General features: G+C 64.3%; 83 protein-coding genes (1 of these 83 cut by a window edge). 43 read left to right on the plus strand and 40 right to left on the minus strand.

From position 1 onward, the window contains the following. From ACXAED_RS01260 to ACXAED_RS01270, 3 genes are all read right to left on the minus strand, one after another. Window positions 1-662 carry the start of an OFA family MFS transporter gene (locus ACXAED_RS01260; RefSeq protein ID WP_475046253.1) on the minus strand. The gene continues 1060 nt to the left of window position 1, outside the view, so 662 of the gene's 1722 nt are visible here — the first part of the coding sequence; the start codon lies at window positions 660-662; the stop codon falls past the left edge of the window. Between the two features lie 248 nt (window positions 663-910). Next, a complete protein-coding gene (locus ACXAED_RS01265; protein ID WP_475046396.1) occupies window positions 911-2854 on the minus strand; it encodes a sensor histidine kinase in 1944 nt (647 codons plus the stop codon). Between the two features lie 24 nt (window positions 2855-2878). Then, window positions 2879-4237 carry a sigma-54-dependent transcriptional regulator gene (locus ACXAED_RS01270; protein ID WP_475046255.1) on the minus strand — a complete coding sequence of 453 codons (1359 nt, stop codon included), beginning with the start codon at window positions 4235-4237 and terminating at the stop codon, window positions 2879-2881. Between the two features lie 475 nt (window positions 4238-4712). Between ACXAED_RS01270 and ACXAED_RS01275 the strand changes: the two genes are divergently transcribed. From ACXAED_RS01275 to ACXAED_RS01290, 4 genes are all read left to right on the plus strand, one after another. After that, entirely contained in the window at window positions 4713-5969 is a 1257-nt protein-coding gene (locus ACXAED_RS01275; RefSeq protein WP_475046257.1) for a sulfite oxidase, read from the plus strand. A gap of 80 nt (window positions 5970-6049) precedes the next feature. Continuing rightward, the gene (locus ACXAED_RS01280) at window positions 6050-6328 is read left to right on the plus strand and encodes an aldehyde dehydrogenase (protein WP_475046259.1); all 279 of its coding nucleotides are present in this window, start codon (window positions 6050-6052) and stop codon (window positions 6326-6328) included. A 28-nt stretch (window positions 6329-6356) separates the two neighbouring features. Next, window positions 6357-7187 (plus strand): universal stress protein, encoded by an 831-nt coding sequence (locus ACXAED_RS01285; protein ID WP_475046261.1) that lies wholly within the window; start codon window positions 6357-6359, stop codon window positions 7185-7187. Window positions 7188-7211: 24 nt separating this feature from the next. Continuing rightward, a complete protein-coding gene (locus ACXAED_RS01290; RefSeq protein WP_475046262.1) occupies window positions 7212-8594 on the plus strand; it encodes an MBL fold metallo-hydrolase RNA specificity domain-containing protein in 1383 nt (460 codons plus the stop codon). Window positions 8595-8691: 97 nt separating this feature from the next. On the opposite strand, the gene ACXAED_RS01295 is transcribed toward ACXAED_RS01290, so the two are convergent. From ACXAED_RS01295 to ACXAED_RS01310, 4 genes are all read right to left on the minus strand, one after another. After that, entirely contained in the window at window positions 8692-9465 is a 774-nt protein-coding gene (locus ACXAED_RS01295) for an IclR family transcriptional regulator (protein WP_475046263.1), read from the minus strand. A 13-nt stretch (window positions 9466-9478) separates the two neighbouring features. Continuing rightward, window positions 9479-10837 carry a TRAP transporter large permease gene (locus tag ACXAED_RS01300; protein WP_475046265.1) on the minus strand — a complete coding sequence of 453 codons (1359 nt, stop codon included), beginning with the start codon at window positions 10835-10837 and terminating at the stop codon, window positions 9479-9481. Next, complete coding sequence (locus ACXAED_RS01305) at window positions 10837-11505, minus strand: TRAP transporter small permease (RefSeq protein WP_475046267.1); 669 nt, start codon at window positions 11503-11505, stop codon at window positions 10837-10839. The genes ACXAED_RS01300 and ACXAED_RS01305 overlap by 1 nt, the downstream gene beginning before the upstream one ends. A gap of 101 nt (window positions 11506-11606) precedes the next feature. Further along, window positions 11607-12839: a TRAP transporter substrate-binding protein gene (locus ACXAED_RS01310; RefSeq protein ID WP_475046268.1), complete on the minus strand. Its 1233-nt coding sequence runs from the start codon at window positions 12837-12839 to the stop codon at window positions 11607-11609. A 104-nt stretch (window positions 12840-12943) separates the two neighbouring features. Here ACXAED_RS01310 and ACXAED_RS01315 point away from each other — a divergent pair, with 104 nt between their 5' ends. The 5 genes from ACXAED_RS01315 to ACXAED_RS01335 all read left to right on the plus strand — a co-directional run bounded on the left by ACXAED_RS01315 (window position 12944) and on the right by ACXAED_RS01335 (window position 17767). Next, on the plus strand, window positions 12944-14539 hold the full coding sequence (locus tag ACXAED_RS01315; protein ID WP_475046269.1) for a GMC family oxidoreductase: 1596 nt from the start codon (window positions 12944-12946) through the stop codon (window positions 14537-14539). A 289-nt stretch (window positions 14540-14828) separates the two neighbouring features. Next, window positions 14829-15122, plus strand: coding sequence for a ribbon-helix-helix domain-containing protein (locus ACXAED_RS01320; protein ID WP_475046271.1), 294 nt, complete (start codon window positions 14829-14831; stop codon window positions 15120-15122). Between the two features lie 108 nt (window positions 15123-15230). Further along, complete coding sequence (locus ACXAED_RS01325; RefSeq protein ID WP_475046273.1) at window positions 15231-15626, plus strand: VOC family protein; 396 nt, start codon at window positions 15231-15233, stop codon at window positions 15624-15626. 22 nt (window positions 15627-15648) lie between these two features. After that, the gene (locus tag ACXAED_RS01330; RefSeq protein WP_475046275.1) at window positions 15649-16173 is read left to right on the plus strand and encodes a twin-arginine translocation signal domain-containing protein; all 525 of its coding nucleotides are present in this window, start codon (window positions 15649-15651) and stop codon (window positions 16171-16173) included. 22 nt (window positions 16174-16195) lie between these two features. After that, window positions 16196-17767, plus strand: a complete 1572-nt coding sequence (locus ACXAED_RS01335) for a GMC family oxidoreductase (RefSeq protein ID WP_475046277.1) — start codon at window positions 16196-16198, stop codon at window positions 17765-17767. Window positions 17768-17836: 69 nt separating this feature from the next. Here the strand turns inward: ACXAED_RS01335 and ACXAED_RS01340 are convergent, their stop codons facing one another. Continuing rightward, entirely contained in the window at window positions 17837-18580 is a 744-nt protein-coding gene (locus tag ACXAED_RS01340) for a hypothetical protein (protein ID WP_475046279.1), read from the minus strand. Window positions 18581-18765: 185 nt separating this feature from the next. Here ACXAED_RS01340 and ACXAED_RS01345 point away from each other — a divergent pair, with 185 nt between their 5' ends. Genes ACXAED_RS01345 through ACXAED_RS01355 form a run of 3 tightly spaced genes read left to right on the plus strand, consistent with a single transcriptional unit; the run spans window position 18766 to window position 23579 of the window. Then, window positions 18766-19761: an HlyD family secretion protein gene (locus ACXAED_RS01345; RefSeq protein ID WP_475046280.1), complete on the plus strand. Its 996-nt coding sequence runs from the start codon at window positions 18766-18768 to the stop codon at window positions 19759-19761. Next, window positions 19758-22454: a ribosome-associated ATPase/putative transporter RbbA gene (rbbA, locus tag ACXAED_RS01350; RefSeq protein WP_475046281.1), complete on the plus strand. Its 2697-nt coding sequence runs from the start codon at window positions 19758-19760 to the stop codon at window positions 22452-22454. Before ACXAED_RS01345 ends, rbbA begins: the two co-directional genes overlap by 4 nt. Beyond that, window positions 22455-23579, plus strand: a complete 1125-nt coding sequence (locus ACXAED_RS01355; protein WP_475046282.1) for an ABC transporter permease — start codon at window positions 22455-22457, stop codon at window positions 23577-23579. On the opposite strand, the gene ACXAED_RS01360 is transcribed toward ACXAED_RS01355, so the two are convergent. The 6 genes from ACXAED_RS01360 to ACXAED_RS01385 form a co-directional block, all read right to left on the minus strand. Further along, window positions 23576-23983 (minus strand): universal stress protein, encoded by a 408-nt coding sequence (locus ACXAED_RS01360; RefSeq protein ID WP_475046284.1) that lies wholly within the window; start codon window positions 23981-23983, stop codon window positions 23576-23578. The two genes, ACXAED_RS01355 and ACXAED_RS01360, sit on opposite strands and share 4 nt — an antisense overlap. 111 nt (window positions 23984-24094) lie before the next feature. Next, window positions 24095-25471 (minus strand): bifunctional aminoglycoside phosphotransferase/ATP-binding protein, encoded by a 1377-nt coding sequence (locus tag ACXAED_RS01365; protein WP_475046285.1) that lies wholly within the window; start codon window positions 25469-25471, stop codon window positions 24095-24097. A 249-nt stretch (window positions 25472-25720) separates the two neighbouring features. Then, window positions 25721-26566 carry a universal stress protein gene (locus tag ACXAED_RS01370; RefSeq protein WP_475046286.1) on the minus strand — a complete coding sequence of 282 codons (846 nt, stop codon included), beginning with the start codon at window positions 26564-26566 and terminating at the stop codon, window positions 25721-25723. Window positions 26567-26688: 122 nt separating this feature from the next. Next, entirely contained in the window at window positions 26689-29313 is a 2625-nt protein-coding gene (locus tag ACXAED_RS01375; protein ID WP_475046288.1) for a cation-translocating P-type ATPase, read from the minus strand. Between the two features lie 142 nt (window positions 29314-29455). Continuing rightward, window positions 29456-30766, minus strand: a complete 1311-nt coding sequence (locus ACXAED_RS01380) for a type II toxin-antitoxin system HipA family toxin (RefSeq protein WP_475046290.1) — start codon at window positions 30764-30766, stop codon at window positions 29456-29458. Then, complete coding sequence (locus ACXAED_RS01385) at window positions 30766-31017, minus strand: helix-turn-helix domain-containing protein (RefSeq protein WP_475046291.1); 252 nt, start codon at window positions 31015-31017, stop codon at window positions 30766-30768. The genes ACXAED_RS01380 and ACXAED_RS01385 overlap by 1 nt, the downstream gene beginning before the upstream one ends. A 201-nt stretch (window positions 31018-31218) precedes the next feature. Here ACXAED_RS01385 and ACXAED_RS01390 point away from each other — a divergent pair, with 201 nt between their 5' ends. Then, window positions 31219-32880, plus strand: coding sequence for a mechanosensitive ion channel family protein (locus ACXAED_RS01390; protein WP_475046292.1), 1662 nt, complete (start codon window positions 31219-31221; stop codon window positions 32878-32880). Here ACXAED_RS01390 and ACXAED_RS01395 read toward each other — a convergent pair. Both ACXAED_RS01395 and ACXAED_RS01400 read right to left on the minus strand, forming a co-directional pair. Then, window positions 32877-34328: a UdgX family uracil-DNA binding protein gene (locus tag ACXAED_RS01395; RefSeq protein ID WP_475046294.1), complete on the minus strand. Its 1452-nt coding sequence runs from the start codon at window positions 34326-34328 to the stop codon at window positions 32877-32879. The two genes, ACXAED_RS01390 and ACXAED_RS01395, sit on opposite strands and share 4 nt — an antisense overlap. After that, complete coding sequence (locus ACXAED_RS01400) at window positions 34328-35563, minus strand: putative DNA modification/repair radical SAM protein (RefSeq protein WP_475046295.1); 1236 nt, start codon at window positions 35561-35563, stop codon at window positions 34328-34330. The genes ACXAED_RS01395 and ACXAED_RS01400 overlap by 1 nt, the downstream gene beginning before the upstream one ends. A gap of 103 nt (window positions 35564-35666) precedes the next feature. Between ACXAED_RS01400 and ACXAED_RS01405 the strand changes: the two genes are divergently transcribed. From ACXAED_RS01405 to ACXAED_RS01475, 15 genes are all read left to right on the plus strand, one after another. Next, complete coding sequence (locus ACXAED_RS01405) at window positions 35667-36452, plus strand: hypothetical protein (RefSeq protein ID WP_475046297.1); 786 nt, start codon at window positions 35667-35669, stop codon at window positions 36450-36452. A 94-nt stretch (window positions 36453-36546) separates the two neighbouring features. Further along, window positions 36547-37278, plus strand: a complete 732-nt coding sequence (locus ACXAED_RS01410) for a ZIP family metal transporter (protein WP_475046298.1) — start codon at window positions 36547-36549, stop codon at window positions 37276-37278. 134 nt (window positions 37279-37412) lie between these two features. Then, window positions 37413-37574: a hypothetical protein gene (locus ACXAED_RS01415; RefSeq protein ID WP_475046300.1), complete on the plus strand. Its 162-nt coding sequence runs from the start codon at window positions 37413-37415 to the stop codon at window positions 37572-37574. A gap of 272 nt (window positions 37575-37846) precedes the next feature. After that, window positions 37847-39034, plus strand: a complete 1188-nt coding sequence (repA, locus tag ACXAED_RS01420; protein ID WP_475046301.1) for a plasmid partitioning protein RepA — start codon at window positions 37847-37849, stop codon at window positions 39032-39034. Continuing rightward, on the plus strand, window positions 39031-40047 hold the full coding sequence (repB, locus tag ACXAED_RS01425; protein ID WP_475046302.1) for a plasmid partitioning protein RepB: 1017 nt from the start codon (window positions 39031-39033) through the stop codon (window positions 40045-40047). Before repA ends, repB begins: the two co-directional genes overlap by 4 nt. 181 nt (window positions 40048-40228) lie before the next feature. Continuing rightward, entirely contained in the window at window positions 40229-41473 is a 1245-nt protein-coding gene (gene repC / locus ACXAED_RS01430) for a plasmid replication protein RepC (protein ID WP_475046304.1), read from the plus strand. 122 nt (window positions 41474-41595) lie between these two features. Further along, window positions 41596-42516 (plus strand): DnaJ C-terminal domain-containing protein, encoded by a 921-nt coding sequence (locus ACXAED_RS01435; protein ID WP_475046306.1) that lies wholly within the window; start codon window positions 41596-41598, stop codon window positions 42514-42516. 4 nt (window positions 42517-42520) lie between these two features. Then, window positions 42521-42820, plus strand: coding sequence for a chaperone modulator CbpM (locus tag ACXAED_RS01440; protein WP_475046308.1), 300 nt, complete (start codon window positions 42521-42523; stop codon window positions 42818-42820). A gap of 3 nt (window positions 42821-42823) precedes the next feature. Then, the gene (locus ACXAED_RS01445; RefSeq protein ID WP_475046310.1) at window positions 42824-43546 is read left to right on the plus strand and encodes a DUF5765 domain-containing protein; all 723 of its coding nucleotides are present in this window, start codon (window positions 42824-42826) and stop codon (window positions 43544-43546) included. A 70-nt stretch (window positions 43547-43616) separates the two neighbouring features. Then, complete coding sequence (locus ACXAED_RS01450) at window positions 43617-44597, plus strand: zinc-dependent alcohol dehydrogenase family protein (protein ID WP_475046312.1); 981 nt, start codon at window positions 43617-43619, stop codon at window positions 44595-44597. A 22-nt stretch (window positions 44598-44619) separates the two neighbouring features. Further along, on the plus strand, window positions 44620-47055 hold the full coding sequence (locus tag ACXAED_RS01455; protein WP_475046314.1) for a Lon protease family protein: 2436 nt from the start codon (window positions 44620-44622) through the stop codon (window positions 47053-47055). Beyond that, window positions 47045-47785, plus strand: coding sequence for a hypothetical protein (locus ACXAED_RS01460; protein WP_475046316.1), 741 nt, complete (start codon window positions 47045-47047; stop codon window positions 47783-47785). Before ACXAED_RS01455 ends, ACXAED_RS01460 begins: the two co-directional genes overlap by 11 nt. Before the next feature lie 98 nt (window positions 47786-47883). Continuing rightward, a complete protein-coding gene (locus tag ACXAED_RS01465; protein ID WP_475046318.1) occupies window positions 47884-48393 on the plus strand; it encodes a hydrolase in 510 nt (169 codons plus the stop codon). A 24-nt stretch (window positions 48394-48417) separates the two neighbouring features. Further along, a complete protein-coding gene (locus tag ACXAED_RS01470; protein WP_475046320.1) occupies window positions 48418-48789 on the plus strand; it encodes a hypothetical protein in 372 nt (123 codons plus the stop codon). A 52-nt stretch (window positions 48790-48841) separates the two neighbouring features. Continuing rightward, window positions 48842-49789 carry a 1-phosphofructokinase family hexose kinase gene (locus ACXAED_RS01475; RefSeq protein ID WP_475046321.1) on the plus strand — a complete coding sequence of 316 codons (948 nt, stop codon included), beginning with the start codon at window positions 48842-48844 and terminating at the stop codon, window positions 49787-49789. Here the strand turns inward: ACXAED_RS01475 and ppsA are convergent. Next, window positions 49786-52167, minus strand: coding sequence for a phosphoenolpyruvate synthase (gene ppsA, locus ACXAED_RS01480; RefSeq protein WP_475046323.1), 2382 nt, complete (start codon window positions 52165-52167; stop codon window positions 49786-49788). The two genes, ACXAED_RS01475 and ppsA, sit on opposite strands and share 4 nt — an antisense overlap. A gap of 138 nt (window positions 52168-52305) precedes the next feature. On the opposite strand from ppsA, the gene ACXAED_RS01485 reads away from it, so the two are divergent. The 3 genes from ACXAED_RS01485 to ACXAED_RS01495 are packed head-to-tail and all read left to right on the plus strand — an operon-like array spanning window position 52306 to window position 53470. Beyond that, window positions 52306-52671 carry a GerW family sporulation protein gene (locus ACXAED_RS01485; RefSeq protein ID WP_475046325.1) on the plus strand — a complete coding sequence of 122 codons (366 nt, stop codon included), beginning with the start codon at window positions 52306-52308 and terminating at the stop codon, window positions 52669-52671. Window positions 52672-52673: 2 nt separating this feature from the next. Then, window positions 52674-53213 (plus strand): DUF2953 domain-containing protein, encoded by a 540-nt coding sequence (locus tag ACXAED_RS01490; RefSeq protein WP_475046326.1) that lies wholly within the window; start codon window positions 52674-52676, stop codon window positions 53211-53213. After that, the gene (locus ACXAED_RS01495) at window positions 53210-53470 is read left to right on the plus strand and encodes a hypothetical protein (RefSeq protein ID WP_475046328.1); all 261 of its coding nucleotides are present in this window, start codon (window positions 53210-53212) and stop codon (window positions 53468-53470) included. Before ACXAED_RS01490 ends, ACXAED_RS01495 begins: the two co-directional genes overlap by 4 nt. 16 nt (window positions 53471-53486) lie before the next feature. On the opposite strand, the gene ACXAED_RS01500 is transcribed toward ACXAED_RS01495, so the two are convergent. Together ACXAED_RS01500 and ACXAED_RS01505 are read right to left on the minus strand one after the other, a co-directional pair. Continuing rightward, a complete protein-coding gene (locus tag ACXAED_RS01500) occupies window positions 53487-53900 on the minus strand; it encodes a c-type cytochrome (RefSeq protein WP_475046329.1) in 414 nt (137 codons plus the stop codon). Between the two features lie 119 nt (window positions 53901-54019). Then, window positions 54020-55639 carry a Na/Pi cotransporter family protein gene (locus tag ACXAED_RS01505; RefSeq protein ID WP_475046330.1) on the minus strand — a complete coding sequence of 540 codons (1620 nt, stop codon included), beginning with the start codon at window positions 55637-55639 and terminating at the stop codon, window positions 54020-54022. A gap of 115 nt (window positions 55640-55754) precedes the next feature. Here ACXAED_RS01505 and acsA point away from each other — a divergent pair, with 115 nt between their 5' ends. From acsA to ACXAED_RS01530, 5 genes are all read left to right on the plus strand, one after another. Next, window positions 55755-57488: an acetate--CoA ligase gene (gene acsA / locus ACXAED_RS01510; protein WP_475046332.1), complete on the plus strand. Its 1734-nt coding sequence runs from the start codon at window positions 55755-55757 to the stop codon at window positions 57486-57488. Then, window positions 57485-59482 (plus strand): pyruvate dehydrogenase (acetyl-transferring) E1 component subunit alpha, encoded by a 1998-nt coding sequence (gene pdhA / locus ACXAED_RS01515; RefSeq protein ID WP_475046334.1) that lies wholly within the window; start codon window positions 57485-57487, stop codon window positions 59480-59482. The genes acsA and pdhA overlap by 4 nt, the downstream gene beginning before the upstream one ends. Beyond that, window positions 59483-60637, plus strand: a complete 1155-nt coding sequence (locus tag ACXAED_RS01520) for a dihydrolipoamide acetyltransferase family protein (protein ID WP_475046335.1) — start codon at window positions 59483-59485, stop codon at window positions 60635-60637. Further along, a complete protein-coding gene (locus ACXAED_RS01525) occupies window positions 60634-60885 on the plus strand; it encodes an acyl carrier protein (RefSeq protein ID WP_475046337.1) in 252 nt (83 codons plus the stop codon). Before ACXAED_RS01520 ends, ACXAED_RS01525 begins: the two co-directional genes overlap by 4 nt. A gap of 147 nt (window positions 60886-61032) precedes the next feature. Beyond that, entirely contained in the window at window positions 61033-61479 is a 447-nt protein-coding gene (locus ACXAED_RS01530; RefSeq protein WP_475046339.1) for a hypothetical protein, read from the plus strand. A 51-nt stretch (window positions 61480-61530) separates the two neighbouring features. On the opposite strand, the gene ACXAED_RS01535 is transcribed toward ACXAED_RS01530, so the two are convergent. Then, the gene (locus ACXAED_RS01535) at window positions 61531-62373 is read right to left on the minus strand and encodes a universal stress protein (RefSeq protein ID WP_475046340.1); all 843 of its coding nucleotides are present in this window, start codon (window positions 62371-62373) and stop codon (window positions 61531-61533) included. A gap of 378 nt (window positions 62374-62751) precedes the next feature. Here ACXAED_RS01535 and ACXAED_RS01540 point away from each other — a divergent pair, with 378 nt between their 5' ends. Further along, window positions 62752-63168 (plus strand): CBS domain-containing protein, encoded by a 417-nt coding sequence (locus ACXAED_RS01540; protein ID WP_475046342.1) that lies wholly within the window; start codon window positions 62752-62754, stop codon window positions 63166-63168. On the opposite strand, the gene ACXAED_RS01545 is transcribed toward ACXAED_RS01540, so the two are convergent. Then, window positions 63165-63917: a Crp/Fnr family transcriptional regulator gene (locus ACXAED_RS01545; protein ID WP_475046343.1), complete on the minus strand. Its 753-nt coding sequence runs from the start codon at window positions 63915-63917 to the stop codon at window positions 63165-63167. The genes ACXAED_RS01540 and ACXAED_RS01545 overlap by 4 nt on opposite strands. A 187-nt stretch (window positions 63918-64104) precedes the next feature. Beyond that, window positions 64105-64929, minus strand: a complete 825-nt coding sequence (locus tag ACXAED_RS01550; RefSeq protein WP_475046345.1) for a class II glutamine amidotransferase — start codon at window positions 64927-64929, stop codon at window positions 64105-64107. A gap of 79 nt (window positions 64930-65008) precedes the next feature. Here ACXAED_RS01550 and ACXAED_RS01555 point away from each other — a divergent pair, with 79 nt between their 5' ends. After that, window positions 65009-66436, plus strand: a complete 1428-nt coding sequence (locus tag ACXAED_RS01555; RefSeq protein WP_475046347.1) for a preATP grasp domain-containing protein — start codon at window positions 65009-65011, stop codon at window positions 66434-66436. A gap of 94 nt (window positions 66437-66530) precedes the next feature. After that, the gene (locus tag ACXAED_RS01560) at window positions 66531-66956 is read left to right on the plus strand and encodes a DUF2267 domain-containing protein (protein ID WP_475046349.1); all 426 of its coding nucleotides are present in this window, start codon (window positions 66531-66533) and stop codon (window positions 66954-66956) included. A 61-nt stretch (window positions 66957-67017) separates the two neighbouring features. On the opposite strand, the gene ACXAED_RS01565 is transcribed toward ACXAED_RS01560, so the two are convergent. The 5 genes from ACXAED_RS01565 to ACXAED_RS01585 all read right to left on the minus strand — a co-directional run bounded on the left by ACXAED_RS01565 (window position 67018) and on the right by ACXAED_RS01585 (window position 77678). After that, window positions 67018-67545 carry a universal stress protein gene (locus ACXAED_RS01565; RefSeq protein WP_475046351.1) on the minus strand — a complete coding sequence of 176 codons (528 nt, stop codon included), beginning with the start codon at window positions 67543-67545 and terminating at the stop codon, window positions 67018-67020. Between the two features lie 270 nt (window positions 67546-67815). Next, window positions 67816-69171 carry an HlyD family type I secretion periplasmic adaptor subunit gene (locus ACXAED_RS01570; protein WP_475046353.1) on the minus strand — a complete coding sequence of 452 codons (1356 nt, stop codon included), beginning with the start codon at window positions 69169-69171 and terminating at the stop codon, window positions 67816-67818. Continuing rightward, window positions 69168-71306: a peptidase domain-containing ABC transporter gene (locus ACXAED_RS01575; protein ID WP_475046355.1), complete on the minus strand. Its 2139-nt coding sequence runs from the start codon at window positions 71304-71306 to the stop codon at window positions 69168-69170. The genes ACXAED_RS01570 and ACXAED_RS01575 overlap by 4 nt, the downstream gene beginning before the upstream one ends. After that, on the minus strand, window positions 71303-73003 hold the full coding sequence (locus tag ACXAED_RS01580) for an ABC transporter transmembrane domain-containing protein (RefSeq protein ID WP_475046356.1): 1701 nt from the start codon (window positions 73001-73003) through the stop codon (window positions 71303-71305). The genes ACXAED_RS01575 and ACXAED_RS01580 overlap by 4 nt, the downstream gene beginning before the upstream one ends. A gap of 88 nt (window positions 73004-73091) precedes the next feature. Continuing rightward, entirely contained in the window at window positions 73092-77678 is a 4587-nt protein-coding gene (locus ACXAED_RS01585; protein ID WP_475046358.1) for a hypothetical protein, read from the minus strand. A gap of 915 nt (window positions 77679-78593) precedes the next feature. Here ACXAED_RS01585 and ACXAED_RS01590 point away from each other — a divergent pair. From ACXAED_RS01590 to ACXAED_RS01605, 4 genes are all read left to right on the plus strand, one after another. Next, complete coding sequence (locus tag ACXAED_RS01590; protein WP_475046360.1) at window positions 78594-79607, plus strand: ligase-associated DNA damage response exonuclease; 1014 nt, start codon at window positions 78594-78596, stop codon at window positions 79605-79607. After that, complete coding sequence (locus ACXAED_RS01595; protein ID WP_475046362.1) at window positions 79607-81163, plus strand: cisplatin damage response ATP-dependent DNA ligase; 1557 nt, start codon at window positions 79607-79609, stop codon at window positions 81161-81163. The genes ACXAED_RS01590 and ACXAED_RS01595 overlap by 1 nt, the downstream gene beginning before the upstream one ends. Window positions 81164-81646: 483 nt before the next feature. Continuing rightward, window positions 81647-82423: a type 2 periplasmic-binding domain-containing protein gene (locus ACXAED_RS01600; protein ID WP_475046364.1), complete on the plus strand. Its 777-nt coding sequence runs from the start codon at window positions 81647-81649 to the stop codon at window positions 82421-82423. Window positions 82424-82598: 175 nt separating this feature from the next. Then, the gene (locus ACXAED_RS01605) at window positions 82599-84359 is read left to right on the plus strand and encodes a methyl-accepting chemotaxis protein (protein WP_475046366.1); all 1761 of its coding nucleotides are present in this window, start codon (window positions 82599-82601) and stop codon (window positions 84357-84359) included. 329 nt (window positions 84360-84688) lie between these two features. Here ACXAED_RS01605 and ACXAED_RS01610 read toward each other — a convergent pair whose 3' ends face one another. The 13 genes from ACXAED_RS01610 to ACXAED_RS01670 form a co-directional block, all read right to left on the minus strand. Beyond that, window positions 84689-85492: an IclR family transcriptional regulator gene (locus ACXAED_RS01610; RefSeq protein WP_475046368.1), complete on the minus strand. Its 804-nt coding sequence runs from the start codon at window positions 85490-85492 to the stop codon at window positions 84689-84691. A 67-nt stretch (window positions 85493-85559) separates the two neighbouring features. Next, window positions 85560-86900 (minus strand): TRAP transporter large permease, encoded by a 1341-nt coding sequence (locus tag ACXAED_RS01615; protein WP_475046370.1) that lies wholly within the window; start codon window positions 86898-86900, stop codon window positions 85560-85562. A 41-nt stretch (window positions 86901-86941) separates the two neighbouring features. Further along, complete coding sequence (locus tag ACXAED_RS01620; RefSeq protein WP_475046372.1) at window positions 86942-87439, minus strand: TRAP transporter small permease; 498 nt, start codon at window positions 87437-87439, stop codon at window positions 86942-86944. 55 nt (window positions 87440-87494) lie between these two features. Beyond that, the gene (locus ACXAED_RS01625; RefSeq protein ID WP_475046374.1) at window positions 87495-88565 is read right to left on the minus strand and encodes a C4-dicarboxylate TRAP transporter substrate-binding protein; all 1071 of its coding nucleotides are present in this window, start codon (window positions 88563-88565) and stop codon (window positions 87495-87497) included. A 176-nt stretch (window positions 88566-88741) separates the two neighbouring features. Then, on the minus strand, window positions 88742-90262 hold the full coding sequence (locus ACXAED_RS01630; protein ID WP_475046376.1) for a class I adenylate-forming enzyme family protein: 1521 nt from the start codon (window positions 90260-90262) through the stop codon (window positions 88742-88744). A gap of 23 nt (window positions 90263-90285) precedes the next feature. Next, window positions 90286-91290, minus strand: a complete 1005-nt coding sequence (locus tag ACXAED_RS01635) for an NAD(P)H-dependent flavin oxidoreductase (protein ID WP_475046378.1) — start codon at window positions 91288-91290, stop codon at window positions 90286-90288. A gap of 10 nt (window positions 91291-91300) precedes the next feature. Further along, window positions 91301-92080 carry an oxepin-CoA hydrolase, alternative type gene (locus tag ACXAED_RS01640; protein ID WP_475046380.1) on the minus strand — a complete coding sequence of 260 codons (780 nt, stop codon included), beginning with the start codon at window positions 92078-92080 and terminating at the stop codon, window positions 91301-91303. Continuing rightward, window positions 92077-92502: a PaaI family thioesterase gene (locus ACXAED_RS01645; protein ID WP_475046382.1), complete on the minus strand. Its 426-nt coding sequence runs from the start codon at window positions 92500-92502 to the stop codon at window positions 92077-92079. Before ACXAED_RS01645 ends, ACXAED_RS01640 begins: the two co-directional genes overlap by 4 nt. A gap of 3 nt (window positions 92503-92505) precedes the next feature. Next, the gene (locus tag ACXAED_RS01650) at window positions 92506-93624 is read right to left on the minus strand and encodes an acyl-CoA dehydrogenase family protein (protein WP_475046384.1); all 1119 of its coding nucleotides are present in this window, start codon (window positions 93622-93624) and stop codon (window positions 92506-92508) included. A gap of 14 nt (window positions 93625-93638) precedes the next feature. Continuing rightward, window positions 93639-94835, minus strand: coding sequence for an acyl-CoA dehydrogenase family protein (locus ACXAED_RS01655; protein WP_475046386.1), 1197 nt, complete (start codon window positions 94833-94835; stop codon window positions 93639-93641). Between the two features lie 13 nt (window positions 94836-94848). Further along, entirely contained in the window at window positions 94849-96027 is a 1179-nt protein-coding gene (locus ACXAED_RS01660; protein ID WP_475046387.1) for an acetyl-CoA C-acyltransferase, read from the minus strand. Between the two features lie 11 nt (window positions 96028-96038). Further along, window positions 96039-98132 (minus strand): 3-hydroxyacyl-CoA dehydrogenase NAD-binding domain-containing protein, encoded by a 2094-nt coding sequence (locus ACXAED_RS01665; RefSeq protein ID WP_475046389.1) that lies wholly within the window; start codon window positions 98130-98132, stop codon window positions 96039-96041. 288 nt (window positions 98133-98420) lie between these two features. Further along, on the minus strand, window positions 98421-98807 hold the full coding sequence (locus ACXAED_RS01670) for a metallopeptidase family protein (RefSeq protein WP_475046397.1): 387 nt from the start codon (window positions 98805-98807) through the stop codon (window positions 98421-98423). Window positions 98808-98811: the final 4 nt, after the last annotated feature.

Below are 98811 nucleotides of genomic sequence, written 5' to 3' on the forward strand. Positions count from 1 at the left end.
ACCTCGATCTTGCCTTGTGCGGTTTCGGCAAAGACCCGGCCGTTTTCGACCACGGTCTGCACCGCATCCCTGGCGCCAAGATAGGTCGGCGCAGTTGCATAGAGGTCCAGCAGCCAGCCCTTGACCGGAGCGGCGATCATCGCGCCGCCGCCAAAGCCCATGATGGCCATGCCCGTCGCCATGCCGCGCCGGTCGGGGAACCAGCGGATCAGCGTCGATACCGGAGAGACATAGCCCAGTCCCAGCCCGCAGCCGCCAAGCACGCCGTAGCCCAGATAGACCAGCCACAGCTGATGGCTGGAAATGCCGAACGAGCCGACGATGAAGCCGCCGCCCCACAGCAGGGCTGCCACAACGCCCACCATGCGCGGGCCGACTTCCTCCAGCCATTTGCCCGCAAATGCGGCGGCCAGACCGAGGCAGACGATGGCGACCGAAAAGATCCAGACAACGGAGCCCAAACTCCAGTCATCGGCGCTGGAGGCCACCACCCCCAGCTCGCGGGTCAGCGGCGGGTTGAACACCGACCAGGCATAAACCGAGCCGATACAAAGATGGATAGCGATGGATGCCGGCGGCACCCGCCAGCGGTTGAAACCTGGTTCGGCGGTGATGTGCTCCTTGTGCAGAAAGCTCAGCCCGCCGGATGATGGCGTACTCATGTGGTGTCCTCCCTAGTGCTGTTCCGGCGGCTGCAACCTCCTATTGCGGCCGCCCTGAATGGCCCGCGGCAATGTGCCGTAGCTTGACAAAGGCGGAGAGATCACCCAGCTGTCAAATAAATAATTTAGCAATAACAATAACTTATCGTGTCAATTTGTCCACCTCGCCAGACGTCTTCAGACGGTTGCGGGACAATCTGTCCGCACCGGGGAGCCGGGACCTGCGCATTTGCGCCAATTTGTCCGGATCAGGCGCCGGCAGGCGCGGGAAGAAAAATTTCGAACCGGGTGCCCTGCCCCGGCTCTGACTGCACGGTGATGCGGCCGCCGGCGCGACTCACCAGCTGATGGCTGATCGACAAGCCCAGCCCGGTGCCTTGCGCCTGCTTGGTGGTGAAGAACGGATCGAAGATGCGGTTCAGCAGGTCCGCGGGGATGCCGGTGCCGGTATCCTCGGCGGTCAGCAGCACGCCGTCCGGGGCATCTTCGGCGGTCAGGGTGAGGCGGCCGCCTCCGGGCATCGCCTGCACCGCATTCAGGATGAGATTGACGATCACCTGCTGCAATTCCGTGCGCGATATCCTGACCTGGCCGGTACTGGCCAGATGCGCCTCTGCCTCGATCCCGGTGGCCTCGATCTGATGGCGGGTCAGCACCAGGCAGTCCGCCACCACTTCGGCCGGGGAAATCAGCCCGGCGGCGCCGGAATATTCCTCGGGCCTGGCGAATTGCAGCAGCTTGGAGACAATCACGCCGATACGGTAAACCTGATCGTCGATCAGCCGGAATTCCTCCTCGACCGGCTCCGCGTGGCAGCCCAGCACCGTCCGGGCCAGATCCAGGTTGCCCTGGATCACCGCCACCGGGTTGTTGATCTCATGCGCAACCGAGGCCGTGATCTCGCCGACCGCAGCGAGTTTCTCGGAGACGATCAGCCGTTCGGTGGTCCGCTCCAGCCGCTGGTTTGCCTCGCGCAGATCCGCGGTGCGCTCCTCGACCTTGGCCTCCAGGCTTTCCCCCCAACCGCGCAATTGCTGGTCGCGCTCCTGCACCTGATCCAGCAGGCTGTCCAGATGCGCTGCCACACGGGCGATCTCGCCGCCGTCCTCCTGTGGGCGGTTGCGGGCGGCCAGATCGCCTTGCTCGACCCGGGCTATGGTCTGGGTCATGCCCTCAAGCGGGCGGAAGATGCGCCCGGCCCACCGCAGGAATATCGGCACCGACAGCGCCGCGATCAGCAGGAAGGCCCCGCCGAGCGTCAATACCGTGCTGCGCTTGGCCTCGCGGAAGGGGGCTTCCAGAAAACCGACATAGAGCATCCCTGCCCGGTTGCCGCGGCTGTCCAGGATCGGTTCATACGCGGAGATATACCAGTCGTTCACCACAAAGGCCCGGTCGAGCCAGACCTCGCCGCGCCCCAGCACCTGGCCGCGCACCTCTGCCGAGACCCGGGTGCCAAGCGCGCGCACGTTTTCAAAAAGCCGCACGTTTGTGGAGATCCGCACGTCTTCCAGAAACAGCGTGGCGGTGCCCTGGCTGCCCTCCGGCAGGCTTTGCTCGCGGTAGACCAGCGCATTGATGGTGTCGATGAAATCCAGGTTGCGGTTCAGCAGCCGCCCACCCACCAGAACCGCCTTCCGGCCGTCCGGCAGGGTCACCGGGGCAGCGGAGTGGATGATCATGCCGCGGGTTTCGGCGGTGCGGTCTGTGGGCACAGCTGCTTCGGTCGCCACCAGCGGGATTGCGGCACGGGCGGCGAGGCCAGGGGACAGAGCGTCCAGCTGGGCCGCGTCCAGAATGTCGACCGCGCTCTGCCACTGGCCCTGCAATGCGCCGCGGATGACGGGCCAATCTGCGGGAGAAAAAGCGGCATGGCCGTCAGGTCCGGCAATATACAGAAAGTCGAGCCCAAGCCGGGCCTGTTCCTGCACCAGGAAATCTGCGGTGTTCCCCGCCGCAAGCGCGTTGCGGAAACGGACCGATTGCGCCACCGCATCCAGCAACTCGCCCGAGGTGGCGGTCAGCCTGGCCAGGTACTGGTCGGCAATGGTCAGATCACCGTTCACCTTGGTGATCAGAAGGCCGTCGGTCTTTTCCGACCAGCGCCAGGTGGCAATGCCCAGAAGCAGCGGCATCAGCACCAGCATCGGCAGCAGCGCGATCAGCAGCAGCCGGACCCGGACCGACCGCATCGGCGAACGCAGCCCGCGCACGGGTTAGAGCCCCCAAGCCGCGCATTTGCGGTCAATGGTCTTGCGCGAGACACCCAGCCGCCGCGCCGCCTCGCTGCGGTTGCCGCCAGCGGCCTCCAGAGCGTGCAGGATCTCGCGGCGCTCGACCTCTTCCAGCGGCAGGATGTCGGCAGCGGGACGGGACGGGGCCAGCGTGTCCATGGAAAAACTGCCGAAGATCAGCGAGCGTTCAACAAAATTCCGCAGCTCGCGGATGTTGCCAGGCCAGTCATGGCGCAGCAGCGCGGATTTGACGTTTGCAGACAGCTCCAGCGGCGGCATTTGCAATTGGGGTGCGATTTCGGCCAGGAACAGCTCTGCTAGCTCAACAATGTCGGTGCCGCGCTCGCGCAGCGGCGGCATTGCCACTTCGATCACATTGATGCGGAACAGCAGATCCTCGCGGAAAGCGCCCGCCGCCACCGCCTCGTCCAGCGCGCGGCTGGAACTCATCACAAAGCGGACATCGAGCTGAACCGTCCGCTCCGTGCCGATCGGCCGGATGCGGCCGTCCTCCAGCACCCTCAGCAGCGCAGTTTGCGCCGAAGAACTTAGCTCACCGATTTCATCGAGAAAAACCGTGCCGCCCTGCGCCGAGGCCAGCAGGCCCTCGCGCCCTGCCGGCGCACCGGGGAAGGCGCCGGGCGCATGGCCGAACAGCTCATATTCGATGACATCCGCCGGAATGGCGCCGCATTGAACCGGCACAAAAGGCGCCCCGGCGCGGCTGGAGCGCGCATGCAGATGGCGCGCGGCAACCTCCTTGCCGGTGCCCGAAGCGCCGGTGATCAGCACCGGGGTAGACACCTGGACCACCCGGTCCAGCAAGGCCCGCACCTGGCCAACGGCGGGCGAAGCTCCGACCAGCTCGCGGCGGCGGCGGCGTCCAGGACTGGCGGTTTCCAGTTCCCGCCGCAGCAGCATATTCTCGCGCTTCAGCCGGGCCGTCTCGATGCAGCGGCGCAGTGCATTGAGGATCTGGTTCGAGCGGAAGGGCTTCAGAACGAAATCCGATGCCCCGGCCCGCAAAGCGTCAATCGCAGTCTGCAGGTCGGCATAGGCCGTGATCAGGATGGTATCGGTAAAGCCGCCCTCCCGCCGCTGCTCCTCCAGCCAGTCCAAGCCTTTCTGGCCCGGCATGATATTGTCGAGGATCATCACATCATATTGCCGCGTATTGAGCAGGGCGGCGGCGGCTTCGGTGTTTTCGGCCTCATCCACCAGCTGGCACAGAGGGCGCAGGGTTTTCACGAGGAAATTGCGCATCCCCGGCTCATCGTCCACGATGAGAATGCTTGCTTGCCCGAGCGGGTCGGCCAGCCTTGCTAGATCTGTATCTGTCATACCTGCCGCTATTCGATGGGGGCGGTATTGGACTATTGTCGCTTTCCGGTGTTTTGTCGAGAGAACGGCCTTTTGCATGACCAGCCGGACCTATTCTGTATTGCTGGACTCATTCGAACCAGCAAGAGAGCTGGCACAGGCATGCTGAAGGCAAGCAATTGCCTGGAAAAGGCCCAACTGCAACCGCTGCGCGGCACCGACCGCCCATTCTCCCAGCAGGCGCAGAACACGCAGACAAGCTGATGGATTTGTGACTGCGCTGCCGCGCGCCGCGCCTTAACCGCCGTCAATGCGCCAGGCGCAGTCACATGGTCAAATGGCTGCATTCGGCTCCGGCGGCGGCGGCTCGCTCACGCGTGACGCCGTTTCCCGGATCCTGCCGCAAGGACTGACCAATGCTGCCCCGAAAACCGCCCTGGGTGTATCCAGTGCAGGCGGATTGGCTGGCAGCAGCGCGAGTAAGGGGAATGCAATCATGGCGTCGAACGACAATCTGAAGCCCGCTGCCGCAGAACGGGATGCTGCCACTGAAGCTGGCCGCCGCCGGTTCCTGAAGACCGCAGGCCTGGCCAGCCTGGGCGCTGCCGCAGGCATGGCGATTCCGTTTCATCGGAACCTGCCGCATGGTTTCTTCCCTGCCGCAATGGCCAGCGAAAACGGCTTGGCGGGCAAGGACGGGCTGACGCTGCTGAACGACCGGCCGCTGAATGCCGAAACCCCGCCGGAACTGCTGGATGATCCCATCACCCCGACAGCGCGGCACTTTATCCGCAACAACGGGCTGGCCCCAGATGACACCAGCGCAGAGGGCTGGATGCTCACGGTCGACGGCTTCACAGAAAGCCCGCTGGAGCTGTCCATTGCGGATCTCCAGGACCGCTTCGAGGTGGTCACGCTGGCGCTGACTCTGGAATGCGGCGGTAACGGGCGCGCCTTCTTCGACCCGCCCGCCAGCGGTAACCAGTGGACCTATGGCGCCGTGGCCTGCTCGGAATGGACAGGGGTGCGGCTTCGCGACGTGCTGCAGGCGGCGGGGGTTCAGGACAACGTGGTCTATACCGCGCATTACGGGGCGGACGCTCATCTATCGGGCGACCCGGACAAGCTGCCTATCTCGCGCGGGCTGCCCATTGCCAAGGCGCTGACGGACACTGTGCTGATCGCCTTTGCGATGAACGGAGCGGACCTGCACCCGATGAACGGCGCGCCGCTGCGGCTGGTGGTGCCGGGCTGGCCCGGCTCCTGCTCGCAGAAATGGCTGACCCGGATCGAGCTGCGCGACCAGGTGCACGATGGCCCCAAGATGACCGGCACCTCCTACCGCGTTCCGGAATATCCGGTGGCTCCGGGCGACGACGTGCCCAAGGAGGATTTCCGGATCATCGAGCGGATGCCCGTCAAATCGCTGATCACCTTCCCCGCCAACGGCGCCGCGTCCGGCATGGAGACGGAGGTGCGCGGCCACGCCTGGTCCGGCGACCGCACGGTGGATCGGCTGGATATCTCCTACGACTTCGGGGCCAGCTGGCAGGCGGCGGAGCTCGACCCGCCGGCCAACGACGGCGCCTGGCAGAACTGGCGCGCCACGGTGCGCTTTCCGGTGGCCGGCTATTATGAGATCTGGGCCCGCGCCACCGACAGCGAAGGCGAAATGCAGCGGTTTGCCATCGACTGGAATCCGAAGGGGTATCTGAACAACCGGATGCACCGCGTCGGCCTGCGCGTCAGCTGATGCCGCCTCGGCTGGCATCAGGAACCGCGGCCCGTCCGGCGCGGCTCAGGCTTGCAGCCGCCTGCGCCGCCCTGTGCGCTATGCTTGCGCAAGCACAGGCTCAAGCGCCGGAGGACAGCGAATTCGGCCAGCTCGTCACGGCAGAGGGGGCAGAGGAGACCTACTATGCCTGCACCGCCTGTCATTCCGAAATGATCATCGCCCAGCAGGGCAAGACCCGCGAGGGCTGGGCGGATCTGCTGGACTGGATGACCGAAGAGCAGGGCATGCCTGAACTGGACCCTGCTGAGCGCGGGATCATCCTCGACTACCTTTCTGCCCACTACAACACCGACCGGCCGAACTTTCCGCAGCGGTGAGACCGAACTTACAGCAAGGAGTTTTCCGATGACTATCAAGTCCTTGGCGGTTGCGCTCTTTTCGGCGGAGGAAGCGCAGCGGCTCATCCCCGCGGCCGCCGAAATGGCCAGCCGCACCGGTGCGCATCTGACCGGCGTGCTGCCCCTGGAGGCCCAGGTGCCCTTTGCCGGCACCGAAGGCGGTCTTGTGAGCTATGGCGCGGCGTATATTCCCGATTGGCAGCAGCAGGAAGCACAAGCCATCGCAGAAACCTTTCAGGCTGCTGTGACCGGGAGGGATTTCCTGTCTGATCTCAGGCAGCAGCCGCTGGGCAGCCAAAGCGCTGAGGATTTCCTGCTCGACAATGTGGCCGCCGCGGACCTTGTACTGGCCGGGCAGTGCCCGCCGGAGGGCGCCAGGTACAGCCACCGCCAGCTGCAAGAGCAGCTGATCCGCCGCTCGGGACGCCCCGTTCTGATCATTCCCCAAGGCTGGGACCCGGCGCCCATTGGCGCGAACATCCTGATCGGCTGGAGCAACACCCGCGAAGCCGTCCGCGCGGCCCACGATGCCCGCGCCCTGGCGCAGCCGGGCGCCAGTATTTCGATCCTCCGCATCGGCGACGGCAGCGACGGGCTCGCCTGCCGCGAGGACATGGCGGCGGCCTTTGACCGGCACGGGCATCCGGTAACGCTGATTGACCGCGAGCGGACTACTCCGGACACCGGCTCCATGCTGCTCAAGGTGGCGGTGGAATGCGGGGCCGACATGCTGGCCGCCGGCGCCTTCGGGCATTCCTGGGCATATGACTTCGTGATCGGCGCCGCCACGCGCGAACTGCTGGCGCATGCCAAACTGCCGGTTCTGTATTCCAGATAAGCCCCGGCGAGACAGGAGAGTGCCATGCCGCCGCCAAGCAGTGCCAGGCTGCGTTTCCTTGGGGCCACCGGAACCGTCACCGGCTCCCGCTACCTTATCGAAGCCGGGCGGCAGCGGGTGCTGGTCGATTGCGGGCTCTACCAGGGCTACAAGCACCTCAGGCGGCGCAACCGCAAGCCGTTCCCGGTCCGCCCCGGATCCATCACCGCCGTTCTGCTGACACATGCCCACCTGGACCATTCCGGCTACCTTCCGGCTCTAATCCGGTCGGGGTGCCGGGCGCCTGTCTATTGCACCCCGCCGACCCGCGACCTTTGCGGGCTGCTGCTACCTGACAGCGGCCGCCTGCAGGAGGAGGAGGCCCAGCACGCGCGGCGCAAGGGCTATTCCCGGCATAAGCGGCCCCGGCCGCTTTACACCGAACAGGATGCCCGCGCCGCCCTGCGCCGGTTCAAGACGCACCCCTTTGGTGTGCCTCTGGACCTTGGCGGCGGCCTGAGCGCCGAATTCATCCGCGCGGGCCATCTGCTGGGAGCCGCGCAGATCCGCATCACCATCAACGGCAAAACGGTGCATTTCAGCGGCGACCTCGGCCAGGACCGCGACCCGCTGATGCCGCCGCCGGCCCCCTTTCCCGGCGCCGATGTGCTGGTCTGCGAGTTGACCTACGGCGACCGCCTGCACCCGCCCGTCTCTCCCGAAGATGAGCTGGCAGGCATTCTGGCCCCGTTCCTCAAGCAGAAAGGCATCGTGCTGATCCCCGCCTTCGCGGTCGGGCGCGCCCAGGGCATCACATATCACCTGTCGCGCCTGATGGCCTCCGGCCGCATCCCGCGGGTGCCGGTGTTCCTCGACAGCCCGATGGCGTCAGATGCCACCGATATTTATACCCGCCACTGCGCCGAGCACCGCATCCCCCAGAAGGACTGCGCCGCCGTCTTTCAGCTTCCGGTCCGGACCAATTCGGTGGCCGAGTCCAGAGAGCTGAACACCCTGGAGGGGCCGATGGTCATCCTGTCGGCCAGCGGCATGATCACCGGCGGACGAATCCTTCACCACGTGGTGAACTTCGGCGGCAGCCTGCGCACCATGATCGTGCTTTCGGGTTTTCAGGCAGGCGGCACCCGCGGCGCGTCACTGGCCGCGGGCGAGCGGCGCCTGCGCATCTTCGGGCAGGACCGCGTCATCCGGGCAAGAGTCGCCCAGCTTGAAACTTTATCGGGCCACGCGGACGCTGATGAGCTGGTCCGCTGGATGGCATCCGGTCCCGCGCCTGCCATGACTTACCTCACGCACGGTGAACCGGAGGCCGCCGAAACACTCCGGCGGCGCATTTCCCACGAACTGGGCCGCCCGTCCCGGGTGCCCGAACACTTGGAAGCCATCCGCATCGACAACCCGTCGTAACCCAGGCGCAGGGGCCTGGCAGCCTCCCCCGGCAAGCGGAAATCAATGGCCATGCGCTTGGCACCGGCCGGGTAACCGGGCTCAGCGCCAACGTGATCTACGCCAAATTTCCCAGCTCACTTGCCCCCTTCTGCAAGCATGGGAGGAAATCCTTCAGCTCCTCCAGGCTGCGGCGCTGCACCGGAGCGTGGACCGAAAGCGTCGCAAGCAGCCGGTCGCGGGCGTCACGCACGGGGACCGCGACAGCAACCATGCCGTCAATGAACTCTTCGTTATCCGTAGAATAGCCACGTGCGGCAATAGCACCCAATTCGGTGCTGAGCGCGTCCGGATCGGTGCAGGTCTTGCCGGTCACTGCTTCCAATGGGCGGGCGCGCAGAACGGCCTGCAGCGTGCTCTGCTTCAAGGTCGAGAGGTACATCTTGCCGCTGGCGGTGCAATGAAAGGGCACCTGGGTACCGATCGGCAGCTGAATACGCAACGGCCATTTGGTCTCCACCCGGTCCAGATAGGTCATCCCCTCGCGGTCGGGGGTGGCAAGGTTGCAGGTTTCGCCCAACTGCTCGGCAACGCTCTTGAGGATGCTCAGCCGGGCGGTACGGAGGTGTTCAGACGAAATGGTGTTGAGTGCCAGCTTCCGCAGGCGGGGGCCGGGCCCATAGGCCCGCCCGTCCAGATCGCGCTGCAAAAAGCCCTCCGCCTCCGCCGTCTGCATCAGCCTGTGAACGGTAGGCTTGGGCAGGCCCATGGCCTCGATCATCTCGGCTGGCTTGACCGCGACGCCGCGGCGGGCGACCTCCTCCAGCAGCACCAAAAGGCGCAGGTTGGTGGGGATCTGCCCCTCATTCTTGTCCAGCGTATCCGCTGCCATTGACGCCTCACCGCTACTTGTTTGGCAGCAGCATCAGGGCGAATTCAGGAACCAGCGAGACCAGTACCCAAACGCCGATCAGCGCTGCAAGGTAAGGGACCGTATAGCGAAGCAGGCGGAAATACGGAACACCGGTCACACCCGATGCGACATAGAGGTTCAGCCCGTAAGGCGGGGTGATAAAGCCGATGGAGGCGCCGACCAGGAAGATCACCGAGAAGTGGATCGGGTCGACCCCGACAGAGGCTGCGATGGGGGCCAGAATCGGGGCCAGGATGATTGTCACCGGCAGGCTTTCCAGAACCATGCCCGAGAAGAACACGATCACCATCGAGGTGAACAGCACCGCGTGGTAGCCGCCCATAGAGGTCACGAAGCCGCCGATCACCTGCTGCGCGCCCAACAGAGACAGGATCTGCTGCATCACAACGGAGATCGCGATGAGCGGCGCCAGAATACCGGTGATCTGGGCCGAACGCACCACGATGCCCGGGATCTGCGGGATGGTGAAGCCTTCGACCACCAGCATCTCGGCATAGGATTTCTCCTCCCACGTCTTGCCGCTGCGGGCCCCTGTGATCCTGGTCACGGCCCAGGACAATACACCTGCGATAACACAGAAACCGACGGTAACGCCTGCTGCCTCGGTGGGTGAGAACTTACCGGTGTAGATGCCCCACAAAACCAGCCCGATAGCAAAGAAGCCGAGCCAGGCGCCGAAAGCGGTTTTCAAAACCCGGTTCAGCTGCAAGGGGATCAGGAACCCCCAGCCATTGCGGCGGCAGATAATCCAGCAGGCCAGCTGCATGCCGATAACCATCATCGCGCCGGGCAGAATGCCCGCGACGAACAGGTCAGAGATCGGCAGGTTCATCAGGAAGCCATAGACGATAAAGATGATCGACGGCGGGATGATGATGCCGACTGTGCCGCCCGCGGCGGCAGTGGCAGCCGAGAACCGCTCATCATAGCCGCCTTTGACCATTTCCGGATGCAGCATCGAGCCGATGGTGGCGGTGGTCGCGGAATTGGAGCCTGAAATGGCGGCGAACAGCCCGCAGGCGCCGAGCGAGGCCATCGCCAGCCCGCCGCGCATCCAGCCAAGACAGGCATAGGCAAAATCACTCAGGCGCCGGGCAATGCCCGACTGGTTGATCAGGTCTCCGGTCAGGATGAACAGCGGCATGGCCAAAAGCGCAAAGCCCTTGTTGAACACGTTCAAAAGCTCGGCGCCCATGTTGTCGAGCGTCAGCCCCAGCACGAAGGAGCAGCCGATCACCCAATACCCGATGACCAGCAGCACCGGCACGCCGAGCATGAACAGAAAAGTGACCCCAAGCGAGATCAGCGTGACCCAGGTCCCGTCCGTCATTACACGTCTCCTCCGATCACGGCCTGTTTGATCAGCGGCGCGCCGCTGCGGTAGTTGCGGATGTCGTCGGCCAGATTTTCAAACACCCGGGCGATCATCAGGACAAACGCCAGGGGCGCGGTGATCAGGAACCACCACTGAAGCACACTGTCCGTGCCCAGAACGATCTGGAAGTTGGAGGCGGACAGGGCGGTCAAACGTGTGGTTGTGACGAAAACGATCACCGCAAAACCGAACCACAGCACCGCATCCAGGGTAAGGCAGCCCATCTGCGCCCAGCGGGGCATGATGGTGCGGAATTCGGAAAAGCTCAGATGCGTCCGCAGCCGCACGTTGAAGGCGGCGCCGAACCAGGCCATGATCATGAACAGCAGTGGCGGGATGGTCGTGGACCATGGCTGCTGGTTCTTGAACACGAAGCGGTCGATCACCCCCCAGAAGATGATGAAGGCAATCGCCAGGTAGCTCCACACCATGATGGAGCGCTCCAAGTGCCGGTCCAGCAGCGGTACCAGCCGATAGAGCAGCATCACCAAGAGGCCGCCAAGCGCGGCGGCGGCGGTGCCCAGCACCCAGGCGGCATTGCTTTCCAAAGCATTGCGGATTTCCCAGCTGTCCTGGGACGCGAAGGCGCTGAAAATGGCGCCGATGTCCGACCAAAGCTGCATCTGTTCCTCCCCTCATTGCCCCGTTGATCCTGCCGGATCATTCCGGGCAAACAAGGCCGGCGCGGTTTGGCGCCGGCCCTCCGCTCGAAATCCGGGCCTGTTTAGCCCTTCCACCAGCGGCGCGGTTCCACGTTCTCGGGCTTCATGTCTTTGTCGACTTCGCGCGCGATGTTGTAGATTTCCTGATAGGTGTCGATGCCGCCGGCCCATTTGTTCAGGCGGTCGCGCCACTGTTCCCACAGCTGCGGCTGGAACTCCGGTGAACACATTTCCTCTGCCATGCGGATTTCGCTGTCCGGCAGGAAGGCAGGGCGCACGCCGTGTTCCGCAAAAACCGTTCCCGGCAGCTGCGGATCGCTGAACCCAACAGTCTTGACCAGCGCAGCCTCGTTTGCGGCCTGCACATGGGCCTGCGCCCAATACGCACTCTCCATCACCGCGTCCTGCAGGTAGCCTTCAAGCCCGTCAAAGACCTTGGCCGACATCGAGGTATGCTCGGTGCCGCAGAAGAACTTGAGGTCAACCGACTGCGAGACCACCGGCGCCATGTTGGCATAGGCCACGGCGGAGGCCCATGTCTCTGCACCGTCGATCAGCCCCTGCTTCAGCCCGTCGAGGGTTTCCTCCCAGGCCACAGGCACCGGGTTCAGGTTCAGGGCGTTCATGGCGATCCGGCCCAGCTGGGTGCCGGTGACGCGGTTCTTGGTGCCGAACAGTTGTTCCAGCTTAGTCACTGTCGGCTGGTCCTTGTATTTCAGGCCCAGCTGGATGCCCCGCAGCTCGCAATGGCTGAACAGGAATTTCAGCCCGTGCCGCTTCTCCAGCGGATCTCGCAGGATTTCCTGGCTTTTGGGGTGATAGAGGAAATGATACTGCGACGCGCGGCCCGGGAACATGAAGGCATAGTCCAGCACGTTCAGGTAAGGGGCGCCACCGGCCGAGTTCTGGGTCGAAGCCGCGTAGATATCGACAATGCCCTGCTGGGTTTTCTCCACACAGCTCAGCTGGCCGCAAATCTGGTTGTCGCCGATAAACTCGATGCGGATTTCGCCATCGGTGCGGGCTTCAAGATCTCGGGCAAACTCCAGCGCCCCTGCCCGTTCGATCAGCAGGTTGCGTGCGTTAAAACCCGAGGCACCGAACTTCAGCGTGTGCTTGGCGGGCTTGGCATAGCGCTTTTCATAAGTCGATTCCGCCGCCGAAGCGAGATTCGCCAGGCTCATCGCACCGCCAAAGCCCCCCGCAGCCAGCAGGGTCGAACTCATCCCGTAAGTCCCTGCAACACGGAACAGATCCCGCCGCGAAATCCGGCTCAATTTGTTGGTCAGCCCCATAATTTTCCTCCCCAAGATCAATTATTGAGACGTTTCGTATCAAAAAAAGCTAGACCAATTTACGCATCCTGTATAGAAGTTTTTTCATCGAGGGATCGGGAGGGATGGATTTGGACGCGGATTTCATCGTCATCGGCGCAGGGTCGTCCGGCTGTGTTGTTGCAAACCGGCTGAGTGCGGATCCGCGCAACAAAGTGGTGCTGCTGGAGGCCGGCGGACGGGACATAAACCCCTGGATTCACATCCCGGTCGGCTACTTCAAGACCATGCACAACCCGTCGGTGGACTGGTGCTACAAGACGGAGCCGGATCCGGGTCTCAATGGCCGTTCGATCGACTGGCCGCGGGGCAAAGTTCTGGGCGGGTCATCCTCGCTGAACGGGCTTCTCTATGTGCGCGGCCAGAAGGAGGACTACGACCGCTGGCGCCAGATGGGCAATGAAGGCTGGGGCTGGGAGGATGTGCTGCCGCTGTTCAAGCGCTCCGAGGATCAGGAGCGCGGCGCCGATGAGTTTCACGGCACCGGCGGACCGCTGGCAGTCTCCAACATGCGTATCCAGCGCCCCATTTGCGATGCCTGGGTCGCCGCGGCGCAGGAGGCGGGTTATCCCTTCAACCCGGATTACAATGGCGCCAGGCAGGAGGGCGTCGGCTACTTCCAGCTGACCACCCGCAACGGGCGCCGCTGCAGCGCCGCTGTGGCATTTCTAAAGCCGGCCCGGAGCCGGGCCAACTTGCAGATCATCACCCATGCCCTGGTGGAAAAGATCAATCTCGACGGACGCCAGGTGACGGGCGTCACTTATCTGGACAAGGCAGGCCAGCGGCAGACCATCACTGCGCGCAAGGAAGTCATTCTGTCTGCTGGTGCGATCAACTCGCCGCAAACTCTGATGCTGTCGGGGATCGGCCCGGCAGAACAACTGAAGGCCAATGGAATTGAACCTCTGGTCGATTTGCCAGGTGTGGGCCAGGGCCTGCAGGACCATCTGCAGGCGCGGCTGGTTTACAAATGCAACGAGCCGACGCTGAACGATGAGGTGCGCAGCCTGTTCAATCAGATGCGGATTGCATTGAAATACGCCCTGTTCCGGGCCGGGCCGATGACAATGGCCGCGAGCCTGGCCACCGGCTTCATGAAAACCCGGCCTGATGTGGCCACGCCTGATATTCAGTTCCACGTTCAGCCTTGGTCAGCGGACAGCCCTGGCGAGGGTGTCCACCCTTTCTCGGCCTTCACAATGTCGGTTTGCCAGCTGCGCCCCGAAAGCCGCGGCGAAATCCGGCTGAACGGACCGGACCCGAAAAGCTATCCAAAGATCATACCCAACTACCTATCCGCTGAAACCGATTGCCGGACCATAGTGGACGGTGTGAAAATCGCCCGGCGGATTGCACGTCACAGCCCCTTGTCCTCCAAAATAGCCGAAGAGTTCCGGCCTCAATCCAGCCTGGAGATGGACGACTATGACGGCACGCTGGACTGGGCGCGCAGCAATTCCGTTTCGATCTACCATCCGACAGGAACCTGCAAAATGGGCCAGGGCGCGGATGCGGTGGTGGACGCCGGTTTGCAGGTGCACGGCGTGCGGGGGCTGCGGGTAGCCGATTGCTCAATCATGCCGGAAATCGTCTCAGGCAATACCAACGCGCCTGCCATCATGATCGGGGAAAAAGCCAGTGATTTGATAACCCGGTAGGTTTCCGGCCTGCCTGGAGACCGTGAGGTGCAGACCCGTTTCACCTTGGCTGCGCCGATGTTCCGAAAAGAACGCACAGGCACCGGCCGCATTGTGCCAGTTCCCGCGCGCAATCGAAAACACGGTCATTCAATCACTCGGATTTACCCATGGGATTCGGGCTTGCCGCCTGGTGCCGGCCGCGAGGATCGACAAAAAACCGCCATTCTTATACGAATTACGGGTGAGCGGTGCCACGGCCCCTGTTTTTCCCGTCAGGCTTCGCACAGCTCGCAAGGGAGGAATGACCATGTGCCAAGTCTTTGCCGGACAAGATCCTGAGCGCTACGCAACCCGTACACGCCGCTTGCGGCTGAACGGCCAAAGCACCAGCATCAGGCTGGAAAATGCGTTCTGGGATATTCTCGACGAGATCGCCGCGAGAGATGGCGTGTCGACCCCGGTGTTCATCTCCACCCTGCATGCCGAGGTGCTGGAACAGCGCGGAGAACCGAAAAACTTCACGTCGCTGCTGCGCTGCGCGTGTCTGAAGTTCATTGAAATGTCCGCGGACCGGCACACCCTGCCGATGGCCGCAGAATGACGCGCTGATTTCGGCACAGGAATAAATGCGCTGGTAGTATGCGTATACTACCCTGGATGAATGCCTGGCTCCTAGTCTTTTCCCAGAACTTAGAAATGGGGAAAGAAATTGGCGAAGGCAATTCACTCGATGATCCGTGTCCTTGATGAGGCGCGGTCGCTTGCGTTCTACGAAACCGCATTTGGCCTGACGATTGCAGACAGGCTCGACTTTCCGGGCTTCACCCTGGTTTATCTCAGCAACGCAGAAAGCAGTTTCGAACTGGAGCTGACGATAAACAAGGACCAGACCGAGCCCTATGAACTAGGCAACGGATACGGCCACTTAGCGGTTTCAGTCAGCGATCTTGAGGCTGAACATGCACGCTTCGAGGCGGAAGGCCTCAATCCAAGAAAACTCGTTGAATTCGCGCCCGGCGGGGAGGTCGTGGCGCGCTTTTTCTTCGTTGCCGATCCTGACGGGTACCAAATCGAAGTGCTCCAGCGCGGCGGCAGATACCAGTAATTCAAGAAAGGGAGGAACGTTCATGTCCGACACTGCTAGCCCGAGAGAGCTGTCCCGGCGGCAGCTGCTCAAGCAAGCCACGGCCGCCAGCGCCACGCTGGTTGTGGGGTCAGGGTTTCTGGCCGCCAGCGATGCTGCCTGGGCGGTGGAAACCGTGTCACTGAAACCGGAAAGCATGGCAGCCTTGGTGCAGATGGCGCGGGATATCTATCCGCACGACAAAGTGGGCGACCAATTCTATGCAACAGCGGTCAAAGGCTATGACAACGCTGAAATGGCAGCTGAAGTCGAGGCAGGGATTGCCAGGCTGAATGATACCGCCCGGGCTGCAGGGCACGACAGCTATCTGGCCATCGGATGGGAGCGCGACCGCGCCGCCATTCTCCGCAGCATCGAAGAAGACAGCTTCTTCCAGAAGATCCGCGGCGGGCTGGTGACCGGGCTTTATAACCAGAAAGCGGTTTGGCCGATCTTCGGATACGAAGGGGCGTCCTTCGAACATGGCGGCTACATCGACCGCGGCTTCAACGACATCAACTGGCTGTGAGCCATAGAGGAGGACTGAAACTATGGCAGCACCTTTTGATCTGAATGACGATAACGTGGTCGTCATCATCGGCACCGGCGCAGGCGGCGGCGTTCTTGCGAATGAGCTGGCCCGGAAAGGCGTAAGCGTCGTAGCCCTGGAGGCCGGCGGCCGCCACCTGCCGGAAGACTTCATAAACGACGAATGGGAAAGCTTCGGCCAGCTGGCCTGGCTGGACCCGCGCACGACCAGCGGCGACTGGCGTGTTTCAAAGGACTTTTCCGGGCTGCCGGCCTGGATCGTGAAATCCGTCGGCGGCACCACCCAGCACTGGGCCGGGGCCAGCCTGCGGTTTCAGGAGCACGAGTGGAAAGCGCGCACGACCTATGGCGAAGTTGAAGGCGCGACACTGCTGGACTGGCCGATTGATGCGGCGGAAATGGACCCGTGGTACACCAAGGCGGAAGACAAGCTGGGCGTGACCCGCACCGGCGACAGGCCGGGTCTGCCTGGCAACAACAATTACCGCGTCTTCGAAAAGGGCGCCCAAGCGCTGGGGTACAAGAACGTTCACACCGGCCGCATGGCGATCACTTCCGATGAAAACCGCGACAGGACGATGTGCCAGCAAACCGGCTTCTGCTTTCAGGGCTGCAAGTGGGGCGCCAAATGGTCGGCGGGCTATGTGGACATTCCCGAAGGCGAGGCAACCGGCAATCTGGAGGTACGGCCGCAGTCGCACGTCGCCCGCGTTCTGCACAATGAGGCAGGCAAGGTCACCGGTGTCGAGTACTTTGACGCGGAAGGCAATCTGCATCTTCAGAAGGCAAGAATTGTCTGTGTCGCAGGTAACTCCTTCGAAAGCCCGCGGCTTCTGCTGAACTCGGCGTCCAGCATGTTCCCCGATGGGCTTGCCAACTCCTCCGGCCAGGTGGGGCGCAACTATATGCGGCACATGACCGGATCGGTTTACGGGGTGTTCGACAAGCCTGTCAAAATGTGGCGCGGCACCACCATGGCCGGCATCATCCAGGACGAAGCGCGGCACGACCCTTCCCGCGGGTTTGTTGGCGGGTATGAACTGGAAACACTGAGCCTCGGCCTGCCTTTTATGGCCGCATTCCTCAATCCCGGCGCCTGGGGGCGGGAATTCACCTCAGCACTGGACATGTACGAAAACATGGCCGGCATGTGGATCGTGGGCGAAGACATGCCCCAGGCTACTAACCGCGTGACGTTGAACACCGATGTCAAGGACCAGTGGGGACTGCCGGTTGCGAACGTCCACTTCGACGACCATCCCAACGATGTCGCTATGCGCAACCATGCCTATAAGCAGGGCCAGGCAGTTTATGAGGCGGTCGGTGCCACACGCACGTTCCCGACACCGCCCTATCCTTCGACCCACAACCTCGGCACCAACCGTATGTCGGAAAAGCCGGAAGACGGCGTGGTGAACAAGTGGGGGCAGACCCACGACATCGCAAACCTCTTCATCTCGGACGGATCGCAATTCACCACCGGGGCGGCAGAGAACCCGACCCTGACAATTGTCGCTCTGGCCATCCGGCAAGCGGACCATATTGCCCGCGAAATGAGCGCTGGCAGCATCTAAATCATGCGGGGCGCTTCTGCGGCAGGGGCGCCCCGCAAGCAACGCTGAAAAGCCGGCAGCCAAGGCCGTTCAGGTTGATACGGAAACCGGAACGAGTTCAGCGGCAAGCTCCCGCACAAGACCGCTTACCGCCTCCCGGGCTTGATCCTGCGATTTCTTCCCGCGCAGTTTACGGGCCAGCGCGGACCCTCGGGCGGAAGCGTCCTGCGCCAGCAGCAGCAATGCAATTTCCCGAAGCTGATGCATGGCCAGATCTGCCGCATCCTGCCCAAACCGGCCTTCAAGCTCGGATGGTGCTGGGCATTCCGCCAGCAGGTGCTTCAGGGCTGGCCCGTGCTTTGACGCCTCTGCCCGGCCAATGCAGACGTCAGCCATTCCCGCCATTTCGGAGTGAAACACCTCAACCGGCATGCGCGCCGTCTGCCTGGAATAACCCGCCTGCCGCTCGACATGGATGTCCTGCTGCGCTGGATCATACGCCATCACCAGCCCATCAATTGACACATCCGAAGCAACCGGATGCCCGAAGCGCATACGCAGGCTAAGGGCTTCCGCGAAAAGCACCAGCTGCAATAGGCCCGCCTGCGGCAGATCACAGGAAATGCGCTGGATGCCGCTGCGCCCGGCGTGCTTGTAGTTGAGCGCGAGCCGGGCACCGCCATCCTCCCGCGCCTCCATCGAAAAAATCTTAGCAGGCATGGCGCGCGTTATATGGCAGGCCGCAGGACCTGCAAGCAGCCTCCGGCATGGCCTGACGTGCTGAGCGGTCACGCGCCGAACCGAAGGCGGCATAAAGAAGGGGCGCTCCAGCAAAGCGACCGCCTTTGGCCAATCCGGTATGTTTCAGGTCGCACGGAGTTGCGGTGTTCAGCACCGGCTAAGGCAGAAGGCTCCTGCGACCGCCGCTGCCAATTGGCACCGTCTTGATTCAGAGCAAAGCAAACCGCCGCTGATCCGAATACGCTTGTCAAATGATGTAAATGACCGGGTGCTTGGCCATGCAAAGGAAGACAGGCGCGGTATTTGCCGCAGCAGCCGTCCTGCTAGTGGCCGCCGCAATGTACTTGTTCGTTTCAGATGACAGCGGGGACTTGCCGGACGGCTTCGTGCAGGGAAATGGCCGGATCGAGGCCGAACAGGTGGAGATTGCACCCGCCAGGGCCGGCAGGGTGGCGCAGGTTCTTGCCGCCGAAGGCAGCCTGGCCGCATCAGGCGACGTGCTGGTGGTAATGGACACCGACGAGCTTTCCGCCGCGTATGACCGTGCAAAAGCCGAAGCCGCCTTGGCGCGCCAGACCAAGGCCGAAGCGGAGGCGCTGGTGGTCCAGCGCCAGAGCGAACACCTCCGCGCCGAACATGAGCTGGAGCGTGCGACCGCCTTGCTGGCCGGGCACAACATCTCCGAGACGGTCTTTGAGGAACGCGATACCGCGCATCAGGTCGCCGAGGCTGTGCTGGGGGCTGCGCGGGCGCGGGTCGCGACGGCAGACGCCGGGATCGCGGCGGCGGAGGCAGAGGTCCGCCGGATTGCCGCGCAGATCGAAGACAGCACTCTCACCGCACCGATGCCGGGCCGCGTGCTCTACCGGCTGGCGGAGCCGGGCGAAGTCGTCGGCGCAGGCGGGCCGATCCTGACGATGCTCAGCCTCGAAAACATCTATATGGATGTGTTCCTGCCCGCACGCGAGGCAGGCCTCCTGCCGATCGGCGCCGAAGCCCGCATCGTGCTCGACGCCTTGCCGGACTATGCCATCCCCGCAACCGTCACATTTGTTTCTCCCGAGGCCCAGTTCACCCCCAAGCAGGTGGAGACGCTGAGCGAACGGGAGCAGCTGGTCTTCCGTGTCCGCGTCCGCATCCCGCAGAATCTGGTCGAGGCACGGATCGAACATGTGAAGACCGGCCTGCGCGGTATCGCCGTCATCCGGCTGGACCCGGATAACCCATGGCCCGAAGCACTGGAACGCCGCATCCCGCCTGAGCTGTTCGAATGACGGCCGGGGCTGGCATCCCCGCAATCCGCGTCGCGGAGGTCACGCACCGCTACCGCAAGCATACCGCGCTGGACGCGCTTTCGCTGGATCTGCCTCCGGGCCGGCTCGCCGGATTCATCGGGCCGGACGGGGTCGGCAAGTCGACCCTTCTGGGCCTGATCACCGGTGCCAAGAAGCTGCAGAAAGGCTCGATAGATGTGCTTGGCGGGCCTATCAGCGACCCAGCGCACCGGCGCCGCATATGCTCTGCGATCGCCTTCATGCCGCAGGGCCTCGGCCGCAACCTCTATCCGGAACTGTCCGTGCGCGAAAACCTGGAATTCTTCTCACGGCTCTTCGGGCAAGGGCCAGAGGAACGCGAATCCCGGATCGCGGCGCTGTTGTCCGCAGCCGGACTCGCCCCTTTTGAAGACCGGCTGATGGGCAGGCTGTCGGGCGGCATGAAACAGAAGCTGGGGCTTTGCTGCGCCCTGATCCATGACCCCAAGCTGCTGGTTCTGGACGAGCCGACCACAGGCGTCGATCCGCTGTCGCGCCGCCAGTTCTGGGCACTGATCAACGCCATCCGCGCGCAAAGCCCTGGCCTCTCCGTGCTGGTCTCCACAGCCTATATGGAAGAGGCCCAGAGCTTTGACTGGATCGTCGCCATGGACGCCGGGCGCGCTCTGTTCCAAGGCCCTCCCGACGAATTGAAAGGCGCGGCCCCTGATCTGGAAACCGCCTACCGGCAGCTGCGGGCAGGCGGCCGTCCGCACCCCGTTCAGGACGAAACACCCTCTCACCGGACCAGCACGGACCCGGTCATCACCGCCCGCGGGCTGACACGCCGCTTTGGCGATTTCGTTGCCGTCGACCGCGTCGACTTCACGATCGGGCGGGGCGAGATCTTCGGCTTTCTGGGCTCCAACGGCTGCGGCAAATCCACAACCATGAAGATGCTGACCGGCCTTTTGCCCATCAGTTCCGGCGAAGCGCAGCTGTTCGGCAAACCGGTGGATGCCCGCAACCGCCCGATGCGCCGCGAGATCGGCTACATGAGCCAGGCCTTCTCGCTCTATGGCGAACTGACCGTCGATCAGAACCTGCATCTCCATGCCCGCATCTTCGGGATCGCGGACCGGGAGGCCCGGGTCGGCGAACTGATCCAGCGGTTCGGCCTGACGGAACACAGCACCACCCTGGCCGCCGCCCTGCCGCTTGGCATCAAGCAGCGGCTGTCGCTGGCGGTTGCCGTGATCCACCGCCCGCGCGTGCTGATCCTGGACGAGCCGACCTCCGGCGTGGACCCGGAGGCGCGCGACATGTTCTGGGCACTGCTGCTCGAACTTTCCCGCGACGAGGGCGTGACGATCTTTGTCTCCACCCATTTCATGGGCGAAGCAGAACGCTGCGACCGGGTCTCCTTCATGCACGCAGGCAAGGTTCTGGCGGAGGGAACGCCAAGGCAATTGATGGCCTCCGAGGCGGCAGGCAGCCTGGAGGAGGCGTTCATTTCCATCCTCAAAGCCGCAGACCCCCCTGCCCCGGTGGCCGCACCGGAAACCGTCACCGGAGCCGGAAGCCGCAGTGCGGGCGGCGGCCTCTCCCGCGCGCTGGCCTATGCGCGGCGTGAAACGGTCGAAGTACTGCGCGACCGCGTGCGCCTCGCCTTTGCCTTCCTAGGCTCGATCATCCTGATGCTGGTGTTCTGCTTCGGGATCACGCTCGATATTGAGGAACTGGACTTTGCGGCCCTGGATCTGTCGCAGACCCCCGAAAGCCGCGCTTATCTATCTGAAATTTCCGGATCGAGGTATTTCAGGCCAACCCCGCCGCTGGCCAGCGCAGCCGAAGGCCGCAGCCGCCTGGTCTCGGGCGAGGTCTCGCTGGTCGTAGAACTGCCGCCCGATTTCGGCCGCAAGCTGCGCGCTGGCGAACCGGCCGAGGTTCTGGCGGTTGTGGACGGCGCCATTCCCTTCAAGGGCGAAACGGTTGAGAGCTATGCCGCCGGGCTGCATCAAACCTTTCTAAACGCCCAGGCCGCCGCCAGCGGTGCCCGCGAGGCCGAAACCGCCCGGATAGAGCCGCGGTTCCGCTACAATCAAAGCTTTGAGAGCATCGCCGCCATGGCTCCGGCGATGCCCGCGATCCTGCTGATCATGCTGCCCGCGGTGCTGATGGCAGTCAGCGTCGCGCGGGAAAAGGAGCTGGGATCGGTCACGAATTTCTACGTGACCCCGACGACCCGGCTCGAATTCCTGATCGGCAAGCAGATCCCCTATATCGCCGTCGCCTATGCGAACTTCCTGCTGCTCACCGCGATGATCATCGCGGTCTTCGGGGTCCCGCTCAAGGGCGACCCCGTGCCCTTGGCTATCGGCGCGCTTCTTTATGTGTGGGCCACCACCTCCTACGGTATGCTGATTGCAACGATGACCTCCAGCCAGGTGGCCGCGACCTTTGCAACAACCATTGCGTCGGTGGTGCCGACGATCCAGTTCTCAGGCCTGTTGCAGCCGGTCTCGACGCTGGAAGGCGGCGCTCAGACCATCGGCTCGCTCTGGCCCTCGTCCTATTTTCTGCACCTGAACGTCGGCGCCTTCACCAAGGGGCTGGGCTGGGAGGCGCTGCTGCCGGACATCCTGGCGCTGGCCTGCTTCGGGCCGGTCTTCACGCTGCTGGCCGCGCTCTCGCTCCGGGCGCAGGAGAAGTAAATGCAACGGCTCTCCTGCATATTCTGGCTGGGCCTCAAGGAGATGATGAGCCTGCGCCGCGACTGGGTGATGATGGCGCTCCTGGTCTGGTCCTTCACCCTGTCGCCGGTGATGGAGGCCACAGGCGTGGCCACCTCGGTCAACAATGCCTCCATCGCCTTTGCCGACGAGGACGACTCTCCGCTGTCCCGGACGCTGGCCGAAGCCTTCTTTCCTCCGGAATTCCAGCCTGTTGTCCAAATCGAACCGGGAACCGGCGCTGCCCAGATGGATGCCGGGAGGTTCCTGTTCGTGGTCGCCGTTCCGCCCGGGTTCGAAAAGGACGTCCGCGCCGGGCGTTCGCCGGAAATCCAGGTGCTGATCGACGCGACTGCGATGGAACAGGCCGGCATCGGTGTCCATTACATCACCAGCATCCTCAGCTCCGAGATCCGCCGCTTTGCCATCGGCGCGGATCTGGCTGAGCCTCAGACCCTCGGCATCATCATCCGCAGCGCCTTCAACCCGAACCGCGACACCGTGCGCTTCGCCGGCATCAACGCGCTGATCGGCCAAATCATGTGGCTGACCACGATCCTCACCGGCGCCGCGATGATCCGCGAACGCGAGCACGGCACGATCGAGCACCTGCTCGCGATGCCGCTGTCACCCTTTGACATTGCGGTGGCTAAGATCTGGGCAAACGCCGCGGTGGTGCTTTTTGCAGCGGCGCTCTCGCTGGCCTTTGTCATGCAGGGCTTCCTCGACATCAGCATCGCTGGGTCCAAAACACTGTTCCTCGGCGGCACGGCGCTGTTTCTGTTCACCGCAACGGCGCTGGGGGTATTTCTGGCAACCGTGGCGCGTTCAATGGCCCAGTTTGCGTTGCTGGTGATGCTGACTGTCCTGCCGATGCTGATGCTGTCCGGCGGCGAGACCCCGGTGGAAAGCCAGCCCGGATGGCTGCAGGCCGCCACCGTCATCCTGCCGTCGCGCCATTACATGTCCGCAAGCCAGGCCATCGTCTTCAAGGGCGCAGGCTTTGAAACCGTGTGGCCGGAGTTCCTGTGGATGGCGCTGCTGGGCGCGGTGCTTCTGGCTACCAGCCTCCTGCTGTTCCGGCGGTCAGTGGCGCACGACAGCTAGCGGATCACAACCACGGTGCACTGTGCGTGACGCACCACCCGCGCTGCCGTCGAGCCGAGGAAATAATCCTGCAGCCCGGGCCGGTGCGATGCGATGACGATGCAATCCGCTCCGCGCGCATCGGCATAATCGACAATCGTGCGCCCGGCATGGCCAGTCACCACTTCCGCCTTGACGTTTTTCACCCCGCCAAGGTCCGCCTTGAGCGATGCCAGCATCTCGTCATGGGTATGTTCCAGCAGGCCCTCCGGCAATTGCTGCACCACATAGCCGGGAATGGCTTCTGCGACGGTCAGCGCGGTAATCTTGCCGTCGCTGCCTGCCAGCAGCCGGGCCGCCTCCATTGCAGCGGCAGTGTTGGCGCCGTGGTCCGGTGCGATGGGCACAAGGACATTCTTGTACATCGTGTTCCTCCTCAGTCGTTGCTCAAGGTTACGCGCGCGGCCTTTGGTCTGCATTGATTGAAGTTATCCGCCCCCGCGGCACGCCTCCCGCCGCACAGCCGCCTGCCCGGTTCAGTCCGGGTTAAGGGCAGCCTGCACCAGCCCGGCAGCCTCATCCGCGGTGCCGCCGCAGGCGATCCGCGTCCAATCCGCGGGCGAGACGGTGCGTTTCAGCTGCGCGTGCAGAACATCCGCGTCCGCATCAGACGCATCATTGGTGCGGGCGGCGATACGCCGTTCCAGCGTGGCTGCATCGCCATGCAGCCAGATCCCGTCGAACGGAACCCCCAGCCGGACAGCCAGCGCCCGGACCTGCTCCCGGTAATCTGCCTCCAGAAAGGTCGCATCGGCGATGACGCTGTGCCCTGCCCGCATGGCCTGCTCCGCCAGGTCCAGCAACCGGGCGTAAACCTTCGCAGTGACTTCCGGGCGATAGCCTTCGGCCGGCAGCCGCTCCAGCGGGCCGGCACCGAACAGCGCCTTGCGCTCGACATCGCTGCGCAGATGAACCGCACCGGGGACCGGTGGCAGCAACGGTGCAATACGCGCCGCAATCGTGGTTTTGCCGGTGCCCGACGGACCGCCGACAGCCACCAGCCGCGGCAGCACCGGTGCCAGGCAGGCCAGCGCCAGATCAAGATAACTCCGAGCCTCCTCAGCGGCAGCATCAAACTCGCGCCCCGCCATGCCCTGCACCGTGACCATCGCCCGGATGGCCGCACGGATGCTCATGAACAGCGGCAGCGCCGCCAGCCCGCCAAAATCCGCGGCTCCCTGCACATAGCTGTTCAAGGCCACGTTCGCCTGCCTGTCCGCGCCCCGGTGCAGCAGATCCATGAGCAGAAAGCCAAAGTCATAGAAAACGTCGCACGTGCCCAGCCGCTCATCGAATTCAAGCGCGTCGAAGGGCACCGGCCTGCCGTCAAGCAGCACAAGGTTCCTCAGATGCAGATCGCCGTGGCACCTGCGCACGTATCCCGCGGCTGAGCGCTCCGTAAGGCGCGGGGCAATCTGCGCATAGACCTGCTCGGCCTTGTCCAGGAACGCCGCCAGCCTGCCGCGGCCCAGCACCGGCTCCATGCCGTCAAACGCCTCCCGCAGCTCGTCAATGATCTCCCTGATCAGGACCGCGCCATCCTCAGCGCGCCGCTCCGCATCCGCGTGATAGGCGGCAACTGCGCTGCCAAGCCGCCCGGCCAGGTCATTGGTCAGCCCGCCCGCGGCGGCAATGGCGCTCAATTCCGCCTCCCGCGGGAACCGGCGCATCCGCAAGGCGTATTCGACCGGAACCCCGGCCCCGTCCAGCGCCAGCTCCCCGGACGCTTCGCGGGTCACCGCGATTACCCCGTCATAGATGCCGGGGGCTGCCGGGGCATTCAGGGCGAACTCGCGTTCCAGCACGGCCTTGCGCGAGTCCAGCGATGAGAAATCCAGATAGCTGTAGCGCACCGCCCGTTTGATTTTGAAAGCTAGGCTGCCCGTCAGAAACACATGCGCGGAATGCGTTGTGACCACTTCAACGGGCGCGTCAGAACCATAAGCTGACGGGCCCCTCAGAAAGGCCACAACTTCTGCCTGCTGGGATTCATCCGGATGCATCGCCTTACCCCCGTGGCAGATTACCAGCGCCGCCGCCCTGCCGCTTTGAGCAAGGTCAAGCGGCGGCTTTCCAAGCCTGGCAAAGGCGGCGCAGCCGGATCAGTGGGCAAACAGAACCGGCAGCTCCGTCTGTTCGATCATCGTCCGGGTCGTGCCGCCAAACACCGCCTCGCGCAGGCGGGAATGGCCATACGCACCCATCACCACCAAGTCCGCTTCCGCCTCGCGGGCGCGGTCCTGGATGGCGGGGCCAACATCGCGCCCGCCGCTGGCGAATTGCGACACCGTCACATTGCAGCCGTGGTGGCTGAGCCATGCCGCGGCGTCCGTCCCAGGGTCTTCCCCGTCCCGCTCATCGGTCAGATCCGGGTCGAAGCACCCGATCACGACCTCCTGCGCGCGGCGCATCCAGGGCAGCGCCGCATGGGCCGCGCGGGAGGCGGCAAGGCTGCTGTTCCACGCCAGAAAGATGCGGTTGTACTTGGCAAAGGGAGAACTGTTCACGATCACCGGAACCGGCGACTGGAACAACAGACCGTGCAGCGCCTCCCGGAAAACGTCGTCCTTCTCCCTTACAGCCTCGGCGAACTGGGCAATGTCGCATGACATTGCGCGCCGCGCGCACAGCAGCCGGATTTCCGCTCCCGCAGATACCGCATAGTGAACATCGCCGGCACACCGGCTCTGGGCCAGCAGCCCGTTAACTCCGGCGGCCCGGGCCTCTATGGCCGATTTCGACTCCGCGAACCGGTCGACCCAGTCCGCCGGCATCGCCGCCGAGCCAAAGGCGGTTGCGCCGGACATGAAGTAGGGCCGGGCAGGCAAGGTCTCCAGCAGCAGGCAGGCCAGGTAGGCACCCTGATCCCGGGCAGCCCCGGCCGCGGCGGCGACCGCCGCATCGCTGGTGTCTCTGCTGAGCACGAAAAGAGAGGTTCTGCGTTGCATGGCGGGCCTCCGGCAAATGGATCGCGGCAGGCGGGCATGCATACCGCGCCAATGAGTAGATCAGGTCTGCAGGCGGACGCCATGATCCCGATCAATCAGGCGCCCGGTCATTCAGGCCCCAATCATTCACGCCTGTGCGACGGCCCTCCCCCTGGTCGGCGGCTGGCGAAATAGCGCAGCGTCTTCAGGATCTCGGGCACCAGCAGGATGGGCAGCACCAGCAGGCCGATCAGCATCCAGTGCTCACCGCTCAGCGGAACCGTGTGCAGCAGCACCTGCAGCGGCGGCCAGTACACCGCCGCCACCTGCGCCCCGATGGTCACCGCAAGCGCGGCCAGCAGGAACGGGTTGGTGAAAAAGCCGATCCGCCAGCACGGCAGATGCAGCGAGCGGAAGGCAAAGACGCTGGCCTTCTCGAAAATCACCATCGCGGTAAAGGCCGCGGTGCGGGCCAAGTCCTCGTTGCCATCCAGAAGATGCAGAAACAGCCACAGGCTCGCCAGCCCGGTATAAAGACCCAAGGCCAGAATGGTCAGCAATCCGGCTTTCCCGAGGATCGGCGTATCCTTCTTGCGCGGCGGGTGCTCCATCTCGTCCGGCTCGCCCTTCTCCAGCCCCAGCGCCACCGCCGTCACCCCGTCGGTGACCAGGTTCATCCACAAAATCTGGGTCGCCAGGAAAATCAGCGGCCCGCCGATCAGGATGTTGATCAGCAGGGCGATGACTTCACCTGCATTCGACGACAGCAGGTAGCGCACGAACTTGCGCACATTGCCGAACTGCCGCCGCCCCTCGCCGATGGCCCGCACGATGGTGGCGAAATTGTCGTCCAGCAGCACCAGGTCAGAGGCATCCTTGGCCACATCGGTCCCCCGCACCCCCATTGAAACACCAATGTCGGCCTTTTTCAGTGCCGGCGCGTCATTCACCCCGTCCCCGGTCATCGCCACGATCTGATGCTGCGCCTGCAACGCCGACACGATCCGCATCTTGTGGGCAGGCCGGGTACGGGCAAACAGCACCTCCCCCTGCAGAAGCTGGCTCAGTTCTTCGTCTTCCAGCGCTTCCAGCTCATCGCCGGTGACCGTCCTGGCGGGCGGCAGGCCCAGCTGGCCGGCGATGGCCTGTGCGGTCAGCGGGCTGTCGCCGGTGATCATGATGACCCGGATTCCGGCAGACCGGGCCGCATCAATCGCAGGCCGCACCTCGGGCCGCGGAGGGTCGATCAGCCCGGCCAGGCCCAGGAAGGTCATGTTCTCTTCGGCAATTGTTCCGCCGTCCGCCGCGCCGGCGGCAAGGCCGATCACCCGCAGCCCCTCCCCCGCCATCGCTTCATAGGCTTCGGTGATGCTCGCAGCCTCCCCGGCGCTCAGGCTGCGCGGTCCGTCCTGGGTCATCACCTGGCTGCAAATCCGCAGCACCTGCTCCGGCGCGCCCTTGGTAAAGACCTTTGCCCCGCTGCTGGTCTTCACCAGCACGCTCATCCGCTTGCGCTCGCTGCTGAAGGGGATTTCCGCCGCCACAGCGTCCGGCAGCGGCGGATCCGCCCATCCCTTGTAGCCAAGGGTGACCAGCGCGCCCTCGGTCGGGGCGCCGGTCATCTCCCAGTGATCGCCCTCGCGGTGCAGGCTGGCGTGGGTGCAGGTCAGCCCCGCCGCCAGAACCTCCGCCAAAACAGCATCGTCCCGGGCACCGATGACAGCCCCCTCAAAGGCGATGTGACCGGCCGGGTCATAGCCGGTGCCCGTGACCTGATAGATCCGGTCCAGCGTCCAGACCCGCGTCACCGTCATCTTGTTTTCCGTTAGCGTGCCGGTCTTGTCGGTGCAGATCACCGATGCCGCCCCCAGCGTCTCCACCGCCTGCAAACGGCGGGCCAGCGCCTGCTGGCGCACCATCGCCGCCGCCCCCAGCGCCAGGGTGATGGTGACAACCGCGGGCAGCCCTTCCGGCACCATCGCCACAGACAGCGACAGGCCGGTCATGAACATCTCCGCCGTATCGCGCCCCATGTACAGCCCAAGCGCCAGAATGGCGCTGGCGATGGCCAGCGCGGCAAACCCCAGCTGCCGGGCCAGGCGGCCCAACTGCACCTGGAGGTTGGTTTTCTTCAAGCCAACCGATCCCGTCAGCGAAGCGATTTTGCCGAACGAGGTATGCGCGCCGGTGGCCGTCACCTCCGCCAGCGCCCGCCCCGCGGCTACCACGGTTCCGGCAAAAACCTCCGCGGACTCCCCGCCGGGGGCCTTGTCGATGGGCACGGACTCGCCGGTCAGGGCGCTTTCATCCACCCGCAGCCCGGCAGCTTCCTGCAGGGTCGCATCTGCCGGGATCCGGGCGCCGGCCTCCAGAATGACAAGATCGCCGGGCACCAGTTCCCGCGCCTCGATCATCCGCTCGCGCCCGTCCCGCAGCACCAGCGCCTGCGGCGACAGCATGCTGCGCAGGCTCTCCAGCGCGGTCTCCGCCCGCCATTCCTGCACGAACCCCAGCACGCCATTCAGCGCGATCACCAGCCCGATCGCCAGCGTGTCGGCGTATTCGCCCAAGGTGAAGGCGATGATCCCGGCCACAATCAGGATCACCACCAGGAAATTGCTGAACTGGCGCAGGAACACCCGCAGCGGCCCGGCCCGCTTGGCCCTCGGCAGCTCGTTCCAGCCGTATTTACTGCGGGCGGCCTCGGCCTCCTGCTGTGTCAGCCCGGTCAGTGCCAGGCCGCCGTCCTGCTGTTCGGTGTCTGCCATGCGTTCCGCCCTCTGGCCCCCGTCAACGGCAGCCGATTTCAGGCCCCCCTGTCAACTGTCCGCGTCAACCGCCGGTTTCACGCTACAGAACCTGCCGCGCCTTTGGCCATGCGGCGTTTGATGCCCGCCCGCCGGCAACCGGTCACAGCGCGCTCAGCATCCGGGGCAGCCGCTGATCAAACCCGCGTTTCACCGACGCCGCCAAGGCGTCGGGGAACCCCTCCGGCATCTCCGCCAGCGCCGCGGCAAAGGCCGCCTCCCCCTGCGCGGCAATCTGGCGGAAGATCTCCGCGATCTGCGCGCGGGAAAATCCGGCCGCCAGCCCGGTCTCGGCAAAGTGCCGCCCCATTATGTCCGACACCCGGTAATGCCGGTTCTTGCCCGCCCGCATCGCCAGCTTCATGTCCTTGGCCTGCAACTGCCCGGCCTCCAGCGAGGGCTGCACCGTCAGCACGTCATACAGCGGCGTCATCGAGAAGCGCCCGCCCGGCATCAGCGCGATGCTGAAGTTCTTGGCATGGCCGTCCGTCGCGCCGATCAGCCAGAACAATACTGCCGCCTTGAAGAAATTCGCGCGGTCGCGCAGCGGCTCGTCACTGCCCTGCAACAGGCCGCAGATCTCGACGATGCCGGGGCCGCCCTCGTTCTGGTACTTGCGCGCCGGCGGCACCGACAGCGCCTGGCAGCAGTCCTCCTGCGGCAGCCGCAACAGCCGCCCGTCGCGCGTCCGCAGCCGGTCAAAGCGTTCGATCACCAAGGCTTTGGTGCCCGCAAACTCCGCAATCTCCGTCCGCGCCACCGGCAGGCCGAACCCCGCCATCAGCCGCAGGCAGAAATGCTCGTTCTCGATGCTGTCGGTCAGGTCCATGCCATTGGGCAAGGTGCCAATCGCCGGTTTCAGAATATGGGTGGTCGGCGTGGTGCCTGAGGGTTCGATCCATTCACCGCCATCAAACAGCAGCGCGGTCTTCTCCTGCGCGCCCGCCACCGATATCCGGAAATCCCGCTCCCGCCGGATCCCCAGCGGCGTCCGCCCCAGATCGCTCAGCAGCGCGGCAATCTCCCCGTCGCTCAGCGGCGTGCCCGTCAATGTGCCGCTGTCCTGCGGCAGCTCGCCTTCCGGCAGGAACTGCAGCGCCCCCACGCAGTCGCGCCCGATCCGCGCCAGCAGGCTGTAGGCGTCCAACCCGTCCGCCCCGACCCGTTCGGCCACCCGGCGGCGGATGGCGTCATCGTCGGGCAGCAGGTTGTCGAACACCGCAATCACCGGCGGCCCCGCATAGCGGTCCCGGCGCAGCGGCAAGGAGCGCGACACCGGCAGCGTGTTCTCCCACGCCAGCCACTCCTCCGCATAGGCAAAGCCAAACGCCCCGTCCGGCCCGCGGTAGAACTGCCCCACCTTGCGGCCGTTCATGTAAACATCCAGCGGCGTATAGGTGCGCTTGCGCCCCATCAGAAGATATCCTCCAAGTCGCCCGGTTTCATCTTGCTGCGCGGCACGATGTGGAGTTCCAGGTCAAGCGCCGCCAGCAAATCAAACACCGTCTCCAGCTTGGCACCGCTACTGCTGGTCTCGATATTCGACACCGTGCGCTGCCAGACGCCTGCGCGGGCGGCCAGCTCGCCTTGTGTCAGCCCCTGCGCCTTGCGCGCATTGCGCAGCACGGTGCCGATGTCCTGGGTGGTGCGGGCAATCTGATCCATGATGCGGCTCCTTTTCCGGCAAGTATGATCATTGGATCATATTCCGTCAATATGCCCTGCGGATCATAAATCAGGAATATGCTGCCTAGATCATAAATTAAACCTATGATCCTTAGATCATAGAACGCGGCAGAGCGCCCCCTTGCATTCATCCCTCTGCGCCAGCCGGAACAAAACACCGGCCCGCGGCGTTGACGTTCCATGATAAAAACGCTGCTGCGGTTTCTGGTTCCCCTGCTTCTGCTCGCTGCGCCGCTGGCGGCGCAGGACAAGACCACCTGTGACAGCAGCCGCTGGTATTGCACCTCCGGCCTGAACACCGGCCTGCCGCAGCCCTCCACGCTGATCAGCCGTGAAACCCCCCGCGCCACCATCGAAAGCCTGATTGCCGCCGCCCGCGAAGATGCCTGGGCCGAGGCGGCGCATCTGCTGGACCTGTCCGGCATCCCCGAACCGCAACAGCTGGCCGCCGGCACTGGGCTTGCGCGGCAGCTGGAAACCGTGATCAGCCGCAAGACGGTGATCGACTGGGATATCATCCTCGACCGGCCCGACGCGCTGGACGCGCGCGCCTCCTCCGATCGGGCCATGGCCGGGGAGCCGCGCAAGTCGCTGCTGCTGTGGACGCTGGAGCTGGATAACCGCCCCGTGGCGATCCGGCTGAACCGGATCAAACCAAAGGACGGCGCCGCTGTCTGGGTGTTCTCCCGCCAGACCGTCGGCAACATCCCGGACCTGTTCGCGCGCTTCGGGCCGGGCCGGTTTGAAAAGATGCTGCCGGACGCGCTCAAGGAAAACGCCGCCTTCGGCTTCAAGTGGTGGGAGGTTCTCGGCCTTCCGCTGCTGCTTGCGCTTTCGGCTGGTGCCGGCTGGCTGGTGTGGAAGGGCACGGGCTGGGCCGCCCGCAAGGTCTCGCACCAGGTTGTCACCGACACCCTTCTGTCGATCCGCGGTCCCGCCAGTATCGGCAGCGCAACACTGGTGGCCCTGGCGATCGGCTCTTATGCCTTTGTGTTTTCCGGCCAGATCAGCACCATCCTGCCGCCGCTGGCCTGGCTCGGGCTGGCCGGCTCCGGCCTGTGGCTCGCCATCAACAGCGTCGAGGCGGTTCTGGACCGGCTCACCTCTTTTGACGAAACCGACCTGACCCAGCGCCAGGAGGATCACAAGCGCACCATGGCCACCCGGCTTGCCGCCGCCCGCCGCGCCTTTGTGGTGGCCGCGGTGCTGATCGGCGGCGGTATTTTCCTGAGCCAAAGCAACATCTTCCAGAACCTCGGCTTTACCATTCTGGGCACCGCCGGGGCGCTGACCCTGATCCTGGGCTTCGCCGCGCGGCGGGTGCTGGGCAACATCATCGCCTCGCTGCAGATCGCGCTGAACCAGTCCGCCAAGATCGGCGACCGGATCGTCTATAACGACTACCTCTGCCACGTGGAGCGGATCAACTTCACCTACGTGCAGCTGCGCGACTGGGACGGCACCCGCCTCATCGTACCGGTGGAGGAATTCATCTCCACCCCGTTTGAGAACTGGACGATGAAAGAGCCGAAGATGCTGCGCATCATCAAGCTGAAGTGCGCCCATAACGCCGATGTGGACGCGTTGCGCGAGGCCTTCGACGACATCGTCAGCAAGCTGGACAAGGAGGAGCTGGGCGATCCCGATGATGCCAAGGTCCGGGTGGCCGGGCAGGATGTCTTCGGCAAGGATGTCTGGTTCGCCCTGCCCTGCGCCGATCCGAACACCTCCTGGGACATCGCCTGTAAAGCGCGCGAGATGATCATTGCGGCCGGCAACCGGATTGCCGAGGAACGCGATATCGACATCTTCCCCGAGGTACGCCCGGCCGAGGCCGCCTAAGCCGCCCCCTGCCCCGCCAGCCCGGCCCGTTCCCGCGCCGCCGCCAGGTCGCCGCGCAGCAGCCCGCGCAGGCGGGTCTTGGCCTCAGGGTCCGGCGTGCGCAGGATATGCGCCGGGTGCAGCGTCAGCAGCACCGGCACCCCCTGACGGCCACTCTCCACCGTGCCGCGCCGCGCCATCAGCCTGTCGCCGCTGCCGGTCAACGCCAGCGCCGCCGTCGCCCCCATCGCCACAATCAGCCGCGGCTGCACCAGTTTAACTTCGGCATCCAGCCACCACCGGCACCGCTGCACCTCCCCCGCGTCTGGGCGCTGATGCAGGCGGCGGCGGCCCTGGGGGCGGAACTTGAAATGCTTCACCGCATTGGTCAGATACACCGCATCCCGATCCACCCCGGCTTCGGCGGTGACTTCATCCAGCAGCTGCCCGGCAGGGCCAACGAAGGGCCGCCCGGTCAGATCCTCGCGGTCGCCCGGCTGCTCCCCCACCAGCATCAGCGGCGCATCCTGCGGACCCTCGCCCGGCACCGCCTGGGTCGCCGCGCAATGCAGCGGGCAGCGGGTGCAGCCCGCCAGCGCCGCCGCCAGCCCGTCCTGCGGTCCGGCCCAGTGTTCGGTGACGGTCTGCTCTGCCGCCGCCTGCACCCGCGCGGCGCGGGCGGGCGGCAGTGTCGGCGCCGCCTCCGCCATCGCCCGCGCCCGGGCGGGTGCGGTGGCAATCAGCTCCGGTATCGCCGCCGCCTCCGGCATGTTGCGCCAGTATTTCTTCGGCATCTCCGACTGCATCGCCTTCACCTTCAGCCGCGCCGGGTTGAAGATGTTGCGGAAATACGTCAGCCACAGCCCTTCGCTGGCATCGTCCGGCAGACCGGGTTTGGGCGCGCCGGGCTCGAACCGCAGCACGCCGCCCTCAAACACCGCGCAGACATCGGGCGTCAGGATGCGCCAGTCCATGTCCCCGAACCGGCGGGCAAAGAACGGCGCCGTCGGCTCCACCGTGCGGTGCTCCGGCTCGAACCAGGCGGCAAAGCTGCGCCGCGCCGCCTCCGGGCTGCCGGTCTCGCGGAACCGGACAAAGGCCTTCATCTTGTGCTGGCAGCGGTGCACCGCTTTCTCCATCCGCCGCAGCTGCGCCAGCTGCGCATCGCCCCGGTCGCTCATCAGCTGCGGCGCGTCCTTCAGCCGCCACAAAAACGCATAAAGCCGGTCAAACCGCGCCGGGTCCGAATGCCAGGCGACACTCTCCGCCAGGCTCACGAAACTCCGCGGCACCGCCACGGGTCGCGCCGGCGCAGGCGGCGCAGCAGCGGTATCAAACAGCCCCGCCTCCGCCTGCGCACCGCAATGCCAGCGCAGATCCTCCGGCGGCACCCCAGCGCTCAGATAACCGCGCGCGGCCTCCCGCCAGGCGGCCGCGGTGCCGATGGAGGGCAGGCTCACCACCTGCATCAGAACAGGCTCAGCTGCTCGGGCGGCGGCGCAAAACGCGCCCGCAGATCCGCGGTGTCCGCCAGCGCCCCCGGCGTCCAGCCAACAGCCGTGATAAAGGGCCGCGCCTTCTTCAGCAGCGCCCCCATCCGCTGCAGATCCTCATACCGCAGGGCGCGGTGCCGCCGGGTGCTGAGGATCCGGTTCACAGTCCGGACTCCGAAGCCCGGCACCCGCAGCAGCTCCTCGCGGCTGGCCCGGTTCACATCCAGCGGAAACAGCCCCCGGTGCGCCAGCGCCCAGGCCAGCTTGGGGTCGATCTCCAGATCCAGGTTGCCGCCCGGCGCCGCACTGGTGATCTCCTCTACCCCGAACCCGTAAAACCGCAGCAGCCAGTCCGCCTGATACAGCCGGTGCTCGCGCACCAGCGGCGGGCTGACCAGCGGCAGCCGGGCCGAGGCATCGGGGATCGGCGAAAACGCCGAGTAATAGACCCTGCGTAGCCCGTAGCTGCCATAAAGCCGGGTGGACTGCCCCAGGATCACCGCATCGCTGGAGCCATCGGCCCCCACGATCACCTGCGTCGACTGCCCGGCAGGCGCAAACCGCGGCGGCCGCTTGCCGGTGTGGCTGCGATCCTTGGCCGCCTCGCCGCGCAGCCGCACATCGGCCATCGCCTTGCGGATCTGCTCCGGCTTCTTCTCCGGCGCGTGCTGCCGCACCGAGGCATCGGTCGGCAGCTCCACATTGATCGACAGCCGGTCCGCCAAACGACCGGCCTCCGCGATCAGCTCCGGCGCGGCGTCGGGAATCGTCTTCAGATGGATGTAGCCGCGGAAATTTTCCTCCTCCCGCAGCTTGCGGGCGATCTGCACCATGTCCGACATCGTCGCATCGGGCGAGCGGATGATGCCGGACGACAGAAACAGCCCCTCGATATAGTTGCGCCGGTAGAACTCCACCGTCAGCTTCACCACCTCATCCGGGGTGAACCGCGCCCGTGGCACGTTCGACGACACCCGGTTGATGCAATAGGCGCAGTCATAGATGCAGAAATTGGTCATCAGGATCTTCAGCAGGCTGATGCAGCGCCCGTCCGGCGCATAGGCATGGCAGATCCCCGCGCCGGTGTTCGACCCCAGCCCCTTGCCATCGCGCGAGTCGCGCTTGCTGGACCCGGAGGAGGCGCAGGAGGCGTCGTATTTCGCCGCGTCGCTCAGAATCGCGAGCTTGTCTTGAACACTCATCTTGGACATATGTTCTTATTATGTTCTCATGCCCGGATTGACAAGACCGCCCCCCTGCCCTGACCGGAAATCCGCCGGGAACCCGCATGGGGGGTCTCTGCGTTACCTAGGTATGGGTCTGGCCATTCTGGGAATATGCGCGCTTCTGGTTGTCTTTACCGACTTCCTCCTGACCACTGTGGCGATCACCGACCGCAAGCTGCCATCCAGATGGGTCTCGCGGGCCACTTGGCAGGTGCTGAGACGTGTTCTCCCCCACTCGGCGGGCGGACGCACGGTGATCGGGCCGTTGGCAATGTCGTCTATTGCCGCATTCTGGATCTCCGGCACGGCCATCGCCTGGTTTCTGATCTTCCAGGCCTCCCCGACGTCAGTGGTAAGCTCAGACACCAGGCAGCCAGCCGGATGGCTCATGGACCTCAGCTTCGTCGGCGAGGCACTGTCCACGCTCGGCGGCGGCAACAGCGTACCCGGGTCGGCAGGGTGGGAACTGGCGACCGTGCTTGTCGGCGTGAACGGCATGATCGTTCTGACGCTCTCGGTAAGCTTTGTCCTGAATACCACCCAGACCGTGACGGCCGGGCGCGCCTTTCTGGCCCATTCCTCAGCCAGCCGGGAGCTGGCCGTGGATCCCGTCAGCGACCTGAAGCCTCTGGCGGATCTTGTCGCCGACCTGAATAGCGTTCCCCACGCCTTGTATTTTTCAGCACCGGATCCTGCCCTGCGCCTTCCCGAAGGCCTGGAAAGGTTTGCCGCCAGCTGGCTGGAGCAGCGAGGCGACCTGCGCGGCTTGCGCACCATTCTTGATGGATTGCCGAATTTTGAGGTTTCCGACACGGCGGACGACAGCGAATTCCTCGCCCGCCTCCGGGATTGGTCAGCGGGCTTCACATTCTGAGCGCCCCTGCCGGACCGCCCTTGCGGCACGTCCGGAACCCGGCCAGGCCCCGGCCCCTCGGGAACTTTTGACCGGCGGTCTGCATTACTCCGGTATGATCGCTGCCAGCTTTGTATTCGCCCTATTGTTCGCCGCCATTCACCTGTCCATCGGATGGCTGACTTTTCTCGACCGCACCCCGCGCAGCAGGTGGCTGTCCGCCGCCGGCGGGGTGTCCGTGGCCTATGTATTCCTCCACATCCTGCCGGAGCTTGCCGCCCATCAAAGCATCTTCTCAGAAGAGCTGGAGCTGTCCCCCTCCAAGGCCGAGGAGGCAGTCTACCTCTCGGCACTCGGCGGGCTGGTTCTGTTCTACGGTCTTGAAAAACTGGTGAAAAGCGCCCGCCGCAGGGATGCCGCCAGCGGCCAGGGGACTGCGCCCGGCAGCGGCGATTTCTGGCTCCATACCGGCTCCTTCGCGCTTTACAACGCGATCACCGGCTATCTGCTCACCAACCGGGAAACGGCGGGCGCCTGGTCCCTTCTGGCCTTCGGCGTGGCCATGTCGCTGCATTTCGTCACCACCGATTTCGGCCTGCGCCAGGACCACAGCCACAAATACGACCGCACCGCCCGGTGGATCCTCGCCGGCGCGGTGCTGGGCGGCTGGGCGCTCGGCGTCAGCGTGCATCTGCCGGAACTGTGGCTCGGCTTCCTGTTTGCCTTCCTGTCCGGCGGCATCATCCTCAACGTCCTCAAGGAGGAGCTGCCGGAGGAGCGCGAAAGCCGCTTCTGGCCCTTCGCCGCCTCGGCACTGGCCTACGCCGCGATCCTGCTGGCCGCATAACCCCGCCGCCGCTCGCTCCGCAGGCCGCCGCGGAGGAACCAATCCGGCCGCACGGCGTTGACTCCCCATAGCCCGGATGCCCTGCCAGACCGCCACGCGGCGGCACGGCATCCGGCCCGCAACAGGAGAACCCCATGACCAAGCAACAGCCGAAACATGATGTCATCGAAGGTCTGAAGGGCTCGGAGCAGCACCACCCGCTGAAAAACCGCCCTGGCGAGAAAGGCGATCCCAACCACACCGAACCGAAGTCCAAAAAAGCGGACTCCGAAGAAAAGTCCAAAGACGACTCGTGACACCGCGCCCCTACGCGGTACCCTCTGCCAGGCCACGGGGCACGGTCCTGACCCCGGTTTAAGGCCTGGCGCCCTGCCCCTTCCGCCTGCCAACTATAGAAAACGCTTGCACGAATCCCGTTCTTTGGCCAATAGTCACGGAAAAGAGGCGGCAAACGCCAAATTCCGTGAACACGGCCCGGGCAGAAAACACGGTCACAGACACGACCGGCCCAACGGGTCACACCGCGGAACACAAGGCAGAGCGGCGCAAACGGCAGGCAAAAGGGCAGATGGATCATACATACACTCCGGAGGATCTCAACGCGGTCATCCGCCAGCACTCCGAATGGATTGCGGCCCAGCTGCACGCGCAGCGCGAGAGCCTGTTCCCCCCGAACGCCTCCAAGACCATGCGCAAGTTCACCTCGGGCGAGGCCGCGGCCCTGCTCGGGGTCAATGATTCCTACCTGCGCAAGCTGCACCTGGACGGCAAGGGTCCCTCGCCCGAGCTGACCGCCGGCAACCGCCGCCAGTACTCCGCCGAGGACATCCGAGAACTGCGCGAACTCTTGGAAAAAACCGCCCGCAAGCCCGGCGATTACCTGCCCGGCCGCCGCGAAAATGATCACATGCAGATCATCGGCGTGATGAATTTCAAGGGCGGCTCCGGCAAGACCACCACCTCCGCGCATCTGGCGCAGCGCCTGGCGCTCAAGGGCTACCGGGTGCTGGCCATCGACCTCGACCCGCAGGCGTCGCTGACCGCGCTGCACGGCGTCCAGCCGGAATTCGACCTCAAGGACGGCGGCACCCTGTACGATGCCATCCGCTACGAAGACCCGGCCCCGATCCAGTCGGTGATCCGCAAGACCTACATCCCGAACCTCGACCTGATCCCCGGCAACCTCGAACTGATGGAGTTCGAGCATGACACCCCCCGCGCGCTTGCCCAGGGCAGCGCCGGGCTGTTCTTCTTCCGGGTAAAAGAGGCTCTGACACAGGTCGATTCCGATTATGACGTGGTGGTGATCGACTGCCCGCCGCAGCTCGGCTTCCTCACCATGTCGGCGCTTTCCGCCGCTACCGGCGTGCTGGTGACGATCCACCCGGAAATGCTTGACGTGATGTCGATGTCGCAATTCCTGCGCATGACCGCCGACCTGATGGACGTGATCGCCCAATCCGGCGCCGACATGAGCCACGACTGGATGCGATACCTGCTCACCCGGTACGAGCCGTCGGATGCGCCGCAAAACCGCATCGTTGCCTTCCTGCGCACCATGTACGGCGACAAGGTGCTGAATGCGCCAATGCTGAAATCCACCGCGATTTCGGACGCGGGCCTCACGAAACAGACCCTGTACGAGGTCGAACGCAGCGCCTTCACCCGCTCCACCTATGACCGCGCGGTCGAAAGCCTGAACGCGGTCAACGACGAAATCAGCCAGCTCATTCAGGAAACCTGGGGGCGTTCATGACCAGCAGCAAGAAATCCCGCCTCTCGATGCTCGACAGCCTGGCCGCGGCCGGCGCGCCGGTGGCCTCCCCTGCCCCGGCCTCTTCGATGATGTCCAGCAACCGTGCCCTGCGCTCGGCCCGCGATGCGGTGGATTCCCACCGTGTCTGGGACCTGGAACCGCATCAGATCGAAGACACGCGGATCCATGACCGGCTCGACCCGGAAGACGTCATCGACCTGCGCGACGCGATTGAGGCCAACGGCCAGACCGTGCCGATCCTGGTGCGCCGCCACCCGTCAGAGCCCGACCGCTACCTGCTTGTCTACGGCCGCCGCCGCCTGGAGGCGATCCGCGCCTCCGAGAAGGTCACCAAGGTCCGGGCCCTGGTCGCCAATCTGGATGAAGACGCCGCTGTGCGCGCCCAGATCTCCGAAAACATGGCGCGCCGCGACCTCTCCTTCATCGAAAAGGCGCTGTTTGCGCAGGAGCTGGTCGAGAACGGCTTTGGCAACCAGTCGCAGGTGGCCGAGGTGCTGACAGTCACCAAATCCTCAGTCTCGATGGCTATCGCCATTGCCGAGGCGGTCGGCCCCGATCTGATCCGTGCCATCGGCCCGGCCCAGGGCATCGGCCGCCCCCGCTGGGACGCTCTGGCCAAGGCAATTGCCGACACGGGCGCCGACCGCGAGGCGCTGATCCGCATCGCCGAGCAGGAATACACCAATTTCGCCGTCGAAGCCGCAACCGAAGGCGCAGAGGCCGCGCCCGCCGACCCCTCGCTGCTGGCTTTTGAGGCGGTGTTCAAGGCCGCAGTCCCCTCCCCTGCCCCGCAAGCCAAGCCGGAACGCAAGGCGCGGACGCTCGCGCAGCCGCTCACCGTAGATGGCCGCCGCAGCGCCACCCTGCGCCGCACCGCCAAGGGCGTGAGTTTGGAGCTGCCGGGCGGCGGCTTTGCCGACTGGCTGGAGGCTGAGGCCCAGACACTGATTGAAGAGCTTCACGCGCGCTGGCAGTCGCGCGGCGAAGGTTAAATGATAACAATAACTTAGGAGGCACAGAGCAGGCAAAAAAGAAGGCCCCGCAAAACCGAAGCTCCACGAGACCAACTTGTTTCTAGCACTCTCAAGTTAGTGGCCGGAGCCTATAACCGCAAGTCCAAAGCGATTCGCGGGCCGGTATTTTTTTGTCTTTCGTGATGATGACATGGGATATATGCCCCTCACGCCTTTTGGGCGAACGGTGGATGCTGTCCTGCTGAAACACCAGCAGGCCGCCGCCGAACACTCCCCTATGCAGTCTGACGTCAGCAAATGGGACGCCCTGCGCGAACTGGCAGCCGCCCGCAAGGCGTACGGTCTCAGCGACCGCGACCTCTCGGTGCTGCAGGCGCTAATCTCCTTCCTGCCCGGCAAGTCGATCGCTCCCCAGCCCGGTGTGACGGTTGTGCATCCTTCCAACCGGGCGATCTGCGAGCGGCTGAACGGCATGCCCTGCTCCACCATGCGCCGCCACATGGCCAAGCTGGTATCAGCCGGCATTCTGATCCGCCGCGACAGCCCCAACGGAAAACGCTACGTGCGCCGTTATCGGGACGAGCGTGTGGCCTATGGTTTCGACCTTTCCCCCCTCGCCTTCCGCTTTGCCGAATTCTCCGGTATGGCAGAGGCCCAACGCGCTCAGGAGACCCGCATCAAGCAGCTGCGCGAAACCGTCAGCCTGATGCGCCGCGACCTCCTGAACCTCGCCCTCTGCGGGGCTGCCGATCATCCTGAGCTGACCGTCTGGGACCAGTTCCACGACCTCGCCCAGCTCACCGCGCGCGACCTCCGCCGCAAGCTGGGAGCCGACGATCTGGAAGACCTCAGGACCCGTCTTGCAGCCGCCCTGACCGACACCAAACGCCTTTTAGAGCCTGTCTGCGCAGAAGATTTGGGCACCAGTGACGCCCAAATTGAGCACCACTATCAGAATTCAAAGAAAGACTCTTTTGAATCTGAACAGACCGCTAACGCAGCGCACGCCCCGGAAACGGAATCAAAAGACGAAACCGATTATGCTGAGAAACCCGCAGCAGACAGGCCAGTGACTCGTGACATTCCACCCCAAACGCCTGAGGCCCCTGCCCCCAGTGGACCAAGTCTCCCTCTCCGCCTGATCCTCGCCGCCTGCGGTGAGATCCGCGGTTACGCCGATGGCACAATCCGGCACTGGAGCGACCTGATGCGCGCTGCTGACACCGTGCGCCCGATGATGGGGATCTCCGCAGCCGTCTGGGAAGAGGCCAAGACTGCAATGGGCGCAGCGGAAGCCGCGACCGTGGTTGCCGCGATGCTTGAGCGCTTCGCCGACATCCGCTCGCCCAGCGGTTACCTCCGGCATCTCAGCGCCAAAGCTGCGTCGGGTGGCTTCACCAGCACGCCCATGGTCATGGCCCTCACCCGCCAAGCCGCAGCGTAGGAGTTCACAGCTGTGAACTCCCTGCCCTCCCCTGCCCGGTCCGGATGGTATGATCCGGATCAACCCGAGATCCTCTTCGCCGTGGCAAACTGCGGCGGCAAAGATGCGGGGAGAGTGGCAGCATGGAATACCGGGACTACTACGAAATCCTTGGGGTCACTCCGGATGCAAGTTCGGAACAGATCAAGCGAGCCTACCGCCAGCTTGCCAGGAAATACCACCCGGACATCGATGCCACGGCAGAAGCCGAAGAGAAGTTCAAAGATGTCAACGAAGCCTACGAAGTCCTGAAAGACCCGGAAGCCCGATCTGCCTACGATAATCTGGGTAAACCCGGGCCCGATGCTCGAGACGGTTTCCAGCCCCCGCCCGGATGGGAAGGCGGCTTTGAATTCACCGGGGGCAGGCCGCAGGGTGCGGAGGCCTTCAGCGACTTCTTCGAGTCCCTCTTCCGGCGCCAGGGGCAGCCGTTCGACCGGGCCGGTCAAGATCAGCACGCCCGCCTGCAGCTGGACATCGAAGACGCCTACCGCGGGGCAACCCGGGTTCTGACGCTCCGGGTTCCGCAGGCGGCTGCGGATGACAAGGTGCATCTGCAGGACCGCAGCATCACGGTTCATGTCCCCAAGGGGATCCTGGAAGGCCAGCACATCCGGCTGCCTGGCCAAGGATCGGTACCCCCGGGCGGAGGCGCCGCGGGCGATCTGTTTCTGGAGGTGAGTTTTGCCCCTCATCCGGTTTACCGGGCTGACGGCAGGGACCTGTATCTGGAACTGCCCGTGACCCCATGGGAAGCCGCATTGGGCGGCAAGGTGATGATGCCCACGCCGGACGGCAAGGTCGCGCTGACCATCCCGGCAAATGCCCGCGGCGGCCAGAAGCTGCGGCTGAAGGGCAAAGGTCTGCCTGGCACGCCGCCCGGGGACATCTATGCAACGCTCAGGATCGTGAACCCCGAGGTGACCACGGAGGAGGCGCGCGCGTTCTTTGAACAAATGGCCCGGGAGGTGCCGTTCAACCCGCGCGCCGGTATCGGAGGATAGACGCATGAAACCCGCAACCGCCAAAACTGCAGTCGTCGTCAGCCTGTCACTGGATGAGCTGTGCCGGTTTTGCCATGCTGACAGGAACTGGGTCATTGAACTGGTCGAACATGGGGTGCTGGAACCCGAGGGGGCCACGATCCAGAGCTGGCAGTTCCACAGTGTGAGCATTGCCCGCGCCAAGAAGGCGCGGCGGTTGAACCAGGACCTGGGGGTCAATGCCGCCGGGGTGGCGCTGGTGCTGGATCTGCTGGCCGAGCGGGAAGAGATGCTGCGGCGGCTGGCCGCCTTTGACGACCGCTAGCGGATGTGCTGGAGCCTGGAAGCCTCGGCCGGGATGGCGGTCGCCGGGACTGCCGCGGTGGTGGTGTGCTGGCGGCAAGGCCAGCCTTTGGCGGTTTGGGCAGCGCTTGGTTACTTCACGGTTATGGAAGTGTTGCAGCTCGCGGGGTACCTGACCGTCAACGACTGCAGTTCCGCCGCGAACAAGGGCACGACGCTGTTGTCGTATTTGCACATTGCTTTTCAACCCATTGTAATCAATGCGTTTGTGCTGGAACTTGTGCCTTCCGCCGTCAAGCGGCGCTGCCGGTCCTGGGTTCTGGCCCTGAGCTGCGCTGCCACAGGTGTCATGCTGCTGCAGCTGGTGCCGTTGCCTGCCTTGGGCGCCTGCGCTGCTGGGGCCCCGATGTGCGCAGAGGTTCTTTGCACCGTGTCCGGGAATTGGCATATCGCATGGAATGTGCCCTATAACGGGCTGCTGGTGCCGCTGGACAACGCGCTGGGGGTGCAGTCCGGCTTTCCGGTTTACATGGCGGCGGTGTTTCTGATGCCGCTGGTATATGGGGCCTGGCGCTTTGTGCTGATGCACGCCGCAACCGGGCCGGTGCTGGCCTGGGTGCTGACCAGCAACCCGGATGAGATGCCCGCCGTCTGGTGCCTGTTTTCAATCGTGATCCTGTGCATCGGGCTGAGCCCCTGGGTCCGTACCGCGGTCTCGGCCCATAGCTGGTGGGGGCTGCGCGTGTGACCGGCGGGTTGATCCTGATCACTGCGCCGGGAACTGGCTTGCGGTATTCTGAAATGCGGGGAGAGGCAGAATGCGTGCAATGGTTTTCCATAAGGCAAAGGAGCCGCTGCGGCTGGAAGAAATTGCCCAGCCGGAACCCGGACCGGGAGAGGTTCTGATCCGGGTTGAAGCTTGCGGTGTGTGCCGCACCGATCTGCATATTTTTGACGGTGATTTAACCGAACCGCAGGTGCCCCTGATCCTGGGGCACGAGATTGTCGGCCGTATCGCGGCCAAGGGCGCACAGGCCGAGGGGCTGGAGATCGGCCAGCGGGTGGGCGTGCCCTGGCTGGGGGCCACGTGCAGCCACTGCCGCTATTGCCGGGAGGGGCAGGAGAACCTGTGCGATGCGCCGGAGTTCACCGGTTATACCCGCAACGGCGGCTTTGCCGAGGCCTGTGCGGCAGACGCGCGGTATGTGTTTCCGCTGGGCGGCGGCGATCCGGTTGCACTGGCGCCGCTGCTGTGCGCCGGGCTGATCGGCTACCGCAGCTATCGCATGGCGGGCGAGGGCCGTAACATCGGTCTGTACGGATTTGGTGCTGCGGCGCATATTCTGACCCAGCTGGCGGTCTGGCAGGGCCGCAAGGTGTTTGCGCTAACGGCGCCGGGTGATACCGAAGCGCAGGCGTTTGCCCGCAGCCTGGGCGCGGCCTGGGCGGGAGGGTCTGATGAGCTGCCGCCGGAACCGCTGGATGCCGCTATACTTTTTGCGCCCGTGGGCAGCCTTGTGCCCGCGGCTCTGAAGGCCGTGCGCAAGGGGGGCAGGGTGGTCTGCGGTGGCATCCACATGAGCGATATTCCCGCCTTTCCCTATGCCGATCTGTGGGGGGAGCGGCATATCTTGTCGGTCGCCAATCTGACCCGGCAGGACGGCGAAGAATTCCTGCCGCTGGCCGCCGAGGCGGGCATCACCACTGAACACCGCGCCTATGCGCTGGAAGACGCCAACCAGGCGCTGGAAGACATGCGGCAGGGCCGATTGCAGGGGGCTGCGGTTCTGGTGCCCTGATCCCAGAAACAAGGAGAGCGCAATGGCTGTAAATCACGGACCGGACCCTTTGACGGCAGCCAAGCTGCGGCCTGCGCTGCCGGACACCGGGCTTCGTTTCAAGCTGACGGATGAGCTGGACGGCGCAGAGGAGTGGCTGGGGCAGGACCGGGCGGTGGACGCAATCCGGATGAGCGCCACGGTCCCCCATGAGGATTTCCATGTCTTTGTTCTGGGCCAGCCCGGCAGCGGCCGCCATGCGATTGCCCAGTCGATCCTGGCCGGGATCGCGAAGGACAGGCCGGTTGCTTGCGACTGGGTCTATGTCAACAACTTCGAACAGCCGCACAAACCGGTGGCGATCCGGCTGCCGGCGGGATCGGCCAGCCGCCTGCGCAGGATGATGGAAACGCTAGTTGATGACCTGGCCAACCAGATCCCGGCGCTGTTTGAGTCGGAGGATTACCAGACCCGGCGGCGGACCATCGAAGAGGATTTCTCGGCGGAGCATGAACGCGAGATGGCGGAGATCTTTGACGATGCCCGCGCCCGGAATGTTGCCATTCTGCGCACGCCGGTGGGGTTCAGTTTTGCCGGGGAGCGTGACGGGAATGTGCTGAGGCAGGAGGAGTTCGAGGCGCTCACAGATGAGGAGCGGGAGGAGCTGGAGGCCGCGATCGAGAGCGTCCAGCAGCGGATCTCGGATGTGCTGAAATCGGTGCCCAAGCGCGAAAAGGAGCACCGGCGGCAAGTGGAGCAGCTGAACTATCAGCTGGCCTCGCGCGGGGTGGATGAGGCGATCCGCGATGTGCAGAAGGCGTTTGCCGATGACGCGGCGGTTCAGCGGTATCTGGAGGCGGTGCGCAGCGATCTTGTTGAGAACGCAGAGCTGTTCCTGATGGGCGAAAGCGAGGACTCCGCCGGCCCGTTCCCGGTGGCGACCAGCAAACGGTTCGAGGAGCCGCAGTTCCAGCGCTACCGGGTCAATGTGATGGTGTCGAACGGCAGCAGCGGGCAGGGCGCGCCGGTGGTCAAGGAAGAGCTGCCGACGATGGCCAATCTGATCGGGCGTATTGAGTATGCCTCGGAGATGGGGGCGCTGGTCACCAATTTCACGATGATCAAGCCGGGTGCGCTGCACCGGGCCAACGGCGGCTATCTGGTGCTGGACGTGCGCCAGGTGCTGAACGAGCCGCTGGCCTGGGATGCGCTGAAGCGCTGCCTGCGCACGGGGGAGATTGCCATCTATTCGCCCGGCGAGCGGCTGAGCATGGTGTCGACGGTCTCGCTGGAGCCGGACCCGGTGCCCCTGAGCGTGCGGGTGGTGCTGATCGGGGAGCGGATGCATTACTACCTGCTGTCCGCCTTGGACCCGGATTTCCTGCAGCTGTTCAAGCTGGAGGCCGATTTCGACGATCACCTGCGGCTGGAGGGCGGCGGGTCGGTGGAGGGGTACGCGCATCTGATCGCGCGGCTGGCCCGGCATGCCGGGACCCGGCCGCTGGATCAGCCTGCGGTTGAATTTGTGCTGCGGGAAAGCATGCGCATGACCGGGGATGCAGAGCGGCTGACGCTGAATTTCAGCCGCTTGTCGGACCTCTTGCGGGAGGCGGAGTTCTGGGCCGGCAGCGGCGGCAGCGCCCATATCGGGCCGGAGCATATCGAACGCGCGGTGGCGGAGAAGGAGCGCCGGGCCGGGCGGGTGCGGGAGCTGGGGCTGGAGACGATCCAGCAGGGCACGGTGATGATCGACACGGACGGCGCGCGCATCGGCCAGATCAACGCCCTGTCGGTCTTGCAGATCGGCGATTACAGCTTCGGCAAGCCGTCGCGGCTGACGGCGCGCACCCGGCCGGGCACCGGCAAGCTGGTGGACATTGAACGCGAAACTGAACTGGGCGGGCCGATCCATTCCAAGGGGATGCTGATCCTGCAGGGCTATCTGGCGGCCGCCTATGCCACCCGCGCGCCGCTGTCGCTGTGGGCCAGCCTGGTGTTCGAGCAGAGCTATGGCGGGGTGGAGGGCGACAGCGCCTCGGCGGCGGAGCTGATTGCGCTGCTGTCGTCGCTGGCGGAGGTGCCGCTGGACCAGTCCTTTGCGATCACCGGGTCGGTCAACCAGTTCGGTGATATCCAGGCGATCGGCGGGGTCAACCAGAAAATCGAAGGGTTTTTTGACGTGTGCGATGCCCGCGGCCTGACCGGCAGGCAGGGGGTTCTGATCCCGGCCGCCAATGTGCGCAACCTGACGTTGCGTCAGCGCGTCGTTGATGCGGTGGAGGCGGGCCGGTTCCGCATCTTCCCGATGACCAGCATCACCGACGGGATCGCGGTGCTGACCGGCCTGGAGGCCGGGGAGCGGGGCGCCGACGGGGTGTTTCCGGAAGGCAGCCTGAACCGGCGGGTGGAGGAGCGGCTGCAAGGATTTGCCGACATCCGCAAGTCCTTTGCAAAGGAGGCCAGCGGCAATGCGACATGATGCGGAAAGGGCAGGCGAGGGGGGCCGCGCCAGGGTGATCCTGGGCGCCAGCTGCTATCCGGATGCGGAGGCGGCGCTGGCGCTGGCGCTGGAGCTGGCCCGCCAGATGGGGGCGGAGCTGCATGGGGTCTTTGTCCGCGAGACGGCGGTTCTGGCAGCGTCCTATTCGCATTCCTGGGTAGTGAGCTACTCGGGGCAGCGGGAAAGCGGGCTGACCGCCGCCGCAATCACCAAGGCGTTCCGGGCGGATGCCCGGCGGTTTGAGGGCCTCCTGGCGCGCCGGGCCAAGGCTGCGGCGCTGGTGAGCTCGTTCCGGGAGGCTGAGGGCCATGTGCAGGAGGAGCTGCGCCGGTCGGCAGAGGCGGGCGATATCATCATTTCCGGGTTCAAGCCGATCCTGCGCGCCGCGGGCTGCATTGCCGTGATCCTGGCGGAAGGGCAGGGGGTGCCGGGGTTTGCACTGCGGCTGGCGCGCAAGACCCGCAAGCCGCTGGTGGCACTGATCGCCTGCACTCCCGGTACTGAGCAGGACCCCGGAGCCAGGTCCGCAGGGCCGCCGGGCGATGTGGCGGAAACCCGGCTCTGCGCGCTGCCCGGTGTGCTGCTGCGGCAGCTGGAGCACATGAGCCCGGCTGCGGTGATTGTCGCGGCGCCGCTGGCGGACCTGCCTCCGGCGGCCCGCATCCAGGAGGCGGCGCGCTGTCCGCTGGTCATCCAGAGCGGCGGTTAGGGCGGCTGCCGGGGCAGCGGCGGATTGATGCAAATCATTTCGGCGCGTGGCTACGGGCATAGACTGACGGCATCCTGGGAAAACGGGAGGGGAGAGGCATGGAGACCAACTGCCTGCCAAAGATGGACATGACGGACAACTCGACCGGCTGCTGCCCCAGGTTCAAGCCGCAGGGGTGGGACGGCCGCCATCTGCATTTTGACAAGAAGCCGTTCGCGCGGGCCAAGACGCGCAGCCTGCTGCATATCCCTTTGAATATGGGGCAGGTCTTTGCACGGGTGCAGAAGCATATCGAAGACGCCGGCGCGCAGGACCCCGAGGGGTACTTGGTCCTGAGCCGGGATTTGTCCCACGCGGAAGCGGAGCATTTCTTTGCGGTGACCGGCAAGGTGCCCGGGGAAGAAATGAAGGAGATCAGCGGCGATTTCATCACCCGGGTGTTCGAAGGCCCTTACCGCAGGGCCAAGGACTGGGTGCATGACATGGAGGTTGCCGCCGAAGCGGCAGGCAAAACCGCGGGGCGCATTTTTATGTTCTATACAACCTGCCCCAAATGCGCCCGGGCCTATGGAAAGAACTATGTCATCGGCGTTGCCGAAGTCAGTTGACGAGTCACTCAGCGGGAGGTGGTTATGCAAGATCCGGAACTGGAAATCCTGATTGAACGGCTGGAAAGCCGATCGGACCTGACCCTGGCGGATTTTGACGGCGTGCTGCATGCGCTGGCGTTTCTGCTGCCGGATGCGGTGCCGCGGGATGAGCACGCCGCGCAGCGGATAGGCACCGCGGACGGGGCGATGCATGTGGCCGATGATGCCTTTCCGGACTGGGATGTGCATATCCGCGGCCGCGCCTATGGCAAGCATGGCCGCTGGCACTGCACCTTGCGGGAAAACGATGCCCGGGACAGCGATGCGGCCATTGGCCTGGGCCAGTCGCCGGTTCTGGGGCAGGCCATCCTGGCGGCAGTGCTGCGGCTGGCGGTGATCCTGAAAAAGGACTGAATAGAATCGGCCCCGTTCGGCGGTCCGGTGTGCTGCCAGGGAAAGGAAGCGGATGTCCCGGATTTTGACAATCACTCTCAACCCGGCGGTCGACTTGGCAACGTCGATCGAGCGGGTGGTGGCTGGCCCCAAGCTGTATTGCAAGGCGCCGCGGGTGGACCCCGGCGGCGGCGGGGTGAATGCGGCCCGGGCGATCCGCAGGCTGGGCGGCGAGGTCACGGCGCTGGTCGCGGTCGGCGGCGCCATGGGCGAGCAATTGCTGCAGCTTCTGGTGGCGGAAGACGTGCTGGCGGTGGCGGTCCATGTGCCTGGCGAAACGCGGCAGAGCTTTGCGGTGACGGATGAAACCACCGGCGAGCAGTTCCGCTTCAGCGTTCCGGGCGAGACGATGACAGATGACGATGCCGCCCGGCTGCTGAGCGCGATTGCGCAGGCGGCGCCGCGGGACGGCTATGTGGTGCTGAGCGGCGGTGTCACCCCCGGTCTGGCCGATGACTTTCCGCATCAGGTTCTGGAAGCGATTGCGCCGCGCACCGGCAAGCTGGTGGTGGATACCTCCAAGGCGGCGCTGGCGCATCTGCTGGCGGCGCCGGGCAAGCCCGTGCATGTGCTGCGGCTGGACCAGCGGGAGGCGGAACAGGCAGCGGGGCACGCGCTGCCCGCGGTCGCGGACAGCCTGGCATTTGCCCAGGACCTGATTGCGCGCGGGGTGGCGGAGATCGTCGTGGGCGGGCGCGGGGCCGAAGGGTCCGTTCTGGCCACCGGGGACCAGCGGTTTTTCTGCCGCGCGCCGTATGTCGAGGTGCAAAGCAAGATCGGGGCAGGGGATGCCTTTACCGGTGCGCTGACGCTGGCGCTGTCGCGCGGCGAGGCGCTGGAACAGGCGCTGCGCTGGGGTGTTGCCGCGGCAAGCGCCACGGTTGCAACCGAGGGCACCGCGCTGTTTGACCGCGGCGCGGTGGAGGCGCTGATGCCAGAGTGCGGGGTTGAGGCGGTCTAGCCTGCGTCTTCGGCCTTGGCGGCGTTGCGCAGGACCTGCACGAAACTGTCGGGGGTGACCGAGATGCTGTCGATGCCGAACTCCACCAGGCGGCGGGCATAGTCCGGGTTGTTGCTGGGCGCCTGGCCGCAGAAGCCGACCTTGGATCCGGCCTTATGCGCCTCGCGGATCACCGTCTCGATCATCCACAGCACCGCCGGGTCATCCTCGCGGAACAGGTCTGCCAGAGCGTCGGAGTCGCGGTCGATGCCGAGCGTCAGCTGGGTCAAGTCGTTTGAGCCTATGGAGAAGCCGTCGAAGCGTTCGGCGAACTCTGCCGCGCGCAGGACGTTGGAGGGGATTTCGCACATGACGTAGACCTCCAGCCCGTCCTGGCCGCGTTTCAGGCCGTGCTCTGCCATCACCGCCAGTACCTTGTCGGCCTCCTCCGGGGTGCGGCAGAAGGGGATCATCACGATCACGTTTTTGAAACCCATCCGGCCGCGCAGCCGGGCAATCGCCTGGCATTCCAGCGCAAAGCCGTCGCGGTATTCGTCCGAGTAGTAGCGGGAGGCGCCCCGGAAGCCGATCATCGGGTTTTCCTCGGCGGGTTCAAAGGCGTGCCCGCCCAGCAGGTCAGCGTATTCGTTGGTCTTGAAATCGCTCATCCGGATGATCACCGGCTTGGGGTGGCAGAAAGCGGCGATCCGCGACAGGCCGCGGGCGAGGCGGTCAACGAAGTATTCGGTCCTGGGGTCATAGCCTGCGGTCAACGCCTCGATTGCAGCGCGGGTTTCGGGGTCCTGCAGCTGATCGAAGCGGGCCAGCGCCATCGGATGGACGCGCACCGCGTTGCTGATCACGAATTCCATCCGCGCCAGGCCGACGCCATCCGCCGGCAGCCGCCACCAGCGCAGCGCGGCGCCGGGGTTGGCGAGGTTGAGCATGATCCGGGTCTTGGGCCGGGGCAGGTCCTCAAGGGTGTCCTCGGTGACGGCGATCTGCGACAGGCCCTCGGTCACGACGCCCTGTTCGCCGCCTGCGCAGGAGACGGTGACGTCCTGCTGGTCGTACAGAACCTCGGTCGCGTTGCCGCAGCCGACGATGGCGGGCAGGCCCAGCTCGCGGCTGATGATGGCCGCGTGCGAGGTGCGGCCGCCGCGGTCGGTCACGATGGCGGCGGCGCGTTTCATGACCGGCACCCAGTCCGGGTCGGTGGTGCCGGTCACCAGCACCGAGCCGTCTTTGAACCGGCCGATGTCTGCGGCGTTTTCGATGATCGACACCCGGCCTGCGACCGCGCCGCTGCCGACGCTGAGCCCTGTCAGTAGAACCGGCCCCGGGTCGGTCACCGCATAGGAGCGCAGGGTGCCGGCGGCGGCGCGCGACTGCACGGTTTCGGGGCGGGCCTGCACGATGTAGATCCGGCCGCCGGCGCCGTCGCGAGCCCATTCCATGTCCATCGGGCAGCCATAATGGTCCTCGATCACCTTGGCCTGGCGGGCCAGCAGCAGGATATCGTCGTCGCTGAGCACGTATTGCGCCCGCTCAGCCTTGGAGGCGGGCACGTTGCGCGGGGTGCCGTCGCGGTCCTGGATCATCTTGATGGCCTTAGCCCCCAGCCGCTTTTCCAGGATCGGCGTCAGGCCGGGGGTGCCGAGGAAAGGTTTGAAGACCTGGTATTCGTCCGGGTCGACGGCGCCCTTTACCACGTTTTCGCCCAGCCCCCAGGCGGCGTTGATCAGGACGGCATCGGGGAAGCCGGATTCGGTGTCTATCGAGAACATCACCCCGGCGCCGCCGGTGTCGGCGCGCACCATCTGCTGCACCCCGACCGACAGTGCAACCTTCATGTGATCGAAGCCGTGGATCTGGCGGTAGGAGATGGCCCGGTCGGTGAACAGCGAGGCATAGCATTTGCGGCACGCCTCCAGCAGGGGCTGCTCGCCGCTGACGTTCAGGAAGGTCTCCTGCTGGCCCGCGAAACTGGCCTCCGGCAGGTCTTCGGCGGTGGCGCTGGAGCGCACCGCCACGGGCACATCCGGCTGTCCTGCCGCGGCGCTGAGGCTGCGGTACTGGGCGAGGATCGCCTGCGCGGTCTTTGCCGGCCAGTCGCCTGCCAGGATCAGGGCACGGATTGCCTTGCCCGCCTTTTGCAGCGTCGTCCGTCCTGCATCCAGCGCGTCCAGTTCCTGGTAAATCCGGGCTTCGAGCTTATTGGCCGACAGGTAACCGCGGTAGGCATCGGCGGTGGTGGCAAACCCCGGCGGCACGTGGATGCCCTTGGCGCCAAGCGCCTGGATCATCTCTCCCAGAGAGGCGTTCTTGCCGCCGACCAAGCCGGTATCGGTGCGTTTCACCTTGTCGAAGCTGATCACGAGCGCGGGGGATTGGGCCATGTCCGGTCTCCGGTCCTGTGCGGGTTGGCTCATAATGCCATAAATCCCTGAAGGCCGATTGATGCTGCTCAATCCGCGCGGTCTGACCGGCTGATAGGGTCGCCGCGTTGACTGTTATTTTGGTGAAAGGTGAGCGGGATGGAAAATGTCGAACGGCTGCTGAAGGGCACGGTGGAGGAACTGGACCGCCTGCTGAATGCCAAGAATGTTCTGGGAGACCCGATCGAGAAGGGGGAGGCGACGGTCATTCCCATTGTCAGCTACGGGTTCGGCTTTGGAGCCGGCGGCGGTACGGACACCAAGACCGGCGAAGGCGCGGGAACCGGGGCGGGCGGCGGGATCAAGCCGCTGGGCGCCATCATCATCGACCAGCGCGGTGCGCGGGTTGAATTGGTGCAAGGCGCGATGACGACGCTGGCGGCAGTGCTGGGCGATGCGGCCGGAAAGGCCATTGAGACGGCGGCGCAGACGGCTGGGGCCAAAGGCGGGAAGGGGCAGAACTGACCGTGGCGGGGCTGGGCGCAGCGTTGGGCGTGCTGCTGGCGGCGCTGCTCGTCGGGATCGTTCTGGTGCTGGTGTCGCCGCTCAGGATTGAGCTGGTGCTGCGCAAGGAGACGGCGCTGGTGTTTTCGGCGGCGTTGCGGCCGCTAGGCGGGTTCGGTCCGCGGGTCAGGGTTTCGGGCAGGCGGAAAGCGCCGCCCGCAGACAAAGAGCCTGGCCGCAAGCGGCCGTTCGATGCCCGCAGGCTTGTCCCTGCGGCGTTGCGGCTGGCGGCGGCGGTGCTGCGCCGCATCCGCATCCGCGCCCTGATCCTGGATGCAAAATTCGGATCGGGCGATCCGGCGGAGACCGGGCAGCTCTATGGGATGCTGACGCCGCTGGTGTACGGGAGCCTGCCTGCCCGGCGGCTGCAGATCTCTGTGCAGCCGGTCTTTGACCGGGCGGTCCTGTCCGGACGGGCCGAACTGGACGTTTCCGTGGTGCCGGCAGCGCTGATCGGGCCGGCGGTGCGGTTCGGCTGGGACGCCTTCGGGCCGGTCCGGTGAGCTGGGTGGTCGACCCGCCGGTCCGGGCCGGGGCGCTGGCCTTTGCGGCGGTTTGCCGGGTTGCACGGTTCAGCCGCAACAGGGCGGCGGCGGCCGTTTACAGCGCGGAAAAGCGGCCCGTGCTGATCCTGGCTTTTCACCGCGGCGCGGTGACGGGAGCCGGGATTGACGGCAAAAGCTATTCTGCCGCGGAAATCGAGGAGAGCTTTCCGCAGGCCATCGCCAGAACGCAGGCCCGGCTGGCCCGGGGCCAGTGAAGCCGGGCGCCGGGGGTTATTCGATTTGCACGGACTGCAGATAGGCAATGACATTTGCCAGCGGCAGGCCGGTCATCATCGGCTGGCCGCTGGGCAAGGCCAGCGCGACCTGCTGGTCGGAGTCCAGAACCGGGCCGAACAGCGGCATCTCGCCGCCGTGGGCGAGCACCGGCGCGCGGCCATCCACCTGGCGGGCGACGGCCTCCAGCGGGAAGGTGCCGCCGTTGCGGGCCGCTAGCCGGGTGAGGTCCGGCGTTTCGATGGCAAGCATCTCCGCCATGGGGCCGTTCCCCGTGGCCTCGCGGCCATGGCACTGCCAGCAATAGGTCCGGTAAAGGTCCCGTCCGTCCTGCGGGTCCGGTTCCTGCGCGCTGGCGGCGCCAGCGGCTGCAAATATCAAAAGCATCGTGCGAAAGAACACCGGTATCATCCTCCTCTGCCATGGTCCCCGTCGCGGCAAGTATAGGGGACGCCGCCGGGCTGCGGCTTTAACCTGCCTCAAGTTCCTGTCTTGAAGCCGTGCTAACCCGCCCGCCCATGCGGCGGGCCTCAGTCCAGCCCGGTATCTGTGTCCTCGCCCGCCTCCGCCTTGAGGCGGTGGCCGGGACCGCTGTTTTCCAGCAGGTTCAAGTGCACCCGTATGCGCCAGAGGTGATAGGCCACCCTGTGCAGCCAGCGGACCGCATCGAGCCGGGTCCAGGCGGTTTCGTCCGGCAGGGTGCCGTCTGCGGCCTCGGAGATCAGCCGGTCCCTTTGCGATCTGCGCTGCGCCCGCATGATGCGGCGGACACGGTCCAGAAGCTTTTCGCATTTGTCAGGGCTGCCGGCCTCTCCGGCATCGGCGGTTGCCAGGTCCAGCAGCCCGGTGAGACGCCGCAGCCGCGCGTCGTTCGGCAATTCGCTGATCCGGTCGGTTTGCGTGCAGCGGTACAGCAGCCGGTCCAGGTGATCCAGGGTGTGGTATATCCCCTTGATATCGGCAAACTCCGCGCTGGCATTGCCGGACAGTTCGATCTTGTCGAGGTAGGTGCTGGTTTCGGTGACTGCGGTGGAGAGGTGGCCCCACTCGTAACTGCTGCTGGCCGGGACGGGAGCGCCGGTGAGTGTTCTGAGGTAACGAATGGCTGCTGCCGTGACCCGGTTCACGGCCACTTTGGCGGCGGCGGTCGCGGCGGCCGGATCGCTCAGGATAAGGTGGTCCAGCGATTGCGTCAGCGCCGCCCCGCGGTCGGGGATCAGAAACTCGATCAGCCGCGCGAAGGGGCGCGCGAAGGGCAGGATCAGGATCACGCCAAGGAGGTTGAAGAGGCTGTGAAAGGCGACCAGCGCGGTCAGGGAATCCCCGGCGCCGGCCCAGTAGGACACCGCGGCGGCAAACGGGCCGAGCAGGAAGAACGCCATGGCACCGGTCATCAGGTTGTAGACTACATGCGCAACGCCGGTGCGCCGCGCCATAGTGCCGCCGCCCAGCGTGGCCAGAATTGCCGTGAAGGTTGTGCCCACGTCCATGCCGATGACCAGCGCCGCGGCTTGCGGGAAATTCACCGCGCCGGCGCTGAGGGCCGCCAAGGCGGTGGCGACGCCGGCGCTGGAGGATTGGGTGACCAGGGTGATCAGGACGCCTATCGCCACCAGTTTCAACCGGCCTGCCCAGCTGTCAGAGGGAAAGTCGGCGGGGGTGACGATGCCTTGGAAGGCCTCAAGCCCGGATTTCATCTGCTCGATGCCGATGAAGATCAGGCTGAAACCCGCCAGCGCCTGGCCGAGATAGGAGACTTTGCGCTTGCCGGAGAGGGCGAGCAGGGCGCCCAGCAGGACCACCGGCAGCATCGCCTGGCCGAGGTCAAGCTTGAAGCCCAGGATGGCGACCAGCCAGCCGGTCATCGTGGTGCCGATGTTGGCGCCGAAGATGATCCCGAGCGCCTGCGGAAAGGTGAGCAGGCCGGAGGCGACGAAGCCGACGGCGGCGACGGTGGTGGCGCTGGAGGACTGGATCGCCGCGGTGGTCACAGCGCCAGTGGCCGCGCCGGTGGCGGGGGTGGAGGTGAACCGGCCCAGAATGCTGCGCAAGCGGGCCCCGGCAAGTGTCTTGAGGCCGCCGGTCAGCAGCAGCATGCCGATCAGAAAGAGGCCGATGCCGCCAAGCGCCGGCAACACATTCCAGTACATTTGAAACAGAGTGCCAGAATTGCTGCGGCTCAGCAAATCCGGCGCCTGCCGCCCGATTGATGCGGGTTATAGCGGCGCGCCCGGTCCCGGGGGAACATGGGGCCGGGAGGATGCCATGCAGGATGACCGCAAGACAGGGGATAAGGGCCCGCGCGCCGGGCAAGTGCCCGCAGCGGGCGGCGAGGGCAGCCGGTGGGCCGGCACCGAGAAACTGGTCAGCGGCCTGAATGGCGGGTTGAACATTGCGCATGAAGCCGTGGACCGTCACGTGGCTGCGGGCTATGGCGCGCAGACGGCGATCCGCTGGCTGGGCAAGGACGGCAGCCGCCGCGAGCTGAGCTATGCGGAGCTGGCGGCGCTGTCCTCGAAATTTGCCAGCCTGCTGCGGGACCACGGGCTGAAGCGGGGGGACAGTGTCTATTCCCTGATGGGACGGGTGCCGGAGCTGTATGGCTGTGCCGTCGGAACGCTGAAGGCCGGGATGGTCTATACGCCGCTGTTTGCGGCCTTCGGGCCTGAGCCGATCCGGACGCGGATGGAGATCGGGGAGGCGCGGGTGCTGGTCACAACGGTGGCGCTGTTCCGGCGCAAGATCGCGCCGTTGCGGGATCAGCTGCCCTTCCTGAAGCTGGTGCTGGTCACCGGTGAGGAGGCGCCGGAGGGCTGCGTGGCGCTGGGGCCGGCGCTGGAGCGGGCAGGGGAGACGTTCGAAACGGTGCGCACCGGGGCCGAAGACCCGGCGCTGGTGCATTTCACCTCCGGCACCACCGGCAAGCCCAAGGGCGTGGTGCATGTGCATGGGGCGGTGGTCTATCACGCCTATTCGGGGCGCATCGCGCTGGAGCTGGAGCCGGGCGCGGTCTATTGGTGCACCGCCGATCCCGGATGGGTCACCGGCACCTCCTATGGCATCATCGCGCCGCTGGTGAACCGGGTGACGATGATCGTGGATGAGGCCGAGTTCGACCTGGAACGCTGGTACAGCATCATAGGGCGCGAGCAGGTCGAGGTCTGGTATTCGGCCCCCACCGCCATCCGCCTGATGATGCGGGCGGGCGCGGACGCGGCGGCTAAGTTCGATTTCTCGTCGCTGACATTCCTCGCCAGCGTCGGCGAGCCGCTGAACCCGGAGGCGGTGGAGTGGAGCGGCAAGGTGTTTCCGCACCCCTTCCACGACAACTGGTGGCAGACCGAAACCGGCGGCATCATGATTGCCAACCTGCCGGGCATGGAGGTGAAGCCCGGCTCGATGGGCCAGCCGCTGCCGGGCATCGTGGCGGCCATCCTCAGAGAGGACGGCGGCGGGCTGGCCGAATGCGGGGCAGGGGAGACCGGCGAGCTGGCGCTGCGGCCGGACTGGCCATCGGTCATGCGGGGGTATCTGCATGAGGAGGAACGGTTCAAGAAATGCTTTGCCGGTGGCTGGTACCTGTCGGGCGATTTGGCCACCCGTGACAAGGATGGCTTTTACTGGTTCGTCGGGCGCAAGGACGACCTGATCAAGACTTCCGGCCATCTGATCGGCCCGTTTGAGGTGGAAAGCGCGCTGATCGAGCATCCGGGCGTGGCGGAGGCGGCGGTGATCGGCGTGCCGGATGCTGCGGCGGGCGAGATCGTGAAGGCCTATGTCACGCTGAACCCCGGGTATGAGCCTTCGGAAGATCTGGAACGCGAGGTGCGGGGCCATGCGCGCAAGCGGCTGGGGGCGGCGGTGGCCCCGCGCAGCGTGCTGTTCCGGAATACTCTGCCCAAGACCCGCTCCGGCAAGATCATGCGGCGGCTGCTGAAGGCGCGCGAGCTGGGGCTGCCGGAGGGCGATATTTCGACATTGGAGAGCGATGAGACATGAGCACCCCTGAGAAAATCCGCCTTGACCGCGGCCATGTGCGCGACCTGCTGACGGCGATGATGCGTGTCCGCATGTTCGAGGACGCCTGTGCCGAGCTGTATACCCAAGAAAAGATCCGCGGCTTTCTGCATCTCTATGACGGCGAGGAGGCGGTTGCCGCGGGCGTGATCCCGCTGCTGGCGGAGGGCGACCGTGTTGTGGCCACCTACCGCGAGCATGGGCACGCGCTGGTGCGCGGGGTTCCGATGGATGCGGTGATGGCGGAGATGTTCGGCAAAGCCGAGGGCTGTTCGGGCGGGCGCGGAGGCTCGATGCATCTCTATGATGCAGGGGCGAATTTCTATGGCGGCAACGCGATTGTCGGCGGCGGGCTGCCCCTGGCGGCGGGGCTGGCGCTGGCGGATCATATGCGCGGCGATCCGCATGTCACCGCCTGTTTCTTTGGCGAGGGGGCGGTGGCCGAAGGCGAGTTCCACGAGGCGATGAATCTGGCGGCCCTGTGGGGGCTGCCGGTGCTGTTTGTCTGTGAAAACAACGGCTATGCCATGGGCACGGCGCTGGGGCGCAGCGAGTCCGAGACCGATATCAGCGCCAAGGCGGCCGCCTACGGCGTGGCGGCCGAGGTAGTGGACGGGATGGATGTGGTGGCGGTCGAGACCGCGGCGCGGCGGGCGCTGGCGGATATCCGTGAGACCGGAAAGCCGGTGTTCCTGGAGTGCCGCACCTACAGGTTCCGGGCGCATTCGATGTTCGACGCCCAGCTCTACCGGGACAAGGCGGAGGTCGAGGGCTGGCGCAAGCGCGGCCCGATTGTCCTGTTCCGCGGCTGGCTGCTGGAGACCGGCTTGATCCATGAGGAGGAGGTGGACGGGATCGAGGCGGAGATCAGGGCGGAGATTGCAGAAGCGGTGCAGTTTGCTGAAGACGGATCGTGGGAGCCGGTGGAAGACCTGACGCGCCACGTCCTGGGGCCGCAGCCCGGTCCGGTTGCGCCCGCAGAGCCCGGCGGGGAAACCAAGGTGGTAAGCTACCGGGAGGCGGTGCGCGAGGCGCTGCGCGATGCGATGACGCGCGACGAGCGGGTTTTCCTGATGGGAGAGGACGTGGGCGCCTATGGCGGCTGCTATGCGGTGTCCAAGGGGCTGATGGAGGAATTCGGCGAGGCCCGCATCCGTGACACGCCGCTGTCGGAGTCGGGCTTCACCGGCGCCGGGATCGGCGCGGCGATGGCGGGGATGCGCCCGGTTGTCGAGCTGATGACGGTCAATTTCTCGCTGCTGGCCTTGGATCAGATCCTGAACACCGCGGCCACCGTGCGGCACATGTCCGGCGGGCAGTTCGGGGTGCCGCTGGTGATCCGCATGGCCACCGGCGCGGGCAAGCAGCTGGCCGCGCAGCACTCGCACAGTCTGGAGGGGTGGTATGCCCATATCCCGGGCCTGAAGGTGCTGGCGCCGGCCACGGTGGAGGACGCGCGGGGAATGCTGTGGACGGCGCTGTGCGATCCGGATCCGGTGCTGATTTTCGAGAATGTGATGCTCTATAACCATGAGGAGGCGCTGAGCAGCACCGCGGGGCCGGTGGATATCTCAAAGGCCGCAGTCCGCCGCGAGGGGAGCGATGTCAGCCTGATCACCTATGGCGGTTCGCTGTTCAAGACGCTGGAGGCGGCGGAGACGCTGCAGGGCTCGGGCATCTCGGCGGAGGTGATCGACCTGCGCAGCCTGCGGCCGCTGGATGAGGCCGCGATCCTCGCCTCGGTGGCCAAGACCCGGCGTGCGGTCATCGTGGACGAGGGCTGGCGCTCCGGCTCGCTGGCGGCGGAGGTGTCGGCGCGGATCATGGAGCAGGGGTTCTGGACGCTGGACGCGCCGGTCGGGCGGGTCTGTTCGGCGGAGGTGCCGATCCCTTATCCAAAGCATCTGGAAGACGCGGCGATCCCGCAGGTGCCGGCCATCGTGGCGGCGGCGCAGGCGGTCATGGGGGTGGGGTAGATGGGTCTCTTTGTCATGCCCTCGCTCGGCTCTGACATGGAGAGCGGCACGCTGGCCGAATGGCTGGTTGCGCCGGGCGATACAGTGGCCCGCGGCGATGTGGTGGCGGTGGTGGAAACTCAGAAGGGCGCGATTGAGATCGAGTGTTTCGAGGCGGGCACGGTGCAGGAGCTGAGGGCGCAGCCCGGCCAAGTGCTGCCGGTGGGGGCGCCGATGGCGGTGATCCTGGCCGAGGGGGAAGCGGAGCCGGAGCAGGAACCTGCGTTGGAAACAGCGCTGGAACCTGCCGTGGAAGCTGAACCCAAGCCGGTCCAGCAAACTGTGCCTGCAGCTGCGGCTCCGCCGAGCGCGGTCAGGGCGTCGCCTGCGGCGCGGGTGCGGGCGGCAGAGCTGGGCCTGGATCTGGGCACCGTGACGGGCAGCGGTCCGGGCGGCGCCATCGTGCTGGCGGATGTGGAGGCGGGGGACGGCACCGGCAAGCCGGCCTCGCGCTTGGATGAGATGCGCAAGGCGATTGCCGCGGCGATGACACGCTCCAAGCAGACGATCCCGCACTTCTACTTGTCGCAGACCATGGACGTGCAGGGTGCCATCGACCTGCTGGCCGTGCGCAATGCCGAAGCGCCGCCTGAGGAGCGGATCCTGCTGGGCGCGGTGCTGCTGCGGGCGGCCGCCCTAGCGGCGCAGAAGGCAGAAACGCTGAACGGGCATTACACCGATGGGGCCTTCCAGCCCGCCGCGCAGGTCAATCCCGGTCTTGCGGTGGCGCTGCGCGACGGCGGGCTGGTGGCACCGGCGCTGGCCGATGTCCCGTCGATGACGCTGGCTGAGACAATGGCGGCGATGCGGGATACCGTCTCCCGCGCGCGGGCGGGGCGGCTGACGAGTTCCGAGATGACCCGCGGCACCCTTACCGTGTCCAGCCTGGGTGAGACCTGCGGCGAGGTGATGGCCGGGGTGATCTTCCCGCCGCAGGTGGCGCTGATCGGGATCGGGGCACCGCAGCTGCGGCCCTGGGTGGCCGGAGAGCAGGTCGTCCCGCGCACTGTCATCACTGTTACACTCGCCGCGGATCACCGGGTCACTGGCGGGCGGCAGGCGGCCAGGTTCCTGGCCGGATTCGAAACTCTGATTTCCAAACCGGAGGCGTTATGACCCAGACCGAATTACGTGCCGTTTTTCTGGAAGAGCTGACACGGGTTGCCCCTGACATCGACCCCGCAGGGGTGTCGGACGGGGATCACCTGCAGGATGATCTGGAGCTGGATTCGATGGATGTTCTGAGTCTTGTTGCGGCGCTGCACCAGCGGCTTGGTGTCGATATTCCGGAGGCGGATTATCCGCAGATCGCCACGGCAGGGGCAGCCGTCCGCTATCTGTCCGCTGCTGTGCAAAAAATTTGAGCGCCCAGGTCCCGGCTGAGCGCCTATCCGCCGGGCACCTGTTTGTTTCGGCGATTCCGGGCGTCAGTTTGATTTTAATTAAAGCGGCCTCCCCGGACAGGTGGCACAATGTCAACAAGGTGAAATCCGCTGCGAGGAGATGCACAGATGCCAGAAAAATCGACATACCAAAGTGCCGGGATTTTCGCGGAAGCGCTGAAGCCGTGGCAAAGCGCGATGCAGTTCAACCCGATGTACAAGCCGCAGGTAGAGCAATTCTGGAACGTTCAGGAGAAGCTCCTGGATGAAGCGGAAGTGTTCGCGCGCCATTGGTTCGAGCGCCGGCACGAGGCGGCGCGAACTGCCCTGGACGCGGCCCGGACCATTGCCTCGGACGGCCCCGGTGCGCCGGTTTCGGTGGCTGAAGCCTTTGCGGAATGGCAGCGCCACTCGGCAGAGCGCATTGCCGAGGACGGCCAGGAGTGGCTTGGTATGATGTCCCGCTGCGCCCGCTACATGAGCGATACCGAAGCGGATGCGGTGGAAGAGACCATCGGAGAAGCAGTCAAGATGACCAAGAAGGCCACCAAGCCCGCGCAGTCGGATCCGGTCTGAGCCGGATCCGGCACCGCAGGGCGGTTGAAGCCGTGCCGGCGCAGGAAGCGGTCAGCCGGACATCAGCACCGGTATCCGAGCCTCCTGCAGCACGTGTTCGGAGGCATCGCCGAAGATCAGGCGGTGCAGCCGCGAATGGCCGTAGCCGCCCATGATTACAAGGTCGCAGTCCTGGCTTGCGGCCTCCATCAGGATGCGGATGCCGGCTTCGTGTTCTCCGTCCTTGATCTGGCGGACGTCCACCGTCACGCCGTGACGCGACAGGAGACGGGCGATCTCGTGGCCTTCGGTATCGAACTCCGCTGACCGGTGATGCGGTTCCTGAATGGTGACAAGCTCGGCAAAGGCGGCGCGTTTCAGGAATGGCAGCCCGTCATGCAAAGCGCGGGCCGACTCCCTGCTGCCATTCCAGGCCGCCAGGACACGGGTGCCGGCCGGTTTGCCGCCCCAGTCATCCGGGAGCAGCAGCACCGGGCGGCCGCTGTTCACCACCAGTTCCTTCTGAAATCCTGTCTGATCAAACCGCTCCTGCTGGCGGTCGGGCAGTAGTGCCAGGATCAGGTCCGACCGGGTGGCCGATTCCAGCAGCTCGTCCGCGGCTTCGGGCGACCGGGCCGCCCGCGAGCGCCATTCTGCCGCACAGCCGGCCTGGTCCGCCGCCGCCTTGAACAGCTGTTCGATCTTCCGGTCTTCTTCGGCCACACGCCTGCTGAATTCGCCCAGCATGACGTCGCCGGCAGCGATTGCGATCCCGGAATAGGGCACCAGCGCCTCCAGCGTGTGGAGGCCTATCAGATGGGCGTCGAATTTCCGGGCCAGTCCGCAGGCCGCCGGCAGCAGGTGCGTGGCGGAAAACTCCGAGGTCAGGCAGGCAAGAATTGTCTTGTAGCTCATGGATCGGTTTCCCTCCCTGAATGCCGGTGCTTGCGGCGGTTTGCGCGCGCAGGATCTGCCTATGAGATATAGCAGATTCCCTGCCTGTCAGGGTTTGACTCCGGTCAACGGGGGAACCGCCGCGTACGGCGCCGTGCCTCCCGGCGCTTTAACGCTGGTTAATGCGCGGGCGGCCGGACTGGCCGAGTCTGTTCAGTAGAGCGACTTATGACACCTGTCTGAACAAACGGCGCTTCGGCTCGTTTGACGGCAGCATCCGGATCCCGGATCGCAAGCAGGAAGCCGGTAGTAAAACCGGCCTCCTGATGCCGCTGGCGCGCGTTACTGGCAGACAGCACGCCACGGTCAGGCCGGCGGCGGCCGAGAAAGGGTTTGCCCATGCTTGTACAAGATATCATGTCCGTGCCCGCACGGTTTGCCCGGCTTCAAGACAGCGGGGCCAATGCAGCCAAGCGAATGCGCAGCCTTGGGATCGGCGTGCTGCCGGTTGTTGAGGACGGCGAGGTTGTGGGCATTGTCACGGACCGTGATCTGGTCCTGGCATTGGCCGGGAAAGACAGCGCGCTGGAGGGGATGGCCCTTGCTGCCGTCATGAACCCTGGGGTGGTCTGCTGCCGGGCAGAGGACACAATCGAAGCGGCGGCGGCCCTTATGGGGGACCATCAGATCCGCCGCCTGCCGGTGCTGGACGATGAAGGGCGGCTGGCTGGCCTGTTGTCCGTTACCGACATTGCGGTGCACGCGTCGGAACAGCTTGCGGGCGAAGCCTTGGGCGAGATTGCCGAATACCGCTAGTCCGGAACCGGTGTGATCTCGGCGGCCAGGCGCTCCGGCTCAACCCCGGCGATGTCCGACAGGGCAGCGAGGTCTTTGATCCGGACGTCCATGTGATCCGCAGTCTCAACAAGGCCGTTTCTGACAAAGCGGCGCAGGGTCCGGCAGACATGGACCGCCGTGAGACCGGTGAAATCGCCGATGTGCCTTTGGGTCAGGGGCAGGTGGAAGGCGCAATTTTCCGACAGCCCGAGCGGTTTGAGCCGCAGGCAAAGCTCGATCAGCGCATAGGCGATCCGGCTTTCTGCGCTACCGCGGCCCAGGCGCAGCATACGTTCGGACAGCCGGGCGCGCTCAGCGGCCTGGACCTGTTCATTTGCCCGCGCCAGCCGGGGCGCTTCAGCCAGCATCCGGTGCCAGGCCGCCAAGGGAATGACGGACACCAAGGCGTCGGTAACGGCCTCGATGTTCAGGCCCGCTGTCTTGCCGTCCGCGGATGTCGGGTCCGCGATGTCCCCGGGCAGCATGAAGTCGATCAGCTGAACTTCGCCGTGGAGGGAGGATTTCGACGCCGCAAGCCAGCCTTCGATCACGATGAAAACCTTGCAGCCGGACTCCCCGTCATGCAGCAGGATTTTGTTTTGCGGGATACGCTGCAGGCTTCTTCGGAAACTGTTCAGCACCGTGTCGCCGGCATCAAAGTCCATCGCGCCAATGCGGAGGCTGGCGACGTTGGTATATTGAATGGGGATTGGGCCTTGCCTCGTCACTGAAACTTTCCCTGCAAGAAATGCCAGTACGGGTCCTGATCCAGATGCCGTACCGCACAATGATCGGCGGTAGAGTGGTATTGGCCTCACGGTGCGGCTGACACGATACTGGCGCCAAGCGATTCTGTCGACCGGACGTGGCAGCGCAGCCGGGAGCGGCCGGTTTCTTAGGTTTCTGGCAGAGGCTTCAGTTCTGGCGCGCAAGCGGCCGCATGTGCAGGCGGAAATCCTCTGTTGCCTGGAACACGACACCGTTCGGCACTTGCTCCCAGGGCTCGTCGAAGGTGACGGGTTCCGAGGCGACCTCGATGGACCTGTAATCCGTATTATGGTGATGTTTGACATGGGTTTCACCGCAGACGGTGCAAATGTGCAGGTGGTCGCGGCGCAAGTGAAACAGGGAGCGGTTGAGCCGTGATCCAACCAGGCGGGGCCCGTCGGTCAGCACGATGTTGAGACCCGGCGGGCGGGACGGATCGATTTCAGCGCACCAGGCGTTAATCTGGTTAAGCGCGTCGTGCACGGTGTCCAGCAGTCCCTTTTCCGGGTGGCGCAGGAAGAGGCTGAGCAGGTAGCGGAAAACGTGTTCGCTGTCGGTCTGGCCGTGAATTGAGGACCGGTGCAAGGGATCCATACGCTCCAGCAGGCGGAACCGGATTTGTTCGAAATTCGGAATTGTGCCGTTATGCGCAAAAATCCAGCGCCCGTAATGGAACGGATGGGTGTTTTCCACGCTTGTGGCACCCACCGTGGCGCGGCGGACATGGGCAACCGCGGTGCGGCCATAGACCCGCGCGGCGGCTTTGGCGAAATGCTCGCCGTGATAGGCCGCCCAGACCTGCTTTTCGATGACCGGAACGCCGTCAGGGTAGTCTGCAACCCCCCAGCCGTGACCATGCATCATGCCTTCCATGTCGCCCTGGCTTTGCGCCATCAGGGCGTTCTGGGCCGTGACCAGGCCGCATTCGACCCGGGTCGGCTCATTGGCGTGCATGGCATAGAGACGGCACATTTTCTGTCCGGTCGGATTGGGCCAGCGGATACTGTGATAGTATGTCCTGCAGGTGCAGCGGTAAAGAAGGGGGGCAGCCTTGAACCGGTCTCGAACCCGGGATGCGCGGGGCGGGTCAGCCGCCGATGCAATTGCAGACCGGCTGGCCCGGGATGAGCCTGCGCTGAGGTCTTCCCGCGATCTGTGGCCGGGGGTGCAGCAGGGCACCGGCAATGGCGCATCGCTGTTCATTGGCGATCAGGTCGGAATTGCCTTGTTCACACCCGAAATGGCCGGAACCCGCGACTATCGCATGGCGCTGCTGGCCAAACCCGGCGACGCCGTTGTGGTGCGGCAGCGCTGCCCGGAGTTCGAGGATTATCTGTCCGGGTATCCGGGCGTCCGTCAGGTCCGCTTTCTGGAGGCGGATGGCGCGGACCCGGCGCCAGTGGCCAAGCAGTGCCGGACCCGCCCTGCCCTGTTCACCCCTCTGCTGGAGCTGCTCCGGGCCGCGGGGGCGCTGACACTCCACGCCTATCTGGTGACCGGCCACCTGTGGCAGCTGGCACAGTCGCTGGCTGCCGCCGCCGGGCTGCCGGTCTATGTCGCGGGCCCGTCGCCGCGGATGTCGCGCCGGGTCAATGACAAGCTGTGGTTCTGGGACGTGGCGCGGGAGGTCGCGGGGCGGGAGGCCGTGCCGCCCACGGCCTTTGCCTTTGGCCCCGCGGCGGCGGCCGGGCAGATGGCCCGCCTGGCGCGGGTTTCCGGAGAGGTTGTGGTTAAAGTTCCGGACAGCGCGGGGGCGGCCGGAAACATCCGTTTTGGCGCGGCGCAGCTTGAAGGTCTTGGCACAGCCGCGCTGCGCGATCAGCTGGAACAACGGCTGCGGGCGACCGGATGGGAGGGCGGCTATCCGGTGCTTGTCGGGGTGTGGGAAAGCGGCGTGAAGAAAAGCCCGTCGGTGCAGATGTGGCTGCCGCACACAAGCGAAGGGCCGCCCGAGATCCTTGGAATATTCGAACAGCGGGTGCAGGGGCACGAGGGCAAGTTCGTTGGCGCGCGATACGCCAGCCTGGAGCCGGAAACCGGCGAAAGGCTGGCAGCGGACGCCTTGCATCTTGGCGCCATCTTCCAAAGGGCGGGCTATTTCGGGCCATGTTCGCTGGATGCGGTTCTGCAGTCGCCACCGTCCGGTGCCGAACAGATCCACTGGATCGAATGCAATGGGCGGTGGAGCGGTGTATCAATCCCGCTTGCCGCCGCAACCAGGCTGCTGGGGCAGCGCCCGGAGGGGATCGTCATCGTGCAGGAAACCCTTGAACCTGAAGCACCGGTTGATACCGCCCGGCAGTGCAGCTGTCTGGGGGACTTGCTGTTCCGGCGCGGCCAGTCGTCCGAAGGCGTGATCCTGGTCTCACCGCCGCATCCGCTCCGCCCTTCGCTGAATGCGGCGGCTGTTGCGGGCAGCCAGGCCCGGGCAGAGGCCCTGATGGAAGAAGTGTTCGAGCGGATCAGCCCGGCCGGGTGAGCAGGGCCGGTCCGGGCGGCATTGATGCCCATTAATGCGGTGCGGGCCGAAATGGCCGATCCTGATCCGGCACACATCAGCTGGAGGAAAGATTATGGCGACCACGGGTATCAAGACACTTGATCATGCGCCGCAGGTTTTTGCCGAATGGCTGAACCAGCTTTGCGATGACCTTGAATGGCCCGACAAATCCAGGGCCTATCTGCTGCTGCACGAAACGCTTCATGCCATTCGCGATTTCCTGTCCGTTGACGAAGCCGCCGATCTGGCGGCCCAGCTGCCTGTGCTGGTCCGGGGTGTGTTCTATGCCGGCTGGGACCCGTCCAAGACCCCGGCGAAACCCCGCAGTAAAAAGGATCTGCTGGCCCGCATTGAGGCGCGGTTCGACAAGGATCCGCTGGAAGATCCGGAACGCGCCGTGGCTGCGGTGTTCGACCTGCTGCGCCGCCATGTGTCGAAAGGGGAGTTCGATCAGGTCAAGAACGCGATGCGCAAGCCGATCCGGGACCTTTGGGACTAGCCCGCCACGCGCAGCGAGGCAGAGCCGTATCCGCCAAGCCAATCACCTGCCGGCGCCAGGGTCATTGCGTGACGACCACCGTGCAGGCCGCGTGGTGCAGGACCTTCTGGGAGACACTCCCCATCAGAATTTCGCGCACCAGCCCCAGCCCGCGCCTGCCGATGACGATCATCCCGAAATTCCCGGCCTCGGCGGTTTTCAGAATGCCGTCCGCGTAGTCGCCGGCGCATAGATGCGTAACCACGTCCTGTGCGTCAGCATCCCTGGCGCGATGCTCTGCCCAATCGAGAATGGTTTCGCCGACTGCCAAGACCGCATTTGCCTTGTCGCGCTCCTCAGTGGCGCTGGCAAACAGCCCCAGGAAATTCGCGGGCTGGCCGCGGGGGGTAAGGTCCTGGGCGGCAGCCACTTGTTCATACAGCTGTTCGGACCTGGCAAGCTGCATCATTTCCGCGGGCGGCCGCCCGTGCAGGTAAACGTGAACGATGCTGAGGCCGCGCCCCAGTTTGTTCGACAATTCCGCCGCGCAATCCACTGCGCGATTGCCTGATTCCGATCCGTCAGTAGCAACGAGAATTCTTTCAGCCATGGCCCGCTTCCTGTCATTCTGGAGTGTGACGGGAAGTTTAGTCAGGCAATGGCCTGGGCGCATTGCCTGGCGTTAATAACGCGAGCAGGGCACAACCCGCCAATGTGCTTTTGGGTCCCTTCCATGCGCGCAAAAGCCGGCTCAGGTCCTTCCAGCACTCAGGCAGCCGCACGGATATTCCGGAGCCGGTCCGGGCCGGCTCGAAGGCAGCAGCGGCCTAACAGGAGCCTAATCCCATCAGGCCGCCCGCTCGGTTGAGTTCCCCGCCGGTCATTGTTCCGAGAAGGCCGCGCTGCGAATGGCCTTCAGGGGTTTGAGAAAGTATTCAAACACTGTCTTGCTGCCGAGGCGGATGTCCGCCGAGACGGATAAGCCGGGCCGCAGCTTCATGGTGTGCGTCATGGCAGTTAAATCCTGATCTATACGGAGCCGCACAAGGTAAGCAGCTTCGTTGCTGTCCAGAATGTCCGAGCTGGGCGACACGGATACAACCGTGCCGGCAAGGGTCCCGAACTGTGAGGCGTCGAAGGTCAGGAGAGTCAAAGCCCCCTCAAAGCCGGGCTCGATGCCGCCGATCCGGCTGGCCGGTATCAGCACCTCTGCGAACAATTCGGCGCCTTCGGGCACGACTTCCGCCACGGGTCCGCCGGGGCCGATGACCTGACCTTCGGTATCGACCTCGACCGTCTGCACCACGCCGTCGAACGGGCTGACCAGCACACCGCTGCCGGCGCGCAGCTGGTAGCGGGCGATTTCCTCGCCCAGTTCCGCCAGCTTGGCTTCGGTTTCGGCAACGGTGCGGGCTGCGGTGCTTTTGCGGGCGGCAAGGTATTCGGCCTTTTCGCGCCGGGCCTTTTGCAGGCTGATCTCTGCAGTCCGTTTTTCCGCAGCCACCACTGCGATCTGCTCGCGGACTTCAATCAGGCTCAGTTCAGCCTGGTCCCTGTCCCGGCGGCTGATGAAGCCGCCATCCCTGAAAGACTGATCGAACGAGGCAAGACGCGCGGCCAAGATAATCCGCCGCCGTTCGAGCTCCACCAGGCGGGCGGACGCTTCGGCTTTGCGGGCACCGGCAAGTTCCAGATCTGCTGAGATCAGATCGAGCCGGGAGCGGACCGCCGCGGCCTCAGCCAGGAAGGAAACCTGCTGGCTTTGCCTGAGGCCGGTTTGCCAGCTGCTGGATGGGATGAATTCAGTGCCGTTCAAGATTGCAGACTGCAGGTCCAGTTCCAGGCGCAATGCCGCTTCGCGCACCTTTAACTGCTCCAGCTGCAGCAGGTCGCGCGACCGGTCAAAGGTGACCAGAGGATCCCCCGCTTGCACCTCCGAGCCTTGCCGCACATGAACGGCGGTGACGCGGCCGCCATGCTCGCTCTGCAAGGTGCGCACGCCATCCAGGGGCATGAGGCGGCCCTCTCCAGTAACGGTTTCGTAGACCGGGGTCATCGCGGCCCATGCGACAAAGCCCGCCGCGGCGATTGCAATCAGCCAAATCAGCCGGGTGTACCCCTTGGTGTCCGCCGGCTCTGAAAGATCGGCCTCCAGCAACAGTGCGCGCCTTTGAATCCCATTGCCGGCCTGTACTCCGGCGGAGGCCGGTGCCGTTTGATTGTTCTGGCCTGTCATGCGGCTTGTTCCTTCTTTCGCCCGGCCGGCTTGGGCATGCCGTCCAGCAGGGGCAGTTCGAGATCCGCGAGGCGGATGTGACTGGGGCGGTGTGTCACCATCAGCGTGGTGACACGGCCTTGGCGGCGCTGGATCGCTTGGATCATCGCGGCTTCAAGGGTCCGGTCCAGGGACTGGGCCGGGTCGTCAAGCAGCAGGACCTGCGGATCGCGCAGCAGCGCCTGTGCGACCGCTAGGGACTGGCGGAAGCCGCTGGGCAGCGTGGCCTGAACCTGGTCCGTCAGCACGGTGTGAATGCCTTTGGGAAGTTTCCCGACGGCGTCGCGCAGGGAGAGTTCATCAAGTATGTCGAACATCTGCGGTTCAGTGGCGAAGGGACAGGCAAGACGCAGGTTCTGGGCCACCGAGCCATGCACAAGCACCGGCCGCGCGGGCACATAGCTTATGAACTGGCGCAGCTGCGACACCGGGATTTGGCTGACGTTGACCCCGTTTATCGTCAGCACGCCGGTCTGAGGCTGCAGCAACCCTGCCACCAGCCGCAGCAATGTCGACTTCCCTGCTGCCGACGGGCCGGTGACGGCAACCAGCGCCCCTTCCGGGATCCGCGTGCTCAGACCGCGCACGGCCGGGGCGCTTTTGTTGCCGTAGCGGAAACCGACTGCGTTCAGATGAATGTCCCCCTTGGCCGAGTATTCGTGGTGGACGCGCTTGGGATCGTGCTCCTGGCGCAGGGCGGCCAGCCGGTCCAGCTGCGATGCCACGCCTGCAATCTCAGTCCATTTGGTTGCCAGCTTCAACGCGGATTGCACCGGGGCGATGGCGCGCCATGTCAGCATCACGGCCCCCAGCAACGCGCCGGATGTCAGGCTGCCCTGCATCACCAGAAAGGCGCCGAACAGGGCGGTCAGGCCCCCGGAAACCGGTGTCGCCGATTTGCAAACTGCGTCGATTGCGCTTTGCGCCATCTCTGCGCGCCGCGCTGCAATCGCCTTGCGGCGGGTGACGGTTTCCAGGCGGTCCCGCCACGCCCGCTGCTCGCCTGCGCAGCGGATTGCAACCGCATTCTGGAACAGGTCGCTGGTGATCCGGTTTTCTTCTTCTGCCGCGCTGCGGGCAGCGGTTTCCGCACGGCGCAGACGCGGCACCAGGAAGGCCGCGAACAGGCCGAAAGTCAGCATCAGCACCACAGGAACAAAGCCAAGCGGACCCGCAATGGCGAAAATTGCTGCAACTGTGAGCAAAGCAAAAGGAAGATCAGCGACGGCGTCGGCCACATTGCCGACCAGCAGGGTGGCCATGCGGCTGAATTGCCGGACACGGACCACTTGGGTGCTGACGGGGCTTGCAATTATCTGCTGGAGGGGCAGTGCGATTATCTTGCGCAGTACGGTGGTCGCGACGAGAAATTCCATTCGCGCCGCAATACGGGCCAGGCTCCGGGCCTTGAGCCTGCGGAAGCCCATGTCGAGCAACAGGAACATGGCCAGTCCGGCCCCAAGCCAGGCGAGAGTGTCGTGAGCCTTGGCCGGGATCACCGCGTCATAGACGGCGATCACCCCGAACGCGATGGCCAGCGCTGCGCCATTGCTGGCAGTCTTGGCCGTCAGGGCCTGCAGCCAGTTCTGCCGGAAACGGGTGATGAGCTGTCTTACAAAACCGTTCTGCGCAGTTTGCGGCGGTTTGCTGAAACTGAGCATCAGAGTCCGGTATGTCACCCCTTCATTGCAGGGCTCGCCCGTCACCGGGTCGACCAGGCTGGAACCGCCCCCGGCACTTGGCTGAACGACCAGAATGCGGCCTGTGCCGGTGACCAGTGTTGTCGCAGGCGGGAGGTCTTCAATCCGGCGGCTGCCGAGGCGGCTTTCCGTGCTGGATATCCCGAGCCGCGACAGGATCGACCGCAAGTCTGCGGCGGTCAGCCGGTCCGGCATATGCGGCAGTGCACGCACGAAGCTGTCGCGTGAGCCTGTCCAGCCGAACGTGCCGAGTATCCGGAAAACCGCAGCGACAACCGGGTCCCTGGATGTCACGCCCCAGCATTGGCTGGTATCAATGCCGTCGGCGATGGCATCCAGCCCGAAGGCGCTCTGCGCAGACCCGTCTGCGCCGTTAGCGGGGAGGTGTACGGTCATGCTGCACCCGATGCGCCAATGGCAGTTGAAGTGTTGCGGAGCGGTGCGGCCGGCGTTGTGCGGAGGTCCGCCAGGCGGCCGTTCTCAAGGTGGAACTGACGGTCTGCAATTGCGGCAAACGACGGCCGCTGGGTCACCAGCACCGCGATCGTCTGCTGCCGGCGCCGTTTCAGCGCCTCCAGCAGCAACCGGTCAGAGCGCAGATCCAGCAAGGCATTGGCCTCGTCAAACAGGATGACCTGCGGGGATTTCAACAGCGCTGCTACCATCGGCAATTGCGACTGAACAGCAACGGGGATGCCGGCGCCTGCGGTGTTCATGGGTTTGAACACGAAATCGTCAGGCTGGAGGGCGAAATAGTCAGCCAGCCCCAGCTCCCTGGCAGTTTCCAGCGCTTCGGGCAGGAATTCCGGCCCGCGCATCCCGGTCAGCGCATCCATCACGCTGCCGGCGGAATGCACCGGCGCGGATTGCATGAACGCAAAGCGGCTTGCGATGTAATCCGGGTCATAGCGGGCAATGTCGCAGCCGTTGACCAGCACTTTTCCGGAACTCGGCCGGTGCTGGCCCAGCAGCGTTTTCAGAAGTGTGGATTTGCCGCTGCCGCTGGCGCCGCTGATGGCAATCGACTCGCCCCGCTGCAGCGACAGGGTCAGCCCCTCGCACACCAGGTTTCCGGCAGCCGAATGCACATCCAGGTCAACAACTTCCAAGGTTTCAACAGTGTCCGCCGGATGGAGCGTCCCAACCGCGGCCGGTGCCGCCAGGGCGCTGTCCAGGCGGTCGAGCGCCGGGCGGATAGCCTGATTTCCGGCAAACGCCGCCTGCAGTTTCACAAAGGGAGCGATGACGCGGCCTGACAACAGAATGGTCGCAGCCAATTCCCCAGGGGTCAGCGTCCTGTTGATCACAAAAGGGGCACCGAACATCGCAATGAGCATAGGGGCCGCTTGCGAGATTGCTTCCGCAGATGCATGGCCCGAGGCTTGGCGGTAGACCAGCGTTTGGGTTGCCTCCGCCCCCCGGGCAACCAGTCTCTCATGACGGCGCATCATGAACTCATCCGCGCCAAGCCCTTTCAGATGCTCTATGCCGGAAAGCACCTCCGACACAAAACTGCCGGAACGCGCGGAGATGTCACGGCGGTTCTCGTCGAGAGCCTGTATCGCCTTGCGGCCGCGGGTCCGCAGAAACAGAACCGCCGCCAGTATGCCCAGGATCGCCACCGCCAGCCAGGGTTCGATCACCCAGAAAACCGCGAGAAACACACCAGCAAACGGCAAGTCGACAAGTGACAGCCGCTGACCGCCGGAATTCAGCTGCTGTACTTTGCCGATTGTTTCCAGCGCCTCCTGCCCGGCCTGTCCGGTTCCCGGTTGCCTGGCTTCTGCGGGCTGGTAGAGCATATTATTGTATAGCCGGAGCTTGGTTTCGAGCTCGTAGCGCATCCCGAACGCCGAATGGAGACCGGCAAGGGCGATCCTGACCGCAGCCTCCGCCAGGACTGCGCCCACAAGGATCACCGCCAGCACAACCAGCGTTTCGATCGCGTTGTTGGGAATTACCCTGTCAAAAACCTGAATGGTGATCAGCGGCAGCACCAGCCCAAGGGTATTCGCCAGCGCCGCCCCCAATTCCGCAGAGGCACTGGTTTGCACTTGGTGCCGTCGAAAAACCTTCAAAAACTTTCCGGCCAAGATTCAGCCCTTCTCTATAGTGCCGCAAAGATAGCGGCGAGAGGTTAACCGTTTGGAAAAAATGAATATTCCGAACATTTTCATGGCTCTACCAAGTGATGTTTTCGATGCCGTCAAAGTCAATTTCCTCGCCGTCATCAAACGTGATCCTGCCAGAGGCTCCTTCCGAAAGATCCAGCGCTCCGTCGCTCACGCTTTCCACCGAACCGGACTCGACCTGCAGCACCCAGCCATTGCCTTCCACGGTATTGCCGTCAGCAACCACGCCGCCGTCCCCGTTTTCCAGGCGGATCGTATCGTGCCAGCCGCTGCCGCCATCGATCTCGTCAGATCCGTCTCCTGCCGCGTAAAGAAACAGGTCGTCCCCGGCACCGCCGGTCAGGGTGTCATCACCGCTGCCGCCCGCAATAATGTCGTCGCCGTCGCCTCCCATGAGCAGGTCATCGCCGCCGCCGCCTGACAGCTGGTCGTCGCCGCGGTTGCCCTCGATGGTGTCGGCCTGATCGGTTCCGGTCACGGTGTCGTTGCCGTCGCCCGCGTCGATCTCCTCGATGCTGTCCAGCGTGATGCCGGTGGAGAAGTCGAGCGTCTCGCTCTCGGCGGTGCCCGCGATGGTGTCGTTGCCGGTGCCGCCGCGGATCTCCTCGATGGAGGTGAGGTTGCCGAGGCCGTCGGTCACGCGGAACACGTCCGAGTAGCGGCCGCCCTGCAGCGCGTCGTGGCCTTCGCCGCCGTCGACCTGGTCGGTGCCCGCGGAGGAGCCCTGCACCAGGAACACGTCATCGCCGCCGCCGCCGGAGAGGTTGTCGTCGCCGCGGTTGCCTTCGATGGTGTCGGCCTGGTCCGTGCCGGTCACGGTGTCGTTGCCGTCGCCCGCGTCGATCTCTTCGATGCTGTCCAGCGTGATGCCGGTGGAGAAGTCGAGCGTCTCGCTTTCGGCGGTGCCCGCGATGGTGTCGTTGCCGGTGCCGCCGCGGATCTCCTCGATGGAGGTGAGGTTGCCGAGGCCGTCGGTCACCCGGAACACGTCCGAATAGCGGCCGCCCTGCAGCGCGTCGTGGCCTTCGCCGCCGTCGACCTGGTCGGTGCCCGCGGCGGAGCCCTGCACCAGGAACACGTCGTCGCCGCCGCCGCCGGAGAGGTTGTCGTCGCCGCGGTTGCCTTCGATGGTGTCGGCCTGGTCCGTGCCGGTCACGGTGTCGTTGCCGTCGCCCGCGTCGATCTCCTCGATGCTGTCCAGCGTGATGCCGGTGGAGAAGTCGAGCGTCTCGCTTTCGGCGGTGCCCGCGATGGTGTCGTTGCCGGTGCCGCCGCGGATTTCCTCGATTGAGGTGAGGTTTCCGAGGCCGTCGGTCACGCGGAACACATCCGAGTAGCGGCCGCCCTGCAGCGCGTCGTGGCCTTCGCCGCCGTCGACCTGGTCGGTGCCCGCGGAGGAGCCCTGGACCAGGAACACATCATCGCCGCCGCCGCCTGACAGCTGGTCGTCGCCGCGGTTGCCTTCGATGGTGTCGGCCTGATCGGTGCCGGTCACGGTGTCGTTGCCGTCGCCCGCGTCGATCTCCTCGATGCTGTCCAGCGTGATGCCCGTGGAGAAGTCGAGCGTCTCGCTTTCGGCGGTGCCTGCGATGGTGTCATTGCCGGTGCCGCCGCGGATCTCCTCGATGGAGGTGAGGTTGCCGAGGCCGTCGGTAACGCGGAACACATCCGAATAGCGGCCGCCCTGCAGCGCGTCGTGGCCTTCGCCGCCGTCGACCTGGTCGGTGCCCGCGGCGGAGCCCTGCACCAGGAACACATCATCGCCCGCGCCGCCGGAGAGGTTGTCGTCGCCGCGGTTGCCCTCGATGGTGTCGGCCTGATCGGTGCCGGTCACGGTGTCGTTGCCGTCGCCCGCGTCGATCTCCTCGATGCTGTCCAGCGTGATGCCGGTGGAGAAGTCGAGCGTCTCGCTTTCGGCGGTGCCCGCGATGGTGTCATTGCCGGTGCCGCCGCGGATCTCCTCGATGGAGGTGAGGTTGCCGAGGCCGTCGGTCACCCGGAACACGTCCGAATAGCGGCCGCCCTGCAGCGCGTCGTGGCCTTCGCCGCCGTCGACCTGGTCGGTGCCCGCGGCGGAGCCCTGCACCAGGAACACGTCGTCGCCGCCGCCGCCGGAGAGGTTGTCGTCGCCGCGGTTGCCTTCGATGGTGTCGGCCTGGTCCGTGCCGGTCACGGTGTCGTTGCCGTCGCCCGCGTCGATCTCCTCGATGCTGTCCAGCGTGATGCCGGTGGAGAAGTCGAGCGTCTCGCTTTCGGCGGTGCCCGCGATGGTGTCGTTGCCGGTGCCGCCGCGGATTTCCTCGATTGAGGTGAGGTTTCCGAGGCCGTCGGTCACGCGGAACACATCCGAGTAGCGGCCGCCCTGCAGCGCGTCGTGGCCTTCGCCGCCGTCGACCTGGTCGGTGCCCGCGGAGGAGCCCTGGACCAGGAACACATCATCGCCGCCGCCGCCTGACAGCTGGTCGTCGCCGCGGTTGCCTTCGATGGTGTCGGCCTGATCGGTGCCGGTCACGGTGTCGTTGCCGTCGCCCGCGTCGATCTCCTCGATGCTGTCCAGCGTGATGCCCGTGGAGAAGTCGAGCGTCTCGCTTTCGGCGGTGCCTGCGATGGTGTCATTGCCGGTGCCGCCGCGGATCTCCTCGATGGAGGTGAGGTTGCCGAGGCCGTCGGTAACGCGGAACACATCCGAATAGCGGCCGCCCTGCAGCGCGTCGTGGCCTTCGCCGCCGTCGACCTGGTCGGTGCCCGCGGCGGAGCCCTGCACCAGGAACACATCATCGCCCGCGCCGCCGGAGAGGTTGTCGTCGCCGCGGTTGCCCTCGATGGTGTCGGCCTGATCGGTGCCGGTCACGGTGTCGTTGCCGTCGCCCGCGTCGATCTCCTCGATGCTGTCCAGCGTGATGCCGGTGGAGAAGTCGAGCGTCTCGCTTTCGGCGGTGCCCGCGATGGTGTCATTGCCGGTGCCGCCGCGGATTTCCTCGATGGAGGTGAGGTTGCCAAGGCCGTCGGTCACGCGGAACACGTCCGAGTAGCGGCCGCCCTGCAGCGCGTCGTGGCCTTCGCCGCCGTCGACCTGGTCGGTGCCCGCGGAGGAGCCCTGCACCAGGAACACATCATCGCCGCCGCCGCCGGAGAGGTTGTCGTCGCCGCGTAAACCTTCAATGGTGTCGGCTCCGCCACCGCCGGCCAAATGATCGACTTCGTCAGTGCCCCTTAGATACATGCCTTCAGGCTCGTCTACGGGGTCCGGGTCGTCCTCCGGCTCCGGATCGGTGCCCGGGTCTGTTGCGGGCTCGTCTTCGGGATCCGGATCGTCCTCCGGCGCCGGATCGGTGCCGGGGTCTGTTGCTGGTTCGTCTACGGGGTCCGGGTCATCTTCCGACTCCGGATCAGTACCCGGGTCTGTTGCTGGTTCGTCTACGGGGTCCGGATCGTCCTCCGGCTCGGGGTCGGTACCCGGGTCTGTTGCGGGCTCGTCCACGGGGTCCGGGTCGTCCTCCGGCTCGGGGGCCGTGCCCGGGCCTGTTTCAGGCTCGTCTACGGGGTCCGGATCGTCCTCCGGCTCGGGGTCGGTGCCCGGGTCTGTTTCGGGCTCGTCTTCCGGATCCGGATCGTCCTCCGGCTCGGGATCGGAGCCCGGGTATGTCGCTGGCTCGTCTTCGGGATCCGGATCGTCCTCCGGCGCCGGATCGGTGCCGGGGTCTGTTGCTGGTTCGTCTACGGGGTCCGGGTCATCTTCCGACTCCGGATCAGTACCCGGGTCTGTTGCTGGTTCGTCTACGGGGTCCGGATCGTCCTCCGGCTCGGGGTCGGTACCCGGGTCTGTTGCGGGCTCGTCCACGGGGTCCGGGTCGTCCTCCGGCTCGGGGGCCGTGCCCGGGCCTGTTTCAGGCTCGTCTACGGGGTCCGGATCGTCCTCCGGCTCGGGGTCGGTGCCCGGGTCTGTTTCGGGCTCGTCTTCCGGATCCGGATCGTCTTCCGGCTCCGGATCGGTGCCCGGGTCTGTTGCGGGCTCGTCTACGGGGTCCGGATCGTCCTCCGGCTCGGGGTCGGTGCCCGGGCCTGTTTCGGGCTCGTCTTCCGGGTTCGGGTCGTCTTCCGGCGCCGGGTCCGTGCCCGGGTCTGTTTCGGGTACGTCTTCGGGGTCCGGGTCGTCTTCCGGCGCTGGGTCGGTGCCCGGGTCGGTTTCGGGCTCGTCTTCGGGGTCCAGGCCGTCCTCCGGCGCCGGATCGGAGCCCGGGTCTGTTGCTGGCTCGTCTACGGGGTCCGGATCGTCCTCCGGCTCGGGGTCGGTGCCCGGGCCTGTTTCGGGCTCGTCTTCCGGGTTCGGGTCGTCTTCCGGCGCCGGGTCCGTACCCGGGTCTGTTTCGGGTACGTCTTCGGGATCCAGGCCGTCCTCCGGCTTCGGGTCTTCCCCAGGCCCTTCTTCGGGTGCGGAAGTTTCCTTTGGTTTCGGATGCGTTCCCACGTCACTTACGGGAGTGTCTGCAAGTGCAGGATTGTCATTTGGTTCTGAAACCAGCCCTGCACTGGGAGCGGGATCACCTGCTTGCACAGGTTTGGAGGGCGTCATCTGCGCAGGCTCTGCCCCGCCGTTGGCCGCATCCTTTGATTGCGGGATTTCGGAACTCGTCACGGAGGAGCTGCCGTCTGATGGGGGAGCGGCGGTTTCCCGAGTGGAGAAGTCCGTATCTGCGGGCGGCTCCGCAGAATGTTCCGGAAGGGCCTCCTGGGGTGGCCCGGATGCAGACCGGAGCATCTGCCAGCCTGAACTTGCCAGGTCCTGAAAGTACATTCCAAGTGCCGACAATTTGAGAGAAAAAGCCGAAGCTGCCGCTCCATCTCCTGTTGAAAAAGGCGCGTCGGTGGCAATGCTCTCCTGCTGGTTTTCATTTGATGTTTGAAGCTCTTCCCGAGCCTGAATGCGGTCCGGTCTTGCGCCTGAGCCAGCTGTCTCGACTTGTTTCGAATCCGCCACTGCAAATGTCTCCCGGTTGAACTCCCCATTACGTAACCGTGAAACGTTAAGAAAAGTGAGAGCCCACCGGTTGTTTGATAAATGTCTTTGTCACGCGCTGTGCGAGTTCGAGACCGGCGTTTTGAAAGGCAGTGACAAGGCCCTTCTGGCTGTGTCTTCACTCGCCGCCGAGCAAGTTTGGAATGTGATTGCAGGCGAAGCCATGGTCGCTTGTTCACACGTCAGGCGCGCCCTCGGCCTGGCGCTGCCGCATCGGCCTCACCAGCCGTGTTTTGGTGCGAGTGAGCCGGATTTGGTTTTCCATTACTGAGCGGCGGGCTGACCCAGGCAATATTGCCGGTGCGGATACCTGTCATGAAGGCCGCAGGGTAAGTCCATGCTGAGGATGCAGTGCGGCTCGGCCTTCGCTGGAGCCGTGCGGCAAAGCCGTTCAGTCCAAAAAATCTCAATGACAGCCGTCTAGCTGAAAGTAATCAGCCAACGGAATCTCCTTGGTGCTTCCCTTGCATAAAGCCCTCTTCACCTTAAGTCTCTTCCGATGCACCCGGGGATTTCGCAATTGAGTAGCGTAAATTGACAGCTTCACGCCCTCCAGAGCAGTTGCTGCACCCCCGTCCGGAGGGGCTCTACTGCCCGGCAGGGGATTTCTTCATTGATCCTGTGCGGCCCGTGCCGCGCGCAATGATCACCCACGGCCATGCCGATCATGCGCGGGCAGGCCACGGCACTGTCTGGGCAAGCCCGCAAACGCTGGAGATCATGGCGATCCGCTATGGCGAGGCGTTTTGCGATACCCGCATGCCGGTAGAAGACAGAACAGAAACGGACCGCATCCGCGTGACCTTTACGCCTGCCGGGCACGTTCTTGGCTCCTGCCAGATTACTGTCGACGATGGCAGCTCAGCCATCACCGTCTCTGGCGACTATGCGCGGGCTGACAACCCGGCTTGTGTGCCGTTCCAGCTGGCACCTTGTGATATCTTTGTGACCGAGGCGACCTTTGGCCTGCCGGTGTTCAATCATCCCGAGCCCCTTTCGGAGATCGAAAAACTGCTGCGGTCCGTCGCTTCTCAGCCTGACCGCTGTCATCTCGTCGGCGCCTACGCCTTGGGCAAGGCGCAGCGGGTCATTGCGCTCCTGAGGCAGGCAGGCTGGGAGCACCCGATTTACATCCACGGCGCATTGCAGCGGTTGTGCGACTACCACATCCAGCAGGGCGTGGACCTGGGTGACCTTCGTCCTGCGACAACGGATGAGGGCAAGGCGGCTTTCAAGGGGCAGATCATCCTTGGCCCGCCCTCGGCGTTCGCAGCAACCTGGGCGCAGCGTTTTCCCGATCCGGTTATCTGTTTTGCAAGCGGCTGGATGCAAGTGCGCGCCCGGGCCCGCCAGCGCGGAGTCGAGCTGCCGCTGATCCTCAGCGATCACGCGGACTGGCAGGACCTGACCAGGACGATCCTGGAATTGGCACCGCAACAGGTCTGGGTAACGCATGGCAGGGAAGATGCGCTGGTGCGCTGGTGTGAACTGAACCAGATCGCCGCCCGACCGCTTAGGCTGGTCGGCTACGAAGAGGAAGCGGACTGATGCAGTCTTTCGCCACCCTTCTGGAGCAGCTTGCCTTTACGCCGTCGCGAAACGGCAAGATCGCTCATCTGGTGTCCGCTTTCCGCACGATGCCGGATCCGGAACGCGGCTACGCGCTGGCAGCAATTACCGGAGACCTTGCGCTGCGCAATGTTACGCCATCGCTTTTGCGGGGGCTGGTGGCAGAGGAAACCGATGCCGAGCTGTTCCGCCTGTCGTATGATTTCGTCGGTGATCTGGCAGAGACCGTTGCTCTGATCTGGCCTCATTCCGGCTCGTTGGCCGAGACGCCACTGGCCGAAGCGGTGGAGGAGCTGGCCGCGGCTGCGAAGGCAGAACTGCCTGCCTTGATTGCCCGCCGTTTGACGCACATGACGCCGTCGCAGCGCTATGCCTACTTGAAGCTTGCCACAAGTGGTTTGCGGGTTGGTGTGTCAGCGCAGCTTGCCAGGAGCGCGCTGGCGCAATTTGGCGATGTGGAAGTCACTGAGATCGAAGAGCTTTGGCACGGGCTAACCCCGCCCTACCTGCCACTGTTTGCCTGGCTCGAAGGCGGTGAGAAGCCGGTCAGCCTGGCGGCTGCCCCTTTTCGGCCGGTGATGCTCTCGACGGCCGCCAGTCTGGAGGATCTGGCACAGTTCGAGCCAGCTGATTTCACGGCGGAATGGAAATGGGACGGCATTCGCGTTCAGGCGGTGAATGATGGCGGCACGAGGCGTCTCTATTCGCGGACGGGAGAGGACATTTCCCGATCCTTCCCCGATGTCGTCAGCGCCCTGAATTTCGATGCCACGCTGGATGGCGAGTTGCTGGTGAAACGGGGCGAGGAAGTTGCCCCCTTTGGCGACCTGCAAAAACGTCTGGGCCGCAAGAAACCTGGCAAAGCCATATTGGCGAGCCACCCTGCAGCGCTGCGCCTTTATGATCTGCTGTTTCTGAATGGCGAAGACTGGCGCGGGCGGCCGCTGGATCAGCGCCGGACCGGTCTGCGTGAGATCGTGGCTGACCTCAGTGATCCGCGTATCGACCTTTCGCCTCCCCTTGTCTTTGCCCGCTGGGAAGATCTGGCGGAGCTGCGCGCGAACCCGCCCGAAAGTGTGGTCGAGGGTGTCATGATCAAGCGCCTGAGCAGTGGCTATATTGCCGGGCGTAAACGCGGGCACTGGTTCAAATGGAAGCGCGACCCGATGCTGGTGGACGCCGTAATGCTTTACGCGCAGCGCGGACACGGCAAACGGTCAGGCTATTATTCGGATTTTACGTTTGGTGTGTGGCAGGGTGATCAGCTGGTGCCCGTTGGCAAGGCATATTTTGGCTTTACCGATGCGGAACTGAAGGAACTGGACCGCTTCGTGCGCGGCAACACCATCGACCGGTTCGGGCCAGTGCGCGCCGTCAAGCCTGAGCTGGTGCTTGAAGTGGCCTTCGAAGGTTTGAGCGAGTCCACCCGCCATAAAAGCGGTTTGGCAATGCGGTTCCCGCGCATCAACCGGATCAGGACCGACAAGCCGGCTTCAGAAGCGGGGACGGTGGAGGAGCTGAGACAGCTCCTGTAAGGCTGTGATCTGGGTTGAATTGGCGGCGTTCTCCGAGCAGTGCCGCCTGGTTATGCCGAGGCAGCTGCGCCGATCCGCGGACACCAAATGTGGCTGCACTCGTCCTTGGACTCCCCAGCAAGCGGAAGAGATGAACAAATCCGCCTTTGGCGAACCTGCTCAAAACAGTTGCGCGGGCGGGGCTGTCTTCCTTGCAGGAAATGTGTGCCTTTGGAGCTCGGGATCTCTTGTGGCAAAGGCGAGCCGACCCGCCTGAACTGTCGTCAACGACAGTTACTGCTTCCGCTGTAAGGCGGCCCATGCGCCGCGGCCTGCCTTAGGCTCTGATAGGCTGCAACCCCGCAAGATTGCGGATGTGCTGAGCGTTTATATCCTTTGCAAACTATGCCGGGACGTAAAATTGCGCGAAAGCACCGCAATAAGCAACCATTAAGATTTGCTATCTACCCTGCTTGCATCAATACTCGCAGGAGCAGACTACCAATGAAGACCCCTTTTGCCGCGTTTCTCTGCGCGGCTGCAGCACTCATGTCAACTCACGCAAGCGCCGCCGAGGTGGAAGTCCTCGTCGGGGATCTGCCGCCAATGGTCAACAAAGATGGCTCTGGCCGGGAGGCGGAGATCATCTCAACCACGCTGGAACGGTGCGGCCATACCGCCAAGTTCACCATCCAGCCGTTCACCCGCCACTGGCAGTCGTTTGAGTCAGGAAAGGGCGACGCAGTCGCCACCGTGCCTGTCGGCATGCCTACCGCCGGCACGCAGACCGAACCTTATGTTTCTTATCAGAACGGGATCTCTTTCCTTAAGTCTTCGGGTGCTCAGGTGGGCACGCTGGGAGACCTTAACGGCATGAAGATTGTTGCCTTTGAAGGCGCCGCCAGCATTATTCCGGGTCTTTCGGACGCGACCGGCGGCTTCAAATCCTATCGCGAGATGGCCGATCAGGAAACGCAGAGCAAGCTGCTGTATGGCAAGCGCGTGGATGGCATCCTCGGTGACGGCATGCTGTTTGCCGAGTTCGCTCGCCAACTGCAAGGAGTGGGCAGCGCGTCGGGGGTGGATGCCAGCCAGCCGATTGAATTCCGGGCAATCTTCGAACCGACGCCCTACGGCATGAGTTTCCGCGATCCGGCCATCGCCGAAGAGTTCAACCGTTGCTTTGCCGAGCTCGAAGAAGGAGGCAAAATCGCTGAGATCAATACCCGTTGGACCGACAAGTACCGCGATGCTCTGTCGGACAACTACATGTCTTATTGATCCCGGATTCAAACACACATCACCAAGAGGCAGAGGCGAAACTGGTTTTGTACAGCTCGCAAACGCGGGTTGTGCAAATGCAGGTCTTCACTGCCTGATTATGCGTTCGGCACCGGGCTTGGTCTGGTGCCGAAGGCCGCACGGAATTGTGCTCTTCAATTAAGCGGAGTGTCGAATGAGACGCCTGAAGAAACAGATTTTTGCGATGTCGATCAAGAAGCGGCTGCTGTTGCCGATCATCGCATGCATCGTCCTTTCAAACGCAGCCTACACAGCGTTCTGGGCGTCGAAACACTCCAGCGCGCTGCTTGAAGCCTTTGATCGTGAAGTGAACTTGGCGCAGACTTTCATGGCGCCGCCGGTAGCGGCTGCGGTTTGGGATTTCAACAGCGATGCTGCGCTGGGAGCGGTTCAGGGCGTGACCGAGATGCAGGACGCACTGTTCGCCCAGGTCCTGGTGGACGGCGACCCGTTTGCCGAGATTTTTGTGGATGAAAGCCGCCGGGAAGACTGGACTGCCGCGGTGCCTGAACTGCTGGCCGCGACCGATGGCACGACGAGCCTGCAGGCAGGCGCGCTTGCCTACATCACCTTTCCCGTGCTGCATCCCGAAGGAGGGCAAGTTGCGCAAATGGTGCTGGGTTTCAACAACGGCCGGGTGCAGGCGACGATCCAGCAGCTCTATCTGCAGTCGGCTGTCATCAGTCTTGCGGTCTGCCTGATTGTCGGCCTTGTTGTGTTCTTCTCAGCCGCCTCGGTCACCAAGCCGCTGCATCGGATCATCAGTAGAATTACCGCTTTGAGAGAGGGCGATACTGTAAGCCCGGTGCCAGAGGAAGGCCGCAGCGACGAACTCGGGCACCTGGCCGGCGCTGTCGGCCAATTTATCGAAGCGATGCGGGCAAACGCAGAGCTTGAAGAGCAGTCGCACCGCGCCGCGGAGGAGCAGGCGGGCGTCGTGCGGGAGCTGGCTGCCGGTTTGAACAATTTGGCCAAGGGATTGCTGTCGCACCGCATCACCCAGGAGATGAGCGGCGAATACACAACTCTTCGCGCAGACTTTAACCAGACGGCTGAATCGCTGGACGGGCTGATCGGACGTGTGTTGCACACCATCACCGAAATCGAAGAGCAAACCAATCGCATGGCCCAAGGGTCCGACGACCTGTCGCGCCGCACGGAAACTCAGGCGGCGACCTTGGAGCAAACAGCCGCAGCGCTGGACCAGATCACCACCAATGTGCGCGACGCTACTGAGCAGACAAGCTCTGTGGAGCACACGGTATCGGACACGCGCGCGGAAGCCTTGCGTTGCGGCGAGATTGTGCAGCGGGCGGTTGAAGCGATGCGGGAGATCGACAATTCAGCGGCCAAGATCTCCGAAATCAACGGTGTGATCGAAGGTATTTCATTCCAGACGAACCTGTTGGCGCTCAATGCCGGAGTTGAGGCAGCCCGCGCAGGCGAAGCGGGCCGCGGTTTTGCTGTTGTCGCCTCGGAAGTCCGCGCCCTGGCTCTAGCCTCATCCAATTCGGCGAACGAAATCAAAGACCTGATCGACGCCAGTTCGGACAAGGTGAAAGTGGGTGTAGGACTGGTCGATGAGGCAGGCCAGGCAATCACCCTGATCATCGAGAAAATTCAGAGAGTATCAGAACTGGCGGTTCAAATCGCGGTATCTTCCCGTGACCAGGCCGCGACCATAAGCGAAATCAATTCGGGCGTGACTGAGCTGGATCGCGTCACCCAGGAAAATGCCAGCATGGTTGAAAGATCCAGCGAGCAAGGGCAGATGCTGAAGCAGGCTGCCGCCGAACTTGCGGAGCTTGCGGCAAGCTTCAAACCCTCTCAGGAGACTGCCATCTCGGCGGTGCAGAGCAGTGCAGCCGGAGCGTGGGGCAGTCAGGGTCTGAATGAGACGCGCCTGGCAAGTTGAACTTGGCAGCAACAACCGGGAATGGCGGGGCGTTTTAGCCCCGCGTGGTGGTGAGCTTCCGCCAGAAATCCGAACGCCGGCAGAAGTTCTGATCTGCAGTTTTCCGGTCTTTGCCGAAACGCCCTCTTCTGCCGCCTGATGGGCGGCAGTCCATCTTGAATTGCGGTGATCAGAGCACGGGGCTGCGGCAAGGCTGCTTTGAGGCTAAGGCAGGCAGTTGCGGCAGAGCGCGCAAAGGCCGGAAACTACAGGAGAGGCCTTTGTTGAGCGGTGGCGTCGGGTCCGCATTGCGACGGAGGCTGAAACGCAGGGGTAGTGGCTAAGGGGCCTTATTCATTCATCACCAGCGCGGATTGCTGGCCTGTCATCCTGCGGACCTCAGAGACAGCATCTGCAAGCGCCGGGCCAACCTCGTCAGAGATACGCTGATCAGAGAGCAGCTGTGAGGTTGAGCTTGCCAGAAAAGCGACCGGTTCTCCTAAGTCAGACGGGCGGTATGGCACGGCAGCGGCGTTTATGGTCTCGGAAAACCGGTTTCCGCCCCGCACTTGGGTGTAACCGTCAGCCAGGATCTCGCCGTACGCGGCAGTTCTGATAGCCGCGAATTCCGCCTGCAATTCTTCGGGCTCATCCCCGTGGCTTTCCAGAAAACGGGCGAACTCCTCGTCGCTGAGCGCCCCCAGATATGCTTTGCCGCTGGAAGACGTATGCAGCGGCATCCGGTAGCCGACGTCCAGCCAGATTGCCGAAGAGTTCACCGGCCGCCAGGCCCTTGTCAGCAGCATCCGCCGATCGTCTCTGATGCTGATTGCTGTCAGAGTACCGGTTGCATCTGCCAGCCGCTGCATGACTGGCGAAGCAATCTCGACAAAGGCAAATGAAGCTGCTGCGATGTTGCCAAGCGCAAGCGCCGCCGGGCCGAGGCGGTATTTGTCGTGCCGCCGCCCGTGGGTCAAATAGCCAAGCGCGCACAAGGTGAAGGTCAGCCTGGAAACCGTCGGCCGCGGAATGCCGGTGCGCTCTGAGATTTCGAGGTTGCCCAGGCCGTCATCCGTCGGGCGGAATGCCCGCAGAATTGTAAGGCCCCGCGCCAGTGTGTTTGCAAATCTCTTGTCCGATGAATCGGCTGGCATGGTGTTTCCTGTATCTATGCGGGCGTCCGGCCCATGCGGGGCCTTCACTGTTCGCTGATCCTCAATACTACTGAACCGCATTTGACAGCACCAGAGAGATTGACGGGAAAGCCACCAGCAGAAGCAGCACAACCACATCGATGCTGAGGAACCGCCATATGCCGGAAAAAACCATTCCGACAGGAGCGTCCTTACCGACGACGTTAGACAGGACAAAGACGTTCAGCCCCACCGGCGGAGTGATAAGACCAATTTCGAGCAACTTCACTACAACCACACCGAACCAGATCAAGTTCAGCCCATAGGACTCCACCAGTGGCACCACCAGCGGCAAGGTCAGAACCATGATCCCGATCGGATCCAGAAACATGCCCAGCACCAGGTAGACCACGCAGATGGCAAACAGCAGCGTCGCGGTCGAGAATTCAGCCTGCGAAACCCACTCCACCAACGCGGGAGCCATGCCCGTCAGGGCGATGGCCGCAACAAAGATCTTGGCGCCCGCGGCAACAAAAAAGATGGCGCTGGTTTGCACACAGGTTTCCCGGACTGCCTGCCAGATGCCAGCCAGATCCAGCTGCCGCTGCGCCAGGCCGATTACGACAGTCAGCACGACGCTAACGGCCGCCGCTGCCGTGGCGGTGAAGTAGCCGCCGTAGATGCCGACCACGATGACGGCAAAGATCAGCGCCGCAGGCCAGGCCCTGCGGAATGCCGCCATTTTGTCGGCAAAGCTGGCGGCTTCGCCGCGGGCAGGCACCGCCGCCGGGTCTGCCTTGATCCACATGGCAATGACCAGAACAAAGCCCGCCAGCGTCAGAAGCCCCGGCAGAATGCCGGCAATGAACAGCTTGTTCACCGAAGTCTCGGTAAAGATCGCATAGATGATGAACAGGATACTCGGGGGGATCAGAGAGCCGAGTGTACCCCCGGCAGCGACGCTGGCGGTAGCCAGCCTTGGATCGTATCCAAGGCGCAGCATTTCCGGAGTGCAGATCTTTCCCATGGTCGACGCGCAGGCCAGGCTGGAACCGGTAATGGCGGAAAAACCGCCGCAGCCCATGACAGAGGCCACCGCAATGCCGCCGCGCAGGCGAAGCAGCCAAACCTTGGCCGCGTCATAGACCGCAGTCGTGATCCCGGCACGATAGGCTATGTTGCCTAGGGCAATGAACAGCGGGATCATCGACAGATCAAAGGAGTGCAGCAAATCGAACGAGTTGCTGAAGACCAGGGACGAGGTAGCCCGGAATGCACGTTCTGGCATGAAGGTGCCGGTGCGGAACGCAAGTATCGTAAAGGCCGCCAATGTCGCCACGCCGATAAGGGCAAAGGCAATCGGCACGCGAATGGCCAGAAGCACAAGCATTACGGCAAAGGCCACAAGGCCGATCAGAGCGGGATCCACGGGCAGTCTCCTCGGCAGATCTTTTGAATGTCAGATGAGTGTCAGGTTTTGTGCGGTGCGATCGCACCGCCGCGCATCAGGGTCAGCGCATCGTCCACAGCCATCACCGCAAGGCGAAACCATCCCAGGGCAATGCCCAGGACAAAGGCGAGCCGTCCCGGCCATTGCGGCAGGTTCAGATCACCGTAAAACACGCTGCCGGTTTGCCACTGATGCAGAAACTCCCTGCCGCCGGAATAGAGGATCGGCGATAGCGCCAGCAGACCGAAGAGGGTGCCGAATACCGTCAGCCACCCCGACACCCGCGGCGGCAGCAGATTGGTCAGGAACTCCACCGCGATATGCGCCCGGTGCGCGGTTGCGGCAGCCAGAGGCATCACAATCGCCAGAACCATCAGTTCACGCACGATGACAATGGTGTCCGGCACCGAACTGCTGAAGAGGTTCAGCGCCACAACATCGGCAAAGATCAGCAGTGCCAGCATAATTATGGCCGCAGCCGAGACATCAACAAAAACCCGTTCCAGCCTGTGAAGCATCCTGTCCTCCCCCTGTATTGCCAGGCGGCGCTGAGGCCGCCTGGTGCCGCAGCGATCAGTTACTGCGTGTCCACGGATACCCCTTGGCCTCAAACTCTGCGGTGTATTCAGCCACTGCTGCAGTGTAGGTTGCCATCAGCCGGTCCGCATCAAAGCCGACGCTGCGGGCATTTTCCATCCAGTCCGCAATGAAAGGTTCAGCCGCAGCATTCAGCGTTGCTTTGTCCGCTTCGCTGAGCTCGATGACCTCGATCTTGCGGGTGGTCTCACCTGCGGTCATCGCTTCCATCGCCTTGTTGTTGGCGCCGGTCACAATTTTTGCGAACTGGTCGGCCAGTTCCTCGCCCGCCTGCATCAGCACTTTTTGCTGACCAGTTTCCAGGCTGTCAAAAACCTGCTTGTTCATGAACATGCCGTAACCGCCGATCTGTCCCCAGTTCAGGACAGTGTAGCTGTCGATAACCTCGTCCCATTTCAGCGAAGGAATGATGTAGTCGTAGCCCTGGCTGCAGTCGATCAGCCCGGTGTCCAGACCCTGGTAGGCCTCATAGACCGACAGGTTCACGCGGGTTGCGCCCATTTCACCAAAGACCTTGCCGTACACGCCGGCGCCGCGGACCTTCTTGCCTTTGATGTCTTCAACCGAACGGATCGGCTCTCCGGCGCAAGCCACGTTCACGGCCGAGGCGGTGAAGGTGCCGATGTAAACCAGGTTCTGGCGGGCAAGATGCTCGGTGATCTGCGGTTCTGAGCGCATCAGGCGGTCAGCTGCGCGCATGGCAACCCAGGCATTTGGTCCTCCGATCGGGAAGTCGGCCAGCGAATATGCCGCCATCTCCTTCTGGAAATAGGCGGCGATAATGGAACCGGCATCCGCCACCCCGTCGCCGATCCCCTGCACTGCTGCGCTTGCCTTGAACAGCGCGCCGCCCCATTGGACGTCCAAGCGCAGATCACCGCCGGAAAGGTCGCTGATCCGGCTGTTGTACCACTTCAGCGCGGCCGGAACCGTGCCCCTGTCCGGGCCGCTGTGGCCGTAATAAATTACGGTTTCCGCAGATACCGCCGTTGCGCCAAGGCTGGCCGCGACAGTAAGCCCTCCCAGAAAATTCTTGATCAATCCCATGACTTGCATCTCCTCCTACAAAGTCGCCAGGTTTATTTTACTATGTGGAATTTTAAAGATCTGTCCAGAACTTTATTTCACATACTGGAATTTTATGATGGCGCTTGACTAAAGCCCGCCGCAGGCCGGGCAACCTGCCTGTGCCCTGCATGTTTCTGAGTGAACCGCGCCGAAGATTAGACGTTTTCAGCCAGTTCGCTGGCAAAGGTTTCGATCAGTTTCGCTTTCAGGATTTTGCCGGTCGGCGCCGCGGGCAGAGCCGCCGCCACTATGATGCGCGACGGACGTTTATAGGGGGCCAGGCGATCATTGAGAAAGCACCTTAGCTCCGTCTCTGTCACACTGCTGCCGGTGGCAGCGCTGACAAAGGCCAGCACTTCCTCGTTACCTTCGACAGAACGGCCCACGACGCTTGCCACCACCACATCCGGATGCTCGGTCAGGGCCGCTTCGATTTCGACCGGGTAGACATTGAAACCGGACCTGATGATCAGCTCTTTGGTGCGCCCGGCAATATGCAGCTTGCCTTCGCCGTCAAACCGGCCCAGATCGCCGGTTCGGAAAAAACCGTCCTCTGTCATAGCCGCTGCTGTTTGCTCTTTATCGCGGAAATAGCCCTTCATGACTTGCGGGCCGCCTACCAGGATCTCGCCGATCCCTTCCTCCGGCGTGGCGCCCGGCGCCGCCAAATCGAGCTTGAGAGTGCAATCGCCCATCGGCAGCCCGACGCTTATGTCGGGATCGCCAATGCTATTGCGGGTCGCGCAAACACCCGCTGTGCCCTCGGTAAGCCCATAGCCGTTTTGCAGCGGCAGGCCGTAAAACGCCTCAGCCTCACGCTTCCATGCGGGATCCAAAGGTGCACCGCCCGAAGACACAAAACGAAGTTTGGCGGCGTCATAGCGCGGCTTGCCGTGCGAGCGGGCGTAGTTGAATAAATGGGCATGCATCTGCGGCACGGCGGGCAGCAGGGTCACGTCCTCTTGCAGAGCATTGTAGAGGCGCTCCGCCGAGAATTGCGCCTCCATCCGCATTGCTGATCGCGCCAGAGTGACGGACAGCATTGTGACCAGTCCGAAAATATGGCTGAGCGGCAAGGCCAGATAGGTCACATCCGATAGCTGAATACCCCGAACCTCGGCCGACGCAGCGGCCCCTGCGATCAGGTTGGCATGTGTCAGCATGGCCGCCTTGGGCGTGCCTGTTGTGCCAGACGTGTAGAGCAGAAGAGCAACTTGTTCGCGTCCGTCCTCCGATACCGGCTCCGGCGTGGCGCCTGTCCTTGGCATCAGCGCCGCGGCTCCAAAACCGCCATGGATATCCTGGGCGCCGTAGTGATCAGCATGGGCACGGGCCGCCGCGGAGGAGGCAGCTGTAAAGACCACCGCGCTGGGGTCGGAATGCGAAAAGATCCGGTCCAGCTCAGCTGTGGTCAGCCGCGCATTGATGGCAACAGCAGATGCGTCCAGCATGCTTGCGCCAAAGAAGAACGCGATCACCTCCACGCAGTTTTCAAACACCAGAACCACCCGGTCGCCTGGCCTGACACCTGCGGTCTTCAATTGCTCCGCTGCGGCCGAAGCCGCTTGCGAGATTTCCAGCCAGGTCAGCCGCCGGCCATCCTGATCCCGCAGCGCCAAGGCGTCGGGGCGTGTTTCAGCGGCTGTTTGCAGCAGCCCGTGTACGCGGTTGTGCATGTCTTTGTTCCTCCCTTGCACTGTCACGCCGCCAGGCCCAGCCGCCCGAATGCTGCCAGCGCCTCGGCCTCAAGGCGGGCGGTGATTTCGGCAAAGGGCTCCACTTTGTCTACAAACCCCAGCGCATGGCCCGCCGACAGGAGTCCTTGCGACACGTCACCGGTGGCATAAGCCTGGCGCCCGATCTTGCCGGACACATGCTTTAGCAGTTCCTGGATTCCGATTTCGGGGTTGTCGCGTTCGAGCCGGGCAACCGTTTCTGTTGTTTGGTTGCGCAGGCTGCGCACGGTATTGCGCACCGAGTGCATAGTGAGCTGCGTGTCTAGCTCGCTGGCGTTCACCATTGCCTGCTTGTAATCCGGATGCGCGGTCAGCTCGCTGGCAACCAGAAACCTGGTGCCCATCACCACACCTGCCGCACCCATTACCAGTGCTGCCGCGATCTGCTTGCCGTGACCAATGCCGCCGCCGATCAGCCACGGGATGGTTAGCCGGTCCTCTGCCAGCCCGGCATTGACCATGCTTCCAACCATGTCCATGCCGGGATGGCCGCCGCATTCGGCGCCGACAATCGACACCATGTCAACGCCCACCTGTTCAGCCTTCACCGCATAGCGCAGGCTGGGAACCTTGTGCAGCACAGTGATCCCGGCATCCTTGAGGATCGGCATAAACGCCTCGGGGCTGCGGCCTGAGGTTTCGACAAACTGCACGCCTTCATCCGCGATCAGGCGGAACACCTCTTCGGTCTTCTCCCCCGGCACCAGCTTGGGGATCATCGAGACGTTGACCCCGAAGGGCTTGCCGCCACACATCTCCCGGCAGCGGCGGATCTCCGCGCGCAGATTATTCATCTCGGGGAAACTTGCGGCAGTGATGAACGAGACGATCCCGGCCCGTGCCGCGGCGGACACGTATTCAGCATTGGCAAGCCATTGCAGGCCGCCCGCCACAACCGGCAGGCGCGTGCCGTAGGTCCGGGTCACGGGCGTATCGAAAACCGCCGGCAGTGCAGATGTGTGGATCATTTCGGTCTCCTTAGCGGAATACAGGGGATGTCTTGGCGAGAAAGGCGCCGATGCCCGCCTGGGCCTCGGATCCGCCGAGAGCCTTGGCCATAGCATCGCGTTCATGCGCAAGCTGCTCTTCGAAGCTGGCGGTTTCTGCCTGATTGAGCAGCGCCTTGATGTCGGCGATTGCCGTCTCGGGTCCCTTGGCAACTGCGGCCGCCAGTGCTTCCGCCTTTGCGACTGCGGTGCCTGGCGGGGCTAGTTCGGTTATTGCACCCAGCTGGTGCATCCGCTCGGCGCTAAGCGGCTCGGCCAGTATCGCCATCCGCGCCACAGTTGCCCGCGGCAGCGCCTGCGTCAGTGCATAGGTAGCACCGCCATCCGGCACCAGTCCTGCCTTGACATAGGCCAGCGTGAACTTGGCCCCCTCCTCCGCGACGATCATATCCGCCGCCATCGCCAGCGACAGCCCGGCCCCGGCCGCTCCGCCTTCCACCGCTGCGATGACCGGCTTGGGACAGGTGCGGACCGCGCGGATCAGGGCGTTCAGTTTGCCGATCTGCACCCGGCGCTCTTCAAAGGGCATCTCGCGGCGTTCCTTCAGCATGTTCAAATTGCCGCCGGAGCAGAAGAAGTCGCCTTCGCCCGCCAGGATCACCGCGGCAATGCCCGGATCGGACGCCGCCCGCGCCAGCCCTTCCTGCAGACCCTGATAATACTCATAGGACAGCGCATTGCGCATCGCCGTGTTGCAGTTCCAGATGATCAGGGTCCCGCCGCGGACTTCATGCCTGAAAAGCGCGCTCATGCTGCCTCCTCTGGTTCCGTTCTGCGCACCCGCTTGAAGACGCCGGTGGAGGCCGCAATCAGTCGGCCTGCCCCGTCCCGCAAATCGCAGGCGACAAATTTGGTTGTTTTGCCGCCACCGGTAATCCGGCCGGACGCACGCACCGTCCCTTGACGGGCCGCCGCCAGATAGTTGACGTTCAGCGACAAAGTGACAAAGGGCGTTTGCCCTTGGGGGTCGCAGGATAAACTGGCGGTGATCCCGCTCGCGGTATCCAGCAGCGTTGCTGCCACCCCGCCGTGCAAGCTGCCCTGGCGGTTCAAGTGCAGGCTGGAAATCTGAAGCACGCAATGGGCCTCAACCGCCTCTGGGTCGATTTCGATGTCATACCCCATAGCCTCAAACAGCGGGATAAGGGGCCTGTCGGGGCGCAGCAGCGGCATGTGCTAACCCGCTTTCAACGCAATGAAGCGTTCCAGATGATAATCCGTGTCGCCGAACAGATGGTCGATCATCGTCAGGCGGCGGGCAAAGTGGGACAGCGCGTATTCATCGGTCATGCCGATGCCGCCGTGCATCTGGATGCATTCCTCAGCCACCAGCGCGCCCGTCCGGCCAATCAGGTTTTTGGCAGCACTTACGTGGATTTCGCGCAGGGCACGCGGCTGCTGCAGGTTGCCCGCCAGATTGATCACGGCCGAGCGTGCTTGCTCGATCTCGATCAGCATGTCCGCCATCCGGTGCTGCAGCGCCTGGAACTTGCCGATCGGCGTGCCAAACTGCTTGCGTTCCTTAAGGTAGCTGACGGTCAGGTCCTTGGCCGCTTCCATCGCACCCAGCGCTTCGGCGCAAATGGCGGTCAAGCCGCGGGCGACTGCAGCCTCCAGCGCGGCAAACCCCTCTCCGGCAGTGCCCAGGCGCGCCGTGGCGGTCAGCCGCACCCCATCCAGGGTGACCGTTGCAGCCGGGATGCCGTCAATATTCCTGTGTCCGCTGACCGTCACGCCGGGCGTATTCACGGGCACCAGAAACAGCGAAATGCCCGCCGTGTCTGCCGCATCCCCCGTCTCGCGGGCTGAAACCACCAGCGATTGCGCCTCCGCGCCGTGCAGCACATGGGTCTTGATGCCCTGCAGCACGATGGCATCGCCGTCCGTAACGGCCGAGGCCTCGACATGGTTCAAGTCATAGTGCGCGGCGGCCTCGCCATGCGCCAGAGCCGCGATATGCGTCCCGGCCATGATCTCATCAGCCAGCCCGCCGCCCAGCTCTGCTATCAGACCGCCGGCCAGCACCGCCGGCAGCACCGGTTCGATCACGCCGGCCCGCCCCAGCTCTTCAAAGACCACAATCAGATCGAAGCCTTGGCCGCCAAAACCGCCTTGCTCTTCGCTGAACAGCGCGCCCAGTATGCCAAGCTCCGCCAGCCCGGCATAAACCTCCGCATCATAGGTGGTGCCTGCAGCAATCAGCGCCCGCCGGTTCTCATGCGAATACTTGTCCGCCAGGAACCGCTGCAGCGTGTCGCGGAGCATGGCCCGTTCTTCGGTCAGGTTGAAATCCATGTCACATGCTCCCTCTACAGACCCAGAATGGCCTTGGTGATGATGGTGCGCTGCACCTCATTCGACCCGCCAAAGATCGACAGTTTGCGCATGTTGAAATAGTTGGGCGCAGAGGCCGCTGCGTATTCCGGTCCCATGGCATCGGCATTGTCGCCGCCGGTCAGAAAGTCAGGCTGGAACGGCAGCGCATCCGGCCCCATCGCCCGGCGCAAGAGCGATGTCAGCTCCTGCCGGATCACCGTGCCCTTCACCTTGAGCATCGAGCTTTCGGCGCCGGGCGCCTGGCCCTTGGCTGCCGCCGAAACCACCCGCAGATTGGTTGTCGCCATCGCCATCAGGTCGACCTCGGCCTGCGCCATGCGGGCTGCGAAATGCGGGTTCTCCGCCAGCGGCCGGCCGCCGGATTGGACCTTGGCGGCGACATGTTTCAAGGTTGCCAGCAAGGCGTTTGAAAAGCCCACTCCGGCGATATTGGTGCGCTCATGGGTGAGCAGGTACTTGGCGTAGGTCCAGCCCTTGTTCTCGTCTCCCACAAGGTTTTCCGCAGGAACGCGGACGTTATCAAAGAACACCTCGTTCACCTCCGGCTCGCCATCGATCAGCACGATGGGTCGCACGGTGACCCCGGGTGTGTTCATGTCGATCAGCAGAAACGAGATGCCTTCCTGTTTCTTGGCCTCCGGATCGGTCCGCACCAGGCAGAAGATCCAGTTCGCGTGCTGGCCCAGCGTCGTCCAGGTTTTCTGCCCGTTGACCACATAATGGTCTCCGTCCCGCACCGCGCGGGTCTTGACCGCCGCCAGGTCGGACCCTGCGCCCGGCTCGGAATAGCCCTGGCACCACCAGTCCTGACCATTCAGGATCCGCGGCAGGAATTTCTGCCGCTGCTCCTCGGAGCCAAAGGCCAGCAGCACCGGTGCCAGCATTGACAGGCCAAAGGGCAGACTGCGCGGCGCGTGGGCCAAGCAGGCTTCTTCCTCGAAGATATGGCGCTGAACCGCATTCCATTCACAGCCGCCGTATGCGCGCGGCCAGTTCGGGGCGAGCCATCCGCGTTCGCTCAGCAGCTTGTGCCACAACTCACTGTCCGCTTTGCTCAGCCGTTTTCCCAGCCGGACCTTTTCGCTCAGTTCCCGCGGCAGCGAGGACTTCAACCAGTCCCGCACCTCAATGCGGAACACCTGCTCCTCTTCGGTGAAGTTCAAATCCATCTTGCGCGTCCCTTCAGAAAATCTCGAACAGCCCGGCCGCACCCATGCCGCCGCCAATGCACATGGTCACCACGCCCAGTTTGGCCCCGCGCCGGCGGCCTTCGAGCAGCAGATGTCCGGTCATCCGTGCGCCGGTCATGCCGAACGGGTGGCCGATCGAGATCGAACCGCCGTTGACGTTGCAGATATCAGGGTCAATCCCCAGCCGGTTGCGGCAGTAGAGGGCCTGTGAGGCAAAGGCCTCGTTCAGCTCCCACAGGTCAATGTCGTCCACCGTCAGCCCGTGGCGCTCCAACAGGCGCGGCACTGCAAAGACGGGACCAATGCCCATCTCGTCGGGCTCGCATCCGGCCACCGCGAACCCCCTGAAAGCCCCCAGGGGGTCTACCCCCTCGCGCTCGGCCAGACCGCTGTCCATCAGCACCAGCGCCGCCGCGCCGTCGCTCAGCTGCGAAGCATTGCCCGCGGTGACAAAATGCCCCTCGCCCTGCACCGGCGCGAGGCCGGCCAGCCCCTCCAGCGTGGTGTTGGGGCGGTTGCAGTCATCCATGCCAAAAGTCACTTCCTTGCGGGTGACTTCACCGGTTTCCTTGTCCTCGAAGGCTTGGGTCACCGTGATCGGCACAATCTCGTCATCGAGCCTGCCCGCCGCCTGCGCGGCAGCCGTGCGCTGCTGGCTGGCCAGGGCCAGTTCATCCTGCGCTTCGCGGCTGATGCCATAGCGCGCCGCCACGATATCGGCGGTCTGGATCATCGGCAGATACAGCTCGGGCTTGTTTTCCAGTATCCAATTCTCCCGGGCCTGCGGCGGGCGCGAGGGCGGCATCTGGCTGATGCTTTCCACCCCGGCCCCGATCGCGGCCGGCGCGCCCTCCATCACGATCGAGTGCGCTGCCATCGCCACTGCCTGCAGCCCGGAGGAGCAGAACCGGTTCACGGTCGCGGCGGAAACCGATACCGGCAGCCCTGCCCGTATTACCGATTGGCGGGCGATGTTGGCGCCGGTCCAGCCTTCGGGGTAGCCGCAGCCGACCAGCGCGTCCTCAATCATGTCCGGCGCAATGCCCGCCCGCTGCACCGCATGGCTGATGGCATGGCCGGCCATTGTGGCACCATGGGTTTCATTGAACGCGCCACGGTAGGATTTGGCCAGACCAGTTCGCGCGGTGGAGACGATGACCGCCTGTTTCATTGGTTTCTCCTTCAGGTGTTCAGGCTGGCAAAGGTCCGGCCTTCAGCGGCCAGTTGCTCCAGCAGAGGCGCGGGCTGCCAAAGGATTGGGTCCTCCTCGTGGAAGCGGCAGATATCCTTCAGGATTTTATCCAGTCCTATCGTGTCGGCATAATGCATCGGGCCACCGCGCCAGCGCGGGAATCCGTATCCGTTCAGCAAAGTCACATCCACATCCAGCGGCCGCAGTGCGATGCCGTCTCCGACCACCCGCGCGGCTTCGTTCACCATTGCCGCCATGTAGCGGCTTATGATCTCATCTTCGCCGATTGTGCGCGGCGTGATGCCTTTGGCGGCACGCTCTTCAGAAATGATTTCTTCAACCTCAGGATCAGGACGCGGGTCTTTGACGCTGTCATCGTAGATATAGAATCCGCGTCCGGTCTTGCGTCCGAACCGGCCCAGCTCGCACAGCCGGTCGGCAAATTCAGGATAGGTTTCGCGCGGATCCCTGGTTGGGGCCAGACGTTTGCGGTTGGCCCAGCCGATATCCAGCCCCGCCAGATCGCCCACGGCAAACGGCCCCATCGCCAGGCCAAAGCCAGTCAGTGCCTTGTCCACCGCATAGGGGCTGGCCCCGGCCAGTACCATGCCGTAGACCGCCTTGCTGTAATGCGACAGGATCCGGTTGCCGATAAAACCGTCGCAGACGCCCGCGCGCACCGCTACTTTCTTTAGACGCTTGGCCAGCGCGAAGCCCGTCGCTACTGCGTCCGCAGCGGTTTCCGCGCCCACCACCACTTCCAGCAACCGCATCACATGCGCAGGCGAAAAGAAATGCAGCCCGATTACATCCTGCGGGCGGCTGGTCATAGCGGCGATTGCGTTCAGATCCAGGTAAGAGGTGTTTGACGCCAGAATGGCCCCTGGCTTGCAGACTTGGTCAAGCCGGGTGAACACATCCTTCTTTACGTCCATGCTTTCAAACACAGCTTCAATCACCAGATCCGCCGGTGCCAAATCCTCAAAGCTAGTGGTTGTGCTGAACGCGCCGGCAAGAATAGCATCGCGCTGCGTTTCGGTCAGTTTGCCGCGTTTCACCGCATTTTCCAGCATCTTTCTGACACTGGCCGCGGCCTTAGACGCCGCCGCTTCATCGCGTTCGGCCAGCGTCACGTGCAGTCCGCCAAGCAGTGCGCTGACGGCAATCCCGGTCCCCATAGTACCGCCGCCGACAACACCTAAATGGCTGATTTCGCGCGGCTCAACGCCTTCGATTTCTGGCAGCTTTCCGACCTGGCGCTCCGCAAAGAAGCCGTGGATCAAGGCCTTGCTCTGATCGGACGCCATCAGCTCCTGAAACAGCGCGCGCTCTTTCTTCAGCCCTTCGCTGAGCGGCAACGACATTGCCGCCTCCACAACACCCAAGCAAGTCAATGGTGCAATTGCCCCGCGTGCCGATCTGGCAGTTTCAGACCGGACTTGCTCCAGAACCGCAGGCTCCAGCTGATTGCACGGCAGGCTGCCAACCGGGCGCGGCCCCTTGCCTGCCGCGATCAGCTCGCGGGCAAAGGCGACCCCTTCAGCGGAGGCGTCGCTGCCGTCCGCAATCCGGTCGATCAGACCCCAGGACAGCGCGGTATCCGCATCAACCGGTTTGCCGCCAGTGATCAGCCGGGCCGCCTCTGCAGCCGGGACCAAACGCGGCAGTCGCTGAGTGCCGCCTGCACCGGGGAGCAGCCCCAGCGACACTTCCGGCAGGCCAAACCGGGTGCCCTTCAGCGCGATCCTGTAGTGGGTGCCCAAGGCCACCTCCAACCCGCCGCCAAGCGCATTTCCCTGCATTGCGGCGATTACCGGTACGGGCGACGCTTCGATTTCATTGATTAGATCCGGCAGAACCGGCGCTTGGGACGGCTTGCCGAACTCCCGGATATCCGCACCGGAAAAGAAGCTGCGGCCCGCGCAACAGATGACTACCGCCTTTGTCTGAACGCTGTTCAGCGCCGTCCGCAAACAGTCCTGCAGGCCTGCGCGCACCGCGTGGGAAAGAGCATTAACCGGCGGATTATCCACCTTCACAACAGCGATGCCGTCATCCATCGCCAGATTGACCAGGCTTTCCATTTTCCCTCGCACGTTGTTCTCAGAAGCTCTTGCTTGTCGATTGGTACGCAATCAGGTTTGAAATTTCAATATGTAAAATACCATTCCTATTAGCGGAATTCATCCAGGGCTGACAGGAGCAACACAACTGGCTTGCGGGTACGAGCCGGCCGACGCGAACCAAAGCGGAATGAGAATTGCTACAGCATAGGGTAATAGGCTGCCGGCGGCACTTGCGATGTCCCATCCAGGCAGCAGCAAAGGCTGCGAGCTTAAACCGTAAACGCAGCCATTGCAGTAAGCGACGGCTCAGAGCCACCATTGGTCGATCGTTGCGATCTCCTCGTCAGACCATCCGAAATGATGGGCGAACTCGTGAATAACAATGTGCGCGATCAACTCGTTCAGCCCGACATTGCCGCGATCGCGCCATTCTTCCAGAACCGGCTGCCGGAAAAGCCAGACGACATCTTGCGGCGGTGCCATGTCGAAGACCGATTTCTCGGTCATGGGAATACCCTCGTAGAGCCCCGTAAGATCGCGCGGATCCGCGATGCCAAGATCGTTCAACATGGCTGGCTCAGGCCACTCAGCAATGCGCAGAATGACGTTTTCTGCAGCAGGCCGAAAAGCTCCGGGCATGGAAGCAATGGCGGCGCGAGCGCACGTCTCGAAATATTCAAGGTCGTGGTGCATTCAC

The organism is Leisingera sp. ABM4_103 (genome assembly GCF_056158685.1).

Coding starts and splice junctions, on each gene's coding strand:
- ACXAED_RS01450 (WP_475046312.1), top strand. CDS start 43,617: ATGCGTGCAATGGTTTTCCATAAGGCAAAGGAGCCGCTGCGGCTGGAA.
- ACXAED_RS01295 (WP_475046263.1), bottom strand. CDS start 9,465: ATGGCAGCGGATACGCTGGACAAGAATGAGGGGCAGATCCCCACCAAC.
- ACXAED_RS01310 (WP_475046268.1), bottom strand. CDS start 12,839: ATGGGGCTGACCAACAAATTGAGCCGGATTTCGCGGCGGGATCTGTTC.
- ACXAED_RS01485 (WP_475046325.1), top strand. CDS start 52,306: ATGGAAAATGTCGAACGGCTGCTGAAGGGCACGGTGGAGGAACTGGAC.
- ACXAED_RS01335 (WP_475046277.1), top strand. CDS start 16,196: ATGGCAGCACCTTTTGATCTGAATGACGATAACGTGGTCGTCATCATC.
- ACXAED_RS01305 (WP_475046267.1), bottom strand. CDS start 11,505: ATGCAGCTTTGGTCGGACATCGGCGCCATTTTCAGCGCCTTCGCGTCC.
- ACXAED_RS01640 (WP_475046380.1), bottom strand. CDS start 92,080: ATGAGCGCGCTTTTCAGGCATGAAGTCCGCGGCGGGACCCTGATCATC.
- ACXAED_RS01595 (WP_475046362.1), top strand. CDS start 79,607: ATGCAGTCTTTCGCCACCCTTCTGGAGCAGCTTGCCTTTACGCCGTCG.
- ACXAED_RS01375 (WP_475046288.1), bottom strand. CDS start 29,313: ATGGCAGACACCGAACAGCAGGACGGCGGCCTGGCACTGACCGGGCTG.
- ACXAED_RS01290 (WP_475046262.1), top strand. CDS start 7,212: ATGCCGCCGCCAAGCAGTGCCAGGCTGCGTTTCCTTGGGGCCACCGGA.
- ACXAED_RS01380 (WP_475046290.1), bottom strand. CDS start 30,766: ATGGGGCGCAAGCGCACCTATACGCCGCTGGATGTTTACATGAACGGC.
- ACXAED_RS01635 (WP_475046378.1), bottom strand. CDS start 91,290: ATGATCCACACATCTGCACTGCCGGCGGTTTTCGATACGCCCGTGACC.
- ACXAED_RS01665 (WP_475046389.1), bottom strand. CDS start 98,132: ATGGAAAGCCTGGTCAATCTGGCGATGGATGACGGCATCGCTGTTGTG.
- acsA (WP_475046332.1), top strand. CDS start 55,755: ATGCAGGATGACCGCAAGACAGGGGATAAGGGCCCGCGCGCCGGGCAA.
- ACXAED_RS01560 (WP_475046349.1), top strand. CDS start 66,531: ATGGCGACCACGGGTATCAAGACACTTGATCATGCGCCGCAGGTTTTT.
- ACXAED_RS01300 (WP_475046265.1), bottom strand. CDS start 10,837: ATGACGGACGGGACCTGGGTCACGCTGATCTCGCTTGGGGTCACTTTT.
- ACXAED_RS01505 (WP_475046330.1), bottom strand. CDS start 55,639: ATGTACTGGAATGTGTTGCCGGCGCTTGGCGGCATCGGCCTCTTTCTG.
- repC (WP_475046304.1), top strand. CDS start 40,229: ATGCCCCTCACGCCTTTTGGGCGAACGGTGGATGCTGTCCTGCTGAAA.
- ACXAED_RS01650 (WP_475046384.1), bottom strand. CDS start 93,624: ATGGATTTCAACCTGACCGAAGAACGGGCCATGCTCCGCGACACGCTG.
- repB (WP_475046302.1), top strand. CDS start 39,031: ATGACCAGCAGCAAGAAATCCCGCCTCTCGATGCTCGACAGCCTGGCC.
- ACXAED_RS01660 (WP_475046387.1), bottom strand. CDS start 96,027: ATGAAACAGGCGGTCATCGTCTCCACCGCGCGAACTGGTCTGGCCAAA.
- ACXAED_RS01620 (WP_475046372.1), bottom strand. CDS start 87,439: ATGCTTCACAGGCTGGAACGGGTTTTTGTTGATGTCTCGGCTGCGGCC.
- ACXAED_RS01655 (WP_475046386.1), bottom strand. CDS start 94,835: ATGGATTTGAACTTCACCGAAGAGGAGCAGGTGTTCCGCATTGAGGTG.
- ACXAED_RS01475 (WP_475046321.1), top strand. CDS start 48,842: ATGTCCCGGATTTTGACAATCACTCTCAACCCGGCGGTCGACTTGGCA.
- ACXAED_RS01625 (WP_475046374.1), bottom strand. CDS start 88,565: ATGGGATTGATCAAGAATTTTCTGGGAGGGCTTACTGTCGCGGCCAGC.
- ACXAED_RS01455 (WP_475046314.1), top strand. CDS start 44,620: ATGGCTGTAAATCACGGACCGGACCCTTTGACGGCAGCCAAGCTGCGG.
- ACXAED_RS01270 (WP_475046255.1), bottom strand. CDS start 4,237: ATGACAGATACAGATCTAGCAAGGCTGGCCGACCCGCTCGGGCAAGCA.
- repA (WP_475046301.1), top strand. CDS start 37,847: ATGGATCATACATACACTCCGGAGGATCTCAACGCGGTCATCCGCCAG.
- ppsA (WP_475046323.1), bottom strand. CDS start 52,167: ATGGCCCAATCCCCCGCGCTCGTGATCAGCTTCGACAAGGTGAAACGC.
- ACXAED_RS01285 (WP_475046261.1), top strand. CDS start 6,357: ATGACTATCAAGTCCTTGGCGGTTGCGCTCTTTTCGGCGGAGGAAGCG.
- ACXAED_RS01565 (WP_475046351.1), bottom strand. CDS start 67,545: ATGGCTGAAAGAATTCTCGTTGCTACTGACGGATCGGAATCAGGCAAT.
- ACXAED_RS01630 (WP_475046376.1), bottom strand. CDS start 90,262: ATGCACAACCGCGTACACGGGCTGCTGCAAACAGCCGCTGAAACACGC.
- ACXAED_RS01645 (WP_475046382.1), bottom strand. CDS start 92,502: ATGCCGCTGCTGCGCCCCGACAGGCCCCTTATCCCGCTGTTTGAGGCT.
- ACXAED_RS01500 (WP_475046329.1), bottom strand. CDS start 53,900: ATGATACCGGTGTTCTTTCGCACGATGCTTTTGATATTTGCAGCCGCT.
- pdhA (WP_475046334.1), top strand. CDS start 57,485: ATGAGCACCCCTGAGAAAATCCGCCTTGACCGCGGCCATGTGCGCGAC.
- ACXAED_RS01570 (WP_475046353.1), bottom strand. CDS start 69,171: ATGACAGGCCAGAACAATCAAACGGCACCGGCCTCCGCCGGAGTACAG.
- ACXAED_RS01470 (WP_475046320.1), top strand. CDS start 48,418: ATGCAAGATCCGGAACTGGAAATCCTGATTGAACGGCTGGAAAGCCGA.
- ACXAED_RS01440 (WP_475046308.1), top strand. CDS start 42,521: ATGAAACCCGCAACCGCCAAAACTGCAGTCGTCGTCAGCCTGTCACTG.
- ACXAED_RS01280 (WP_475046259.1), top strand. CDS start 6,050: ATGCTTGCGCAAGCACAGGCTCAAGCGCCGGAGGACAGCGAATTCGGC.
- ACXAED_RS01330 (WP_475046275.1), top strand. CDS start 15,649: ATGTCCGACACTGCTAGCCCGAGAGAGCTGTCCCGGCGGCAGCTGCTC.
- ACXAED_RS01315 (WP_475046269.1), top strand. CDS start 12,944: ATGGATTTGGACGCGGATTTCATCGTCATCGGCGCAGGGTCGTCCGGC.
- ACXAED_RS01610 (WP_475046368.1), bottom strand. CDS start 85,492: ATGCCAGCCGATTCATCGGACAAGAGATTTGCAAACACACTGGCGCGG.
- ACXAED_RS01520 (WP_475046335.1), top strand. CDS start 59,483: ATGGGTCTCTTTGTCATGCCCTCGCTCGGCTCTGACATGGAGAGCGGC.
- ACXAED_RS01550 (WP_475046345.1), bottom strand. CDS start 64,929: ATGTGCCGTCTCTATGCCATGCACGCCAATGAGCCGACCCGGGTCGAA.
- ACXAED_RS01525 (WP_475046337.1), top strand. CDS start 60,634: ATGACCCAGACCGAATTACGTGCCGTTTTTCTGGAAGAGCTGACACGG.
- ACXAED_RS01405 (WP_475046297.1), top strand. CDS start 35,667: ATGGGTCTGGCCATTCTGGGAATATGCGCGCTTCTGGTTGTCTTTACC.
- ACXAED_RS01670 (WP_475046397.1), bottom strand. CDS start 98,807: ATGCACCACGACCTTGAATATTTCGAGACGTGCGCTCGCGCCGCCATT.
- ACXAED_RS01400 (WP_475046295.1), bottom strand. CDS start 35,563: ATGTCCAAGATGAGTGTTCAAGACAAGCTCGCGATTCTGAGCGACGCG.
- ACXAED_RS01390 (WP_475046292.1), top strand. CDS start 31,219: ATGATAAAAACGCTGCTGCGGTTTCTGGTTCCCCTGCTTCTGCTCGCT.
- ACXAED_RS01370 (WP_475046286.1), bottom strand. CDS start 26,566: ATGCAACGCAGAACCTCTCTTTTCGTGCTCAGCAGAGACACCAGCGAT.
- ACXAED_RS01320 (WP_475046271.1), top strand. CDS start 14,829: ATGTGCCAAGTCTTTGCCGGACAAGATCCTGAGCGCTACGCAACCCGT.
- ACXAED_RS01345 (WP_475046280.1), top strand. CDS start 18,766: ATGCAAAGGAAGACAGGCGCGGTATTTGCCGCAGCAGCCGTCCTGCTA.
- ACXAED_RS01275 (WP_475046257.1), top strand. CDS start 4,713: ATGGCGTCGAACGACAATCTGAAGCCCGCTGCCGCAGAACGGGATGCT.
- ACXAED_RS01355 (WP_475046282.1), top strand. CDS start 22,455: ATGCAACGGCTCTCCTGCATATTCTGGCTGGGCCTCAAGGAGATGATG.
- ACXAED_RS01540 (WP_475046342.1), top strand. CDS start 62,752: ATGCTTGTACAAGATATCATGTCCGTGCCCGCACGGTTTGCCCGGCTT.
- ACXAED_RS01530 (WP_475046339.1), top strand. CDS start 61,033: ATGCCAGAAAAATCGACATACCAAAGTGCCGGGATTTTCGCGGAAGCG.
- ACXAED_RS01605 (WP_475046366.1), top strand. CDS start 82,599: ATGAGACGCCTGAAGAAACAGATTTTTGCGATGTCGATCAAGAAGCGG.
- ACXAED_RS01445 (WP_475046310.1), top strand. CDS start 42,824: ATGTGCTGGAGCCTGGAAGCCTCGGCCGGGATGGCGGTCGCCGGGACT.
- ACXAED_RS01360 (WP_475046284.1), bottom strand. CDS start 23,983: ATGTACAAGAATGTCCTTGTGCCCATCGCACCGGACCACGGCGCCAAC.
- ACXAED_RS01575 (WP_475046355.1), bottom strand. CDS start 71,306: ATGACCGTACACCTCCCCGCTAACGGCGCAGACGGGTCTGCGCAGAGC.
- ACXAED_RS01385 (WP_475046291.1), bottom strand. CDS start 31,017: ATGGATCAGATTGCCCGCACCACCCAGGACATCGGCACCGTGCTGCGC.
- ACXAED_RS01395 (WP_475046294.1), bottom strand. CDS start 34,328: ATGCAGGTGGTGAGCCTGCCCTCCATCGGCACCGCGGCCGCCTGGCGG.
- rbbA (WP_475046281.1), top strand. CDS start 19,758: ATGACGGCCGGGGCTGGCATCCCCGCAATCCGCGTCGCGGAGGTCACG.
- ACXAED_RS01265 (WP_475046396.1), bottom strand. CDS start 2,854: ATGCGGTCGGTCCGGGTCCGGCTGCTGCTGATCGCGCTGCTGCCGATG.
- ACXAED_RS01435 (WP_475046306.1), top strand. CDS start 41,596: ATGGAATACCGGGACTACTACGAAATCCTTGGGGTCACTCCGGATGCA.
- ACXAED_RS01535 (WP_475046340.1), bottom strand. CDS start 62,373: ATGAGCTACAAGACAATTCTTGCCTGCCTGACCTCGGAGTTTTCCGCC.
- ACXAED_RS01410 (WP_475046298.1), top strand. CDS start 36,547: ATGATCGCTGCCAGCTTTGTATTCGCCCTATTGTTCGCCGCCATTCAC.
- ACXAED_RS01415 (WP_475046300.1), top strand. CDS start 37,413: ATGACCAAGCAACAGCCGAAACATGATGTCATCGAAGGTCTGAAGGGC.
- ACXAED_RS01465 (WP_475046318.1), top strand. CDS start 47,884: ATGGAGACCAACTGCCTGCCAAAGATGGACATGACGGACAACTCGACC.
- ACXAED_RS01460 (WP_475046316.1), top strand. CDS start 47,045: ATGCGACATGATGCGGAAAGGGCAGGCGAGGGGGGCCGCGCCAGGGTG.
- ACXAED_RS01600 (WP_475046364.1), top strand. CDS start 81,647: ATGAAGACCCCTTTTGCCGCGTTTCTCTGCGCGGCTGCAGCACTCATG.